Raw genomic sequence first — 107,334 nt, 5'->3', positions numbered from 1 at the left:
TCCTCATTAAGCGATTATGAGGTGGATGAAGGTGTTTTAGTACAAGAGTAACTTTGTGCTGTAAAACTTAACAAAGCATTTAAGAGTGATTCGCAACGCGTGGCATTTTTACCATGCGTTGTCTTTAGTGTTTAAGGTAGTATGCGGCGGCTTCGGTATTGAGTTGCTCACACCTTAACAGGGCGTTATATAGCTAGGTAAGAAATGGAGTATAAATGCTTGGTTTAGTTCGATTTGTATCGGTTGCGAATGTAATAGCAGCCGTAATAGTTGTTGGTCTAGAGATGTCTACAGGCTTCTTTGGACTTAAGTTTGTATCGGACTATGCATTTTTCATCGTAATGCTTATATGGGGAACGACAGCCTTATTTTTCATGTATCCGCCTCTGGGGGGGATGGTGCAGTCTGACGACAAGGTTGATAGGATTACAGACTCAATGGTTGACCGTAGTGTTGTGGACGAAATCGATGATGAGCGGTTCTCAGAAAATACAGCCTTTTGTATCAAACTACTCATAGCTGGCGTGCCTGCATTCTTGGTTTGCGTCCTTGCGAGCATCGCTACATAACAAACTGTTTAAGAGTGATTCGTAACGCGTGGCATTTTCATCATGCGTTGGTTTTAGTGTTTAAGGCGGTATGCGGCGACTTCGGTATTGCGTTGCTCACCCCTTAACAGGGCGTTATGTACTTTGGAGGAAAAAGTGGAAATTTGCTCAAACGAGAAATGTGGGAAAGCATTTAAAGTTTTTGTCTCTGGCGCAGGCTTTGTTGGTGGTGAAGAGCTAGAAGATATCGACTGTCCTTACTGCAAACAAACAGTTCGTCGCGAAAGGACAAGCGGAACTTATCTTGAATCTAAGCTGGATGTGCATAAAGCTCTCAACGATTCGAGCTCAATCCAAGATTTTGCGGAGGTTTTGCGTGCAATGTATCAGGATGCTCCCCGCGGTGAGCTGGTGTTAATGATTCATCTGTTTGGTATTAAATTTGGTGAAATAATCCGAACAAAAAACATAAGTATCAGTAAATTAGTCAACGAAGCTAGAATGAGCACAAACTATGTAACTGAGCTAAATAAAGGCATTGGTTTGGCTAAATATGTGCAACTAAAAGAACGTACATAACAAGAGACTATGGTTTCAAGATACTTTTTCATACCTGATCTTGATGCAACTAAGTCATTTAAGCTAACAAGGTTTTGTCCAAAAGCTTCTCAGGCTGAATTTTTATCCGTGGCACTTTTTAGCTCGAAAGTGCCCCATTATGAGTTAGATGGCTCCTCTACAGAATCTGCATCTAACAACTGTTGCTCCAAGATGATTTTTATTTTTGAAAGCTCAGCGTATCCTAAATCACCACAAAGTCCATCCATCTCTGTTTTTACTAGATACAATAATGTGCGCAATTGCTCATCTGTCAGTTTCAGTTCCACTTTTCAATCCTCATTGTCGTGTTCCCCACTAATTTAGCAGTTTCAATCTTGGGTAACAAAAATGTTCAAAGGAGTGCTGATGGGGTGTGTAGCACGAAATTGCTCCATTCCAAGTTAACGTTAATACTTAGTACAGCTCACGATACTGAGTTTTGACATACACAAACTAATGGAGAACCCAAAGGCTCATTAGGTGGTTCATTGCCCAGCAAGTAAAAATTGAATCTGACTAATGTAATGCGAGATATCGTTCGTATATGTGAATGATAACTTATTAAAACTAAACAAGTTTACGAAGTTTCTGTAAGATAGAAGCTAGAATATACTTTATAGAGATACCACGTATCTCAAAGGTTAAGTTTGAAAGAAAGCGGAATGTATTGTGGATGATAAAGAAATTATAAAATTAATTAAAAATAAAAGATTTTCAAAATTATCATTTTTAGAGGATAAAGATCTACTTAAAAAGAATGAATACTATTATGGTTTTCTCTATTTTACGTTAGATGCTAGAGAGGAATCTAACGAAGAACTATTTAGTGAAATTGTGCAGATCAATGGTAGTCTATCGAGCGCTTACGAATATCTTGGGACTGTAGCATCAAAGCTTTTTGATGGATTTGATGAGAGTTATATAGCAGCTTCTTTCTTTAGATTGTCCATTACGCACGACAAAGATAACACAAATGCTTGGTGGAAATTGTTTTGGGCAGAAAGGAATCCTAAGTATTTACTCGGATCGTTAAAAATTGATTATAATAATGAGAGTTTTGAAGACATCAGTAATAAAATTGGTCGTGCTGGAAATATTAACTATAACAATGTTGAATTTACAGAAAACGAATGGGAATTATTTTTTGAAATCCTTACAGATGATAGACTGAAAAGGACTGGGTCAATTACTGCATTTTTGATTGTCGTATATTATCATTTAAATCGTTATGAAGATGGAACAAAACTGATAAAAGAACTCGACAAGGTTGATGTCGATATTATTAAAAAATATAGAGATTTAGGTAAGATTGAGAATGAACTTGCAATATCTAAAGTTTGCGAGTTTCAGCTTGATAAACTGATAAGTAAAGATTATGAAAGAATATATGAGGAATACATAAAGAGAAACACGAACGATAAACGACGTATAACGAAGTTAGGGCTTATTTCAAAAGCATTTGAAGCAAAAAGATATAATGATGTAATAGGGATATACCGAGAAGAATGGGAAGATGATAAGTTTTCACAACATGATGTCGGTCTAAGGTTATATTACTTAATTTCTCAATTATGTCTAAATGAACCTCTGGATGAAAAGGTTTATGATTTTGTGCTCAAAAAGACAAGTAGCGACATATTATTCAAATTGTTCGAATGTAAACGAATTATTTGTCATTTAAGAAATAGATTAAAAAACAATGATGAAATTGATATTCCTTTAGCGGTATGGAGTGACTACCAAAAGGTTGAAAAGATACTTGAAGAGCCAGATGTAATTAATCATCAAATGTATATTGAAATTTATGACGAGTTAACTGCCCTAGAAGAGGAATGGGATAAAAGTTATTTTAAAAGCAAGTTGATTTCTATACAATCAGAACTTGAAAGCAAAGAATTTTCTTACGAAAATTTTGAAAGTTTTTGTCATTATGGTATTGAAAATGGTCATTATGTCGAAGTTTTTGATAGAGTGAGCGATTTTCATAATGATAATATACCTACCATCACTACCCAAAATGTGTTGGGTGTTTGTTGTGAAAGAAGAGGAATGTATCAAGAAGCATTTGAACATTACCAGAAAGCAATAAAAATCATGGAAGATCATAATGACTTTAGTTATGTCATTATATCGAACTATTTAAGTGCATCCAAACTATCAGGCAATAAGTTGTCAAAAACTGTTTATGACCATTGGCGTGATATGCTTAATATATTGCTTGTTAATTCATTTCAGTGGGATAGATTTCAGTGTTCTGAAAAAGGAAGTCTCTATAAATATTCACCATTCAACTTGAATACGTTAGATTCACTTATTAACCAGTATTTTTATCTACCTCAGAAGACCCAATTAAATGACCCAATTGAAATGCCAGCTATTTCGAAAATCGGTTCAGAGCATTTAATAGATTCAGATTATAGGATATGTTCTTTTTCAAAGAACCCAAACTCCATGCTGATGTGGTCTCACTATACTGAAAATCATCAAGGTATCATGGTAGAGTATCAGTTCGGATCTGGTATTCCAAATGCTTGTGGCATTGGTAGAGTGAAGTATACGAATGGCGAAAAACGTAAGATAGAGCAAGATAAGTTCATATTTAACCAATACTTACTTACTAAGAATAAGGAATGGTCATACGAGGAAGAAGTAAGGTTAATGTCATATAAGCTTGATAAGGTCTATTATTCAAGCTATGAGTATCCAAACCCAGATAGAAGTAAGCTCAACGTTAGAATTGCCAGTATTACGTTAGGCTGTAATTTCCCGTCTTCAAAATTACAATTAATAACAAATCTAGTAACAAGTATGAATGAGAAGAGGAAAGAATATGAACCCAAAATCAAACTGAAACGAGTTCGGATATCAGAAAACAACATGTTTGGTCTTGAGTACGTTCCAATTGAAATTTAAGTGATACTTTACAAGCATGTAAAGGGTTCAGACCTTGCCTTTGGATAGCTAAGTTTTGACTATCTCATCTAATCCTATCTTGACGAGCTAGCATAAAGAGTCTAGCTCGTTTCTGTCCAAAAGCTTCTCAGGCTGAATTTTTATCCGTGGCACTTTTTAGCTCGAAAGTGCCCCTTTATGGCTTAGGGCAGATACTCACACACATTCTGTTAATGTGCGTTTGTCCTACAAAAAGTTATTTAAACTCAGCACACTAAGGAATTATGCATTCACTGTGCACTCTAACTTTTTAACTCACTCATTAGGTTATTGATTTTCAGTTGAAGAGTTAAACGATAGACCGCATTATATCTACGTAAAGAGCGCCTTATAGATAGCGTTAGCACCCGGAGGAGAAAATAATCATGGAAGAAATTAGGCTTGTTCCTATAGGAAAAGTTGAATCAACCAGAAGTGAGATGATTGACGATAACTGGGATAAAGAAAACGCCTCTATAGCTATTGATGCTGCGTTCGGGGCGGAAGCTCTTATCGGACTTTCTGATTTTTCTCATGTTGAAGTGACTTTTTATTTCAACAAAGTTGATAAGTCAAAGATTATAACGGGTGCAAGGCATCCAAGAAATAACACTGATTGGCCGAAAGTTGGTATTTTTGCCCAAAGAGGTAAAAACCGACCGAACCGTTTAGGTTCTACAATTTGTGAAGTGATTTCTGTTTGTGGGAATGTGCTACATGTTAGAGGATTGGATGCTATAGACGGTACGCCAGTGGTAGACATTAAGCCAGTAATGGGTGAATTCTTACCAAGAACAACCGTCGAGCAGCCCGAGTGGTCAAAAGAAATTATGTCAAATTACTGGTAGTCAGAGTGCTAGCAAATTGTTCAAGAGTGATTCGTAACGCGCGGCATTTTTACTATGCGTTGGTTATGGTGTTTAAGTTGGTATGCGGGATCTTCAGCATTGCGTTGCTCACCTCTTAAGCGGGGCGTTAGCAGCCAAAAGTAATCAGGAACTATAGATGGAATTAAAGTATCGTTCAGCTGATTTTGACGATTTGGAAAGTCTTGTTGCTTTGCTTTCAAATGATCCGCTTGGTAGTAAAAGAGAGGACGCGTCTGTTCCGCTGAATAGTGCGTACATTGAAGCGTTTGAAGCGATTACACGAGATCCAAACAACGAATTACTGGTTGTTGAACTGGAAAACTCTCTAGTCGGGATGCTTCAAATTACTTTTATTCCCTACCTGACACATATTGGTGGTTGGCGTTGTCTTATCGAAGGTGTTCGAATCCATAGTGACTACCGTGGACAAGGCTTCGGTGAGCAAATGTTCGCACATGCTATCAAACTGGCAAAAAGCAAAGGCTGTACAATCATTCAGTTAACAAGTGACAAGCAGCGTCCTGATGCAATCAGGTTCTATGAAAAACTTGGATTCAAAGCAACACATGAAGGGTTTAAACTCGCGTTATAGGCTGTCTACTAACAATCTGTTTAAGATTGATTCGCAACGTGTAGTATTTTCACTATGCGTACTGCTGATCTGATCAAGTGATGCTGGACAATCACATAACGAATTTATCGATACTTTTACTAATTCAAGCTTTGTTAAAGTAGCAATCTTGCTAAAACGGAATTGTCCATAAACACGTTTTAAAAGTCTTGCTCCAAAACAAAAAGGCGAACCAATTGGTTCGCCTTTGTCTATTTAGATTCTACAAAAATTAATCTTCGTAGTTATCGATGCTTGGGCACGAGCAGATTAGGTTACGGTCGCCGTATACGTTATCTACGCGGTTTACTGTTGGCCAGTACTTCCAAGATTTGGTTGCTTTTGAAGGGAAGCAGCCAAGTTCACGAGAGTAAGGGCGATCCCATTCTTCTTTCGCTAGGTCAACTTGAGTGTGTGGCGCATTAACAAGCGGGTTGTTATCTAGCGGCCATTCACCGTTCTTAACCTTTGTCATCTCTTCACGGATTGCGATCATCGCATCACAGAAACGGTCTAGTTCTTCTAGGTCTTCCGATTCTGTTGGCTCAACCATTAGCGTGCCTGCTACAGGGAACGACATGGTTGGAGCGTGGAAACCGTAGTCCATTAGACGCTTCGCGATGTCTTCTTCGCTGATGCCTGTTTCTTCTTTTAGTGGACGAATGTCGATAATACATTCGTGCGCTACACGGCCGTTTGAGCCACGGTAAAGAACAGGGTAGTGAGGGCGCAATTGCTCCATCACGTAGTTTGCGTTCAGAATCGCTACTTTCGTTGCGTCTGTTAGGCCAGCTTCGCCCATCATTGCGATGTAAGCCCAAGAGATAGGCAGGATAGATGCACTACCCATATCCGCTGCGGATACTGCGAAGTTTTCGCCGTCTGCACCGTTTTCAATGTGACCCGGTAGGAAAGGTGCTAGGTGCGATTTCACACCGATAGGACCCATACCCGGACCGCCGCCACCGTGTGGGATACAGAAGGTTTTGTGTAGGTTTAGGTGAGAAACGTCAGAGCCGATGAAGCCCGGCGTTGTTAGACCAACCTGTGCGTTCATGTTTGCGCCGTCTAGGTAAACCTGACCGCCCGCGGCATGAACCATTTCACACACTTCTTTCACTTGCTCTTCGTATACGCCGTGCGTAGAAGGGTAAGTGATCATGATGCTTGATAGGTTGTCTTTGTGTTTCTCGATTTTCGCTGCTAGGTCAGTGACGTCGATGTTGCCTTCTTCATCACACTTAACCACAACCACTTTCATTGACACCATAGACGCTGTCGCAGGGTTAGTACCGTGCGCAGAGCTTGGGATCAAACATACGTTGCGGTGACCTTCGCCACGGCTTTCGTGGTAACGTTGAATCGCGATAAGACCTGCGTACTCACCCGATGCACCAGAGTTTGGTTGTAGTGAGAATGCGTCGTAGCCTGTGATTTCACATAGCTTTTCTTTCAGATCTTTTGCTAGTGCTGCGTAACCGGCTGCCTGTTCTGCTGGTGCGAACGGGTGGATCGAACCAAACTCAGGCCAAGTTACTGGGATCATCTCTGCCGCTGCGTTCAGCTTCATCGTACAGCTGCCCAGTGGGATCATGCCGTGCGTTAGCGAGAAGTCTTTGTTCTCTAGCTGTTTTAGGTAACGCATCATCTGTGTTTCGCTGTGGTGCGTGTTAAACACAGGGTGCGTTAGGTATTCTGTTGTGCGGCGCAGTGCTTCTGGAATCGCTGCAAACTCGTTGCCTGCGATTTCCGTTGATAGTGCTGCGACTTCTTCTTTCACACCGAATACTGCGAATAGGGCTTCTACGTCTGCCACGGTTGTGGTTTCGTCGAAGCTCACACCTAGCTGAGTACCCAACTTACGTAGGTTGATGTCTGCTGCTAGTGCTTTCGCGTATAGGTCTTCAGTTTGTGCACCAGTATTGATGGTGATGGTATCGAAGAAGCTGTTGTGAGCAAGCTCGAAGCCGCCTTTGGTTAGGCCAGCAGCTAGGATAGCGGTCATGTGGTGCGTACGACGAGCGATCGTGCGTAGACCTTCTGCGCCGTGGTAAACCGCGTAGAAAGACGCCATGTTCGCCAGTAGGGCTTGAGCGGTACAGATGTTTGATGTCGCTTTTTCACGACGGATGTGCTGCTCACGTGTTTGCATTGCCATGCGCAGTGCTTGGTTGCCGTTGGTATCGATAGAAACACCGATAACACGACCTGGCATTGTACGCTTGTGCTTGTCACGTGTTGCCATGAAGGCTGCGTGTGGACCGCCGTAGCCCATAGGTACGCCGAAACGTTGTGCTGAACCGATTGCTACGTCTGCACCCATTTCACCCGCAGGTTTTAGTAGGGCAGAAGCCAATAGGTCAGTTGCTACGGTTACTAGCGTTTTGTTCGCCTGCGCTTTTGCGATGATGTCCGTTAGGTCACGAACTTCACCTGTTGTGCCTGGGTATTGAACTAGCGCGCCGAATACGTCTTGCTCTGGTAGTGATTCTAAAGAACCAACTAGGACTTCAAAGCCGATGAATTTCGCACGAGTTTTTACTACTTCGATGGTTTGTGGGTGAACGTCGTCAGCAACGAAGAATACGTTACTCTTGCTCTTACCCGCACGCTTACAAAGTGTCATCGCTTCTGCGGCTGCCGTTGCTTCATCAAGCAATGACGCGTTTGCGATTTCCATACCAGTAAGATCCATCACCATTTGTTGGTAGTTTAGAAGCGATTCCAAACGACCTTGTGAGATCTCTGGTTGGTAAGGGGTGTAAGCGGTGTACCAGCCCGGGTTTTCCATCACGTTACGTAGGATTACGTTCGGCGTGAAGGTGTTGTAGTAACCCTGACCGATGAATGTACGTTTGATTTGGTTTTGATCAGCGAATTTACGCATCGCTGCCAGCATGTCTGCTTCGCTTTTTGCTTCTGCCAAGCTCATTGGCTGCTCTAGGCGAATTTGTGCTGGTACGGTTTCGTCGATAAGCGAATCTAGGCTTACTGCATTGATCGCTTCCAACATTTTCTGTTGGTCAGATTTGTTTGGTCCGTTGTGGCGAGCAACGAACTCGTTTTGTGTGCTGAGGCTTTGAAGTAATTCAGTCATTGTCCTTTACCTACTCCTTGGTTCGGGTAACGGATTTACGCTACTGATAATCTAAATTATACGTCCGAACCTAGAAAAAAAGCTGTCCACTAATCGTTATGCTAGGGGACAGCTTTCGTCTCATCCTAATTACTCTTCTTCGATAGAGCTTAGGTATTCTTCCGCATCTTTTAAGTCATCCAACTCAGATGGGTCTGAAAGCTTCACTTTCACAATCCAACCACCTTCGTATGGTTCTTCGTTGATTAGCTCTGGGCTGTCTTCTAGTTCTTCGTTGATTTCAACTACTTCGCCAGTGATTGGTGAGTAGATGTCTGAAGCCGCTTTTACAGACTCCACCAAAGAAAAGCTTTCGCCTGCTTCGACTTCATCTTCCACGTCTGGTAGGTCAACGAATACCACGTCACCTAGCATCTCTTGAGCGTGCTCAGAAATACCGATAGTTGCTGTGCCGTCACCGTTGTCACGTACCCACTCGTGGCTATCTGTAAACTTCAGTGTTTTGTCCATTGCTTAATCTCCAAATAACTTGTCAGGATTTATTCTGATATAAAAAATCGTTTACTGGTAAAGAGGGAAGCGACTGCAAAGCTCTTTCACTTGCTTGCGTACGCGTTTTTCTACTTCTGCGTCACCTTCTGGGTTGCTAACCAAACCATCCAGTACGTCACCAATCCAATTACCAATGAGTTTGAATTCTTCAGCGCCAAAGCCGCGGCTTGTACCCGCAGGCGTACCTAAACGGATGCCCGATGTAATCATAGGCTTCTCTGTGTCGAATGGGATGCCATTTTTGTTACATGTGATGCCTGCACGCTCTAGTGCTTCTTCTGCTTTGTTACCTTTCAAACCTTTAGGGCGAAGGTCAACCAGCATTAGGTGCGTGTCAGTACCACCAGTTACGATGTCGCAACCGCGAGTTTGCAATACTTCTGCCATGACTTTTGCGTTGTTGATCACTGAATCAATATAAGTTTTGAATTCAGGACCTAGGGCTTCACCGAATGCCACTGCTTTAGAAGCAATCACGTGCATCAGTGGGCCGCCTTGTAAACCTGGGAATACCGCAGAGTTGATTTTCTTAATGATGTCTTCGTGGTTAGTCAGGATCATACCGCCACGTGGGCCACGCAATGTTTTGTGTGTTGTCGTAGTAACAACGTGAGCGTGAGGAAGCGGGCTAGGGTGCGCGCCTGTTGCGATAAGACCAGCGATGTGCGCCATGTCGACCATAAGAATCGCGTTTACTTCGTCTGCGATTTCACGGAATTTTGCGAAGTCGATAGTACGTGGAATTGCACTACCACCTGCGATGATCATTTTAGGTTGGTGCTCAAGTGCTAGCTCACGAACGTCGTCGTAGTTGATTTCTAGTGTTTCGCGGTCAACGCCGTATTGCACTGCGTTAAACCATTTACCAGAAAGCGCTGGGCGAGCACCGTGCGTTAAGTGGCCACCTGCGTCTAGAGACATACCAAGAATGGTGTCGCCAGGTTGAAGCAGTGCCAGTTTTACTGCGCCATTTGCTTGTGCGCCTGAGTGTGGTTGAACGTTTGCGTATTCACAATTGAAAAGTTTTTTCGCGCGTTCGATAGCAATGGCTTCCACTGTATCTACGTGCTCACAACCACCATAGTAACGGCGACCTGGGTAACCTTCAGCGTATTTGTTTGTTAGGCATGTGCCTTGAGCTTGCATTACCGCTTTAGAAACGATGTTCTCAGAAGCGATAAGTTCGATTTGTTCGTTTTGGCGAGCGAATTCTGCCTGAATTCCAGCAAAGACAGCGTCATCTGTCGCAGAGAGGTTGGTAGAGAAAAAGTTTTCCAAGCTGTGGTTAGGGTAACTCTTGTTCATGGTAGTTGACCTTCCAAATCTGAAAATGAACCCGCAGTAGAAATAGTTGTTTGATTGCGATGGTGGCTCATTTGTCCTCAAAACAGCTGAACTGCATAGCAGAACAGAGTGACTTTCGGCCCGAATAAGTGGGCAAAACTCCGTCGGATTGTGGTTTTCCTTCTCCAATCTCTTACGGAAATGTGCATCTCTACATCTAACAAGTTGGTAACATAGCGCCTGCGGCACGAACAATCAACCAAAAATTTCCTATAGGAAACGAGATTTCTGGTTTTGTTAACAAGAGCACGCTTTAATTAACTCGGTGGACTTTTATCCACTATAGGCTTCATGCACAATGCTAATAGAAAGGAATAAGGGAGTTTTAAAGAGGGATTTATGGCAGAAAGTATTTACGATGAATACCCGTCAATGACGTTGGCGAAAGAGCAGCAAGACCAAAATATTGAACCGCTTAAGCTCGGTCAACGCATCAAAGATATCCGCTCCAAACTCGGCATTACGTTAGAAGAGGCAAGCCAACGTACTGGCCTGGCGCGTTCTACGCTAAGTAAGATAGAGAACGAACAGATTTCTCCGACGTTCCAAGCCATGCAAAAATTAGCGCACGGCTTGCAAATCGATATGCCGCAACTGTTTGAACCACCAAGAAAAAAGGTGGCGACAGGGCGTAGAGATGTGACCAAGAAGAAAGAGGGTAAACCACACCCAACCCAAACCTACGAGCATGAGCTCCTGGCGACTCAACTTTCCAATAAGAAAATGATGCCTTTTAAAAGCCAAATCCGTGCCCGCAGTTTTGATGAATACAAAGACTGGGTTCGTCATGATGGCGAAGAGTTTTTGCTTATCTTGTCCGGTGAAGTGATGTTTTATTCTGAGTTCTATGAGCCTGTTGTATTAAGCGAAGGCGACAGTGTGTATTACGATGCGAACATGGGTCATATGTTGACCAGTGTGAGTGAGGAAGACGCGCACATTTTGTGGGTCACAGCCAAATAGTGATAAATAGTTGTAAATTTCCTATAGTGAAGGCAAACGATTGCTATTGGTTTTGAATGCGTTATGATGGCGCTCTGTTGATGATATCTCACTCAACAGAGCGCCTTTTTTGTGCGTTTTGTTGTGATTAAAATGTTAAAAGTCACACTTTTGAAAGTCGAGGGATGTCTTGTTCGTGCAAAATTGAATCAAGCGTGTTTATTATTGGAAACATTATTCGATGCGAATGCCGACAGCATTCTCGGGTCTATCTAAATGGAGACGAAAATGACTCAAGAACTTCTGAAAACACCACTGCATGCACTTCATGTTGAAGTAGGCGCAAAGATGGTCCCGTTCGCGGGTTACGACATGCCAGTTCAATACCCACTAGGCGTAAAGAAAGAACACTTACACACTCGTGATGCAGCAGGTCTGTTCGATGTTTCTCACATGGGTCAACTTCGTTTGATTGGTGACGGTGCAGCAGCATTCCTAGAAACTTTGGTTCCAGTGGACATTGTTGACCTAGGTGCAGGTAAACAGCGTTACGCGTTCTTCACTAACGAGCAGGGCGGCATCATGGACGACTTGATGGTGGCTAACCTTGGCGATCATCTGTTTGTTGTAGTAAACGCAGCATGTAAAGAACAAGACATTGCGCATCTTCAAGCGCATCTTCCTTCTGGCATTGAGCTAGAAATCATCGATGATCGCGCACTGCTTGCGATTCAAGGCCCTAAAGCGGCAGAGGTACTAGCACGCTTTGCTCCTGAAGTAGCAGAGATGCTGTTTATGGACGTTCGTAAAGTTGAACTACTCGGCGTTGAGTGCATTGTTTCTCGTAGTGGTTACACGGGCGAAGATGGTTACGAAATCTCGGTACCGGCTGACAAAGCAGAAGAGCTTGCTCGTAAGCTAACTGGCGAAGAAGAAGTTGAGTGGATCGGCCTTGGCGCACGTGACTCACTGCGTCTAGAGTGTGGTCTGTGTCTATACGGTCATGACCTAGACACAACAACAACGCCTGTTGAAGCAAGCCTACTATGGGGTATTCAAAAAGTACGTCGCGCTGATGGCGAGCGTGCTGGTGGTTTCCCAGGTGCAGACATCATTCTTAAGCAAATCGAAACAAAAGATGTTGCTCGTAAGCGTATTGGCTTAGTCGGTCAAACCAAAGCACCAGTGCGTGAAGGCGCGGAGCTATACGATGCAGAAGGCAACAAGATCGGTGTGGTAACCAGTGGTACAGCAGGCCCTAACGCAGGTAAGCCAGTATCAATGGGTTATGTACGCGCAGACCTTGCGGCGATCGGTACAGAGTTGTTCGCAGAAGTACGTGGCAAAATGCTACCAATGACGGTAGAAAAAATGCCTTTCGTACCACAACGCTACTACCGCGGATAATTAGCTTATTGATTGAGTGAGCTAATTAAAGATCGTCATTCAGCGAGACTAGGAATCTACCTCCCACGCGCTGCATAACTACAGTGCTGCGTTTAGGAATAAGTAACGATGGAGTAGGTTCCTTTCGTTTCCTCGCTCAAGCGACAAGTACAAACAAAAATGCCGAGCTCAGTGCTCGGCATTTTTTATGTTTGTTGAACAGGCGCCTGTTAAGCGGTCAGCTCTTCAATCGGACAGCACATCTTAATCACGATTTCACTCAAATGCTCTGGGTGAATCATGTCTTCTTTGCTGATGCCAAATTGGTTCGCCATGATGGTGTTGAACAGCTCCCAATGGTTGATCAGTAGCTTATCTCGGTTTTCTGCCATCGCTGGCCATGTTTTTTGCATCATCGGCGTTAGGCTCACTGCGCCATGAGCGAACAGCAGCATTTGCCATTTTGATTCCCATTGATCGGTCGGTGTCTCAGGGAACTCACGATTATATTCTGAGAATAGCTGAGTGAAGATCGCCGCGAATTCATCTTCCGAACGTAAGAAGTATTGCAGTAGGGCGTCGTCGTCTTGGCGAATCGCATCCGCAATCATTTGGATTGGGTGCGGGCTCATGAGTGCAAATGCCAGCATTCTTACCATGAACAAGTAGATTTTTTGATTAGACGGGGTGTTTTCTGGCATTTCGTTGACCAGTTGCGCCATGTAGCTTTGCATGAAGTCATCCATGCCGTCGCTCACTGCTTGCCAGATCTTCTCTTTACTGCCGAAGTGGTGGCGAATCAAACTATGGGAGACACCAGCCTTTTCACTGATGTTGCGAAGCGAAACTCGTTCGTACCCTAACTCACAGAACATATCTGCCGCGACTCTAAGAATCAGGCACTTAGTTTGCTCAGCGGCTTCGGCACTTCTACGGCCTTGCTTTCTTTCTGTCATAGTTCGAATTTTCCCGAATATTAATCAACGCGCCTATTTTTACCAGAAACCGGACACTTTGACTAATTATTTTATTATCCACATGGAAAATATGTTGATCATTTTTTTGCGATCAATATACTGCACGACTGTGTAATAAATATAAAGTCGATGGAGAAAGCCAGTGCGAAAACAATACTTAAAGCGCACATTTGTCGGAGCAGCGGTGGCATTGAGCCTCGCCACGATGCTGACAGGGTGTAACAAAGCTGTATCAGAGCCGTCCGAACCATTAATCAAACCAGTAAAATTGCTTGCTGTTAATGCTCTAACGGTTGCCGATTCCGATGCATTCCTTGCACGAATAGATGCAACCTACAGAGCGCAACTTTCGTTTCAGGTTGGTGGCGAAATTGAGAAGTTGATCGTGCGAATGGGTGAAGAGGTGAAGCAGGGCGATGTACTTGCAACGCTAGACCCAAAAGATTTGCAGCTGGCGCTTGATGCATCACAAGCGCAGTACGCATTAGCAAAAACCCAATGGGAACGCTCAAAAAGTTTGTACAACAAGAAGCTGATTAGTACAGACAGTTACGACCAACAAGAAACGCGATACAAAGCGGCACTGGCAAACTTAGAGCAAGCGAAAACCGATTTGAGCTACACAGAGATCCATGCGCCGTTTGATGGTGTGGTGTCTTATACCTACGTGAAGCCATACCAAGTGGTTGCTGCTAAGCAAGAAATCCTAAACCTAATCGACAACACTACTTTGGATGTGTCGTTTACTTTGCCTGTGACTTACGCCGAAGCAGTGTCATTGAACTCACTTAAAGACGCAGAGATGTGGGTGACGATGGACAGCGAACCAAACAACCGCATCCAAGGCAAATTCAAGGAAATCTCAACCCAACCTAATGCTGATACCAACAGCTATGAAGCGATCGTGACGATTACGCGTCCTTCTGATCGTAACTTGCTAACGGGCATGACAGGGCAAGTACACATTCCGAAGCAAAACGTATCAGACGCGATGATGCTACCAAATGCGGCTTGGGTGTCGAAAGACGCCGCTCATGGTGAGGTTTGGGTAATGGACAGCGATACGCAGCAAGTGAATAAAGTGACCTTGTCACTAAATGCTAATGGCGCTGTGGAGTCTGGTTTAGATAACAACGACTACGTGGTTATCGCAGGTGTTGAACGCCTAGTGGAAGGCCAAGTGGTGAAAGCTTGGGTTCGTGAGGAAGGTATCTAATGAAACGTTCATTATTCACAGTATCGGCTATCGCACTGGCGGTACTCACTGGTTGTAACAGTACAGACGAAGTGATCGCAGAGCAGCCTTTGTATGTCTCGACAGTATCAGTCGATGTTCCCGTAAAAAGCCAATACCGCACATTTAAAGGTCAGGTTGTGCCTGCCGAGCAAACGCCAATTGCATTCCGTCGCGCAGGCGAAGTTCAGCATGTGTTAGTCAAAGCGGGTGACACGGTGAAACAAGGCCAGATGATCGCCAAGCTAGACGACAGCAAAGAGAAGCAAGCGGTCAACGACGCAGAAGCACAATACACGCTTGCGATTCGTCAGCTTAAACGTGGTGAAGAGCTGCATAACCGCCAAATGATTTCAAAAGCGGAGCTGGATGAACTAACAGCAAACAAAGAACTGGCGGAAGCAAACTTCTACAACGCGACAAACCAATTGAACTACACACGTTTGTTCGCACCGTTTGCGGGCAAGGTTTCGGATGTATTCAAAGAGCGATTTGAGCGTGTTGCGATTGGTGAGCCGGTTTTAAACCTTTATCAGAGCGACAAAGTGTACGTTCGTATCGAGTTGTCAGACAACGTACTTGCGATGGTGAATCCAAATACGCAAAGCATGAGCTACCAGCCTCAAGCCACGTTCTCGGGTGACGCGAAATCTTATGCGTTGGATTATTTGGAGCACACCAGTGAGCCAAATGCTCAAACGCAAACTTACCAAATGTATCTAACTATGCCACAACCTGAGGAAGAGATTCTGCCGGGTACCAGCGTAAGCGTTGCAGTAGACATGGTAGCAGCAGGTATTACTTCCATTGATGGCTACAACATCCCAATGACTGCATTACAAGCGGGCAATCAAGATGGTGAGTTTTTTGTTTGGAAATTAAATGGTGACGCCGTCACTAAAGTGGAAGTAACCATCGACCAAGTTAATGGCGAAGGTGCAATTGTGTCATCAGGTGTTGCTCAAGGCGATGTATTAGTGAATTCCAGCTTACGTAAACTGCGCGAAGGTAAGCATGTGGATGTGGTGGAGAAACAACAATAATGAGCATTGCTGAATACTCAATTAAGAACAAAGTCATCAGCTGGCTGTTCATCGTTATTCTAGCGATCGGCGGTGTGACGTCGTTCCTAGAACTTGGTCGCTTGGAAGACCCGGCATTTACCATCAAAGATGCGATGGTGATTGCGACTTATCCTGGTGCGACTTCTAAAGAAGTAGAAGAAGAGCTGACGTATCCGCTTGAGAAAGAGATTCGTAAGCTGCCTTATATCGATAAGATTACGTCGACGTCCTCAAGTGGTATGTCACAGATTATGGTGAGCATGAAGATGGATTACGGTCCGGACGAATTGCCGCAAATCTGGGATGAAATGCGCCGTAAAATCAACGATCTGCAACCAACTTTGCCGCAAGGCGTTCAATCTCTGCAAATCATTGATGACTTTGGTGACGTGTACGGCGTAATGCTGATGCTAACGGGTGATGACTACGATTACGTAGAATTGAAACGTTACGCAGACCAACTCACGCGTGAACTCGAATTGATCGATGGCGTGGGTAAAGTTGATATCGCTGGCGACCAACAAGAGATGCTGTTTGTTGAGATTTCATTGGATCGCTTGGCGGCTTTAAACCTCGACATGAATGTAATTTCTGGCTTGCTGAACCAACAGAACAATGTGGTTTCTGCAGGTGAGGTAATGGTAAACGGCGAGAGCCTTATTATTCGCCCAAGCGGTACATTAAACACGGTTGAAGCACTAGAGAACCTGATTATTCATGGTCGCGATACGGGTAACCTGATTCGCTTGAAAGACGTGGCGACCATCAGCCGTGGCATTCAAGAAAAACCAGGCAATGTGCTGCTGTACAACGGCAAGAAAGCGATTAACATCGGTATTTCGTTTGCTTCTGGCGTAAACGTGGTAGAAGTCGGTCAACGTATTGAAGCTGAACTAGCAAGCCTTGAGACCATCAAGCCCGCTGGTATCGATATGAACTACTTCTACAACCAATCACAAGAAGTAGACGATTCTGTAAAAGCGTTTGTTATTAGCTTGGCAGAAGCGGTTGCTATCGTAATCATCGTACTGCTGTTCACCATGGGTCTACGCAGTGGTGTGATCATCGGTTTGGTTTTGTTGTTGACGGTATTCGGTACCTTCATCTTGATGAACTACAACAGCATTGAGCTGCACCGTATCTCACTTGGCGCGCTGATCATTGCACTTGGTATGCTGGTGGACAACGCCATCGTGGTGGTAGAGGGAATATTGGTGGGTCTTAAGAAAGGACGAACCAAAGTTCAAGCCGCTACAGACATTGTTAGACAAACACAGTGGCCGCTGCTTGGTGCAACAGTCATTGCTATTACCGCGTTTGCACCTATCGGTCTGTCACAAGATGCGACTGGTGAGTTCATGGGCTCGCTGTTCTGGGTTCTATGTTTCTCACTATTCTTGAGCTGGATTACGGCGATTACGCTAACGCCATTCCTAGCCGATCTTCTATTAAAAGAAGAAGACAAGAACGCAGATGCAGAAGATGAAGACCCATACAAAGGTTGGTTGTTCGTCGCGTTTGGTGCGTCTCTTAAACTGGCGCTTCGTTTCCGTTGGTTAACGGTAGCAGGCATGGTGGCGTTGTTAGTTGGTGCTGTGGTTGCGTTTGGGAGTGTGAAGCAACAGTTCTTCCCACCATCCAACACGCCAATGTTCTACGTTGATATGTGGATGCCAGAAGGCACAGACATTCGCGAGACCATCAAGAAAGCGGAAGAAGTAGAAAGTTACATTCGTACACAAGATGATGTCGATTTTGTTTCAGCGTCGATTGGTCAAGGTTTGCAGCGTTTCGCTCTGACTTACCAACCAGAGAAAAGCTACGAAGCGTACGCACAGTTCCAAGTTCGCACGACAGACCGCGAGAACATGTTTAAGCTGCTGCACAAGTTGGATGACAGCCTAGCGAAGTCGTTCGACAAGCCAACGTTCCAGTTCAAGTTGATGGAGTTTGGTCCGTCTCCAGCGTCTAAGATTGAAGCGCGTATTACTGGCCCGGATCCACAAGTGCTGCGTGACTTAGCTGTGCAAGTCGAAGACATTCTGCATACTGATCCGGGAGCTCGTAATATCCGTCATGACTGGCGTGAGCGCACTAAAGAGTTAGTGCCTGTATTTAATGAGTCTAAAGCGCGCCGCTTAGGTATCTCGAAAGAAGATCTTTCAAGCACACTACAAATGGCGTTTGGTGGCAGCACACTGGGCTTCCTTCGCGATGGTACGCACATTCTGCCTATCATGACGCGTTTGCCAGAAGCGGAACGTGTGGATTTTGAATCACTGCAGAACGTGAATATCTGGAGTCCATCGCTTCAAAGCTACATTCCAGTAGACCAAGTGATTGATGGAGTGAAACTGGATTGGGAAGAGCCGTTAATTCAGCGTCGTGACCGAAAGCGTACTCTAACGGTACTGGCTGACCACGATGTACTGAGTGACGATACAGCGGCAAGCTTGTTTGCTCGTGTTCAACCAAAAGTGATGGCACTGCATATTCCAGAAGGGTACGAAATCACTTGGGGTGGTGAGTACGAGTCATCGAAAGATGCACAAGAAGGTCTGTTTGGCTCACTGCCAATGGGTTACTTATTGATGTTCATCATTACGATGCTGCTGTTTAACTCACTGAAGAAGCCACTGGTTATTTGGTTCACCGTTCCGCTGTCTATCATCGGTGTGTCGTTTGGTTTGTTAACCACGAATATGCCATTCAGCTTTACCGCGTTCCTTGGTCTATTGAGCTTAAGCGGTATGATTCTGAAAAACGGTATCGTACTTCTAGACCAAATCAACCTTGAATTGGAGTCGGGCAAAGATCCTTACTTAGCGATTGTCGATAGTGCGATTAGCCGCGTTCGACCAGTAAGTATGGCGGCACTGACCACCATCCTCGGTATGATTCCATTGGTGTTTGATGCATTCTTCGGATCAATGGCGATTACGATTATGGCAGGCCTTGGTTTTGCTACAGTTTTGACTCTGATTGTTGTACCAGTCATGTTTGCAATTCTGTTTAAGATCAAACCAACCACTGCATAAGGGACTTCCTGACTTTTATTATTGTCAGATTCCTGCCTAGCCCTGGGGATTTTCCTCAGGGCTTTTTTGATCGGAGAGAATTAAGATGCGAGATATGAGATTCGAGAGGAAAGAGAGAGAAAGATAATGGAGGCGAGAGTGTAGAGTCGAGAAGAGAATGAAGGCGAAAAGCAGGGGTGGTGCTTTAGTGTACACCTCACTGATTTTTATGATTTTCTTACAAGCGATTGATAAATCTTGCGTATACTAAGAGCACATCAACAATAAAAGAGCGAACGCAAATGAACAATCGCGGATTACACGGACTCTTCCTTTTAGGCTCACTAACGCTAATTGGCTGTTCTTCAACAGACGGCATCTCTACCGATAACGCAGACTCTCAAGCGCCAGTAGAATTAAAAAGCGCGGATGCAGCCACAATTGCAACTTGGATCGACCAAAGCGTTCTGATGCCACAGGGCCTTTCTTTAGAAACAGATAAAATTCGTTATGTTACTGGATCAGCGGATTTGAATAGTGACGGCACAGCAGAGCATTTGGTGTTATTCCAAGACCGTTTCTTCTGCGGAAGTGGTGGTTGCACGGCGTATATGTTCGATAACAACGGCAAAGTACTGAACCGCATGTCGGTAACAAGAACACCAATTGCACTCATTGACAGCTACAGTAACGGTTGGCAAGACTTTGTAGTGTGGAGTAATGGTGCTTACCGTCAGATGAGTTACAACGGAGAGTCTTACCCAACGAACCCTTCACTAGAACCTAAAGTTGATCGTAATACCCAGGTACAAACCGCGACGGCGTATGTTATGGCGACCGAGTTATACCAACAAGATGGTTACGATATTATGCCAGCCGATGATAAGCAGATTTGGACCCCGGTGAACGTGTATCACTTCACCTTTAAACACCATGGTGACCCACATAATGTCTACAATGCGACAGTGAACTTGAGCAGCGGTGATGTGGATGTTGAATCAGTACCAATGCAATAAATTGTCGGTTTAAACACTGCCAACTTAAACAAGAAAAGGGCGAACACTTATTATAAGCGTTCGCCCTTTGTTTTAGGGGCGCTTGCACCCGATATGGTATTTGTGATCCCATGGCTATCGAGGTTACTTGGGCATAATAAAAAACACCTCCCAAAGCCGAGGCTAGAGGGAGGTGTCGAATGCCAAATCGAGGGAGGCATTGTTAACTGTTATTTAATCGCTGTTTGCGATTAAGCGGCAGCTTGTTGTTTCGCTTCTGATTTGTTCTTTAGGAACGCGTAAGTGAAGCCCGTTACCGCTGTACCTGCTGCAATCGCTACCAAGTACATCAGTACTGGCGAGATTGCGTTAGGGATAAGCAGCACGAACAAACCACCGTGTGGTGCCATCAGTTTTGCACCGAACAGCATAGAAAGTGCACCTGTTAGTGCGCCACCTGCCATACATGATGGGATAACACGCATTGGATCTTTCGCTGCAAATGGGATTGCACCTTCAGAGATAAAGCACAGACCAAGAACGAATGATGCTTTACCCGCCTCACGCTCGCTTTGCTCAAACTTGTTTTTAGCAAGGAATGTCGCAAGGCCCATACCAAGCGCAGGAACCATACCTGCCGCCATGATTGCCGCCATTGGTGCGTAAGTTTGTGAAGCCAATAGACCCACACCGAATGCGTAAGCAGCTTTGTTTACTGGACCACCTAGGTCGAAACACATCATTGCGCCAAGGATAATACCCAGTAGAACTGCGCTGTCAGAACCCATGTTGTTTAGGAAGTCAGTTAGGCCGTTCATGATGCCTGAAACCGGGCCACCTACGATGTAAATCATCACCAGACCCGTGAACAGTGTCGCCACGAAAGGAATGATAAGGATCGGTTTAAGCGCTTCCATTGATTGTGGAAGTTTTACTTTGTCGGCAAGGAACTTAGCAGCGTAACCGGCGATGAAACCTGCTGCGATACCACCAAGGAAACCTGCGCCAGTTGAGCTAGCAAGCATACCGCCCACAAGACCCGGAGCCAGACCTGGACGGTCAGCAATAGAGAAGGCGATGTAGCCAGCAAGAACTGGAATCATCAATGCGAATGCTGAGCCACCACCAATGTTCATCAGTGCTGCTGCTAGCGTGCCTTCTTCTTTAAATGCTTCGATACCAAATACAAAGGATAGGGCGATGATCAAACCACCGGCTACCACAACTGGAAGCATGTGAGATACACCTGTCATTAGGTGTTTGTATGCGCCTTTCTTCTCTTCTGTCGCTGATGATGCGCTAGCAGAACCAGAGTGTTGGTATACGGTTGCTTGTTCAAACGCTTTGTCCATTTCTTCCGCTGTTTTCTTCAGCGCTGGACCCGTTTTAGTGCGGTACATCTTTTTGCCGTTGAAGCGGTCAAGAGGTACTTCAATATCCGCTGCGATGATCACCAAATCTGCGTCTGCGATTTCTTGGTCAGTCAGTTGGTTTTTTGCACCTACTGAGCCACGCGTTTCCACTTTAATTTGGTGACCACGACGTTTGCCTTCTTCCTCTAGCGCTTCCGCAGCCATGAAGGTGTGTGCTACGCCAGTTGGACATGCTGTGATCGCAACGATCTTCTTCGTTGCAGATGCGCTTTCTGCTGGTGATGCTACTTGTGCCGTAACTGTGGTTGCTTGCTCTAGTGTTGCTGAGTTTTCAACCGCAGTCTGTAGGAAAGCCATTGCGTCTTTTGCAACGGTGCTGATATCTGCTTGGTAGACTTTTTTACCTACGAAACGAGAAGTATCAACTGGAGTGTTAGCCGCAATTACGATCGCTTCTGCTTGTTCAATGTCAGCGTCTGTTAGCAGTGTTGGTTCAACCACGCTTGATTGGCATTCAATCTTTGCGTTCCAACCCAGCTTCGCCGCTGCTTGTTCTAGTAGACCTGCCGCAATGATGCTGTTCGCAACACCACTTGGACAAGCTGTAATAATGGCAATATTCATACTGATAACCTTCTGTTCCTTAGTTTTTGTCTAAGTTCGTATTAGGGTAAAGCTCGGTTACTTGCGTTTGGAGCTTGATGTTCTCCAGTTCTTCCTGACTGGTTAGGCCAACGCCAACTTGGCTTACTGCTAGGGCAGAAAGCGCAGTAGCGAAGCGCAGTAAATCGTTTTTCGGCATCACTTGCATGTGACCCCAGCACAAGCCAGCCACAAGCGTATCGCCTGCGCCAACGGTGCTTACAACATTCATTCGTGGTGGTTGGGCACGCAGCCATTCGCCTTGGTTCAGCCACATCACGCCGTCTGCACCCATAGAAACCACGATGTTCTCAATGCCTTTGTCGCTTAGCGTCTGTGCTGCTGCTTGGCATTGCGCTGGTGTGGTTAGGTGCTCGCCAACAAAGTCGCTTAGCTCTTCATCGTTTGGCTTGATCAACCAAGGGTGAGCGTCGATGCCCGAACGCAGCGCTGCTTTACTGCTATCGAATAAGACTTTCTTACCTTGCTGATGCAGCTTTTCAATCCATGCAGCACATTGCTCTGCAGTAACGCCGCCCGGTAGGCTGCCTGCCAATACGAAGTAATCGTGTGTTTCTGCAAGGCGGAATAAGGTTTCTTCAAAGCGAGCAATTTCTTGTGCTGTTACTTGAACACCAGGGAAGTTGATGTCGCTGACTTGGCCATCGGCTTCAACCAATTTCACGTTGATACGGGTTGCACCTTCTACTTCAACGAATTCGTTCTTTACGTTGATATCGCTAAATAGCTGGTGAAACAGTTCTGGGTTGTCTTTGCCAAGAAAGCCCGTCACGGTAACGTCCGCACCAAGGTCGCTCAGTACTTTCGCTACGTTTACGCCTTTACCGGCTGCGTGTAGGTTGCTCTTTTCAACTAGGCTGACAGAACCCACTTTAATTGAGTCCAGCGAACCTGTTAGGTCAAGGGCAGGGTTAAGCGTGATGGTAACGACTTTGTTTGTTTTCAATGCTGTCATTCTCTCGCCCCTTAACCTTCGCCAAGACCAGATGCAATTGCTTTGCCGATTGATTCAAGTGCTTGTGCAGCATCTGGACCTTCAGCAGAGAATTGAAGCTGGTGACCGTGTTTCACACCTAGCGCGATAACTTTCATTAGGCTCTTCGCGTTCACCGCTTTGCCGTCGCCATCTAGGTTTGCCACACGAATGGTAGATTCGAACTTCTTCGCTTCAGCAACCAACATTGCGCCTGGACGAGCGTGTAGGCCGTGAGCGTTTTTGATCTTGAAAATTGCTGTGTTGCCATCTTCAGTTGATTCCGCTTCCATTTCTTCGCCTTTAAATAGCGCAAGAATTTGTTCAGCAGAACCATCAAGCAGTTTGCTGTGTTCGTTATTGAATACAAGCTTTGAAATCGTGCTTAGGATAGATTGGTGAGCATTGTTGCAAGCAGCAAAAGCGACTAGAGCGCGTACTTTCTCGCCTTCGAACTCACAATCATTGGCTGTTGATACAAAAGAAACACCAGTACGGGTTACTTGCTTATCACTACCAACTAGCCATAGACCTTGGCCGAGATGTGTAGGCGTTTTTGTTACTAGGTCTGCAACGAACTCTGTACCTGCACAACCTGTGTTTTTAAGTAGGCCGCCAGCAACCGCGCTCATCTGAATCATGTCGCTCGCTGGGAATTGCAGTTGAATTAGAGATGCATCGAAATCCGCTTCTAACTGAACGTCGCCATGAAGTAGGGCGATGATGTCATCTTCACTTTTCGCATTGCGTAGACGCTCTTCAACACCGTCGGCACCCAATACTTTTGTTAGCTGCTTAAGAATGCCTAAGTGCTCGTCCGATTTCGCCGCGATACCGATAGCAACGAATACTTTGTTGCCATCGCCCCATTCAACGCCTTCTGGGAAGTGGTGTACAGCAACGCCAGTGGTTTTCACCATTGAGCGCGTGTCGGTCGTACCGTGAGGAATTGCGATGCCGTTACCTAGAAACGTTGAGTTCTGGTTTTCACGGTTTAGCATGCCTTCTACATAACCTTGTTCTACCAGACCTTTGTCTGTAAGGCTTTGAGCGATGTTTTTGATCGCTTCAAATTTATCTGTAGCGGATTGAGATAGGGTAATGTCGTTCTTACTTAGCTTAAGCATGGTGCTTCTCCAGCCTTAAGGTCTTTATTTCTAATTCATCTTGGTTACGCAGCGTTTTGGCTGCGTGACGCGTGGTTCTGTTGTTGCTGAACTCAATTTATTCGCTAAGCAGTATTGCTTAATAGGCGACTGAATCGATTCAGCAATTGGTCAAATTTTTTAAAGCATTCAGCGAAACCGTTCTTAAAATCAGGGGCTAACCGTTCACGGCTTTATTATTTTTATAGCCTAGTAAAGCGTGTATGTGTTGCTTGATTTTGGTGACTCTTGTCAATTTTTAAGTTTTGCTGAATCCTTTCAGCTTTTATACTGAATCGGTTCAGCATATAATTCAACTTATCGAAGGATCGTTGATGTATTAATATGATCCCGCGCACAGAACAGGGCTTAGAATATGACACTGGATGAAATAGCAAAATTAGCTGGGGTTTCCAAGACCACGGCAAGCTATGTGATTAACGGTAAAGCGCAGAAATACCGCATCAGCGAAAAGACTCAAAAGAAAGTCATGGCGGTGGTTGAGCATTACAATTACAAACCGGATCACGCCGCTTCTTCTTTGAGAGCGGGCAACTCTCGCTCGTTTGGTTTGATCATTCCAGACTTAGAAAACACCAGTTACGCACGTTTAGCAAAACTGATTGAACAGAACTCTCGTAAAGCAGGCTACCAAATTTTGATTGGTTGCTCAGACGACAATCCGCAAACCGAAGAGAAGGTGGCAGAGGCGCTGGTTAGCCGCCGTATTGATGCGTTGTTTGTCGCCAGTAGTATGCCTGCCGCCAGTGAGTATTACTTAAAGCTGCAAAACTCGGGCACGCCCGTAATCGCACTCGACCGTCCTATGGATGATGAACACTTTTGTTGTGTGATCAGTGAAGATTTCGATGCAGCATTTGAGCTGACAGAATCGGTACTGTCTTCGGAGATTGAGTCCATCGGCCTGATTGGCGCATTAGAAGAGCTTCAAGTTTCTAAAGAGCGTGAACTGGGCTTCCGCTCTGCTTGCCAGCAAGAAGGTAACGAGGCTTTGGTCGGCTATGGCCAGCACTTCTCCCGTGAAGAAGGGAAGAAGGTTCTGGAAGGTTGGATTGCAAAAGGCCAGCTACCTGATGCGGTAGTGACCATGTCATACACCTTATTAGAAGGCGTGTTGGACGTAATGTTAGAAAAGCCTGAACTGATGGGCAAAGTGCGTTTGGCTACCTTTGGTGATAACCGCTTGCTCGATTTTCTGCCAATCAAAATCAACTCGCTACCACAGCAATTTGAGCTGATTGCCGACAGCGCTATGGAGCTGGCTCTCAATGCTTCAGCAAAACGCTATAAGGCTGGGGTGGAGTTGATTCCGCGTAAGATCGTGAAACGTCACAACGACGCTAAAGCTTAATTTCTACTGTCAGCGCCACAAAGGCGTGGTCGCTGGCGTTTTTATCTCTCTCAAAAGACGGGTTAATTAGGTGTGTATCCAGCACTTGATAATTCGTCACTTCTGCTATGGATACATCGGCGTGCGCATCAAACTCCTGCGACAGTAGTATGTAATCCAACACGTTTCCTTTCGCGAAGTGGTAGTGTGTTGCTGGTCTTGATTCTAACGATGGTGCCACTTGCAATTCCCAGCCATCACAAAGCTGCAAGTCAGTGACGCTGTCACCGTATTGTTCAACCAAAACGTTATTAACGCTTGTTTTAGTGATGGCTTGGTTCATGTCACCCATCAACAATGTCGGCATCGGGTTATTCGCATAGTGCTTTTGCATTGCATCGCGCAGCATTGCAGCTTCCCAACCCCGTTGTTGTGTTGATAGCCAGCGGGCAATGGGTCTGCTGGCCTGTTCTGGTGTCTCTGAGTCTGCAGGGCGTTGTGACTTCAAGTGCGTGACGTACACGCAGATATGCCCAATGATTGGGTGAATAATGGTTGCCCGAACGGGTTTGCGGCTGAACGGTGGCGCGTCGATATCGCCAAACGCATTGAGCGTATCTTTATCGAACGTGACCGCTTCAAAGCTTTCAATGGGAAAACGAGAGGCCACTGCAACCACTGGGCGAGAATAAATGTAATCGCCTTCAATGTTCGGCGTATCGACACAGGCAAAGTGTTCATAACCTATTTCAGCAAAGAAGGTTTTGGTTTCTACAATACTGAACACTTCTTGCAAGCCGATGATGTCGGGATTGAGTTGATCAAACTGCGATTTGGTCCAAGTGAGTTTGTCCTGCCAATCGTCGAGGGAGTAAATGTTCTCGAAATCATAATACGCGCCAGGAGGGGCGACAAAGTTCAATAGGTTGGCAGTGGCAAAGGTAATGTGGTTCTTATTAGACAAAATATCGCTCGTTCAAGGAGTTATTGGGTGAGTATATACCCAATTGGACAAGTTGAGTGAAGATCACGTTTCTATTTGTACGCATTCCGTTTAAACTCCGTTCATCAAGAAAAATGAGTAATGAACATGACCCAAGATTACGAACACGAAGAGTATTTAGAAGGCGAAGAGATTGAGATCGAAGCGATCGGTATCGACGTTGACGCGCACCCAATTGAGCTGTACAAGCTTTTCAAAATCGCAAACTTGGTGAGTGGCGGTGGTGAGGCAAAACACATCATCGAAGAAGGTTACGTTGCGGTAAACGGCGAGCTTGAAACACGTAAGCGTCGCAAAATGTATGACGGCGATTTCTTTGAGTTCAACCAAGAATACTATGTTGTTGTGTGTGATGCGCCAGTGACTGAACCAGAAACTGCAGAGCAAAAAGCAGAGAAGAAGGCGAAGAAAGAAGCGCAAACGGCTCGTAAAGAAAAGTCTCGCTCGAAAAAGAACGAGAAAGCGAACGTTAAAGGCCCTAAGTCGACTGGTCGTAAAGCTGCACACAAAGAGCGTAAAGCCCAGAAAGAAGCATTGTCTCAATCTGCTAAGAAAGGCAAGAAAGACGACAAGCCTCAAGCGGTTCGCGATCCTAAGAGTGGCCGCAACTCTATCGACTTCTTCTAAACGTCTCATTTCGATATTAGAGTCGACATAAACAGAAAAGCGCCGCCTTGGTGAGTAACCTAGGCGGCGCTTTTGTATCTAAAACGACTTAATTCGTCTCTGTATTAACGCTTTTAATGCAGTACCTTAGCTGGGGCTTTTTGCTCAGTCCAATGGTGAATCGAGTTTGGTTTCGCTAGATAAAAACCTTGGTAGTAATCCAAGTCCAGTGCTTGCATCGCGGATAGCTGGCTGTTTTCTTCTACACCTTCAATCACGACTTTAGCGTTCATCTGATCGGCGAGTTCGACTGCATTGGCTATCGCGAGCGTGTCACCAGAGCAATAGTCGAGTAGGTAAGAGCGGTCGATCTTGATGATATCAGGGCAAAGCTGCTTCACTCGTGGCATATCAGAATGGTGAGAGCCAAAGTCATCAATCGCAAACAAGAAGCCATTGGCACGCATAAGTTTTACGGCTTGGCTCAAAAGCTCTGTATCGCCACAGGCTTCTTCTACCACTTCAAAGACGACATCAGAAGGTGCCATACCCAATTCAGATAATCGCTTGTAGAGTAATCCGTTATCTTTAAAGCCCATGTCATTGGTAAGCGTTAATAACGTTTGGGGCATTACGTTGAGAAACAGTTTGATCGGCGAGCCCGCAAAGTGACGAGCGAAGTTGCGGATGTGAATTGCTCGAGATAGGAACTCGATGCAAAGTCGAAAGTGGGTATCAATACTGCTATCAGTAAAGAACAGATCGGGACGTATGTAGGCACCATCAGCACCACGAATGCGCAGTAGGGCTTCCATACCGATCATTTTCTGGTGTTTATCAAAGATAGGCTGATAAACACTGTGAAAAGTGTATTGATTGAGTACAACGTAGTATTCACCAAGGCTGTCCTGCCTTATGTACTGCTCGTAATCGGACTGCTTCTTTAACTCCATGAAAAACGCCAAAATAATAGCATGCGAAGGACTGTAACAGGATGGAATTCCGATTTGAAGCGCTACGCTGGCTTATTTTGAAGCCTATTGAGTTAATTTGAATTAGATTCCGATTTTTTCTCGATGTATCTGAAAAACATTGATAGACCGAAACAAATCAGGAAGTAAACGAAGCCGACAATCAGCCAAATTTCGAAAATGTAGCCAGATGAGTTTGCCATCTCTGTGCCGACAAAGGTCATTTCTTGAATCGAGATAAGAGATACGATGGAGGTGTCTTTCACCAGTGAGATGGTCTGACCTGCCAGTGCTGGTGTAATGGCTTTCAATACTTGCGGTGCAATGACAAAGCGGTATTTAACCCAAGATGATAATCCGAGTGAATCTGCGGCTTCCCATTGGCCTTTATCGACGCTTTGCAATCCAGCACGCACGACTTCTGCGATGTAAGCCGAGGAAAGTAGACCAACACAAAGGACACCAGAGGCTAAGTTTTCCCAAAGGTTAGCAGGACCAAAGAAGAAGCTTTGAACTGCGTTAGGTTCGCCACGGTAGTTGCGTAAAATGTCTTCTAGCCCAAGTAGTGGGATTAATTGGTTAGAGATGAAGAAGTAGAAGATGAAGACGAACACCAAAGGCGGAATGTTTCGTACCAATTGAATAAACGCATTGGCTGGTGTGCGCAGCCATGCCGAATCAGAAAAGCGAGCCAACCCGAGCAAGGTACCTAGTACCAACGCGAATACGATGCCCCAGACGCTAAGGCGCAGCGTTGAAATTAAGCCTTGAAAGAAATACGGTAAGCCGCCGTCTGCTCTTGGTGTGAACAACAGGTCAATGGCTTCTTTCCAATGCCAGATGTAATTTACGCCAACGGTAGAACGATGATAAAGCCAAACACCAGCCAATGCACAGATGGCCAGCAGCACCCAATCAAGTAGGTTAAAACGACTTAAGAAAAAGCCTGAATTGGTTTTGGTTGGTGCAACGCGAGTGGTGGTTTGTCCGCTCAAGGTTTGACTCCGGTAGTAAAGATAAATACCGACCCGTTAAACGAGTCGGTCATTGTATTTATTGTAAAAATTGTATTTATTGTAAAAGTTGCAATGGCTGTGAAAGTGCTCATTATTCTGACGCTATGAGCAACCGCGACAGCTTATGACTTTATGAGTAACTGCGAGGGCTATTGGCCTTGTGCAACTTGGTCTTGCCAATCTAACGTTGAGAACCAGTACTCGTAACGTTCATCTAGCCAACCGTCTTGCGTACGAGCTTCAATCCATTGGTTGAAGAAGGCCTTTTTGTCTTCCTCACCTAGGCGAACGGCGAAGGCTTCATTGCCTTTTGACAGACGCTCTGAAAATGGAATGAACAATTTGTCTGCGTGCTTGATCGCTTCGTGCTCTGGTTTCGGGCTTGATGCAATCACTGCGTGTGCATTGCCGTTTAGTACTTCTTGGAATGCTTGAGCGTCGTCATCGAACTGAAGGATCTTCGCTTTAGGGAAAGTCTCACGCGCTACTTGCACAGTGAACGCCCCACGACGAGCGGCAATCTTCACACGGCGAGAGTCAAAATCTGAAAACTCGCTAAAACCTTCTGCTAGTTCTTTGTTTGCGGCAACTTGTACGCCAGAGTGTGAATAAGGTTCAGTGAAAAGTACGCTTTTTGAACGCTCTGGAGTAATCGACATACCACCGATGATTACGTCAAACTTTTTTGCTAATAGAGCAGGGATGATGCCGTCCCACGCGGTTGGGACAAACTCGACTTTGAGGCCTGAATCTGCGGCTAATCGTTTCGCCACGTCGATTTCAAAACCAATCAGTTCACCTTGTTTGTTGCGCATTGCCCAAGGCACGAATGTCGACATACCAACGCGCAACGTGCCACGCTCTTTGATTTGATCTACGTTCGGCGTTGCGGCTTCTTCATTGGCTAATGAAGGTAAAGCAATCGCAAGCCCTAATAATGCAGTAATGGTCGCTTTGAATAACTTCATGTTATCTCCTTATAATTTGCGCCAACTGGCTCCTAGTTTGTGTTCCAGCCAAGCGGATAAGCCAGAAAGTGATAATGTGAGAGCAAGGTAGATTGCTGCCACAGTAAACCAGATTTCAAAAGGCATCGCCGTTTCAGAGACGATGTTTCTCGCTTCGGTGGTGAGGTCGAAGATCGCCATAACACTCACAATCGAAGAGTTTTTAATCAGTGACACGACTTCATTGGTCAATGGTGGCAAGGTACGTTGGAGTACCTGAGGGAGAATCACATCTTTGTACGCAAAGAGAGGGGACAATCCCAAGCTTTTCGCTGCCTCAAATTGACCTTTGGGAATGCTGTTTAAGCCTGCACGGAAGATCTCCGCGGTGTACGCCCCTTGGAAAAGGGACAGCGCTAAAACGGCGGTACTGAATCTATCTAGCCCAATAACAGGGCCAAACACGAAATAGAGTAGGTAGATTTGCACCAACAATGGCGTATTACGAATTAACTCTACGTAAGTAGTGCCGATCGCATTACCAACTTTGGAGTTGCTTAGACGCAGCAGTGCGGTAACCAAACCAATTACTAATGTGAAAAACAGGCTAATGGCAGAAATTTTTAGTGTGACGATGAGGCCTTCTATTAACTCGGCTGGCCACCATTCGCCATCTTCGTAAAACGCGATGTAGTCAGGCACACGCTCCCACTGCCATTGATAACCCATCGCTTGTGCGCCGGAATCAAGCACCCAAACGATCGCAATCAGTAGAATCGCGATTTGGAGTAGGGCTTGTAAAACGGGTTTTAGGATTCGAAATACCATTGGCTAGTAGCTCAGAATCTGATTCAAAAACGCTTGTGTACGAGGGTGTTGAGGGGTTTCAAACAGTGCAACGGGTGAGTTCATTTCGATGATTTCACCTTCGTCCATAAATACCACTCGATTCGCTACTTTTTTCGCAAAACCCATTTCGTGAGTCACACAAATCATGGTCATGCCACTTTGTGCTAACTCCACCATCACGTCCAACACTTCGTTGATCATTTCAGGATCGAGCGCCGAGGTTGGCTCGTCAAACAGCAATAAATCTGGCTCCATACAGAGCGAGCGTGCGATAGCCACACGTTGCTGCTGACCACCAGACAGTTGAATTGGGTATTTGTTGGCTTGCTCTTCGATGTTAACGCGCTTGAGATAATGCATTGCACGCTCTTCTGCTTCCTGCTTCGACAGCTTCAGAGTGCGGATTGGGGCAAGAGTCAGGTTTTCTAAAACCGTGAGGTGCGGAAAAAGATGAAAGTGCTGAAACACCATTCCGACTTTACCCGGTTTTTGTGCTTTGGAATTTGCAGGATGCTCAAAGACGCTGAGCTCGCCCTCTTGGATGGATTCTAAGTGGTTGATGCAACGAATTAGTGTCGATTTACCTGAGCCGGAAGGGCCACAAACGACCACGATTTCACCGGTGTGTACTGAAAAATTAATGTCTTTAAGGGCGTGGTATTCGCCATACCACTTGTTAACGCCGCTGAACTCTACGACGATATTTTTCTCTTTCAAGGCTGCCAACTTTTAGAATAAATTTCTTTCTACAATAACAAGTTATTAACCGTATTGCACCTGTTTATCAGAGGTAAACTGTCCAACTGGTGAGCAAATAACTCATGACAAAACTAACCGATAATATAGTCAGTTTTAGAGAAAACGGATCACAATTGCGAAGACAGACATGGTGATAAGAAACTGTGCAGAGTAATAAGTTGTCATCACCACTTGGCGAGAAAATACCGATGTACTGCCAAATCGTTCGAAGGCGAGGACAACACCAGACATGGTGAAGATAAAGCTGCCTAGTACGGCGAACGCCGACGATTGGGTTTTACCACTGGCGTAGTATTCCAATGCCATCCAAAGCATGGTCATCAAAACAAAGATGTAGCTTGCCACCGACCACTTTTCTTTCCCTAAATCGGGCTTAAAAAAGAAATAGGCACACAGTCCTGCACCAAATACGGCAAAGGGAATCCATGGAGTAAAATGCCAAGCCGCCATATTGATGAAACCCAAGGCATAGCTAATTTGAGCAAGGCAAAACAGTTTAATGCCTGCAAGAAACTTGTCTTTTGGGTGCATCAAGATTAAGTCGCCCATGAGCGACAATGAGAGCCCGCCAATGATCCACTGGGTGTAGGGAAGGTGACTTGCCGGAGACAGCATTAACATCCCAATCATTGCTGTGATTGGAAGCGGTTTGGTCAAAAAGAATAACCACTTAGGGCCAGTCTTAATGCTGATGATATGTATGAGCGCGCAAGCTACGACAATCAGCCACATACGAATAACTCTTGAATAGACGACTAAACGCTCATTTTTTATGAGCAAGCAAAAAAGTGACACTTCGATTGGTAAGCACTTGGTTTGTTTTTGGTCATCGGCTTACACAACAACATCGAACTATCGCCTGTTTGTTATTTTTTTAGCAGAAAAGTTCAATTTATATCGTTTTGTCAGTGTGCGGCTAAATTACCATAAAAAAACGGCATTGTGTCTGCGAGGACACAATACCGTTAAAAAAGGCAGTAATTTGATAGATCGAGTCGTTATGCGACCGCTAGGTCAAGAATTTTTCGACTGTTTTCTAGGTCAATCGCTTGGTTCTCGCCAAGAACGGTCATGCCATGCTTTGATAGCTGTGCAATGACTGAATCAATAGCGGCTTCACGATCATCACCGTAACCTTCAAGTTGAGTTGCGACGTCTAGCTGATGGTAGAAAGCTTCGATCGCTTGAATCGTGCGCTCTGCCAAATCTTCACCTTCTGATAAGCCAAATACGTTGCGACCCATTTGCTCAAGTTTAGGGCGTTTGAACTGCATTTGGTTACGAAGTAGTGATGGTTGGATGATCGCTAGTGAACGTGCGTGGTCTACGTGCCAAAGCGCCGTTAGTTCGTGACCAATCATGTGTGTTGCCCAGTCTTGAGGAACACCGCTACCGATAAGACCGTTCAATGCTTGGTTTGCGGTCCACATTAGGTTGGCACGCCATTGGTCGTTATCGCGCTCTGCGAACTGATCGCCCAGTACTTTAAGGTTTTTCAGTAGTGCTTCTGCGTAACCGTCTTGAACCATTGCGCCTGTTGGTAGTGTTAGGTATTGCTCACAAACGTGAACCCATGCATCCACAAGGCCGTTGATGAGCTGACGCTCTGGTAGGGTCTTCATTACGTCTGGGTCAAGAACTGCAAACTTCGGTTGAACTGCAGGTGCTAAGAACGCCAATTTATCTTGTGTTTCTTTTTTAGTGATTACCGCGCCCATGTTTGACTCAGAACCTGTCGCAGGCAACGTAAGAATGGCAGCAAGTGGTGTTGCTTCGGTTACTTGATGCTTGCCTACCATGATGTCCCAGCCGTCCCCGTCGTATTTTGCTGATGCTGCGACGTACTTAGAACCATCGATAACTGAACCACCACCTACAGCTAGGATAAAGTCAACGTTTTGTTCTTTCACGATAGCAACCGCTTTATCTAGTGTTTCTTTAGTTGGGTTTGGCTCAACACCCGAAAACTCAAGCCACTCTCGGCCTTCCAATGCTTGCGCTACTTGATCGTAAACACCGTTCTTCTTGATCGAGCCGCCGCCGTAGATCACAAGTACTTTTTGGTCGGCAGGAATTGCGTCTTTGATTGCCGCGATTTGGCCTTGGCCGAAGAAGATTTGAGTTGGGTTGACGTATGAAAAGTTCATTATTATACCTCTTGCTTCCAATGTGAGGAGAGTGAATATGTGCATATTAGTACGTGCTGAAGTGGCTGAGTAGGCCGATTTCTGCAAATTTGTTGCCTATTCCTACATAATTGCGTGCATTGCTCTGGAACTGAGTGACGAACTCCAAGTATAGTGCGTGGCAAATGAATGGAGTAACAAAATGAAGACACTTGCTGAGAGCATGCAGCAATACGCGACGAAATTCGGCTTAGACGATCTCGAAGGGATTAAAGAAACTGCCATTGATGGAGTGTGGTTTTACCGCAGTAGTAAAGGGAACAATCGCCAACCTTTTGTGTACCAGTCTGGCATTATCGTGTTAGGACAAGGGTACAAGAACATCCATATTGGCCAAAGTCCGGTGCGTTATGGACCCGATGATTATTTGGTGGTTGGTGTCCCAATGCCGCTCGAGTGTGAAGCGATTGCCGTCGACAATGAACCCTTGCTAGGTATCTCTATCGATATTTCTCCAGCACTGCTACAAAAGCTCGTGAAGAAGCTGGAATCACAACGTTTTACTAATGTGTGTGAAGACGCCACTCGCTGCGGGTTGAAGTCGGTACAAATGAACGAGCAAATGCTTGATGCATGTAAACGCCTGATGACGACGTTATGTGACGAGCTAGAGGTTGCCATGCTCGGTGAGATGCTTTTAGAAGAGATAGTTTACCGAGCATTGGTAAGCGAATCTGGCCATGTTCTCTTTGAATTGGCGCACCAAGAAGGTTCTTATGCTCGCGTAGCTAAAGCTCTCAATCGTGTTCATCAGGAATATCATGAACAACTGAATGTACAATCCTTGGCGGAAGAGGCGAACATGAGCGTATCTGCGTTTCATCAAGCCTTCAGAAGTGTCACTCTAGAGTCGCCTTTGCAATACATAAAAAAGGTGCGTCTCAATAAAGCGCGTGAACTTATCCAAGTAGAAGGGCGCAGAGTAAATGATGCTGCGAGGCTAGTAGGCTACAGCAGCCCGTCACAGTTCAGTCGCGAATATAAAAGACATTTTAATGAAACACCTAGAGCAACAAAGGCTTAGTGATCTTTATTTCAATATTAGGACTTTTTTTCTCTTTTTTATTAATTTGCGATCGATATATTTATTTGAGTAGTGAAATTAGTTGTTGGTGCAAAATAAGATGTCAATTCTTGCAATCTATGAGTGGATTCTTGAGAGGTGTTGCTGAAAATTTATAAATAAGTAGTGTGAAATTCTGCACTTGTACTTAAGTTATTTTACGTCGAAACAAAAGTAAAAGGTACGCAACAATAAAGCGTATTTTGTATTGTATTAACAATAACTTAAGGAAGAGCAATATGTACCTTAGAAACGGGAAAGCAGGAAAGAGTGTATTCACACTCAGTACTTTGACTGCATCTTGTCTAATGGCATTCAACAGCTACGCAGCCGTTGACTGTACACCTCTAGAAGCTTGGGATTCATCGAAAGTTTATAATGGTGGTGACCAAGTTCAGCACGAAAATAGCGCATATAAAGCGCGCTACTGGACGCAAAACAACAATCCTGCTCAGTCAGGTGAATGGGGTGAGTGGGAAAACCTTGGCGCTTGTGATGGCGGCCCTGTTGATCCACCACTTAACGAAGTACCGACTGTTTCACTAACTTCTCCTTCTGCGTCGGCTTCTATTACAGCTGGTGACGTCGTTAACCTTGCAGCAGACGCTGCAGACACTGACGGCACAGTCAGCAAAGTTGAATTCTTTGTTGATGGCGCACTGGTTGGCACATCAACCGCAGCACCTTTTACTGCTTCATGGACGGCGACAGAGGGTGTTCACGAGTTCTCAACTAAAGCTTACGACGACAAAAACGCAGCGAGCACTGTGAGTGCAGTTACGCTTACAGTTGCTGCTGGTCAACCTGGTAACGAAGCACCAACGGTAGACGTAGCGCTATCAACCACTTCTGTTGAGCTTGGCGGCACGGTAACGGTTTCTGCTACTGCGGCAGACGCGGATGGTACGGTTGCTAAAGTTGAGTTCTTTGCTGCAGGGGCTTTGATTGGTACAGCGACCGCTGCGCCTTACGCTGTTGATTTCACTCCAGCAGCGGCTGGCTCGGTATCGATTTATGCTAAAGCGACTGACGATGCTGGCGCAACAACAGATTCTTCCCTTGTATCACTATCAGTAAATGGTGGTGCAGTAACTTCAAACTGTCGTCCTGATGGCCTGTACCAAACGGCTGGTGTGGATGTACCTTACTGTACGATTTACGACAAAGACGGCCGTGAATTGATGGGTGCAGATCACCCACGTCGTGTGATTGGTTACTTCACAAGTTGGCGCAGTGGTGATGACCCACAAGCGGCTTACCTTGTGAAAGACATTCCTTGGGATCAGCTAACTCACATTAACTACGCGTTTGTGAGCATCGGTTCAGACGGTAAAGTGAACGTTGGTGACGTGACTGATCCAACTAACCCTGCAACTGGTAAAACTTGGCCGGGTGTAGAAGTAGACCCAGCACTAGGCTTTAAAGGTCACTTCGGTGCACTTGCTACTTACAAGCAAAAGCATGACGTTAAAACGCTGATCTCGATCGGTGGTTGGGCTGAAACCGGTGGTCACTTCGGCGCAGACGGTAATCGTGTTGCGGATGGTGGCTTCTACACGATGACAACCAACGCAGACGGTTCAATCAACCACGCAGGTATCGAGAAGTTCGCGACTTCTGCCGTTGAAATGATGCGTACCTACAAATTCGATGGTCTAGACATCGACTACGAATACCCAACGTCTATGGCAGGTGCAGGTAACCCTTACGATAAAGACTTCATGGAACCACGTCGTCCATACCTATGGGCTTCATACCAAGAACTAATGAAGGTCCTACGTGAGAAACTGGACGCAGCATCTGCACAAGATGGCATCCACTACATGCTGACTATCGCAGCGCCTTCGTCGGGCTACCTACTGCGTGGTATGGAAACCTTTGATGTTACCAAGTACCTCGATTACGTGAACATCATGTCTTACGACTTGCACGGTGCTTGGAACGATCACGTTGGTCACAACGCGGCACTATTTGATACAGGTAAAGACTCTGAGCTTGCTCAATGGAACGTATACGATACAGCGGCTTACGGTGGTATTGGTTACTTGAACACTGACTGGGCTTACCATTACTTCCGCGGTTCAATGCCTGCTGGTCGTATCAATATTGGTGTGCCTTACTACACCCGCGGTTGGCAAGGTGTAACAGGTGGTGAAAATGGTCTTTGGGGCCGCGCTGCACTACCTAACCAATCAGAGTGTGCACCAGGTACTGGTGAAGGTGAGAAGAACAACTGTGGTCACGGTGCTCTAGGTATCGATAACATGTGGCACGATACTGACCCTAAAGGTAACGAAATGGGTGCAGGTTCTAACCCTATGTGGCACGCGAAGAACCTAGAGAAAGGCATTTGGGGTTCTTACGCTCAAGCTTACGGTCTAGATCCTGTGAACGATCCATCAGACCAATTGGTGGGCACGTACACGCGTAACTACGATGATGTTGCAGTCGCACCATGGCTATGGAACGCAGAGAAGAGTGTATTCCTGTCAACAGAAGACAAAGCGTCTGTTGAAGTGAAAGCAGACTACGTTATCGATAAAGAGATCGGCGGTATCATGTTCTGGGAACTAGCAGGTGACTACAACTGTTACGTACTAGACGCGAACGGTAACCGTACTACGATTGATGCAACTGAACAGGCTTGTGCTGCGGGTAATGGTGAGTACCACATGGGTAACACTATGACTAAAGCGATTTACGACAAGTTTAAGTCTGCAACACCTTACGGTAACAAGATTGCGACAGGTGCCATCCCAACAGAAGCTGTTGATATCGCAGTGAGCGTTGGTGGCTTTAAAGTGGGTGACCAAAACTACCCAATCAACCCTAAGATCACGTTCACAAACAACACAGGTCAAGCGATTCCTGGTGGTACTGAATTCCAGTTCGATATTCCTGTATCGGCACCGGATAACGCGAAAGATCAGTCTGGTGGTGGCCTAAGCGTGATTGCTTCTGGACATACTCGTGCGAACAACATTGGTGGTTTGGATGGTGTAATGCACCGTGTATCTTTCTCGCTACCAGCATGGAAAGACCTACCAGCGGGCGGCACTTACGAGCTTGACATGGTTTACTACCTACCAATCTCCGGCCCTGCTAACTACACGGTGATTTCTGGTGGTAAAGAGTTCGCGTTCAAGTTTGAGCAACCAGACCTACCAATCGGTGACTTAAACTCTGGCACTGGTGGCGGCGGTGGTACTGAGCCTGGTACTTGTGACACAACAGGCCTTGTGACTTACCCTGACTTCCCACAAACGGACTGGCAAGGTAACCCAAGCCACGCTAACCAAGGTGATAAAGTGATTCACAATGGTGTGGTATACCAAGCAAACTGGTGGACAGCATCAGAGCCGGGTAGTGACGGTAGCTGGTCGACAGTATGTAACGTTTAATCCAGATTGAATGGATAACAAAAGCGCGCGATTTAAATCGCGCGCTTTTTTATTGTGGGGGGATATGATTTTGTTGCTTTGGATTATTGCAAATAGACGCTGGAGTAAACGATCAGAACTCATAACCTTCAGGAATAACCACGATCCCTTTTTCTGATACATGAAATCGTTTGGCGTCTTCGATTTTGTTGATACCAATTTGTGTGTGCGGTGGAATACGAACGTGCTTGTCAATAATGCAACTGACGAGCTGACAGCCTTCGCCGACCTCTACATCATCGAAAATAATGCTATCGACGACGGTTGCGCTGTCTTGAATACGCACGTTGGACGCGATAACAGAGTGCTGAACGGAACCTCCGGAGTTAATGACACCATTGGCAATGATGGAGTTAATAAAAATCCCTTCATTACCTGTCGCCGATGATACGGTTCTTGCTGGTGGAAATTGGGCTTCATAAGTACGCACTGCCCAATTTGGCTGATACAAGTTCATTGGTGGGACGGGTTCTAACAAATCCATGTTGGCCTCGTAGAAAGAATCGATCGTCCCTACATCGCGCCAGTAACAATCTTTGTCTACACGACCTTTACTACCGCAGAACTTATAAGCGTAAACGGATTGAGTGTCGATCAGCTTAGGAATGATGTCTTTTCCAAAGTCATGGCTTGAGTCTTCAAGCTTTGCATCTTCTTCTAGTGCTTCCTGCAGAACGTCCATATCAAAGATGTAAATGCCCATAGAGGCAAGGCTCTGAGTTGGGTCATCAGGCAGGGTAGGCGGGTTCTCCGGTTTCTCGATGAAGGATTCAACTAAGCCGTTTTCTTTGATGCCCATTACACCAAAAGCCGTGGCATCCTCTACCGGGACATCCATACAAGCAACGGTGAGTTTTGCGCTGTTTTCTTTGTGCTCTTCCAGCATCGCAGCGTAATCCATGCGGTAGATATGGTCACCAGAAAGAACAACCACATACTTGGCATCATTGCGAGAGAGTAACCACATGTTGTGGTAGATGGCATCTGCTGTGCCTTCATACCATGCACCACCTTTGCGCATTTGGGGTGGAACGGCTGTGATGTATTCACCAAGTTCGGGATTAAAGATCGACCAACCATCTCGCAAGTGTTTTTGTAGCGAGTGTGATTTGTATTGAGTTAAAACCAATATCTTCCTCAAACCTGAATGAAGACAGTTAGTTAGAGTGAAATCGATAATACGATATTTACCACCAAATGGGACGGCTGGTTTGGCTCTATCATCGGTAAGTGGGCTCAATCTTGATCCCATACCGCCAGCTAAAATTACAGCGAGTGCGTCTTGCATAATGTTCCCTTTCCCTTGTATTACGTACTTCGAAAGCGACTTAAAGCCCGAGGAGTTAGCCAACTGCAGGAGGCTTTCGAGTGACGTTGTTGAGTGTCCTTTGAACTTATAAATGGTAATGCTATATAACGTAGTACAAGATTCGAGCCATAGAATTTTGTTAACAAAATCAATGCACTCAGCAGAAGAGGGTGTTATCGCTGCACTATATTAGGGAGTGGGAAAATATACTGTGCACTATAGTGGTGAGAGTGGTGTAATTACTCCAATTTTCAAAAGCCGGTTTACAATGTAAAGAGGTTCAAAAACAGTATGTTAGAGCATGTTCATAACAAAGCGGGAGCCAAATGGCTCCCGTTTCCCGTCAATCTTCTTGTTTTTATGAAAGGCCGATAATATTGCCTTGATCGTCAAGATCTAAGTTCATAAATGCAGGTTTGTCTGGCAGACCTGGCATAGTCATTACGTTCCCAGACAGTGCGTAAACAAAGCCCGCGCCGGCACATAAACGCAGCTCACGAATTGGTACGGTAAAACCACTTGGCGCGCCTTTTATGGCTGAATCCGTTGTGATTGAAAGCGGTGTTTTCGCAATGCACACCGCTAAGTCATCAAAGCCTAATTTCTCAAAGTGTGCCAGTTGTTGTTTCGCTAGCTCGCTCATTTCGATGTTTGATGCACCATAGCCCACTTCACATACTGCCATCAGCTTTTCTTTCAAGGATTGCTTCTTGGTGTAAAGAGGGCGGAATTGAGCGCCTTGCTCACAAGTTTCAACAACGTGCTGTGCGAGTTCAATAGCGCCTTCGCCACCTTGTGCAAATGCGGTGCTTACTGCCACTTTTACCTCAGGGTTAAAGCGCTCAATCAATGCTTTAAGCTCTGCCAATTCTTGTTCTGAATCTTGTGGGAACTGGTTGATGGCAACAACTGCAGGGATTCCGTATTTATGCACGTTATTGATGTGCCATTTCAGGTTTTCGAATCCGGCTTCAAGTGCGGCTTGGTCTGGATTGAAAATAGAGTCCGGAATCGCCATACCTGGTCGTAAGTCGTAGTGACCTGAGTTTGCTTTCAAACCACGAAGGGTCGCGACAATGACCACACAATCTGGCGCACGGTCAGCGGCTAATGCTTTAATGTTACAGGCTTTCTCAAAGCCCATGTCTGAGCCAAACCCAGCTTCCGTGACAACGTAACTAGAAAGTTTTAATGCAATCTGGTCTGCAATGATGGAAGAGTTACCGTGAGCGATGTTGGCAAATGGACCTGCGTGGATCAGAGTGGGTACGCCTTCAAGCGTTTGCATTAGAGTAGGGGCAATGGTCTCTTTCAATGTGACCGCCATGGCGCCGGCAACTTGCAAATCTTCAGTCGTTACTGGATTACCATTCAAATCATAAGCAACGACGATGCGACCAATACGTTGACGAAGATCTTTAAGGTCATTTGCTAGCGCAAGGATAGCCATGAGTTCGGACGCGGCAGAAATATCAAAACCTTCTTCACGTTCGAAGCCGTTGATGTTCTTACCTTCTTCATTCAAGCCTATTTTTACCATGCGCAGTGCTCGGTCGTTGTGGTCCATCACACGTTTCCATGTGATTCGCTCAACATCGATTTTCAGCGCTTTTAAACCCGTTCGAGCTTCAAATGCATCGTAACCTTCACGTTGTTCATGATAGAGACGAGCATCAAGTGCTGCTGACGCTAGGTTATGCGCGGCCGTGACAGCATGGATATCGCCAGTTAAATGAAGGTTGAGCTCGTCCATTGGCGCCACTTGAGAGTAACCGCCACCAGCAGCGCCACCTTTGACCCCAAAGACAGGCCCCATAGAAGGCTGACGAATACACGCCATCACAGATTGGTTCATCTTGGATAGACCTTGAGATAGACCGATTGTGGTAACCGTTTTGCCTTCACCCAGTGGGGTAGGCGTAATTGCAGTGACCAACACCAATTTACCATCTTGATTGTCAGTTAGACGCTCAAGACATTGGGGATGAACTTTAGCTTTGTGTTTTCCGTGCGTATCGAGTTCGTGTGGCAAAAGACCAGCGTTTGCGGCGACAGTAGCGATAGAAGACAAAGGTGTGTTTCGGCAAATTTCAATATCAGACTGCATGGATACTCCCAAAAAATGGCTAACACGTGGCGATCAACACTAGGCAAGTAAAAGCTTGCTTAGTGTTGCGCAAACGTTTGCGCGAGAATAATACTGGTAAAATAAGAGGTGTAAAGCAGTTCGTGCGCCTTAGCGTGCTACATCATAACAAAAAACACTAAATACTGCGCTAGATCAAAACAAAAAGGCCACCTAATGGTGACCTTTGCGTGTTTTTTGCTCTAAGTGCTTGGTTCTTAGCGATCCCAGTATGTCTCTTCTAAGCTGTCTTCACGCTCTGGTAGTGCGCGAGATAGGCGAGGAGAGTGCTGAGTTAGTACTTCGTAGCTTACGCGGTTTGCGTACTTACAAATCTGAGATAGAGAAGAGTAAGTTAGGCAACGTACTTCGTGTTTCTCTGAACCTGGTACTTCTTTCTGGTGGAAAGAGTTGGCCGCCATATCGTGCAGAAGTGCAGACAGTGCCGCATCACCTGCGCCATTGGTGTTCTTGATTTCAAGAGGGCCACCAAGGTAAGGACCAATATGAGAGTACACTTTCATTGGTGCTTTACAGTCGTCTTTGCGCATTGCACGGCTAAATTCAAACTTGTTGAACTCTTCGATAGAGCCTTCAAGAATGTCATGTGTGGTTTCACGTTTTACTTTCTCTTCCGTGTAACCCGCCATGTATAGACCATCTGGGCCAGCAGTACAAAGTACAAGGTCTACCCACTCAAGTGCTTTATCTGCAGCCGCAAGAGGGTCGGTTTCACCTGTTAGTGCGGCGCCTTCTTCTTCGTTCATTGCAACGACAGAGACGTTGTCGCGAATGTACTCTTGCCACCATTCTACATTGCCTTCAATCACGTATTTTGTACCTAGAGTCAGTACTACAGGGACTTCGTGCTTCTTAGCAAATTCGATTGCGCGCTGAACCGCTTGAGGCATTTGGTCTTCTTTCTTACCACGCATAAGGTAAGAAGAAACCACAAGAGCTGATGCTTTAGTAAAGACTTCTTCAGGGATGCTTTCCGGAGACAGCTTGTTCATGTGGCCTTCGTTAATTGCGAAGGTACGCTCGCCGTCTTGAGAAATTAGCGTGTAGCAACGACCAATAGGACCATCTACCGTTTGCAGGTGGTTAAGGTTCATGCGAGAAGAGGTGCGGCATAGGTAGCGGTATGCGAAAGAACCCACTTGGATGTTCTTCGACATTACGCCTAAGAGTACTGATTTACTATCAGCCAAAACAGAGTAGTTATGTAGTGTGTTGCCGATAGTATCACCAGGGTATTGGTGAGTAATCAGACCTTGTTCTACTAACTCTTCATACAATGCGTCTGCTTTGCTCTCTTCAAGAACGAGAGAATGACCTTTACTAAGGTTATATTTTTCTAAAAACGCATCGTCTACGCGCGCTTCGATATCAACGATGGTTTGACCAACACCGACAATCGTTGGGCGGTACAGCTTAGGCGCCTGTCGGATTTGGTTGACTAATGGATCTCGAGCGTGAGTTGGAAAGTAGTGTTTAGATTTTCGCTGACCAGGAAACTTCATGCTTGTTCTTGAGTGAGAAAAAAAGAGGCGGGATTGTATCACAAAATTTTGAAATTCGTTGCGTTTTATTACAAAGAAATTTGCCCGCTGAAAAATGCAGCGGGCTGATGTTTTTACAAGCGATTTGGGGTTAATTCGTAGGAGTTACAGTCGGTTCGACGTAAGCTTTGGTTCCGTACAATGGGACCGTTGATAGGCTGTGCTTAAAGCTGCCTTCTGTCTCTTTCGTTGTGTAAGACAAGTAAAGCAATGTTTGGTTTTCAGGATCGTAGATACGACGCACTTTCATGGTTTTGAAGAAGATACTCTTCGACTTCTTAAAGACCACTTCACCAGACTTGCTCTTATCGATTTTTGCAATCATTTCTGGGGTAATGTCACCAGTTTGGCGACAAGAGATAGAGCTGTCACTTGGATCGGACAAGCTCAGGTTTGCTTCAATAGAAGCGATGTGACAAGTAACACCTGTCACCACTTCATCTTGTAGGTGACCGATTTTAATGTCTTTCATTGTGAACATACCAAGCGACACGTCACCGACTTCATTGTCGCTACAGCCAGCTAATACAGTGATCAATCCAAGCGCAAGCAAGCTCTTTTTCATTTTTCTTCCCTTAAATAGGCTAATTTATTAACTCAATTTATCAGACGTGCACGGTTAAAACAAAATTTGGCGTTACCTCAGGACTTTAGCTAGGTTTGTAAGAGGCTTCATGCTAATGTACCGCTCCAGAACAGGTGAGCACTACATTTCTAATCAAAGTCCTGTCTTTTACTCGCTGTAAGTTTCATCATTAGCAGCGCTTAAGGTAAGAAAATGAACGAACAACAGTTAGAAAGCATTAAAAGAAAAAACGCGTGGTTGCATGATTTGGTGGAAGTTGAGTTTCCAACAAAAGAAAGTTTGGAAGGCCGCGCAATCTACACACGAATGCTTGAAGAGCAATCGTACCAAGTTGTCGAAAAGTCTTTACTATTAGATAAAGAGCAGCGTTTGACCGCTGAAGATATCTTTCTTGTCGATTTTCATCGACTTACGGTCATGTTTTCTATTTTGCAGTCGCAACGCTGGTCTGATAAGCATGAGCAAGAAATGATTGTCGAGTACCTTACTCAAATCATACTCTCACCGGAATTTGAACTTTATGTTGGTTTCGCTGAAGGCGAAGCCGTTGGCGCCGCGATTGTAAGTCAATATGAAGGCAATACCGTTATTTCTGACACTGTGGTTTCTCAAAATTTAGATAAGACTCAGTTTGTCTCAGATTTAGCGAAAAAATTGAACGCCGATCAAAAATTGTATGAAACAATAGTCTTAGAAAATTGATTCAAGTCGAGGCTCGTTTGGGCTTCGACATTTAATATAAGCACAACTCCTTTCTCGGCTGGGTAAAACATGACTAAGCGTTTGACGCGTTTATTGGCTCTATTAATGTGCTTAGGGACGGCCGCAGTCAATGCTGATGAATCTGATTGGGAAATCAAAAGAATACTGGTACTTCACTCGTATGAACCGTCCTACCAATGGACAAATGACATTCAAAACGGGATCGAAGAAGGGTTTGAGCAAACCAACAATGAAGTAAAATTATCCATCGAATATCTGGATGCCAAGCGTGTGCATTCTGATGGTTACTTTGAGCGTATGGCGAACTACTTACAGCTCAAATATGCTGACTATACTTTTGATGGTGTCATCATTTCAGATGATGCGGCCTTGCAGTTTGCCAAGCGATACCTCTCCAATGAAAATCGTTCCACACCGCTTGTTGCTGTGGGCATAAACAATACACAAGCCACGTTAGATAGCCTCAGTACAGATGGCAGTATTCTCTACGAGCAAGACCGCGTAGAAGAAAACATCAAACTCATTAATCAATTGCGCCCAGGTATTAAAAACCTGTATTACCTAGCTGATCGTAGTATGACATCAGAGCTTATTCATAAGCGTGTCATAGCGGAGATGGCAAAGTATCCGCGCATAAACGTAATTGAGCTTCGCGATGAGACTTTGGCGGATGCGTCCAACCGGTTAAAAAATATTGACCCTAACGATGCAGTATTACTGACTCACTTTAATACTGAGCTGGAAAAAGGGGCTTATCATTCATACCAAGAAGTGGCTCATGTGGTCGGTAAGAAAAGTGCCGCACCGGTATTTGTGTTGTGGGAAATGTATTTGGATGAGCCCGGCATTCTTGGGGGATTCGTTAATCGCTCTGAACAATATGGATACTCTGCGTCAGAGCTAATGGCGAGCAAGCTTGGTCTCTCAATGACTAAGGTCGGGGACGAACTGATTTCTGAGGCGGTATTAGACTACAACGCGTTGGAGCATTACGGCATTAGTCGATTCGACGTGCCAAGAAGCGCGCACATCATCAATTCACCACCACCTGCGATTCAAGTGAACATTAAGTTACTCTTGTTTGCGTGTGCATTGATTGTTTTGCTGTCTTTGGTGATTGTTAGCCAGTTCATGACGATTAGACAACGTAAAGTCATCGATCAGAAAAACCGTAAAATCGTCACCTTGCAAAAGCGTACTTTGAATGTGCAGAAGGAGATGATTCACGTTCTTGGTGAAGCCATAGAGTCGCGCTCCGGTGAAACCGGTCAACACGTTAAGCGCGTCGCGAGACTCTCGGCAACTTTGGCTGAGTTTTGCGGATTGAGTCACCGAGAAGTCGAAATGATAGAAGTGATCAGCCCAATGCATGATGTGGGCAAAATCTCGGTTCCGGAGTCCATTCTCGATAAGAACGGTCAGTTGAACGCAGAAGAATGGGAGATCATGAAGCGTCATACCGTCAAAGGTTATGAACTGCTGAGCAATCGCGAGGGCGAAATTGCCAAATTGGCTGCGGTTGTCGCGCATGAACACCATGAGCGCTGGGACGGTACTGGCTACCCAAATGGATTGAAGGGGGAAGAGATTCATCTCTTTGCACGTATTGTTGCGATTGCGGATGTGTTTGATGCTCTGCTAAGTGAGCGTTGCTATAAACGTGCTTGGACAATTGAGGAAGTGGTTGAACTTTTCAAGCGTGAGCAAGGCAAACACTTTGACCCAGCCCTGAGTCAATTACTACTGGATAATTTAGATGACTTTATAGAAGTGCGCTTTATGTATCCAGATAACGATATTTAATTCAATCTATCATTGCTGAGTGAAGTTTCATATTTCTAACTTATGGGGCTTCATTCGGTGATCTTGCTTAGAAAAACGTTAATTCCCTTTTCTCATTTCTACGAAATGCCAAGTCTGTCGTTTAAACATTTCAAAACTTACCTATTATGTTGATACATATTTAGTACAAATAAATAAGTTAATAAGAACAACGTTAATTGTTCAACGAATGGTTTGAGATATTTGTTGGCGGGGGAAAGGCGTATGGCTATCAACAATATTAAGTGCGTCATATTCGATTGTGACGGTACGCTGGTCGACAGCGAAAGTTTGTGCTGTCAGGCATTGGTTAATGTGTTTGAGCAATACGGCGTAGAGATGAGTTTTGAAGAGTGTGTTGCACATTTCAAAGGTGGCAAGTTGGCCGATATCCTGCGTGATGCCAAAGCGCTCATGAACGTTAATGTGTCTATTGATGTTCTTGAACCACAATACCGTGTGGAGCTACAGAAGCTGTTTGTCCGCCACCTAAAACCAATGGATGGCGCAAAGCGTCTTATTCAATTCTTGGATTCACACAACATCGAGTATTGTGTGGCTTCTAATGGACCGAAAGACAAAATTGAATACTCGCTTGAGCTAACAGGGCTGCTAGATGCGTTTAAAGGAAAAGTCTTTTCTGCTTTCGATGCGAATAGTTGGAAGCCAGAGCCTGATTTGATCATGTATAGCGCGATGAATATGGGTTTTCTGCCAAGCGATTGTTTGTATATTGATGACACCCCAAAGGGCGTTGAGGCAGGATTAAACGCAGGTGTGAAAACAGTGCAGCTTTACAACGGCGCGCCAATCAACCGAGTGGAAGATGAGCGCGTTATCCGAATTCATCATCTTGACGAACTAAAAGAGCAGCTCTTAGGCTGCTCAGTTTAATGACAAACGTTACTCAAGCTATGGATATGTTTGAATTTGGCTTGTAGAAACGGAGTTTGGTGCAAACATTGGATGGAAGAGAAGTTTTTCGTGTGGAACCCGCAAGAGGCGCATGTGAATTTTTCACCGTCGGATGAAATCATATATTCATCGCATTGGCAGAGTGGACACTGAAGATCTTCAGTGTCTTTTGTTTTGTAATTATTCATATTGTTCACCAGCAGCAAAATTAAATTGGCAAGATCTAGAATAGCTGAACACCTATCCTTTGAACATTCTTTCATCAAATTCCGAAGATTATTTCGATTCACTTCAAAGTAAATTAATTTGCTACTCAGCTAATACTTGATTAAATAAATACACGTTTGTTTACAAGTCGGGAAAACTCTATGGTGCTTTCCTAGGCAACGTTAAAACACCTACTGAAAAAGGGCTCCAAAAACGGAGCCCTTTGCATTTGATATCCCTTAGATTGTATCGATTTGAACCTACTCACCTGATGGCGAAACGGTATTTAAGCCGTTCGGTAGCGTTTTAATACTTCGCCAAGTGAAACAGAAGCGTGGGTCAAATTGGTTACGCCTACTGTCGATTGCTGTGCCACTTCACGAATGGTGTTGGATTGTGAGCGAATATCTGACAGCTCAGATGCAATGTCATTTGCAACCGCACTTTGTTCTTCTGCCGACGTCGAGATCTGAATACTCATGTCCATCAAAGATCGTGCAGAATCAGCAATAGCAGTCACGTCCCCTCCAATTTCATCGATCAATTGACTACTCGTTTGAGCTTGCTGAACGGTACGCTCAGTAATTGATGCAATGTTTCGGCTCTCAGATTGAAGCTTTTCAATCATGGCTTGGATCTCAACCGTCGCTTGCTGGGTACGGCTTGCAAGGGTGCGGACTTCGTCTGCAACTACGGCAAACCCACGGCCTTGCTCACCGGCACGAGCGGCTTCAATAGCAGCATTTAATGCGAGTAGATTAGTTTGCTCTGAGATGGCGTTGATCGTCGTGATGACATCATTAATCTGCGTCGTGTTTTCATTCAAACTGTTTACTGACGTTGACGCCTGTTCGATGTAACTTGAAAGGGTTTCAATCTCTGAAATGACGCTTTGAACGCGAGCGCGGCTATTTTCAATCTGCTGGGCATCTTGGTCTGATTGAAGTGTCGCTTGTTGAGAAATACTCGACACCTCTTTTGCTGACGCCGTCATCTCTTCCATTGCCGTGGCGACAGAATCCAGCGTTTGATACTGATGCGCAATTTGAGTTTCACTTAACTTCATGTCTTGTTCGAACGCGGCAGAAGTTTCGCTCATTGTATTGGCATTGTCTTTTACGCTGTTTACTAATTCAGTTAGCGTATCCATTGATTTATCGAGCGCACAGCCAATTGTACCAAACTCATCTCGCCCTGGATGGAAACCAAGACGAGAGGTTAAGTCTCCTTCACCAATCTTTTGTGTGGTGGTGTAAAGCACCCAAAGTGCGCCGCCAAGGAAAGTGGCAACCCAGTAATTGAATAGGGCAAACGGCACCACCCAAAGAAAGCTAAGAAGAAAAGAGGTCAGGGCGTCAGATTTAGCTTGCTCAAATTGGCGTGAAAGGTTTTCTGTCAGTTGGATTGCCTGACCGGAATTCAGCTTTGCGTAAGCCGTTACCGTTCCATTATTGAACGTCGCATCACCGGCGTTACTTGTACTCACCACACCATTTAGGTTCGCCAAGCTTTGAGGCTGCGCTTGAACAATACCCGCAAGTTTGGCTTCTACAGTAAGGATAGACTGTTCTTCAAACTGCTGAATATCATTGAAATATCGGCTTCCTGCCACTGAAGTCAGAGTCACTAGGAATAGAAGAAAAATGACCCAGATTTTGTCGTTGATAGACATTTTAATAAATAGCTTGTCTATCGTTCTAAACTCAACTTCTCTCATTAATCGCTCCATTTGAGATGAAAAGGGGTGAACTAAGTTAGAGAACTATCGAAACAAAATATGAGATGGTAATCAGCAAAATATGTAACGAGTAGTTGATTGATTTCAAATTATGAGAACTGTGATCACATCTAACGGTATGTTATATCTATTAATGACAATTACATTGATTAATTTTAACAATGAATTGCATATGAATTAGCGGCAAATTTGACGAAAAGTCAGTGGGTTAGGAGAGATGTTGCGCAAACGTTTACTTATGATTTCTGTCATAGCTTTCTAAATCTTTACTTCTCGCTGTCATGAATGTGTCATATAAAGGCTATAAAAAGGAGTTGCTGTCATCGATGAAGAAAAGAAATGGCAGTAAAGATTGAAGCAAGATTGCTTCAGGAGATGTAACACAAAGGAGGTCACAATGAGCGACCAATACCACAACGACGAATGCCTAGAGATGCTTGATGCACTTGAAATCGGTATTATCTTGTCGGACTACATTGGCTCAGAAGACGAAGCCGAATAAGTACAATTAGTACTCTCACCGCGTCACAACAGACGTTATACTTAAGTTCATGTAAGACGAGCCAAAAGGCCACTCACAGCGTCTAATGAACTTTCTAGCCCACCTGCATATTGCAGATCACTGTAATAGCCATTTAATGGGAAACTTGCTTGGAGATTTCGTAAAGGGAGATCCAAGCAAGCAGTATCACTCTGATATTTCCAATGGCATAAAACTCCACCGTTTTGTCGATCGCATCACCGATCACCATTCCATTGTTGAAGAGTGCAAGCCGCATTTTACGGGCGTGTCACGTCGCTTTGCGCCAATTGCACTGGATATGTTTTGGGACCATTGCTTAGCGAAGCACTGGCATGCATTTAGTCACCAGTCTTTAGATTCGTTTGTCCGATACGCGTATCAGCAAGTGAATAACCAAGTCTCTGATGAGTTACCACCAAGATTTTTATTGCTTCACAGTCGAATGTGGAGTGGAGGGTGGCTGCAGTCTTATCGAGATTTAGAGAACATTGAGTTTGCGCTTCATCGAATGTCACAAAGAAGCCCTCGTATGGCCGACCTCACTACGACATTTGAAGTTCTCGATCGCGAATATGAACAATTGGAAGGGAAGTTTTCGACTCTTTATCAAGATGTTCTGGAGCAGTCCAGCCAATTCCATCAACAGTTAGTGAATTCGTAAGTGAGTTCATTCATAACTCAATAATTTCATAGCGCCTTGTCTGCTAAAGGTAGTATGACCAAAGGCGCTCTGGTAAACTCTGCGCTCCAAAAATTATGAGGTTTATCATGTCCGTTAATTTCGCTGATCTTGGCATTGAACAACAGTTGGTTGATACCCTAAGCGGTATGAATATTGTTACTCCGACACCTGTTCAAGAAAAGTCGATTCCACACGTATTGGAAGGCAAAGATCTCCTGGCTGCTGCGCAAACAGGTACTGGCAAAACTGCCGCATTTGGCTTACCTATCATCCAATCGGTTCAGCAGAAGAAACGTAACGGCGCACCACAAGCACTCATTCTTGTACCTACGCGAGAGCTTGCTCAACAAGTTATGGATAACCTGACTCAGTACGCAGCAAATACGGACCTTAAGATTGTTTGTGTTTATGGTGGTACGAGCATCGGCGTTCAAAAGAAAAAGTTGGAAGAGGGCGCAGATATTCTTATCGCGACGCCAGGTCGCTTACTGGATCACTTGTTTAACGGCAATGTAATCATCGCTAAAACGGGCATTCTTGTACTTGATGAAGCAGACCGCATGTTAGACATGGGTTTCTGGCCAGATCTGCAACGCATTCTTCGTCGTTTACCTCAAGACAAACAAACCATGCTGTTCTCAGCAACGTTTGAGAAGCGCATTAAAACCATTGCTTATAAGCTGATGGACTCCCCAGTCGAAGTGGAAGTGTCGCCAGCCAACACTACGGCAGAAACTGTTAAGCAGATGGTTTATCCAGTTGATAAAAAGCGTAAACGTGAGCTATTGGCTTACTTAATTGGTTCTCGTAACTGGCAACAAGTGCTTGTCTTTACAAAAACCAAGCAAGGGAGTGATGAGCTAGCAAAAGAGCTTAAACTGGATGGGATCAAAGCGGTCTCTATCAACGGCGACAAATCTCAAGGTGCTCGTCAACGTGCTCTTGATGAATTTAAAGCAGGTAAAGTACGTGCGTTAATCGCAACCGATGTGGCTGCTCGTGGTCTGGACATTCAAGAGCTAGAGCAAGTGGTGAACTTCGATATGCCGTTTAAAGCCGAAGATTATGTTCATCGTATCGGGCGTACAGGTCGCGCTGGTAAATCAGGCTTGGCGGTTTCTTTAATGAGCCGCGACGAAGAGTACTTATTGACGGCGATTGAAAACCTACTTGACCAACGTTTACCGCAAGAATGGTTAGAAGGTTTCGAACCGAGTTTAATCGAAGAGGTTGAGCCAGAGCGTAATGGTGGTGGTCGCCGTAAGAGTCGCTCTTCGGAAAAACGTAAGATGAAAGCGAAACTCGCTATTCATAAAAACCGCGGTAAAAACCGAAAATAAAAGGTGATGGCGGTTATCAATGACTTTGATTACGCCGTCTTAACTTCTTGGTAGGCTTCAAGTGTTTGAGGCATCGCCAGTAAATAGCCTTGATACATATCGAAACCGAGCTTTTTCATTAAATTAAGTTGATGTTCGGTTTCAATTCCTTCTATAACGGTTTTTGAGCGAATATCTTTTGCCAAAGACAATGCTTTCATCAAACACGCAAAGTCGCCACTCTCATATCGCAACAGTAATGATCGGTCTATTTTGATGATGTTTGGTCTTACGCATTTCACGCGTTCAACCGTTGAGGCGTCAACTCCGTAGTCATCGATGGCAAGCATATAGCCGTTATCACTGAGTTCTTTCGTTGCTTTATAGAGAAAGTTCTCGTCACTCGCATCCAACTCCACTAATTCCATCACGATTTGTTCACGGCGAAGATCTGCTTCGATGATGGCTTGCTTCAATAGGTTGCTGTACGACATGTCTTTCGCTAGCATTTCTGCTGCTTTAGGTAAGACATTAAGAAAAAGCTTTTTGTTGCTAAACTTGGATTGGCCAAAATTACTGATGTGGATCAGACGGCTTAATCGCTCGACATTAATTTGGTCTTTTACTGGGATGGTATTGGATTGGAAAAATTGGTCTGGTCTTATCATTTGTCCGTCTTGGTTACTAATACGAACCAGAGCTTCAAGGCCGATGATAGAAAGATCTCTCTGATAAATAGGTTGAAACACACTCCTCAGCGTCAGTTGCTTGTAGTGTGCAATATACTGCCCATCTAATTGTTTTGAAATGCAGCCAAGCAGCTGCGTGATGCTCATCATTATTGTTGTAACCTAGACCAAGATACTTCCACTGATGCTTAACTGATTGTTGTGCATCTAGTTTTACTACAGTAGTTTGAATCTAATTGTGGCAGTGGGGTTAAGGCAAGAGAGTTAGCGTTGATTGAACAGAAATATCGACCAGCATCAAACAAATCGATGAACGGGCTGATAATCTACCCGTTGCAATTTGATGCTACCACTGTAAGACCGCATAAAGTTGAAGGTATTTTCGAACCAGTTGTTGCTTGTTCGATCGGCGCAAAGGATGGCCAAATTTAATGTAGCAAGGACTAATACCAAAGCGCGTATCAAGTGAGCGGGTCAGCTGTGACTCGCTTGTGTAAAGCGTAATGCCTTGTTCTGTGTATTCAGTGATTGGCTCAGGAAGTTCACCCATCCACCAGTGCAAAAGTTCGCGGCTAGTTTTGCTGCGACTGATCCAGTGGTCACTGACTAAAAACAACAAGTCGTTGGGCTGTAGGGCATAGCCATATTCGCTTTGCCATTCCATGATGGAAGAGAGCAAGTTCTCTCGACAAGAATTACCAGCACTCACCATATGATGACTTAATACCCAAACTGTGCCTATCTCAGAGGTGATTCGATAATGGTGAGGCAAGTCGGGAGAATCAAGTACTTCAATGGGTTTGATGACACTGCTGTGGCCAAAGTGACGAAACGTATGTTCCATTCGTCTTGCGAAGGCCATTCCTAGATGGTGTTCGCTCATTCCTTGGTTATGCACCGCAGGATAATGCTTCTCACAAAGTTTGAGGCAATCGTCCTGAAAATCATTGACACTTTGGATGACTAAGTCGAGTAGCAAAGAATATCCCTTAACGGTTAACAAATTGAACGGCGAAAGGTTAGCATAGTCCTTTTAGGATAGACTAATTTCGATAGGCAACTTCTTGATCTAAACATCAAAATTGATAATAGAGTTCCGCAGGTAAAATATGATCAAACTAGAAAGAGCACAAAAAGAAGCGTTGGCAGCCGCCATCCAAGAATATATGCAAGACGAGTTAGAAGTGGAAATCGGTCAATTTGATAGTGAGTTTTTGATTGATTTCATCACGGAGAAACTGGCGCCTTTTTATTACAACAAAGGCATTGAGGACGCAAAAGCCGTTATTGAACGACGTATGCTTGAGATGAATGATGAACTGTATGAGATCGAGCAAGAAGTTCAACTCTAACTGTCCGTTTTTAAAGTAATTTAAAGTTCCTTCTAATTTTTCGAACAAGTTGTTTGAAAAGGTATTATTGGTTGGATGTAAAGGATGGTAAATAATCTGTTTCATACAAGGTAAATAAGTTAATGTTGTGTTTCTTGCTCAACATCAACTTAGGAATATATCTAGGAACGTGAGATGGAAACACTGGTAAAGAACTACAACCTACCTGCGCGATTTATGCATTGGCTATCGGCGCTTTGCATTATCGGCTTATTTGCTGTGGGTTTGTGGATGGTCGATCTTAGCTATTACAGTGAATGGTATCGCACTGCACCACATTATCACCGCTCTGTGGGCATTTTATTAGCAATCCTCACTTTGGCACGCATCGTATGGAAACATGTGACGGCGTCACCAAAAGTGGAAGGGAAACCTTATGAAGTCGTTGCCGCGAAAGCCGCGCATGGTGTGATGTATCTATTACTCATCACTATCTTTATTTCAGGTTACCTCATCTCAACATCTGATGGTCGTGGAATCGAAGTATTTAATTGGTTCACGGTGCCAGGCGCAGGGGAGTTATTCCCGAGCCAGTCGGATATTGCAGGTGAAATTCACTTCTACGCAGCTTGGGCTGTAATCCTAATGGCAGGTTTACACGCTGTTGCTGCACTAAAACATCACTTTATCGATAAAGACAACACATTAAGAAAAATGTTAGGAGCTTCAAAATGAAAAAGTCACTTTTCGCTACAGGATTAGCAATCGCTATGGCACTACCGTTTGGTGCTAACGCTGCAGATTATGTTATCGATACAAAAGGTGCTCACGCATCAATCAACTTCAAAGTTAGCCACCTAGGTTACAGCTTCATCAAAGGTCGTTTTAATACATTTTCTGGTGACTTTTCTTTTGATGAAAAAAACATCGCTGACTCTAAAGTAAACGTAGTGGTTGATACGACAAGCCTTGACTCAAACCATGCTGAGCGCGACAAGCACATCCGTAGCGGCGACTTCATCGACGCAGGCAAATACAGCGAAGCGACGTTCAAGAGTACAAAAGTTGTAGACAAAGGCAACGGTAAGCTTGACGTAACGGGTGATCTGACTCTTCACGGTGTAACGAAACCAATCACAATCGAAGCGGAATTTGTTGGTGCAGGTAACGACCCATGGGGTGGTGAGCGTGCTGGTTTCATCGGTCAAACTCGTCTTGAGCTTGCTGATTTTGAAATTCCAGTAATGGGTTCTTCAAGCTACGTTGATATGGAACTGCACATCGAAGGTGTTAAGAAGTAACTTCTCGTTCTTCACCATATACCTCGTTCTTAACGACATAAATGCAGAAAGCGCTCTTAAATAAGAGCGCTTTTTTATTGGTGCCAACTTGTCTTGCTAGTTGCTAGTTGCTAGTTGCTAGTTGTTAGTTGTAATAGTTTTATGCCGTTTCTAGAACGTTATCTTCAACTAGGTTTAGACGCTCGCCATAAACTGGACGTAGTGCTTTAAGTACTTCGTTACGTGTCACCACGCCAACCATCAAACCATTTTCTAGTACAGGAAGCACTTGAGGCTTACTTACTTTGATGCTCTTAGCGCGCTCTTCTAAAGAAAGAGAAGTAAAGCGTGTTGCCATGCCCATGCTTGTCGTTGGGTAAAGTTGGTCTTTATCGATGCATAGGAATTCAACCACATCCACCAATCGGTCATTTGCATCAATGGCTACTACGTCACGGCTCATCAAATCGACAACTTTTTGTTCTTGGGCTGGAATGTAATCTTGGCACCATAATTCAACCATAACGTCGTGTGCTGAGAAGAAACCAACCAAACGGTTTTCAATGTCAACAACAGGTGCACTGATTAGATTGTTGTCCAATAGGGTATCTAGTGCAGTTGATACTGGCATTTCTACGCTCAGAGTAACTGGGCTCGGGTTCATGATCTCTTTTACAATCGATGCGTTTTTCATAGTGCGTTCCTTAACTGACGTGAGTGTTGTAGTGTTTGTAATTGATGCAACTTTTGCTGCTTTAAGTTCTGGTCGACGGTAGATACACCAGTTAGCTAAGCCAACTAATACGGCGCCACCAACGATGTTGCCTAGGGTTACTGGAATTAGGTTTGCAGTAATAAAGTGACCGACATTTAAATCTGCATATTGAGAAGCCGGTACGCCAACTGCTGTCCAGAAAGATTCCGGTGCGAAGTTTGCGATAACGATACCTAGCGGCACCATAAACATGTTTGCTACACAGTGCTCAAAGCCACTGCTGACGAACATTGCTACTGGCATGATGGTCATTGCTGCTTTTGTCATTGCGTTTGCAGAGCTGAATGTCAGCCAAATAGCAAGACAAACCAATAAGTTACATAAAATGCCCAACGCAAAAGCTTGTACCAATGTGTGGTGTAGCTTGTGTTGTGCGATGTTTAGTGCGTTTAAGCCCCATTGACCCGCATCCATTTGGTACAAGCCTGCAGCGCTTACCAATGCAAGTAGGAACATTGCACCGATGAAGTTACCCACATAAACCTTGCCCCAAATCGACAGCATTTTACCGAATGAGATTTGTTTGTTTGCCCATGAGATGCTCGAAAGCACTGAGCTGGTAAACAACTCACCACCGCAAATAACGATGAGTATCAAACCCATACTGAATGCTAAACCACCCGCAAGACGGCTAAGACCCCAACCTGCATCCGCACTACCTGTTGTCACTGTGATGTAAAACAAGAATGCTAAACCGATGAATGCGCCTGCCATAATTGCCAAACCCAGTGTCATGCCGCTGGTTTTGTTTGCTTTACTAAGTGCAAACTTCTCAGCTTCAGCCATCATTTCTTTTGGAGAGAAATACTGGTTATTTTGAGAGCTGGTCACCGCCATAATGACTCCTTAGTCTGTGGTTCCATATGAACTCCTTGGTTAGTGAAATCGAGACGTTGTCTGTACTCGAAAGTGAAGGTGTTATTGTTTTTTGTTGCGGTGTTCCCGAACCGCATATCCAGATTAAGCAGGTCAGAGCTACAGGTAAAATTGATAATATTTAGAATCCTCATCAAATAATTTGATAAGTTTTTAAAGGCAGGTAAAATGAACCTCATTGCGTATCAGCGCATGTATTTTGGGGTTGCGAGAGTATGGGGAATACTCGCCAATTAGGGAGGAAACTTTGCGCTACTCACTTAAGCAATTAGCGGTATTTGACGCAGTTGCAGACACCGGCAGTGTAAGCCAGGCCGCGGATAAACTGGCTCTGACACAATCGGCGACGAGCATGTCGCTTGCTCAGTTAGAAAAAATGCTTGGCAGACCTTTATTTGAAAGGCAAGGCAAGCAAATGGCTTTAACGCATTGGGGGATGTGGTTAAGACCAAAAGCAAAGCGTTTACTGCAAGACGCGTTACAAATTGAAATGGGTTTTTACGAGCAACATTTGTTGAGTGGACACATTCGATTAGGCGCAAGTCAAACTCCAGCAGAGCACCTAGTACCTGACCTTATCAGTATCATTGATAATGATTTTCCAGAGATGCGTATCTCTCTCGGCGTACAGAGTACTCAGGCCGTCATCGATGGCGTTTTGGATTACCGCTATGATCTGGGCGTCATTGAAGGTCGCTGCGACGATAACCGTTTACACCAAGAAATTTGGTGCCGAGACCACCTTACTGTAGTCGCAGCGTCGCATCATCCATTTGCGCGTAACTCATCGGTGAGCTTAGCTCAACTTGAACAAGCAAAATGGGTATTGCGAGAACATGGTTCAGGTACCCGCAAGATTTTTGATAGCTCTATTCACCATCTTATTGAAGATTTAGACGTGTGGCGGGAATACGAACACGTTCCAGTATTAAGAAGTTTGGTATCAAACGGGCAGTATTTGACGTGTCTGCCTTATCTTGATGTAGAACGTTACATTGAAGCAGGGGATTTGGTGGCGTTAAATGTACCTGATCTCAAGATGGATCGAACCTTATCGTTTATCTGGCGAGCAGATATGGCGGAAAACCCGTTAGTGGACTGTATCAAGCGTGAAGGGTTACGCATGATGAAAGGCAAACCTTCTGTGCTTTAAGCGATATTCGTAATAACTTGCTGTTATTTTAGAAAAGGCTCTGCATCTCGCAGGGCCTTTTTGTCATTTATTGCTCATTTTGCCCAATTGATTGTGATTTTGTTATTTTCGAAATATGTTGATTTATCGGTTGCGTCAAATTTTATGTGTAAAACATGCAACGTAATAAGGGGTTAATGAGATCTTGATCACCGAAGTTAGTGGGGGATATGCCTAGTATTGACTGCCTGATTTCAATGTATGAAGGCAGTTTTCAAACCAAATGGTGCGAAACTAACGAAGCGGGTAAGAATACCATGACCACACTTTTAGCTATTTCAATTACAACTGGCATTCTCTCTGGCGTATGGGGTTGGATCGCTATCTCCCTTGGCCTGTTATCTTGGGCTGGCTTTCTTGGCTGTACGAGTTACTTTGCGTCCCCGACAAGTGGCTTGAAAGGGCTAGCAGAAAGCTTGATTACCAATATGACAGGTGTTTTCTGGGCGATGGTTATCATCTATGGCTCGACTTACGTAGGTATGGAGATCATCGGATACGTAATTACAGCTATCGTAGCGTTCTTCATGTGTATTCAAGCGAAACAAGCTTGGTTAGCGTACATCCCTGGTACTTTCATTGGCTCATGCGCGACTTTTGCTGCAGACGGCAATTGGCAACTTGTGGTGCCATCGCTGATTTTAGGTGGCGTGTTTGGTTACCTAATGAAAGCAACAGGTCTTTGGTTGCATGCGAAATCAGCCACTACTTCTTCGCTCGCAGAGCAAGTACAGTAGTGAACCCCCGATCTTATTTGTATCCGCTGTGTATTGAGACTTATCCCGGTCAATACTGTTAATCAAAATTACTGATTCTTGATACAAGCACACCTAATTGGTGTGCTTTTTTTTGTCTGTCTATTTTGGGGTATCGCTCTTTACGTATTCCCATTTGCCATAGTTACCACGCGTTTTAGCGTCCAGCGCAAAAGCACGGGGATGCAATCTACGCCACGTTCTTCGCAATGGGCAACAATTGCGAGTGCGAGATCCGGTTTTGCTTGTTTCTTCAAAACGCGGTTTACGACTTTCTTAGCTGGGATTGGATGATCATGAGGAACTTTGATGATGTCCTTAAAGAAAATTTCAAAGCCATTGTTATAGAGGAAGTGCTCGATATCTCTATCGGGTAGCTCGGTAAGGCGATGACGCTCTTGGTCGTTATTTAAATGGGCTCTCACTGTGTGCGCGTATTTTTTACCAGCCGGGTCGCCGTCAGTCACCACATGCCAGTCGATACCAAACTCTTGCGCCACTTTAACTAATGACTTCAGACCCGATTGGGCAAATTCAACGATTTGAACCCCTTCCGCTGCGAGATCATAACCGCACTGGCGTGCCAACTCGTTAAATAGCCAGACTTCCGTTTCTCCTTCGACCAATAACCAGCAACGGGCAAATAGGGCGCCGGCGCGATGAAAACGAATATGGAAACCAATACGTCGTAATTGGTCGACACTAAAGCGATTAGTATTGAGCGATTTTGCGATGGTTCGATCCGACAAGCGAACCAAACGACGAATTGATGCCAAAGGTACAGAGCCAAGTAAACGCGCACTGTTTGTGGTGAGGATCTTCTGCATTGGTAATAACTGCAACAAACTCCAAGCGCGAGATAAGTGAGTCGGGTGCAAACGACCCTCTGGATCTTCAATGATCAAGATGGGGCGAGCGCAACGTCTTAAATCGGTGGGACCTTTTGCTTGTAGGTACGCGTTCAACAACCCCATAAGTAGCAGTCGGGTTTGTTTGTTGTTTGTTTCCCTTAAAAACTGCGACAATCCTTTTTCTGCTGACGGACTGGCGTAGAACAAGCCATCTCGCGGTTTTCTCGGGTGACCTTTTTTCACACTTCGGAATGCAAAGTAGTGCTCGACCAGAGTGTGCATTGAATCAAGGCTGCTGCGCACTTCACCTTTGTTAACATGACCAGGCATGGCAAATAGGCGGCGGCAGGTGTTATTGATGCGCTTCTCGATGCGAGCGTTCTTGTTGTCACCATTGATGTGATTTGGCTCAGGGAAACGGCGAGAGTCACGCAATCGGATCACGGGATGCAGTGTCATCAACTCTATTGCGAGTTTTTCAGAATGGTGCAGCTGCTTGGCTTCACCATCGGAGTCCAAGAATGCGTATTTGGTGGTGATGTTATGCCCGTCTCTGCTTGCGCTTAAACGGTAATAAATCACATGCTCATTATTTTCGTTAACACACCATGTTGGTTTAATTCGTCTGTAGCGCCCAGCATTTACTTCTTGCTTATCCTGCGCTTTGAAGCAAAGTACGATTTGAAGGTGCTGGGTTTGTGGGTGTGATATTGCGTAGTCGACGTGAAAGTCCGTCATTTGGAACTGATAAAGAGAACCGTCAGCGGGCAGGGCGAGAGACAAAGCGTCAAGTAGGGAAGACTTACCCCATGTATTCTCACCGATCAAAGTTGTCAGTTCGTCAAAAGAGAGTGAAAGGCGTTTGATGCCTCTAAACCCAGAGATTTCGATGCGTTCTAGTCTCATCTCACTCCTCCTTGCAATTATTTGAATTATCGAGAGTTCTTTTGCTCCTCATAAGCATATATGAAATTGATCATGTCAAGTTAAGCTCAGTTCACAAAATTAAGAGCATTCATCCTATGAATAAAGACCGATTAGGCGTAAAGTCACTTTCAAACTTGTACGCAAGATGAATCTTGATCACGTTAAAATGAAATGACAATTTCTCTGTTTCATAAAATTCATGATTCTGTCATGATTCAGTTCTAATAATTAAAAGGAATGAAAAGAGAGAAGATGACGATGAATAAAAATCATAAGCCAGTCAGAATCAAATTGGCACACATCAATGACACTCATTCCTACTTTGAGCCAACGTCATTACAGCTAAAACTCAATATCGATAACGAAAGAACACTAGAACCTTACGTGAGTGCTGGTGGCTTTTCACGTATTGCGACTCGCGTAGAACAGTTACGCGACGACGCGCAACGTCAAGGTCAGGGCATGTTATTTCTTCATGCAGGTGACTGTTTCCAAGGCACTCTGTATTTTTCGTTATTCAAAGGCAAAGCAAACGCCGACCTATTAAACGCGCTTAACATTGATGCGATGGCATTAGGCAATCACGAACTCGACATGGGTAATGAGCCGGTTGCTCTGTTTTGTCAGCGTACGCACTTCCCATTGCTCGCGGGCAACTGGGTTCTGTCGAACGAATTGCCTAATAAAGAACATCGCATGGGCGATTGCGATAACGTGCTAAGTTTCGATACTGACACCCAAAGCGCGCAATACCTAGTGAAAGAGTTTCACGGAGAGAAAGTTGCTATCTTTGGTCTGTCTATCGACAAGATGAGCGATATTGCTAACCCTGATGTTGATACACCATTTATCAACGCAATCGAAACCGCAAAGCATACCGTTGAAGAAATCCACCAAGCCGGTATCAAAAATATCATTCTTTTAAGTCATTTAGGCTATGAAGGGGATTTAGAGCTCGCAGCACAAGTGGATGGCATTGGTATCATTGTTGGTGGCCATAGTCATAGGTTACAAGGTAACTTTACGTCTATTGGCTTAGGCGAAGATGATCCTTATGGCATCAAAGTCAACGATACTTATGTGGTTCAGGCTGGCTATCATGCATTAACCATGGGGCACTGTGTACTTGAGTTTGATGAACACGGCAAAGCAACCATGTTAAGTGGTCAAAATGAATTGCTGTTGGGACGTCGAATTTTCTGGGATTCAACGCTTAATGAACAACTAGACCAAGGCGTTTTTGAAGAAGCGTGTGACTTTATCCACGGTCAACCCAATGTGGTTGTTTGTAAAAAGCACCCAGAGACACAAGCCATTTTAAGAGACAAATATATCCCCCGAGTGCGTAAGCTTCAGTCTCAAGTGATTGCCAATGTCGCAGAGAAGAAGCGCCATATTCGCATTCCGGATGAATTCGGTGGCAGTGAACTTGCCCCTTCCGTTGCGCATTCTTTCTTATATGCGCTCAACAAGCGTGGCCATAAGGTTCAATTTGCCATTCATAATGCGGGAGGCGTGCGTACATCTCTCAACCCAGGGAATATTACTGTGGCAGATGTTGCCGGACGATTGTTGCCATTTGCCGTTCCGATTGGTTGCTATGAGGTGCAAGGAAAAGCCGTTCGCTTGGCATTGGAAGGTGCGATCAACAATGCACTCAACAATGGGGTTGAAGGTACAGGTTCTGGCAGCTACCCATACACACATAATTTGAATTTTGAATATCAAGCTGATGCACCGAAGGGACAACGCATTAAAAACCTTGAGGTATTCGATGGCAATCGTTGGTGCGAAATGGAAGACGAATCTTGGTATTGTGGCGCTTCTTCTGCATACACAATGAAAGGTAAAGAAGGCTATGAAGCACTGCTCAACATGAAGGGTGAAGGCTTTGTCAGCAACCTTTCCATGGCAGATTGCTTTATCGAGTTACTAACGGATGAACCAAACTGTCTGAACCGAGGTCACAAACTTTACTCTCAGAGAAACCAGTAACGACTATTGGTATCTTTTTTGCTTTCTTTCTAATGCACATGCGATTAAGAGGGAAGAGAGTATGTGGAAGAAAGATTGGGCTGATGCTGCGGTTGTCGTAGCATGGGTAGCAGTTTGGTCAACACTGGTTTATTTTGTACCGTTAACTGGTTTTTAAAGACCGACTATTCAACAAATGAGGGGCGCATAAGTGCTCCTTTTTTGTATCTGAACGGCTTCAAATTCATGACGTTGATAAACATTCTTCACAAAATACTTTGTTGTTATCGATAACGATTTTTTGTTGGAGATCCCGCAGTGCAGGCGTATGATGGCGGCGTTTGGGGAGTAGTTAGCGCAAGTTTATTTATCGTCATCTCGTTAAGCATCAGCTTATCCGGTAAATAAAGGTGTCACCTGATTCATCAAGTGATCACTTCAACGAGACCAACGCATTCATTGGCTGGCGGACACATAGGTAATGTGACTGCTGGTTTGTATTGTTTGCGGAAGGTCAGCCCGAATAATGTCCTTCCGCATGGGAGGAAGCATGTCTCTTATCGAAAATACCACCCAATTAACCCAGTCTGTTCCACTGCAAGAATCACTGACAATGTACGGTGTATTCGGCCTATTTACTTTGGTTTTAGTCGCTCTCGATATTTATCAGACTCGTGGCGGCGTCATTACCATGAAAAAGGCGATTGGTTGGAGCGTATTCTGGTTCTTATTAGCGTTTGTCTTTGCAGGCTCAATCTATTTCTTTTGGGATTATTACGCGCCTCATAGCGTTTATACCCATGAAAAAGCAACCATATCATTCTTAACTGGTTACTTGCTTGAGAAGTCTTTAAGTGTCGACAACCTATTTGTGTTTGCGATTATCTTTGCTCAATACAAGGTGCCAGAGCATTTGCGCCCACGTGCTCTATTGTGGGGTGTGATTGGTGCGCTTGTTCTACGTGCAATTATGATTGCAGTCGGTGCTCAACTTCTAGCGCAATACCACTGGGTACTTTACCTATTTGCTGCGTTCCTCATTTGGACGGGTATTAAGCTGGCACGCGATAAAGGTGAAGAAGAAGAGGTGAACCCATATCCAGAGCAGTTCATTCGTAAGTTCTTACCAGTGACGGACGAATATCAAGGTAACCACCTGATCTTGAAACAAGCAGGTAAATGGGTCGCTACGCCAATGCTGATCGTTGTTGGTGTGATTGCTGTAATGGACGTAATGTTCGCACTGGATTCGATCCCAGCAATCTTTGCGGTAACGCGTGAACCATTCCTAGTTTTGGCGGCTAACGTGTTTGCTCTACTGGGCTTACGTTCTCTGTACTTTGTATTGCAGGCAATGTTGGATAAGTTTGTGTACCTAAAACCAGCGCTTTCAGTGATCATGATGTTCATTGGTGTGAAGATGCTATTGGTAGGTACCCAGTACGAAATTCCAACCGTTTGGTCTTTGACCTTCCTGGTGACAGTGATGACAACCGCGGTTATTGCTTCTATCTATAAGAACAGAGAAAGCGATAGTTCTAGCGTTAATATTACTAATCAAAACTCTTAAGTATTTTGTAAATTTGAAATCCTTAAAAAGATTGTTTAGTTAATTAAATGTTGCAAATTAACTTGGGTTTACACACATAAATCCAAGTTATTCAACTAAAGATTGGCTTTATTGAATGGATATGCAGTTTGTTGGGTTTTGTATTCTTAGTGTTTGTAATGGATTTGTTTTATAAGAAAAACTAATCTGAAAAACCAAATTTTGTCATTTTTTGCTCAAAGAAAAAATGACTAATATACAACCAACAAAACAAATTACTGCTTTATAGAGAGGCAATCATGGCACAAGCAATGCAAATGACAAATGTAGCTTTACCAACCTCTATGGATAAGAAAACCTACTCGGTTAACTTCAAAGGATTGATTGCTCACTTACTGGATATTCTTTTCGTAGATAACTCTGCACCTCGCAGCTACTACGCTGAAGACTTATCTGCACACATTCAGAAAGACATCGGTATGTACCGTTAATCTGAGTGAAAAGCGAATTCGAAATGCCGGCTTAATCGCCGGCATTTTTGTATCTGCAATTTACACTTTCACTAAATCTACGCTTTCATCAAAGAGTGGAGCGGCTACCTTTATTCTTCAAGGGAGCGCTTCCAATCTGACAGGGCTTTGATGTGTTCTGGACCAATTCCGCAACATCCTCCCACAACGCTTGCTCCGCGCAGGTACCATTCTTGCGCGAAAGCTAGGTATTCCTCTGGCGTCAGTTCTCGCATCGATTGTAATGCGCTGTTGGCTTCATGGTTAGATTTGATAGCGGTGAAGTTGTTCGCGTACACCCCAATTTCAATATCAAGATTGTGCTGGTCTAAAACTGTTTTGGTATCGCTGACAGCTTTTGCCATCCCTTCAGGTACCGAGCAGTTAAAGTAAATGCTGATGGTATGGTCGGTTTGTTTGCTTTGTGTAAGTTGCTCAATGGCTTGTGTAACGGTTTCCCCTGAACGTAAAAGTGCGGTTTCCAATGAATCGTCGCTAAGGGAAAAAGCGTAAGCGGTAGGTTTGGCGCAATTTGCAAAGACGCTTTGCAAACATTTGAGCTCTTTTAGGCTACAGATGGTTTCGGCGATCCAAAGGTCAACATATTCATTTTGTGCTTCAAATAAAGTTTGGAAAATGGCTTTGCCTTGAATTGGCTCAAAAAGGTCAGGGCGGTAGCTACCGAACGCGGGAGGAATACAACCCGCAACTCGAACAGGGGTGTCTGACTTATCAGCGCATTCACGCGCAATTTTGGCCGCAAAGCGTGCTAGCTTACTGCCTTGTTGATCGTAAAGTTCTTGACCAAGGTGGAAAGGTACACAGGCGTAGCTGTTCGCAATGATGATCTCTGCTCCCGCTTGGATAAAGTTGTTATGTGCTTGGTAAACGAATTCTGGTGCTTCAATCAGAGCCTGTGCGCTCCAAAGCGGTTGAGAGAATGGGGCGCCCATGCGTTTAAGCTCTCGTCCCATGCCGCCATCAAGGATGGTTAACTTCTTCATACTACAATCCATCTTATTTTCTTCCTTTCCGAACCTTAATCGAAAATGCTTAAGAGCGAAAGCGTTGCGTCAGGTGGCTCAAAGGAAGGGAGAGGAAGACAAGAGGATGCAAAAACGAAAACGGGGTTCCAATTGGAACCCCGTTTAATCTCGAAAGTAATGTTGAAATTACTTCTTACGGCAGTACTCAGCGATCACGTACATTGACTGACCACCGTTTGCCTTACCTGAAACAAGTTTAGGATCATCACCAAGGCTGATACCGCGAATAACAGTACCTTGTTTGATTACTTGGTTTGTACCTTTAACTGGTAGGTCTTTGATTACTGTTACGTCGTCACCTTTCTTAAGTTCAGTGCCGTTGCAGTCAACAGTTTTGTCGTCAGCAGACATACCTTTCATAGCCCAGTTCATTTGCTCTTCTTCCATGTACATCATGTCAAGAGCGTCTTGAGCCCAGCTTTCAGTGTTTAGGCGAGTAAGTTGGCGCCATGCAGTTACTTGTACCGCAGGAACCTGACTCCACATGCTGTCGTTCAAGCAGCGCCAGTGGTTAATGTCTTTAGGATCTTCGATCTCACCATGACACTTATCACAAACCATGATAGCAGTATCAACCGTTACGTTACCGTGTGGTGGCACAGCGTAAGCAGTTAGTTGAGATTCAGAAGAACACAGTTCACATTTTGACTCGCAGCGAGCAAGCAGAGTAGCTTCGATAGACATAAGGACTCACCTTAGTAATGTTTTTTGGTGGCGGTATTATCCACTTTATCCTGAGAAATAAAAGGGTGTTAGAGAATTAAAGGCGAGATTTTACAATATTCCAACCTGAAAGGAGTGAAGATGTAAAATATTGGCTAAACAAATAATATCTAGAATATAAATAAAGGTGTTGATTACTTCGAATGATGAATCAGTTGCATTGATTACTATTATTGATTGAGGCGAGAGTTCTGCAAGGTGAATGAGAAATGCCCCCTGATTTTCAGAGGGCATGGTGTTTTATCGTTCAATAATCTGTACGACTTTGTCTTTAGAAATGCTCATTTCTTTGCCATCTACGTCTTCATATTCGTACATGCCAGTATCTTCATTTAAGTCTGGTTTACCGTAAGAAGTGATGATTTTCCCTTCGTCCGTAGACATAAGATATTGGCTGCTGCCGCAAGCGACAAGAAGTAGTGCAGTGGCAATCACGGTCAATACGCGCATAGAGTTTTCCTTTTCAAACAAGTGAGTTAGATAAAGACAACGATTTAACTATAGCAGAGGAAGTTACTCAGGGTTTGATAGCGTAGAAACGAAAAAGCCCAGTCGAAACTGGGCTTTGGTTAGTTTACTTGTACTTATTTGCTTGCGTCCAATAAGCTAGATGTAACGGATAAACTACCATCACTATTGCCGTTCGTTAAAGTAAACTGAACAATTTGAGAGCTCATTTCTGCATGAGCAGGGCCTTCTTCAGCCGATCCAGGAGTGATGACTGTAGAGTGCTGTGCATTTGAAGACTCGTCAAAATACGAAGCTACTCGCGTACCTGATGCGTCCAGAGCGGTGTTTTCTAGTCCTAACTTACTAAACAGCGGTTCTGTACCTGCAGTAGGTGTTGTAGATACACTATTTGGGATCGTGTTGTCCCCATTAGCTTGAATGCCTAAAACTGAGCCGGTAACTTGAGATGCCATGTTGAAAGGATCTACGTTATCAAGAACAGTTTGTGCAGCATATGTGAATGAGGTTAGCGTTGCATCAATGATAGCTTTTGTAGAGGCGTCGGCGATTTCATCGTAAAACTTGTTGTAGCAAGTTCCAGGATCGATACCCTCTGCAGCACACGTTGTAGCGTAGTAGCTCGTATATTCTTCTACTGAAGATGCGACGACGCTGTGTTTAATTACAGGAGCGAATGAGCCAGATTCAAGCAGAAATGGCGCAATGCCGCCACCTGGGTTTGCTAATGTTGCTGTTGTATAGCTAAACATTGGGTCAACCGGGCTGTTAAGTGAAGTATTTGCAACAGCGTATGAACTGATACCCGTAATAGCGCCAATTGAATGACCAATAAGTGACACATTATCCTCATTTACAGTCGAGAACGCCGCTTCTGATGGCCCAACATAATTCATTGCATATCTTAATCCCATTCCATCTATTGCACCTTGACGAATGTTATCGCGCGCTACAGGTAGATATTCTAGGTTCATGAATACAGTAGGGTTGGATGGCGTAGTAACGATTTCTTCAGATAGACCTCGCTGACCATGCAGAGGTTGGTCAATAGCTATTAAAGCATACGGAATCTTGCCAGTTTGCACTGCAGTGCTGATATGACTTAGAGCTAAAGCATATGCGCTTTCTTTAAGGTTTGTAATCCCATGCTGGTACTGAAGTAATGGTACGTTGTCAGTACCCATGCCTTTTGGTACGAACATGATGAAAGGTACTTCTTTTACTGCTCTAATTTGAGGAACCGCACTATATTGTGTAAGGATTCGCTCTGCGTCTAGTTGATTACCATTAGCTAGCGTCAATTCCGAGCCAACCAGTAAGGCTTGATATTGAGGAATCAAAAGTTGATCCGGCAATGACGTAAAGCCTAACGCAATCAGTTGTTCAGAAATTGCAGCTTTATCAGCATCGGAGCCTGAACTTAGAGTGTTAAGGATCTTGAAAATGCTAGGCATACCACTTCGCCATGGCTGCATTTTCCACGCATCGCCATCAACTTGATCGCTTAGGAAATAAGGAAGTTTTACGGTACCACGATAGACTTCAATAGAGTCGAGAGTTGGAGCCATAGTCAGCGCGTCATAATTCGCTTTCAAAAGAGCCGCGCTATCTGTTCCAAACGCACTTGCAAATAGAGGATCGTTTGTTACGGCATCGCCGAAATTAACGCCAGTATCATCGGCATCAATGGTGTATAGGCTATTCAAGTCATCTGTTGAAATGTTATTAGGGTTAGCAGTGCCTTTCCATACCCCGGCTGGTTTTATTTCCGGGTTAATCGAAGTGGCAATAGCTGCTTTAGTCCCTTGCATCACGTTACCAGCAGAAGCGGTTGTGAACCAAGATGAATAGATGATTTGGTCTTTACTTTCTACTTGTCCATTTTCTGCAAACGTGTTTTCAATGTTCCAAATTACTTGTTGAGGCGCAGCAAGCGTTCCCGTTTGAGCCGTGGCTGTTTTTAAACTCGCGTATGAAGTAGATGTACCAAGACTCGCATTGTTACTGTCTTTGATTGACTCAGTAAGCGCGTAAATGTAGTTAGAGGCAGGATCAAAACCTTTCAGAGGTATAACATTAATACTCTTTAAGTCTGTGCTAACAGCAAGGAAGTCAACGCCGGGAGTCAGAGGTTGGAAGTTGCTGATTGCCCCCGTTGACAGGTCTACATCAACTTTTGCAACACGTACCCCGCTGTTTAAGTTTTGACTAAAAGGTGAGCCGTTTACTAAGACGATGTCATTTAGTAGCGTAACACCTTCCTTTAAATTTAAATCAAACGAGAAGGGCATCATTGTGCTCCAACCGTCAGATTCACCCATTGCTACAACAGGGTTATCCAATCCAGTGGACTCGCCTCTTGGAACAGGAATATTAAGAGTATGATCTGTTGTGTCAAATAGTAGGAAAGAAGGTAAAGGTACTGCGGCATTCACACCTTGAAGTACAAAGTCTATCGAAGCGTCACGCCCGAGAAGCTCTTGAACACTATCTTCAAACACTGGGCTATCTGATGTTCCAGAGCTAGATGTATCGTCACCACAACCTGCTAGAAGAATAGCAGAACAAAGAAGTGATAGTTTGAATGTTTGTTTCATTGGTTTACTCCTTTAATTCTGATTATTTGAAGATGTAGTTCACTTGAACAGCACTGATGTAAGCAGTACCTTCTGAATCGAACGTTATCTCTTCTTTCAATGCGTTAGTTTCAGTAAATGAGCCAGACTTACTCTTAACAAAAGCAAAACCTGCATCGAAGGTTAGGTTTTCTTTCATTGCATAAGTCACGCCTGCGCTGTACCAGAAACGATCGCTATCAGGAATACTCAATGTTGCTTCGCCTGCTTGCTCGTCATAAGCAATGCCAGCTCGCAGTGTCCATTCGCTATTCAGCGTGTAAGTACCACCGAAGGAGTAACGGTTGTTGTCTTCGTATTTTTCTGGTTTGTAGAAACATTGACCAGCTGTCCCGTCATCACATTGAGGACTGGTCGCTTTTAGCTCTTTAAAGGTGCTCCAGTCTGTCTGTTGCCAACCATAGTGGATCGCCCACTTGTCGTTTAGTTGGTGGAATGCAGAAAGTTCGATGATAGACGGAAGCGAAATTTGTAGTCGACCATCGACTTTTGGAGCTGTTGCAATAGCAGACTTGTAACTACTGAACTCTCCATCATCAAAATCCAAATCGACTTTAGAGCGGTAGCCGAAACCAAAACGGTTGTTTTCGTTGAATTCGTAAAGAGCACCAATGTTCCAACCCCAGGCAAAAGTGTCACCCTCCATACCTATCAGGTTATCGGATTTATTGCCACCGTATACTTTTACAAGGTCGCCCTTGTGACGAGTCAATTCAGCATGGGCATAAACAAGGTTAATACCACCACCAACACTAAACTGTTCATTGATACGGTAAGCAATGTTTGGGTTGATATTTACAGACAGTAAAGCAGTATCGCCTGCCATATCTCCGGCAGTAATGTCGTCTGGGTAATCAGTAGCGACACCGTAGGTCGTGAACATGCCAATACCCCAAGACCATTGATCATTAATAGGGCTAATGTAGTAGCCAGCAGGGACGATTTGCAGCGGAGCTACGTCTTTTGCGTGTTCATTGTTAACGGTGTCGTAGACGTTAACTTCAGGGTCGACGATTGACAGCGCGCCTGAAAATTGAGCTTCTTTAAAAAGTGTCATCGCAGCTGGGTTTCGTGCTAAAACGCTGGCGTTATCCGCAACCGCGCCTTCACCTGAAAATGCTCTACCAAGACCAGATGCTGAATGTTCAGCTACCTGAAAGCCCGCAGCTTGGGCATTACACGCAAACAATATTGAAATTGTCAGCAGAGAGCAGTGCTTCTTGTTCATCCTTGACCCTCCTAGGGTGTCATTATAATAGACCGAAGTCTTTGTATTTGTTGTGTGCCTTTTACACCAGTTGCTGTCGGTTCGCGTTACAACTGCAATGTAAATATAATGTTAATTGTATGTTTATTAACTTGTCAAAGATCACGCCTATATTACGTTTTAAATTTGATGCATAGGTCAAACCGCAATCAATAAGGCCATGTATTATCGTGATATTTTTTTGAAGAATGGTATGACCAGAGTTGTTTTGTAAATCTTATGGTTAAAAGCTAATCAAATACGTGTTGTTAACATGGTTTGCGTTCTATTCCATTACAGGCATAATTCGCACTTTGTGTTTGTCGCATTGGAAATCGCGTTGGAATTACTACACATTGAATTTTTAGGAAAGCCATTGAGGCTCGAAGGCTCTATGGCAGGTTGGCAACAGCTGTTTTGGGATAACACTCTGGTTTCACAAATCGCAGCCAGTGATGATGAGACTGGGAAGTCGCTGCATGAATTTAAACTTTCATCTGGTGAGGAAGTTCTGCATTGCCAATTGAGCTGTGAATTAAACTGGCAACCGTTTGATTTTAAATACCAAGCGAGCGTCAATGAAACGCTTGTGACTGAAGGGCGTCGTGGCGAGAAGGACATCGAACGCCAAGTGCCAGTTGAAGCGCCACCAGCAGAAAAACGTTTTAGCTTAATAGGCCTCGTCTCGCTTGGAATGAAAGCGCTAAAAAGCGCCAAAGTGATCAAGGTTGCGTTAGCATCCGCAAGTTTGGCTGCTTATTCTTGGTTGTTTTCGATTGAGTTTGCGTTGGCTTTGGTTGCGTGTCTGGTATTCCACGAATATGGTCATATCCGTGCGATGAAGTACTTTGGCATGAAGACGAAAGGCATTTACTTAATTCCATTCTTGGGCGGCTTGGCGCTGAGCGATGAAAAGATAAACACGCGTTGGCAAGATGTGGTTATCTCCATCATGGGGCCGTTCTTTGGTTTGGTGCTCAGCATTATGTTCACCGTCTTGTATTGGATGACCGGTGAGATGATCTTTGCAGGATTGGCCGTATTTAACGCCTTGTTAAACCTATTCAACCTATTGCCAATTTTGCCGTTAGATGGCGGGCATGTACTTAAAAGCATAACCTTTTCAATGAACACATGGATAGGTTTGGCCGGTAGTATTGTCACGGCGTTGCTCGGTATCTACATCAGCTATACCTTCGGCTTAACACTGCTTGGTTTCTTGTTGATGATGGGAATGCTCGAAGTGGTAATGGAATGGCGAACTCGCCATCATAGCCACTTATTGCCATTAACACGTTATGGTCAGCTGTTTTCGTTTGCGTGGTACTTGGTATCGGTTGGCGGTTTTATCGCAATCATTTGGTACTTCGCAGGGTTAGGCGATAGCTTGTTAAGTTTGCCTCTGCAGATCCTCGGCACTTAAAGCATAAGTCTATCTATAAAAATAAAGCTCCATTACGGAGCTTTATTTTTTAGAACTGCATTCACTACTCATTTAAACTAACCACATCTTGGCGCTTTCGCATTCGACGCTGGTAACGTTTTTATGGTTGCCTGTAAGTCTTTGATGCGAGTGCTGTGTGATGGGTGAGTAGAGAAGAACTCCGGCGGTTGTCCACCACCCGCAGCAGCCATGTTTTTCCAAAGATCAACGCTTTCATTTGGATCGAAGCCCGCTTTCGCCATGTAGCCTAAACCCACAATATCAGCTTCTGATTCTTGAGTGCGGCCATAAGGAAGTATCACACCGTACTGAACACCGACACCAAGTGCTGCCATGGTCATCTGTTGATACTCTTTGTATTCAGAGGCACCAATCGCGACGTTAGCTAGCGACAACCCCGCGTTTGCTAGTTGGCTTTGAGACAAACGCTCATTACTGTGGTCTGCTAAAACGTGTGCTACTTCGTGGCCAATAACCGTTGCAAGTTGGTCTTGGTTTTTCGCTACTTTCAGCAATCCAGTGTAAACGCCGATTTTACCGCCGGGTAGGGCAAATGCGTTGACTTGGTCACTATCAAACACCACAACCTCCCAATTTTTAAACCCTGCTTGAGGCGGGATCGTATCGGTAATTTGCTTGGCAACACATTGAACATATGCGTTGACCTTTTTATCTTTGCTTATCGGAATTTCTTGCTTCATCTGATCAAAAGATTTAGCACCGAGCGAAGACATCTCTTGATCGGAAAACATAAGAATTTGATTTCGACCAGTCGGTGAGGAACTGCATGCCGTTAAGCCAGTTATTGTCAAAAGCACTGAGGCTTTAATCCATGTTCTCATAATGGGGTCCATATAAATATTTTCTGTTTTGTAGCAATAGTATAACGCTTCGTAAAGAAACGTTAAGTCATTATGTTGATCACGTTGAGACTTGCGTTTGACCTTGAAGTCACAATGCGATCAGGACTATGCTAGGCGCACTTTTCATAGATAAATCGCCCAGTGCAATACGGGGCGAGATAAGAGCGAAAAATGAGTATTTGGAAAAAGCCAATCGATCTAGACATTCTTAACGCGACGTCGAAAAACACCATGATGGAGCACCTGCAAATCGTCTATACCGATTTTACGGATGACTCACTCACTGCGACCATGCCAGTTTGCAGCTTTACACATCAGCCTCTTGGGATGCTTCATGGTGGCGCTTCTGTTGTACTTGCAGAGACGCTGGGGTCACTGGCTGCCAATTTCTGTGTTGGTGAGGGCAGTTACTGCGTTGGGCTGGACATCAATGCGAACCATATTCGAGCCATGCGCAGCGGGCACGTTATTGGCACGGCGAAGCCGGTTCACTTGGGGGTATCGACTCAAGTATGGCAAATCGAAATCACGGATGAACGCGGACGTTTGGTTTGCACGAGCCGTTTGACGATTGCCGTAAAACATCCAAAAGAAAAAACGGTTCAATAAGAGAATACACATATGGTTATTGAATTCTCTTTAGGAAAAATTATCGCAACGCAGCGTGAAGTCGTGATTAAGCTATCCGGCAATGGGATGGTTACATTGCAAGCTCAAACCGATGCTATTCAGCTGCTTGGTCGCGGTGCTAACGTGGTTTTGGCGCATGGTGCGGAAACCAAATGGTCGATCAAACTCGACGATGAAGATCAATTACGCCACCTAGCGCAAGAAATTGGTATCGACATTCAATAATTTGCACGTCGGAGTTTGCACTTTCCGTAAAAAATGAGGAAACTTAGTTTATCGTTATGAAAACTAAAATTTCCTCTTTATGAGTAGCCCTCGTTTACGCGTTCAGTTCGAAACGCTGTTTGAAAAGTTCTCTGGTAATGACACGGAAGTGCAACTCGAAGACATTACCGAAGCACTCTTTTGTACCCGCCGCAACGCTCGAATCGTTCTTAATAAGTTAGAAGAAGAAGGCTGGATCGAATGGCATCCTGCCGCAGGTCGTGGAAAACTCTCTAAACTGGTTTTTAAGCGCAATCGCAGTGATGTCAGTGAAAACCTTGCACGTCGTTACTTAGACGAAGGCAAAATCGGGCAGGCGTTAGAGGCGTTAGATAATGACGCAGCTAAACTCACTCAAGTGATTCAAGGCTACCTCGGCTTACAACACCGTCAAGGCGAGCAGGTCGTCCGTTTACCTTACTATCGCCCACTTGCGATGTTGAACCCGCAAAAACCGATGCGCCGCTCTGAGCAGCATATTGCGCGCCAAGTGTTTAGTGGCTTAACTAAGCTAGATGACAATGAGCAACTTCAACCAGACCTTGCCCATTATTGGGAAGCGCTCTCAGATACCCATTGGCGTTTTTACTTACGCCGTGGTGTTCGTTTCCATAATGGGGAACTGCTCACGACCGATTGCGTGATTGAAAGCATCAGCGTATTAAGCGAATTGAATCTATTCTCACACATTGAAAAAGTCGTTTCGCCTGAACCTTGGACAGTCGATATTCATCTTGTTCGTCCTGATAAGTACCTGCCGCTTGCTCTGAGTGAGTCTCAAGCCAAAGTCCTTTTGCCAAACAATATGCGTTCGGAAGAGTTTGATAGAAAGCCCGTAGGAACTGGGCCGTTTCAAGTGAAAGTCAACGATGACAAACGTTTAATTTTGACGGCATTCGATGGCTACTTCGGGCTACGTCCGCTCTTGGATCAAGTCGAGGTATGGGTGATCGACGAGGCATATTCCTCGATGGTGTATCCAAGCCTGACCAAACCACAAATGGACAAACAAGCATCGACGGACGAAGTCGAGCTCGATCCGGGCTGTACATTCTTATTACTGAATAAAAATACAGGTATTGCGAGAGACCCGCGTTGGGCGGAGTTTTTAAGCCAAACACTGAACAGTTACCAAGTGTATGCCCATGTTCCTCAAGACAAGGTAATCGAGCTCGGTGTCCTGCAAGCGTTTGGTCTAAAGCCGGGCTGGATAGACCTTAGGCCGACCATTGCCGGTGAAGCCCCTCAGAAAGACAAAGCCATTTGTGTCGCTTATCAAAAGAAGCATCCGATGTTTCCGGTCATCGCAAAGGCGATTAGAACCTTATTAAAACCTCATGGTATTGATGTTGAATTTTTTCGTTATGACACGCAACCTCCATCACCAGAAGAGGTTGATATCTGGATTAAAGCCATGGGGATTGCCACTAACCGTAACGATGCGTTAGCTGGATGGTTACTGGATTACAGCGACATCGACAAGTTTAGTGCAGGTTATGATTTCTCTGGTTGGGCTGGGCTGGTGGACCAATGGCGAGCAGGGCAACATGCTGATTTCCCCGCTCGAGAACTGGGAAGGCAACTTGTGAAAAGCTGCCAGGTGATCCCAATGTTCCACTGTTGGTTAGGCGTGAACAAAGACCACAGTGGTGCACTACAGAATGCCAAGTGCAATGCCCTTGGTTGGTTTGATTTCAGCAACGTGTGGGTAAAACCAAAAATAGAGCAAGATGGCAAAACCGAATAAGAAACAACCGACCAAAACGGTCGAGATATATTGTGCGAAATGTAAGACGCAGCTGTTTAAATATCGAAAAGGCGGCAAAGGCGCGCTGGTGAAGTGTTTCAAAGAGCGCATTGTAGAAGACTTCACTCAGACACCTTGCATTTGCCCGGGTTGTGAACAAGAGTTTGCAAGAGATACGTTAGTAAGAGGAACACCTGCCTACAAGATGATCGGCGGCAAGGTGACGATGAAATAAGAGTCAGTTATGAGCGAACAACACGAATACTGCATGGTATTGAGTACCGCTGGTACAGAAAAGAACCGCGATGAAATCATCAAAGGTTTGTTGGAAGGAGAACTAGCGGCTTGCATTCAAACCATGGCCATTGAAAGCCACTATGTTTGGAAAGGTGAAGTGTGCAGTGATAGTGAATGGCTATTGATCATTAAAACGCGCAAAGATCTTTACGCTTTGGTTGAAGACAAAATAAAAGACCTGCACGAGTATGAAGTTGCTCAAATCGTGCAAGTCCCAATTGTAGAGGGCTTTAACCCTTATCTAGAGTGGCTTCGCCAGTCGACGCTGAGTTGTCAGTAAAACCAAAGATAATATGGCACCCATCGTGTCACATAACATGTCTTTCTGGGCGTCCCAGATATCTCCTTGGGAGCCTAGGAAGGCAATACCCTCATCGCCGCCAGCGATTGCGGCATACCACCATTCAATGATTTCATAGCCTGCTGCCAATGACATAATGGCAAAGAGCGCGAACCAGCAGGCCAATTTAGCGCTAACTTTTTTCTTGTTAATTAGGTATTCAGCAATAGGGTACGCATAGAGACCGATAGAAAAGTGAGCAACGCGGTCAAAGTTATTGCGCTCCGAACCTATCAAGTTGTTGAACCAATCAAAAGGCACCTCGGCAAAGGTATATTTGGCGCCAATCGTATGAAGACACAGCCAGATAAACATCAGCACATAAGCGGTGTTACTGAATTGGTAGCGAATGGACAATGCCCAAATGGCCACAAGAATACCGATGGCAGGAACGATCTCTGCAAACCACACCGCGCGGGAATTTGGTTCTAACGCAGAAAACAAAAAAACGATCGCGTAGAAAATCGTTAAACCTAATAAAGTAGAAGTACTTTTCATAGAGAAATTGATCCTTCAATTGAAAACTGTGTTTATGATTACACTTAATTGTACGGTGTGCAATTGTTTCTTTTGCAGGGGTCATGCTTACTTTTTATGTTGATATATTGCGAAACTGCTCAACAATAAAACGTTTGCGCACAAACATTTCATTAAAATTTGATTTACAACATGGCCATCCATAGAATTCAACGCTCAGTCTAATATAAAAGAAGTAATATCATGAAACTGGAAACTGTCGATTATCTTGCTGACGACGCTGCTCAACAGTTCGTCACCTCACTGCGCGAAACAGGCTTTGGTGTCCTTAAAAACCACCCAATCCCTCAAGAGCTGGTGGAGTCTATTTACAAAAACTGGTACGAGTTTTTCTGCTCTGAGCAAAAGAACGACTTCCACTTCAATGTTGAAACACAAGACGGTTATTTTCCACCATCAGTTTCTGAAGTCGCGAAAGGCCACTCAGTAAAAGATATTAAAGAGTACTTTCATGTATACCCTTGGGGACAAATGCCTGAGCAGCTAAAAGCGGAAATCATGGAGTACTATGACCGCGCTAACGCGTTTGCTCAAGAACTGCTTGGCTGGGTAGAAGAATACGCACCAAAAGAGGTACAAGAGAAGTTCTCTATCGCGTTGTCTGAAATGATCAACAACAGCGATAAAACACTTCTACGCGTTCTGCATTACCCACCGATGACTGGCGAAGAAGAGCCAGGCGCAATTCGTGCGGCTGCCCATGAAGACATCAACCTTCTGACGGTACTGCCAGCAGCGAACGAGCCGGGTCTTCAGGTTAAGAGCAAAGAAGGTGATTGGCTAGATGTGCCATGTGACTTCGGTAACCTAATCATCAACATTGGTGACATGCTGCAAGAAGCATCGGGTGGTTACTTCCCATCGACGACTCATCGCGTTATCAACCCAACAGGCGGTCGCCAAGAAAAATCTCGTATTTCTTTGCCACTGTTCCTGCACCCAAAACCGGATACTGTGCTTTCTGAGCGTTACACCGCACACAGTTATTTGATGGAGCGTCTGAGAGAGCTGGGCGTAATTTAAGTTAACGAGATCCTCCTTCAAAAGGCTGACGGTTTATGACTGTCAGCCTTTTTGTGTTTATGGTACAAATTGACTAGCTTTAATAACAGGTACTTAAAACGGCTAGGGGATACATGGACGAACAATTTGATGTTTGCCACAACGGACAGCAATATATGGAAAACCCATTGTTGTGGCCGATTCTAGACATTCTCCGAAAACAACCTACAAACTGGAAGGTGCACACACTCGCGCAGGAGCTTGGTGAGCATGGTTACATTCCTCAATTAGATTCATCCCCAGATAAAGACTTGTTTAAACGTAACTTCTTACTGATGAACGCTCTTTATCAGCTACAAGAAACGTTATACCCAGACGGCTGGCTGCAAGTTGAAGCAATGAATATTGTCCTGATGTCGGCAATTGAAGCCTCTCGTCACAGTATCGATATCAATGATCCTCTAAGAGATTATTACCTTGATTGGAAGAACTACGAAGCGGATGAAGGTGAGGTACGTAGGCTGCTTAATGAATTCTGGAGCCGATACCAACGTTATATCGGTGGAAGCTCATCTTCTGATTTAGACCGCGCCAAGGCGCTGAGTTTATTTGAGTTAAGTGCTGATGCGACTAAAGCAGAAATCCGAAAGCAGTGGCGCAAACTCGCGCTACGTTGGCATCCAGACAGAGATAATGGGGATTCAGAACGCTTTCGGGTTTTATGCGATGCATGGAATGTTTTACGTAACGGATGATAGGTTTTTGCGTGACGACGTAACAAATTGAGCTTGTTGGCGATACTCCCCAATCTAATTCAAACAAAAAAGGCAGCGTTCTATCGCTGCCTTTTTGCTATTCGTGTTGCTCAGTATTAACGAGAAGGTTTGAACTGAGACTTACGCATGCGGTTCAGTGCCGCCATGACATCTAATGTACGTGGTTTCGCTAGGTCACCTTGTTTCGGCAGTGTTGCGTACCATTCGCCAGATAGCATGTCTTCAATTTCTTTCGCTGGGTGGTTACACCAACCAGGAAGTTGCGCGATTTGGAACCATAGCCAACCGATGGTGTTGACTTCATCTGCGGACTCCAGCTGCTCAAGTGCGCTTAGGTCTGTAAACTCTTTACCGAAGCGAAGAGAGTCTTTGCCTTTTGCATTCACGCGGAACTTACCGTCTGTCAGAATGTTCATCAGTGCTACACGGTTCAGCGCGCGAGGACGGAACGTTTGTAGGCTCTCTTCTGATTCGTTATGACGCTGAGTAGGGTGCTGAGCGATAACCTCTTTGGCTTTTTCTGTTACATCAACCGCTTGGTAGTCGTGCATTTGGATAACCGTATCCGCAACGTCTAGGTAGTCACCAGAGCCACCCATAACGATGATGGTAGAGACTTCTAACTCGTCACGCAGTTGACCGATACGATCAACCAATGGAGTGATGGGTTCGTCGCCTTTTGCTACTAACGCTTGCATACGTTCGTCGCGAATCATGAAGTTAGTTGCTGACGTATCTTCATCGATAAGCAGTGAACTTGCGCCTGCTTCAATAGACTCTTGTAGCCAAGCCGCTTGAGAAGTTGAACCCGACGCGTCTTGCGTAGAGAAATCCGCCGTGTCTTTACCCATTGGCAAGTGGTTGATGTAGTTCGATAGGTTCAAGTGATGAACACAGCGACCATCTTCCGCACGGATCTTCATCGCATTCGCATCTGTTACGATGTATTCACGACCATCGCCAGGGATGTGATCGTAGATAGAACGTTCTATTGCATTAAGTAGCGTTGATTTACCGTGGAAACCACCACCAACAATCAAGGTGATGCCTTTTGGAATGCCCAAACCGGTTACATAGCCTTTATTTGGTGCGTGCAGAGTAACCTGAAGTGATTCTGGCGCTTTAAATTCGACCGCATCTTTCATCGGAAGATCACAGTTACCGGCAATACGTGGAAGCACGCTGCCATTCGCAACGAAAGCGACAAGATTATTTGCTTCTAATTGTTCACGCAGTGACGCTTGATCTTCCACCACTTTACAGTGCTCAATCAACGCATCTTTGTTCAGCTCACGCTCCAGCGTTGCGCGACGAATAAACTTCGGCAAGTAGAACGTCAAAATGTTGTTCGCTTTCTTACCAAGAACAGAGCGACCTTCAGCTGGCAAATTCACGCGGAAGCGAAGCTCAATGCCTTCTTCAGTGAAAAGCACTGCAGTGTTATCTAGAACGGTTTGACCGCTTAGAGAGATAGAAACGGCGTTCTCTTGTTTTGCAAACTCATCAAAACTGCGAGCAATAAAGTCACGAGCTGCGCGTTGGAATGCAGGGGATTCGTCTTTAAGCCATTCAAGACCGGTCAAAGACCACGCGCGAGTAGCACGTAGGCGAGAAGCAGATGCGTACGGGTCACCTTGTACGTAATCAATGTACAAGTCGAAATCACCAAAGTCGTACTGACCTTTGATTTGTTGGTATGCGCGATAGTTCTGCTTTTCGATTTTCTTAAGCGTGGCAGTCAACTGATCCATGAAGATAATGGCCTTTTTATTGGAAGCGGGCGGCGATTATAGAAACCACCGCCAGCAGAGTAAAGGAAATGCTTAGGAAGAATAGGTGTATTGTCCACCTAATAGGTTTTGATTAAACAAACTTTGTTCAAATTCATTGCAAGGCATTGGCTTACCGTACAAAAAGCCTTGTCCAATATCGCAGCCTTCACCAATCAAAAATTGCTCTTGTTGAGTGGACTCAATCCCTTCAATGACCACTTGAAGTTCCAGTTTTTTGGCGATGTGGATGATAGAGCAGATTATGGCTTTGTCGTCGTCAGATTTTTCCATTTGTTGCACAAAGCTTTTATCAATTTTAATCGCATCAAACGGGTATTTTTTCAAATAACTGAAAGAGGCATAACCCGTCCCGAAGTCATCAAGTGACAATGTCACTCCAAGTTTGTGCAGTTTATTCAATGTATTACGAGCAACAACCTCATCGGCAATGAGCGCGCTCTCGGTGACTTCCAGTTCGAGGAAGTGTGCGGGTAGGTGAAAGGTATCTAATAGGTGTTCAATTTGCTCTGCGAAGTTAACGTTTTGCAATTGGATAGGTGAGACATTCACGGCAATCTTAAAGTTATCCACCAGCTCAGACCATTGCTTAGCTTTATCTATTGCCGTACGAAGCACAAACGAACCGACCTCAAAGATTAAGCCATTTTGCTCGGCCATGTGAATTAGGGCTTCATTAGAGACATCGCCCAGCACCGGATGGCGCCAACGAAGTAATGCCTCAGCACCAATCCATTTATGGTTATGTGGAAGAACCTTCGGTTGGTAGTACAGCATTAAGTCATCGTTACGAACCGCTTGCAGCAAGTAGCTCTCGAGTTTGTTATGGTCACTAATATCTTGAGACTGACTTTCACAGAGGTAGCGATAAGATTCGCCCGACTCTTTACACAGCAACATTGCATAACACGCATTTTGCAGTAGTTGCTTCCCATAACTGTTTTTGTGGGCTTGAACTACACCCACATAAGAATTGAGGTGGACTTCATTGTCCTCAATACAAAAATTACCCAAACTGACATGATTAATGTCGTCGAGGAGGTGCTGTACTTTCGTTTCTATGTTTTCGCCGGTAACGATGATAACGACGTCGTTAGAGCTTGGTCTTCCTGTGACAAAATAGCTGGATTCGGTGTGGCCGAGGCGAAAGCGAAACTCTTTCAACACCTCGTCAAAGGCTTCGAAGCCGTATTTCGTTTGTATGCTTCGAGCGTTGCTAAAGCCGACGTTAATCACCACCAAAGAGTGTTGCTCAGTATCAATGCCATCTAAGGTTTGGTCTAACACTTGTTCGAGTGCTGCTCGATTCAAAAAGCCTGTCCCTTGATCATGAGTCTGCTGATAACTGACTTGCTTTTCGGCGGCTTTACGGCGGTCTATCTCTATTGTCAACGAGTAACTAAGCTGTGCAAGGTCAGTAGTGCGGGTTTCAACTCGGTTTTTAAGTTCGTTATTCAAGCGGACAAGCTTATGTTGTTGAAAAACGACGGCGAGCTGAGCTTCGATAGACTCTTTGAAAGAGGCAAGAAGTTCTCTGTAGGTGTCGTTGTACTGGTTTTCTTTCGCATCCAACATGCAGATAGTGCCGAAGGTTTCTCCGTTCGGCCAATACAGCGGCAGCCCGCAATAAGAGATCATTCCGAGCTTGATGTCCGGGTTATCTTTCCAATTCTCGTCAATCAGTGCATTAGGGATCAACAGCCCACATTTGTTTTCGATAACGTGTTCACAGTAAAGACCGTGCCCGAGCGTTTCTTTGTCGCCAACTTGGTAAGGGTTATTTTCGGTTTCGCTAGTGGTGTTTACTTCTATGTAATCGGGATGTATGCGCATGATCAGTGTAGTGGGTACATCGGCAATGCGTGCTAAGAGGTTGACGATATTTTGCCAACTTCTCCGCATCGATTCGGGTATCTCGTAATCTAGTGTTTGTAATGTACCCATAAAAGCAGTCCTTTGCCGTCGGCCCACACCCTGTGAACAAGTATCATTTTTCTATTTGTAGCCAGATGTACACATCATTTAAATCCTCGACTAGATCAAGTATAGGGGGACGATTACTTCAGATAAAAAAAAGTCCTGAAAACCTTTCAGGACTCTTAAATACTTGGCACTGTCTTATAAGTGAGACGCCAGGGTTGGGAGGCAGTTTACGGTTTCAATGCCTTAAGCGTTTTCATTGAGATGTCCTGAGTGTAATCAACACCTTCAAAGTTAAAGCCATTTAGCTTCATAAATTCGTCTTTAAAGCCTTCATAATCGCCGATTTCGGCAAAGTTGTCCGCGTTCATTTGCTCTAACAAAGCCGACACTTCTTTTTGGACTTCAGGATCCAATTCAAGATCATCGATACGAATCAAACGTTCGCCATCGACAGGCACTTTTGGTTGGTCATAAAGCTTGGTCGTAAACAGACGTTGCATTTGCTCGATGCAACGTTCGTGTGTGCCTTTTTCTTTCATCACACGATACAGCGCCAGAAGGTAAGGGCTGAGAGCAGGGATGAAAACACTCGCTTTAGTTACCAAGGCCTTACAGACAGTGGCGTACGCTCCGCCACCAAAGTTTGCCATCTTGATATTTAATGAATGGCTGGTTTGGTGTAAATCTACTTTTGCGCGACCTAACGTGCCATCTAAGTAAATAGGGTGTGTTACTTCCGGTCCCATGTAGGAGAAGGCGATGGTTTTACAACCTTTGGCTACCGATTCTGAGTTGATCAGTGTGTCGATCCAACTTTCCCAGTCTTCACCGCCCATCACTTTAATCGTTGCTTCCGCTTCTTCTTCCGTCGCTGGAGCGAGCGTTGATTCAACCCATTGGTCGTTTTCAAGCAGGATAGAAGCACCCGTCACCGATTCACCAATAGGTTTGATGACGCTGCGCCAGAACTCGTCGGATTCTGGTTTTGGACGAACACCTGTCGCCAAGCTGTAAATCACCAAATCTACTTCACCTTCGAAGTAGGTTTCAATCGCTTCAATCACTTGGTTACGAACAGTATCAGAAAAGGCGTCGCCTACGATGTTAACCGCAGTACGGCCATGATGAGTGGCTTCATCTTTAAAATAGATGTTGTTGTACCAACCTGCGCTGCCAACGCCCTTGTCTGATGGGCCGCGTTCAAAAGATACGCCGATCGTGTCTGCTTCTGCACCGCCGAATGTAAGGGCGATGCGAGCGGCTAAGCCGAAACCTGAAGAAGCACCAATAATCAAAACGCGCTTGGGGCCATTTTTGATCTGTGGTGCCTGTTTTACGTATTCAATTTGCTCTTTGATGGAAGCGCGGCACCCATACGGGTGTGCCGAGCGAGCTACAACACCCTGAATTAACGGTTCTATTTGCATTGTTATTATCTAACCTTGGTGAATAAGATACCGGTTAGGGTAACGTAAAGTTAGGTAAAACTTATTGAGCTAGACCAGTAAAATTAGAGATGTTTAACCAATTCTTGAGCGACAAAGTCAGCAATGTAGGGTTGAGCTTCCGGTTTTGGGTGCAAGCCATCGTCCATCATCCATTCTGGTTTAATGATGACATGTTCTAAGAAAAACGGCATTAGCGCTACTTGCTGATGTTCTGCCAGTTTAGGGTAGATGTCGTAGAACATATCGCTGTAACGCTTACCATAATTTGGTGGAACGCGGATTTGCATCATGACGACATCCGCACCAGAATCTTTGATCATGGTAATCATTTTCGATAGGTTTGACGTAATAAGTTTAGGTGGGAAACCGCGTAGGCCATCGTTAGCGCCAAGCTCAATCAGTACCAAATCGGGCGTGTGTTGCTCAAGGAGAGAAGGTAACCGTGCAAGACCATTACCTGTGGTGTCACCAGAAATGCTACCGTTTACAACTTTTACATCTTGGCCATGTTCTAATAACGCGTCTGGGAGTAAGCTAGGCCAACTCTCCTCTATAGGCATTTGATAACCAGCGCTCAGGCTGTCGCCCAAAACAAGTAGCTTTTCGCTCGCATGTACTGTAGCGGAAAGGTAGAAAAAGAGAACTAAGGAAAGTATACGAATCATGCAAACACCTGTACTTAATGCACCTATTGTTCAAGCGAATTTGGTTTCTAAACAAGTCTCTACTAATCAAGAACAATTAACAATCCTTAAAAATGTAAATGTTGACATTAGAAAGGGTGAAAGAATTGCCATCGTCGGCACATCTGGCGCGGGCAAATCTACGCTAATGACACTTCTTGCCGGTTTGGACACACCAACGTCGGGTGAGATTACGTTGCTCGGTCATGAACTCTCCAAAATGGACGACGAAGCACGTGCTAAGATTCGCGCTGACTCGTTGGGCTTTGTGTTTCAGAGCTTCCTTCTTATCCCGAGCCTAACTGCTCTGCGCAACGTAACGCTGCCTTGTCTTTTACGTGGTGAGGCTGAAGATGATTCAAGGGCAAAGGATTTGCTGACTGCGGTAGGCCTAGAAAAACGCTTAGACCATTTACCAAGTCAGCTATCTGGGGGTGAACAACAAAGGGTTGCACTTGCTCGTGCTTTCATGACTCAGCCAGAGCTGTTGTTTGCAGACGAGCCAACAGGGAATCTGGACCACCAAACCGCCGAGAAAGTCATTGAGCTGCTTTTTGACTTGAACGAACAGCACGGTACGACCTTAATCTTAGTCACGCATGACAGCCTCTTAGCCAGCCGTTGTGATCGAGTGTATCGAATGGAAGCCGGAGAATTGAAAGAGGAGGTGACATGTCCGTGATCTCTTCTAGTGAACAAGACTCGGCGCCAAGCAACCAAAAGGCGAAGCATTCCCCGAACAAGAGCCTAGTGCGTTGGAGCTTAGGTGAAATACGTCAAGGGAACCTGTGGCCGATCAGCGTCGCATTGATTTTGGTGATTGCCAGCATCTTCGCGCTCTCTGCTTTGGCCGAGCGAATGGAGCAGGTCATTGTAAAACAGGGCAAAGATGCATTGACCGCCGATGCTGTATTTGTTTCCGCTAACCCCATTCCCGATGCACTTATTGCTGCGACAGATAAACTAGAACGCTCAACCATGACGCGCTTTGCGACGATGGCATTCAGCGAGACAGGGATGCAGCTTATTTCCGTTCGAGCCGTTGATGAGCAATACCCATTGATGGGCGATCTGGTTCTTGACAGCAATTCGTCAGGCCATGTGAAGGCAAACCAACTTTGGCTAGACGAGCGCATTATGGCGCAGTTGGATGTGAATAAAGGTGACATTGTCACTATCGGCGATGCTGATTTCACGGTCTCTGGTGCCGTATTGATGGAACCTGGACTGAGCTTCAACCCTTTCCAACAAATGCCTTCGGCGTATATTCACCAAAGTGACGTTGAGAAAACGGGCGCCATTCAGGTTGGCAGCCGTGTGCAATATCGCCTGTTCCTCAAAGGTGATGATACAACGCTGACTCAACTTCAGGACAGTACTGAACTCTCTCCGAGTGATCGCTGGCGCACGCAAGATACGGCAAGTCGCAGTAATGAAGTGTTCGAGCGCACAACTCAATATCTTTCGCTAACAGTTGCGATCGTCATCATTATGGCGGCAACGACGTTGGTTTTGACTTGCCAAAGTTACGTAAACAGCCGAACTCAAACCATCGCGATGCTGAAGAGCTTGGGTGCAAGTCGTCGTTGGATTGAAAAATGGTTACTGATTCAAGTCACAATCTTGCTGGTGAGTGCGAGCATCGTTGGTCTGTTATTGGGTAGCGGCTTGGAATATTTGTTGCGAATTCCACTCAAAGATCTTCTCCCAAATCCACTTCCTAGTTACGGCGTCACTCCGGTTTTAATCTCTGTTGTTTCAGCCGTTCTTATCACGGTACCAGCGCTTGGTATTCCTTTGCTTGGTCTAATAAAAACGCCTGCGTTAGAAGTGCTGCAGCAAGGTTCTGGTAAGCGTTCTTGGAAGCGCATGTGGTTAGTTCTGGTCCCAGTGGTGCCATTGCTGATTCTATACGCAAATAACACGTTAGTGTGGATTGTGCTTGCAGGCATTGCTGCCTTGTTTGTTGTGCTTGCCGTCGTGAGTGTCATGCTTACCAAGTTGTTTGCTCGAATATCGACAAAGCCCGCTATGAAGCTCGCCTTAAGTCGAATTAACCGAACCCCAGTGACGAGTGGCTTGCAGTTTGGCGCCTTATCTCTGTCATTAATGTTGCTCTCTATTATTTGGCTTGTACGCAGCGATATCCTTGCTGATTGGGCGAGGACGCTACCAGCGGATGCCCCCAACGTTTTCGCATTGAATATTGCAGACTATGAGCTCGATAGCTACCTTGAGACATTGGATAAAAATGGCGTGACAAGGTCACAGGCTTTCCCAATTATTCGTGGTCGACTTGCCGAAATTAACGGTGTAAGTGTCAAAGAGATAAAATCTCAAGGTCAAGGTTCTGATGCAGTAAGCCGAGAGTTAAACCTAACATGGGGGGATGCGTTGCCAGAATACAATGAAATCCTGTCAGGCTCTTGGACGAACAAAGCAAGCGTGTCTGTCGAAGCACAAGTCGCGGACGAGCTTGGTATTGATCTGGGTGACAAACTGCGTTTTGTGATTAACAGTCAGAACTTCGATGCTACCGTCGACAGCATTCGTCATGTCGAGTGGCGAGATATGAAGCCAAACTTTTACTTCATCTTTTCTTCAGATGTTATGGCAAGCTTGCCGGGTTCTTATTTGATCAGCTATCGAATCGACGATGGGAATGAAGCTCTGCTGACGTCAATGTCTCGAGCTCACCCTACGGTATCAGTGCTCGATATTCGAACCATGGGTGACAAAATCCAACAACTTATCCAACAGATAGTATCAGCGATTACCATTTTGGCGCTTCTCGGTGTCGTTGCGGGTTTGCTGTTGATATTTACACTATTACGTTTGAGCTTATCTCAGCGTCAGGAAGAGATTCGACTTTATCGAACCCTAGGTTCCAGTAAGAAACGTATCAACACGACGTTGTGGGCTGAATATGGGATTATGGCGCTTGTCGCGAGTGGTGTTGCCGTCTTTGCCGCAGAAGCGTGTGTGGCAGCAGTAATGAAGTATGGTTTCGAACTTAGTCCACAGATCCACCCTGAATTGTGGATAGCTTTACCAGTAGCCACGTTCTCTGTGTTAGCACTCGTAGTAATGAGTCTTATAAAAAGATTGTTAACACCGGTAAACACTTAGTCTGCCTTGTTTCGCAGCAAGTGGAAGCACTCCATGACACTTTTATTTTAGTTATCCACAAAAACGGTGGATAACTTTTGGGATAACTGAAGTGTTAGTAAAGTGGGGTGTTTCCGCAGGCTTTATGCCATGGGTGTTAGCGTTAAAATATTATTCACACAGGTAGAAAAAACGGCTTTCCCAACAACCTCGTCAAGCACTTTTTTAGGAAATTTTTTGCTCTCAAAAGTAACTTTTTTCGTGCACCGTTAACAAATGCAAACCCATGAACTTTTTGTGATTTTAATCATGCTCAAACCCGAGTAGAATCATACTAAGTAAAGATTTCTCCTTATAAAATTTTCAGTGAAGCAATGAAGTCTGAGTTTCCAAATCGTAAAGATAAACACATCGCTATTATCGGTGGTGGAGTTGCGGGTTCAACTGCAGCCATTCACTTTGCCGAGTTAGGTTTCAAAGTGTCGGTAATCGAAAAAGGCGTCTCTTTGGTCAATGGTCCTCCAATTTGTCACTTACATGCTGGTGGTAACCTTTATCGAGAGATTTCCGAGCAACAGTGCTTGGATCTTCTGGCTCAGTCTATCGATACGATTCGTTTGTATCCGCATTCACTGAATGTCCGTCCTACCTTAATCGCGGTTCCACATTCTGATGGAGGAGATCCGGAAGCGTTGTTACCGCGCTTAGAGGTCATCAAATCGGCGTATCAAAAACTCGTTCAACAAGCGCCTGATAACAAAGTGCTTGGTGAGCCCGATGAGTACTACAAGCTGTACTCGAAAGCAGAACTTCTTGCGCTGGCGCAGCAAACACAACCGCAAAGCCCAAAGAGCATTGATGAATGGTGCATTCCGTTTGCTCAACACGCAGATCTGGAAGCCCTTAAATATCCGGTCGTCGCAGTTCAGGAGTACGGATGGAGCGTGTTCAGATTAGCTGCGGTAGCGAATATGACGCTAGATCAACTGCCTAATGTTGAGGTATTGACTCAAGCGGAACTTACGCAAACCCATTGGGATGGTTCACATTGGGCGCTCACATATCTTAAAGACGATAAGTATCAGCTTTTAAGCTGTGACTACCTAATCAATGCTTGCGGTTTTGAAACTGGTGCAGTGGATGACGCTATTGGCGTGAAACGCGATCGATTGGTTGAGTTTAAGGCGGCTTACGTTACGCGTTGGAATGAATGCACGCAGCAGTGGCCAGAAGTGATCTTCCATGGCCCTCGGGGTACCGATAAAGGCATGGCTCAATTAACGCCTTATGGTGACGGTTACTTCCAATTGCACGGTATGACAAAAGGCATCACATTATTTGATGACGGCTTGGTGGAGAGCTCTAACACTTCTGCACAGCCAGAGCTGCCGACTCGGTTGTTGTCTAAGATCCGAAATGGCTGGCGACAAGAAATCCTAGATGAGCGTACAGGCAATGCGATTAAGCATATGGCTCAGTTTATTCCGGATTACAAAAATGCCGTTAAGGGTGGCAAAGCACTGTTTGGTGCGCAACAAATCCCCGGAACCGATCCTGTATTGCGTGCCGCTGACGTGACATTTGAAGAGAATAACTACGCTCGAATCGAAGTCGTCAAGGCTTCTTCTACCTTACTTGCCGCACAAAAGATGGCAAAACATTGGTTTGGGGTTGAGCCTGAATCTAATGTTGAAACGCAACATCCGGTCACTGTGCATTGGAGTGAAAAAGAAGTAGAACAGTTTGCGATTAAACTGACGCAAGAACGCGGCTACCCTCAAGCACTTGCAGAGCGTTACGGCATGTAACGCTCACATTTGTTTTTCAATCTGGGCTCTACTATATGACTAATAACCAAAGAATTGAGCCCATTGGCACCACACATCTTGCAGACCTTGTCTGTCTCCGCGAACAAAACGCACTTCTTGTCCCGGTTTGGCTTGCGCTAATCGTGGTAAGTCAATTCTCGCCACACAGCCAAATTTAGGGTAACCACCGATGGTCTGGTGATCGTTCAATAATATGATGGGATTCCCGTCGTTAGGAACCTGAATAGAACCAAGCGCAATACCTTCAGAAAGCACCCCTTCATAAGGCGGTTGTATCGCTTCGCCTTCAAGACGATAGCCCATGCGGTTTGAATTGGGGGAGATGGTAAAGCCAGTTGAATAAAAGTCATCAATCGATTGTTGAGCAAAATCTTCGTATTGATAGCCTTCGATAACCCTAAGCGTTAAGGGTAAGTTGTAATCAGGTTTGAATCGGAACGTCATCTGCCTCGATTTTGATGAGGGAAGTGTATGCGGTTCAAATCCAATCATATCTCCGGCTTTCAGCGGTTCGCCGTTTTGCGTCAGACCGCCCAACGACTCTCGTACGGCGGTGGATGTACTCCCTAAGTGTGCTTGTACATCAAAGCCACCTTTAGCTGCTAAGTAAGCACGAAGGCCATTCTTCGCGATACCAAACTTAAGTGTTTGGCCTTTACGTAGACAAAAGTCAGACCAGTTGGCAATGGGCTCCCCATTAACCGTTGCGTTAAGGTCACCACCACAAATCGCCATATGACAATCGGTCAGGGCTTTAAAGCTCGCATTGCCCAATGTAATTTCGATCACAGAGCAGTTAACGGAATTACCTAGAAGATGGTTAGACCAACTGTAAGCGTAATCATCGACTGGTCCACTTTGAGTGATACCGATGTGTGCTAACCCGAAGCGACCGAAATCTTGAATCAAAGAGAGCGGGCCTGGCTTTTCTACCAATAAACCTACGAAGCTCATAAAACGCCTCCTAAATTCACAAATTCCTGCTTGGATATCGAACCAAACGTGACCTTGTCACCCACCTCGAATGGAATGAAGGGAGGGGTATCAGTAAATAGAGAGATTGGCGTGCGGCCTATGATATTCCACCCTCCAGGGCTGTCTGCTGGATAGACTGCGGTTTTACTGTCAGCAATGGCAACACTGCCCGCAGGAACATGGGTTCGAGGTGTTTGATGCCTTGGCATTTGCAGCTCTTGAGTAACATCAGAGAGAAAAGCAAACCCAGGGGCAAACCCAATCGCCGAAACGGTATAAACCGGCTTAGTATGTAACTCAATGAGTTGATTCATCGATAATCCGTTTTGTTCGAAGCGCGCAAAATCCAGAGCGGTTTCTTGCGAATAATAAACGGGGATAGAAATATAGTTCGGTTGCTTGTTGGCCATTGACTGGACATCAAACCGGCTGACGATTTGATTGAGCTCTTGCAGAATCGTGGATTCTTGAATTCTAAAGGGCAAGTAATCGATCAATATGGTTCGATAAGAAGGAACCACGTTCATAACAATAAGTTTGAGCTTATCGACAATCTGATGCGCTAATTCACCAATATGTTCGACAGTAATGGTGTCGTCGAATCGAATTAAAATGCTGCATTCAGAAATGGGAGAGATAGAAAACTGCCCTTGATTCATTAATTTCCTCCGGTGTAGAGACTTTGACGAATCTTTTGAACGAGAGCGATGGATTCGTCGTTATCCCCATGGACACAAATTGTGTCGGCTTCTAGAAGAATGTACTGACCAGAAGCGGTTTTTACACGACCAGACTCTGCCAGCATTCTTACTTGTTCTAAAATGGCATGTTCACTGTTTAATACTGCATTAGGCTGCGTTCTTGGTGTGAGCATTCCATCATCTTGATAGAGACGATCGGCAAAGGCTTCAAACAGCAATGGCACATCGAAATCGTCAGCAATTTCGAGATACTTTTCGTTTTCTTGGGAGGCTAAAATCATCAACGGCACTTTAAACAGCGCCACAGCTTTGACGACAGCAAGAAAAACGCCATCACTTTGCATCATATCGTTGTACAGCGCACCATGGGGTTTGATATAGCCAATGTCTGTGTATTGCGCTTTGCACAAAGCTTGCAGAGCTCCGACTTGGTAAATCACCATATTAGTGATTTCGTCGTTGGTCATTTTTATGCTGCGACGCCCAAAACCTTGTAGGTCCGGGTAGCCTGGGTGAGCGCCGATTTCTACATCGTGTTGGTTGGCGAGGGTAATCGTATCGTGCATGACATTTGGGTCAGAAGCATGAAAACCACAAGCGATGTTTGCCATATCGACAAAAGGCATCACGCGCTCATCTGCGCCCATTTTCCATGCGCCAAAGCTTTCACCCATGTCGCAATTTAGTGTCAGTTGCTGATTATTCAATGTCATACGTTTATAAAGTCCAAAGTATGCTTAAAAATGCAGGAAAATGCGTTTAAGTTCAGTGACTAACTTCATTTTTCGAGCAGAAGGTTATTGATAGAACGATGAAAAGATCATCAGTTCTTTGAAATGATCCGAAGTTTCAAGAAATTCATGACTGATCAGTCTAATATCTGAGAATTTGAGGTTTATTTCATTGCATGTCGTGTTAATCTTATTTCTTCTTTTTGTGTGATAGTTTGCATAGCAATCCTTTTGGTCTTTTGATTGCTTTCTGCGACAGGAATATATATGTCATTACGAGCAAAGCTAATATGGCCGATTCTCGCTTTCATCACGGTCATCTTTGTTACATCTCAAAGTTACACGTCATACATTACTTATCAATCCGCGAAACATGAACTGGTTGATCAAACCAAGGTTCTCATCAACGATGTCTCTCATTCAATTAAAGATGCGCTCGCAACAAAGAACAAGCAACAAGCACAATTGATTTTGGCTGATTTCTTGGAGGAGCCAAACGTATCACGCGTCAAGCTTTACGACAAAGAGAATCAGTTATTTGCGATCTTTACTTTGGATGGTGCGACGCTCCCTTCGCCGACAGTGACAGAGCGTAGTCGTCTGCATGAGGTGGGTTACGCTCTTTCGGCGCACTTTCTTTATGTATTAGAACCTGTCATTCATGACGGCAAGGTTGTCGGTACAATACGGGTCACTATTTCCCAGTTACCTCTGATGGAAGTGAGAGATGCGCTTCTTCAAGATGGGCTGATGTTCTTGGCTATTCTTTTGGTCGGTAGTGTTGTGTTTTACATTGGTGTAGAGCGCCGTGTATTGCGACCAATCATTGAAGTGAATCGTGCGCTTCAGGACGTAGCAAATGGTCATCATCTTAGTGGCCGTATTGAGCATCGCGCAAAAGATGAAGTCGGTGAGTTAGTGTCTTCTTTTAACTTCATGCTCGATCGCCAACAAAGGTTGGAGAAACAACGTAAGCACAGCTTGGAAGTATTAGAGCGCCGTAAAGCCTTCGCTGAAGAAGTCGTGGACTCTATTCAAGATGCACTGATCGTGACTGACAATTTAGGGCGTGTAATACATTGCAATAGGGCGACCCATCGAATTTTTGAAAAGACCTACCATGGTATAGAAACCGCTAACATTTGTGATTTGATTCAGACTAAAACACCAAATGAGCTCAGACAAATTCTGAGTCGTGGCTTAGAGTGCGATGACATCCACCTTGAAAATAGGGAAGGCGAACAGCAGCTGAGCCTAACGAGCCGACTTCTTAGCAAGCACGGCTACCTTTTATTCGTGATTCAAGATATTACTGAAATTGAAGAAGCAATGAATCGTCAGCGTGTTGCGGGGCGTGTGTTTGAGAGCAGCCAAGATGGACTTGTTGTACTGAATCATCAAGGCATCATTACCATGGTGAACCCCGCAGTGACCAAACTTGTTGGTTTGGATTCGGACCAATTAGTTGGTAAGCCATTCATAAAATCTATTCGCTGGCGCAAACTGCAAGCCATGATGCCAAGTATCCTCGAGTCGATCGATAACTATGGCATGTGGCAAGGGGAAGTCATTGAAAAGAATCATCTAGGTCAGCTCATACCCATGTTCGCAAGAGTAAATCGTATCATTAAGAGCGAAGATCAAAATGCGTATGACATGGTGATTATTTTAACCGACCTCTCAAGTGCCAAAGAGATGGAGCGTCTAGAATACTTAGCTCATCACGATGCGTTGACAGGGCTGGCGAATCGTTCCAAGTTCCACCTAGAGCTTGAAGAATTAGTACAAAGATCAGGCTATTTACGTGACGAGTTTGCGGTACTTTATCTCGACTTGGACGGCTTTAAAGGTATCAACGATACTTATGGTCATGATGCGGGCGATGAAGTGCTCAAGATCGTTGCTAAACGTATGACTGGTGCAACGCGGCACAGCGATTTGATCGCACGCTTGTCTGGCGATGAGTTCGTAATGTTGGTTAATCCTGCCAATCAAAAAGTCGTAACACGAATCGCGGAACAGCTGCTTGAGACGATTTGTTCGCCAATTGAATACCGAGGCTCACTACTTAAAGTTGGCGTCAGTATTGGTGTGAAACTGGTTGGCGTAAATGAACGAGATGCGACCAGAATTCTTAAGAGCGCGGATACTGCCATGTATCAAGCGAAGAAAGCTGGTAAAGGCCAAGCAATTTTAATGGGTTGCGAATCCCCAGATACAGTTTAAAAACGGGTTAGAAACCTTTAGACTAGCCCGATTCGCGTCAGAAGGAATGATAAAATGAAAGTACTTGTTACGGGTGGTATGGGCTACATTGGCAGCCACACTTGTATTCAAATGATCGAAGCTGGTATGACACCAGTGATTCTCGATAACCTTTACAACAGCAAACCAACCGTGCTTGAGCGAATTGAAAAAGTTTGCGGCGTAAAACCAGTATTCATTGAAGCTGACATTCGTGATAAAGCCGCGCTTGTCGATGCAATGAAAGCGCACAACATTGAAGCCGTTATCCACTTTGCTGGCCTCAAAGCGGTGGGTGAGTCTGTAGAAAAGCCACTGGAATACTACGACAACAACGTTAACGGTACGCTTGTTCTGGTTGATGCAATGCGCGAAGCAGGCGTTAAATCTATCGTATTTAGCTCTTCTGCAACGGTTTATGGTGATCCAGCTTCTGTGCCAATTATGGAAGATTTTCCAACAAGCGCGACAAACCCATACGGCCGCAGCAAGCTGATGGTAGAAGAGTGTTTGACTGACTTCCAAAAAGCAAACCCTGATTGGAGTATTACACTGCTTCGTTACTTCAACCCAGTTGGCTCCCATCCAACGGGCGAGCTTGGTGAAGATCCACAAGGCATTCCAAATAACTTGATGCCATTCGTTTCTCAAGTTGCAGTGGGCCGTCGTGAATTCCTATCAGTATTTGGTAGTGATTACCCAACAAAAGACGGTACAGGCGTTCGTGACTACATTCATGTAATGGATCTTTCTGATGGTCACGTAGCGGCATTAGACAAAGTAGGTAACAAAGCAGGCCTTCATATTTACAACCTTGGTACAGGCAACGGTTACAGCGTACTAGAAATGGTAAAAGCGTTCGAAGCTGCATCTGGTAAAGAAGTTCCGTTTAAGCTGGTGGATCGTCGCCCTGGTGACATTGCTGAATGTTGGGCTGACCCTTCAAAAGCAGCTAACGAACTTGGTTGGAAAGCGGTTCGTACGCTTGAAGAGATGACAAGTGATACTTGGCGTTGGCAGTCAAATAACCCTCAAGGTTACCCAGACGCCTAAAATCTTAAGCTTTACACGTTATTAACAAAAAGGCGCAGTTCTGCGCCTTTTTTGATCTAAATCGGAAAAATTCGTAAATTACTGGTTAAAAGGTAGCTTCAATAAATAGAAGTGCTAAACTATGTCCGACTCTTAATTTAGGTCGTAAATTTTCTCAAGACTATCGGGGTAGTTCATGGAACTTGGTCTAATCATCACTTTCATCGTAGCAGCAGCAGTTATGGTGAAGAAAGAGATGGCAAAGCAGTAAGTTTTCATTTTTCATTCTTTTCTTAACATTTTTGAAATGAAAACGGAAAAAAAAGCCAGCATTATGCTGGCTTTTTTGTGTTTGTAGTGTGGAAGAAATGTTTTTCTGAGAAAAGCCTGTAAAGTATAAAAAGTACGCTAATACAGCTTTTAAGAGTTTACATAAAATAAAAAACGCCTGACACTCTCAGGCGCTTTTCATTATATCGCTAAAAATCAAATTAGAACTGGTAGTCTACCGATACACCCCAGTTACGGCCAGGCTGGCTGTAAAAATCGGTGTTGTCGGTGTTATCAAGGCTGCGAACGTCTTGGTATGTCCAATATTTCTTGTCAAACGCGTTGAACAACCCTGCTGATAAAGTCAGGTCTTTCATTGGCATATAGTAAGCGGTAATATCCATTACACCATAACCTGATGAGTCAATTTGGTCTTCGTCAGACCAATCATCTTTTTTCGCTGCTAACTTAAGAGAAGCTAAGCCACCGAAGTGATGCTCTACGTTATCGTAACCCAAACCGATTACAGATGATAATGGTGCGACACTATCTAGAGGTTTACCCGTTGATTTATCTTCACCATCTAGGTAGGTAATAGACAATTTAGTGTACATACCTTTAGGAGCATCAAAGCTTTCATCAAGTAGAAGAGTCGAACTGAATTCCACACCCGAAATATCCACTTCATCACGGTTCACAATAGTGAAGCGATCTTTGTTCGGATCGTTACTCGGCAAATCTTCTGCATCGATAAAGTCTTTATACTCAGTGATGAAGCCCGTAAGTTCGAATTGAGCAAAATCATTTTGTCCGCGGAAGCCAATTTCGTAAGACAAACTCTTTTCTGCTTCTAGATTTGGGTTCGGAACGAATTCAGCACCTGCGTCGTACTCGTAGTAAAGCTGCTCGACAGTTGGCGCTTTAAAACCTTGGCTGATTTGAGCGAATGTGCTTAGCTTCTCATTGATGTGATAGACTGCTCCAAGTTTACCCGTCAAAGAATCGTTGCTGTTTTTCTTGCGCTCAGTGTTGAAACCTTCATCTGAAGAAGGGTCAGCTTCAAATGAGTCATAACGAATACCAGCATTAAGAACAAGCTTATCTTCTAGTAAGAACGCGTTGTTTTGAAGGAAAACACCCCATTCAGTTACATCTGCATCTGGAATCGTCGTTGCACCAGGGCGGCTGGTACCGTTGTCATGGAAAATATCGACGTTTGTTAGGCTAAAATCTGTTTTAACGAAGTTTAAACCGTAAGTAAGCTCATGAATGGAATTGTCCATGGTAATTACTTTATCGAACTGTGCATCAAACTGGATCGACTTATCTTCAGCTTGACGAAGGCGAGTACGATCACCGTTATAGCCAATATAACCCATATGATCCGTAACGTTTGAGAAGTTAGAGTTTTCGCTTTCTGTAACCTGATAGTTCAGGTCTAGCTTCATTTCATCGAAGGCTGGGTTAGCTTCCGTCAACTCGTAGTTAATGCCATAACGCGTACGTGTCGTCTCATCACTGCTTTTTGCATCAGCATAAGTGACACCAGGCATAGGGCCAAAGTTCAGAGTGTAGTTTCCTCTGCGATTGTTCTCGTCGTACTGGTAATTGTAACGTTCAAAAACGACGCCAATTTTGTTTGTATCATTTAGTGTGTAGTAGGCTTTAGCAAGAATGTTGTTTAAATCTTTGTCTGCTGGGTTTTCTAAACCACGGTCACCGCCATCAATATCGCTTCCATCACCGTAAGTTTGCAATTCACTACCTGTTGCGTAAGTACCCATGAATAGTGTTTCAAGGTTCCCTTGGCGCATTGCCCAAGTTACTGTGTTCTTGAATTGCTCATCAGCAGAGAAGTAGCTTGATTTAATACCAAAGCGGTTTTCATCACCATCTGTTTTCAAAACATCTGAGGGATCTTTTGTTTTTAGAACCACGACGCCACCCATTGCATCTGAACCGTAAAGGGTTGACGATGGACCTTTGTTAATCTCGATACTTGTCAGTGTGTCAAGTTCAATCGCGTTTGGATAAATAGCTTGAACCGCACCGCCTCCTGGATTGAATGGCGTGGTTTGCTGAACGCCATCAATAACAATTTTGACTCGGTCGCCTTCCATTCCTCGAATGTTAAAGCCAGAGATACCAAAACGACCTGAAGTAGTAGCTTCAACGCCCGGAGTATACTGAACTGCATCATACAGATCTTTAGAAAGAGAGCGCTCGATATCTTTAGAAGATACCGATTCCACAGAAGCTGATACGTCATTAATGTTTTGCTCGGTACGAGTCGCGGATACAACCACTTCATTAAATGTTGAACTATCTTCAGCGTAAGCGCCTTGGGAGAGGGCGATAAGAATAGAGGCTGACAAAATTGATTTTTTATACATTGGCTTCAATACCTTAAATCCATAAGAGGCAATAACAACGTGCGGTATCTTATTAGATCTAAATGGTAATTACTATCATTCCAATTATTGTTTAATGTTAATTCTATAAGTCAAAATTTGTACTATAGGAAAGGTAGTCTTTAAATATCAATCTATTATATTGGTTGAAGCTACATTTTTAATTTTTTCTCAAACACCACTAATGTGATAGCTATCACATAAATAGGAGTTTCTGTGCAGAGCCCAATCACTTTAGAAGCACTTCATATTCTTGATGCTATTGATAGAAGAGGAAGTTTTGCTGCTGCCGCGAACGAGTTAGATCGCGCGCCTTCGTCACTCAGTTATCAAATACAAAAGCTTGAACAAGACCTTGATATCAACATTTTTGACCGTTCAGGCCACAAAGCACATTTCACTGAAGCGGGAAAATTGATACTTGAACGTGGCAGGGCGATTCTACAAGCAAGCGAAAAGCTCGTTAATGACGCCACCTTGCTCGCTAATGGGTGGGAGCTCGATATTACGGTCGCGTTTGATGGCATTATTCCGATTTCAAACTTTTTCCCAATGGTCGACGCGCTAGCCAACGTAAGTAGTACACGGGTAAGACTGCAAGAAGAGATTCTCGCGGGGGGATGGGAGTCACTCAATACAGGCCGTGCAGATCTGCTCGTTTGTCCTCCGCTAGACACTTTACCTCAAGACGTAAAGGCCGAAAACATAGGTAAAATGAGCATGGTATGGGTGGCTGCATCCGATCACTATGTACATAAACGGAGTGGTGACTTCGATGATGCTGCGAGGGCGAAATACCGAGTGATTGCGATCGCGGATACGGCAAGAGAGCAGCCAGCAATGTCGATTAATGTTATGCAGAAACAGCCAAGGCTCACCGTCACCAACTTTCCCGCGAAAGTGGAAGCACTGACTTCCGGATTGGGGATCGGCACTCTCCCAAGCCAAATTGCTCAGCCTTTGATTGAAAGTGGCGCCTTAAAGCGAATCGAAGGTACGGAAGATCAGCCGGTTGACATTATTCTTGCGTGGCGCAGAAACGCGATGGGTGAAGCGAAATCATGGTGCGTTCAATACTTAAAGAAGAATTGGAAATTAAAGTGATGCTGTAACTTCATTTTAGTTTTGCAAGGCAAACAGTAAGTTCGCTCAACAAAGGGACGCGATTGAACGTCCCTTTATTTATTTTTAACGAGTTATGCCGATCTTTCTCTTGATAGGACTCAATTAGTTGAGAGGAAGAATCATATCGGCAGTACCATCAGCGAACTGTACATCCAATTCAAAACCCAAACTTTGCGCGAGTGACAACATGCCTCGGTTGGTTGGCATTGTCATACCAGACATCTGCTTTGTGCCTTTCGCTTGGCAGTAAGTAATGATCTTTTGCATCAACACTTTGCCTAAACCTTTTCCTTTTAAATCTGAACGCACCAAAATGGCAAACTCTGCGTCGCTGTTGTCCGGAGTTATCAGAGCGCGCGCTACACCGATGATAGAAGGGCCGTTCTCATCAAATGCTACTGCAACAAACGCCATTTCTCGGTCGTAATCGATTTGAGTGAGATTCGCGAGCGCTTCATGGTTGAATTCGCCCACGTCAGAAAAGAATCGGTTGTACAGATCTTCTTTAGAGACACTATTAATGAACTCTGCGTGGATTGGCTCGTCTTCCGGCAAAATAGGACGAAGCAGAATAGGTTGGCCATCTCTCAATGTGACGGTTTCAACAAACTCGGCAGGGAAAGGACGAATCGCTAACCGTTCTTGCGCATCGCCTTTGTATTGCTTCAATGTTACGTCGGCATCAATAATGGTTAAGTCACTACCAGACACAAGTACTGGATGTATATCCAGTCTCTCTATTTCTGGCAACTCAACTGCCATTTGAGAGATACGAACTAAGAACTTAGACAGTTCGGTAATGTCTAGCGCATCTTTATGTTTCTGTAATCGAACCTTACCTGATTTCAGTGCAATGACGATTAAGTAGCGTGCCAGGTTCATATTGAGCGGAGGCAGGGCAGCAACCGCATCTTGCGTGATATTCCAATCTGAACCACCTTGCCCAAGTAAGATCACTGGCCCGAACACCTTGTCCACCGCGATACTGACGCGCAACTCTTCGGCGCTACCAAGCTTCGCCATCCCTTGCACCAAAAGGCCTTGAAGATTCGCGGCAGGGTAACTGAGCTTCGCAGTGTCTAAGATCGCTTGTGCGGCACTCGAGACTTCTTGGCTGTTACGTAGGTTAAGCGCGACACCGTGTACATCCGATTTATGAGGAATGTCAGGAGAGCGAAGTTTTACTGCTACCGGATAGCCGATGTTCTCTGCCATATGTACGGCTTCTGTGACTTCCGAAGCGATCCAAGTAGGGAGAATATGAAAACCAAACTGCTCAAATAGTGGACTGGATTGGTGGGTGTCTAGTGTTACTGTGTTTTTATCCAGTAATTGTTCGCGAGCCCACTCACGCGCAGAATTCACACTACCAGAGTGTAGCGGTTCCGCCGTCGTTGGTGTTTCCATCAGTTGTTTTTGGTTACGCCTGTACTCGACTAAGTGCATGTAAGCGACAACTGCACTTTCTGGCGTTCGATAAGTAGGTATGCCAGCTTGAGTGAACGCAAGACGAGCTTCCCGAGAGGTTTGTTCGCCAGACCAATTAGTCAGAATATTAAAGTGTTTGTGTCTCGGATGGGCTTGAATCGCTTCAATTACCGCGTGGGCGGTTTCCAAAGAGTCAGACACAGCTGAAGGGCTGTGCATGATCAAAATCGCATCGGTACAGTCATTATTCATGAGCGTGTTTAACGTATCGACATAACGCTTTTTCGTCGCATCGCCCGCAAGATCGATAGGGTTCACACCACGCCAATTGGTTGGTAATACCTTGCTTAACTGATCGGCAGATACCTCATCAAGTGAAGCAAGCTTACCGCCGCGTTCTAGCAACGTATCTACTGCCATAACAGCAGGTCCGCCACCGTTAGTAATGATCGCAAGACGTTCACCACGAAGTGGAACAGAGTGGGTCAGAGTTTCTACAGCGGCAAACAATTCGTGGGTGTTACCTACGCGTAGCATACCGGTTCTACGAATCGCCGAGTCATAAATCACATCCAACGAATCAACGTCTTGATCACCCAGAGTTCTAGCCTGAGTCGATTTACCGGCTTTCAAAACCAAAATGCGTCGGTTACGTGAGGCTGCACGAGCCGCAGACATGAAGCGGCGCGCATCTTTAATCGTATCCACGTAAAGAAGAATGGCCTCTGTTTTTGCATCCATACTTAAGTAATCGAGCAATTCAGCAAAATCGACATCTTGTCCTTGGCCAATAGAAATAAAAGAGGAGAAACCGATATTCTTGTCATTCGCCCAATCTAATACCGTTGTGCAAACGGCTGCGGATTGAGAGATAAAGGCAATCTTGCCCGGCAACGCAGCAACAGGAGAAAACGAGCAATTGAAGTTATGCCAAGGGAGAATAACGCCAAGACTGTTTGGCCCAATGACTCGGATGTTTAAGTCAGCAACATCGATGTTTTCGGCATCGTCAGAAATAACAATCGCGAATTCTGTCCCTCGCTCATCCAGTTCTTTCAGTAACTTTTTATTGCGTGCCACATTCGTACAGAGGATGGCGATATCAGGGGTGTAGGGCAGGGAAGCAATGTTTGGATAAGCAATAACACCGGACACCGATTTGTATTTTGGTGTCACAGGCATGATCGCGCCGCCAAAACCACTTTGAAGCAAATTACGCATTACAATTTGGCCTGCGCGCAGCGCTTTTTGAGATGCGCCAATCACAGCAACAGAATTCGGTTTGAAGAGTTTTTGTAGCTTATTCATTGTGACTCCTTTGCCATCGACGACGAGAACGGTCGGTCATTCCTCATACAATCATAAACGAATAAGCTTCTCTTTAAATATGAACAAGCCAGACATTGGTGCAAAACTAAACCAAGTGTACAGAGTTTGTGTCGCTCATCACACCAAAATCACAGTTTATTGTGTTTGGTGCTTGATAAAATAGCCTGCTATCGGCATGATTTATCGTAATATTTATCCAGAGCGTTTGTTACTTCATGAAAAAAATCGCAATCATCGGCTTGTCAGTACTGCTTTCTGCTTGTGCATCGGAATCTTACATCACTGACGTAACGTCAGAAAGCTACCGAGAAGACTACCAATCTCAGTCTATTTCAAAGCCAATTATGTCGTCTGAGAACGCAGTGGTAGAGAAAGACGTAGAACCAACAGTCGTAAAAATGACTGCGAAGCCTGAAGAGAAAAAGGTCGTTAAGTTAACACCTAAAGATCAGGCGAAACCAGTTAAGATCATTCCGCCTAGCAAGAAGCAAGCGGGCATCCAACGCTTTGGTTACACCATCCAAGTTGTTGCCGTAGGCAGCCAAGCAAAAGTCGATCAGTTTGCGCGTCAGCTACCACAAAACAGCCAGCCAATTTGGGAAAACTACAAAGTGGTAAATGGAACTAAGTGGTTCTCAGTACTTTACGGTGACTACGCAACAAGTGCAGAAGCCAAGCAAGCAATCTCGACATTGCCAACGCACTTCCAACAGCTTAAGCCATTTGTGAAAAGCATTGATGCCATTAAGAACTCGGCTTATCCAACGCTTAACAAGCTAAATTAATAGAACAAGAGAAGGGAGCGTTTTGCTCCCTTTTTTCTTTGGTCAAATCCTATTCGAACAGCATTCCTCACAGTAAAATTACTGTACGTTACTACTCAAAGGTTTATCATACTGAATAGTATCTTTTGGAGATCACGGAAAGATTGATTCATGATTAAAAATATTCTTTTACTATGCGGTGGCGGCTCTTCAGAGCACGAGATTTCACTACTTTCTGCAAACTTTGTAGAGCAACAGCTGAATCTGATTGAAAACGTGAGCGTTACACGCGTAGAAATCAAAAATGAAGGTTGGGTAACAAACCAAGGTGAATTGGTTTACTTAGACCTTAACCAGAAAAAGCTGTGTTCAGACAACCTAAGCCTAGACGTTGATTTCATTGTCCCTTGTATTCATGGTTTCCCTGGCGAAACCGGTGACATTCAATCTATGTTTGAAATCGCTGGCATTCCTTACCTAGGCTGTGGCCCTGAAGCAAGCAGCAACAGCTTCAACAAAATCACATCTAAGCTTTGGTACGATGCGATTGGCATTCCGAACACTCCATACTTATTCTTAACACGTAACGATGAGCAAGCTCATGAACAAGCGTTACAAGCGTTTGATAAATGGGGAAAAGTGTTTGTCAAAGCTGCACGTCAAGGTTCTTCTGTGGGGTGTTACAGTGTCACTGAAAAGCAATCTGTTTCCCAAGCTGTGAACGATGCATTTGGTTACTCAGAGCAAGTCTTGGTAGAAAAGTCAGTCAAACCTCGTGAACTGGAAGTTGCTGCTTATGAGATGAACGGCGAGTTACACATTACTAAGCCTGGTGAAGTGATTGCGCCTGATGGTGCCTTCTATTCTTACGATGAGAAGTACAGCACGTCTAGCCATTCACTGACTGAAGTAGAAGCGAAAAACCTGACAGAAGAGCAGGTGGAAGCGATTCGAGTTGCTTCGGAAACCGTCTTTAAGCAAATGAATTTACGTCACTTATCGCGCATCGACTTCTTCCTAACAGAAGATGGTGAGATTTACCTTAACGAAGTAAACACCTTCCCAGGAATGACGCCAATCTCGATGTTCCCGAAAATGCTACAAAACAACGGTCACAAGTTCCATGAGTTCTTAGCAGATTGTATTAATACTGCAATCTAACTAACGTTACCGTCGTTCATTTTGTGGTAAACCTAAGCATAACTGAGTAATGACACAGTGCTAAACTTTGACTATTACTCGGTTGCATTTATGATTGTATCAAAGCATTAAATAGATGGCTCAGTGGTATGGCAATTTCAAATTATAGAGGTTTTAACCTGCAATCAGGCGGACCTGACGGTGCCGTTTGGAAGGTCAAAATCAAGAACCACGTTCTACAAGGCAGTTTAACGGCGGTAAAAAAGAGCATAGATTGGTGGTGTGACACGGCATCTATCATCGACCCTAAAGAGTTTGCGACTCTTGGTCAGAGAGCACAAAGCACCAGCAGTCCACAATCTGAAGTATTTAACGGCTACACGATAAAGAACGATACAGGTGAGGCAAATGCTTGGTACTGTATGTTCAACGGCAAGTTGATAAAAGGTGCCAAACCTGCCATTCAACGCCATATCGAAGCGTATTTGGTTGCAAAACAAAAAGCGCTACAAGCACAACAACAAAAGAAATAAGAATATGACACTCGTATATTCAACAGAGACTGGTCGCATCAAACCAGAAGAAGAAAAAGTCGAACGTCCTAAAGGCGACGGCATTGTTCGTATTCAACGACAAACTAAAGGCCGTAAAGGCAAAGGTGTTTGCATCGTGACAGGTTTGGACTTGGATGACGCGCCACTGAAATTACTAGCAGCTGAACTTAAGAAAGTTTGCGGCTGTGGTGGTTCTGTAAAAGATGGCAACATCGAAATCCAAGGTGATGCTCGTGACAAGATCAAAGCACATCTTGAAAAGAAAGGCATGACAGTAAAATTAGCCGGTGGTTAATTCAAACTGAGCAAAAGATTTTAAAGAGCGTCGACTATGACGCTCTTTTTGTATCTGCAGTTTGGACAAGCTTGCAGAACTTAATCCAGATAAACACCTGCAAAGCACAACAGCTATTGAAAGAAACCCAGCTAATAGCAGAGCGAGCAATCGTAGATTGATAGATCCATATTAGCTATTTTATGGTAAATAACGGTTATGTTTAATGACACTATCAAAAAGCGCCGTATTTTAAAATCTGAGAGGGATAGGAGACCAATCCAGAAAAGATTTGGCGTACGTTGATATATCATTTAACATAATATACATAATGCGCACTGAATTGAGGATTCCACTGGGCTTGAAAACGCTACGGCAAATCCTGCACAAGCCATTGAAATACTTGGTAATCCAAGCCCGTTAAACTTTTTTGCAATGTTCGCCCAAGCTTGTTGAGCTTCGAACGTTTTCGCTTTATCAGCTGCTAGATAAACAAGGACAGATTCTGTATCTGCTCCAATCTCTTTTGCCAGAAAAAGTGCTTCATTTTCCGAGAGATACCTTTGCCCGTTTCTTATCGCACTAATCTTTTGACGACTTAAACCTAAATCATGGGCAACTTGCTTATCTTGGATATAGTTCTTCGCCTTTTTGTAGGCATCTAACAGTTCATTTGTGTACATAGGAATCCTCCAGTCCTGATTATTGTATACCCACAGTCCACAAAAAGCGGGCTTTACAGTCCTGATTTTTGTGTCTTATAGTCCACACAAATCAGGACTCATGTACTTCAGTCCTTAATTTTAGACCACCTTGGTTTGGGCGTTTGCCCTTGACGCTTTCGTCTGGCCTTGGTGGTCACTCTCAACTAGTCAAGGTGGTTTCTATGTCAAAATTCTCTAGCTTAATCGAGGTTAATCCTCATAACCCTTCAATACGTTCTATAGATTTCGGAAATCTTCGTCTTACTCATTTTGGTAATCAAAACGCCTATAGAATCCGAATTTCATTTTGTGATATCGGTGTTCACTACTCACAAGAAACGTATGTGTTACCGAGTCAACTTGAGCATGTTGTTGAAATTGACCAACACGGTGAAGCTTGGGTAGTCCTTCGAGATGTAGACAACCATCAAATTTTTCTATCTGTAGCCTGTCAGCATGCCTATGCATCAATCTGTGAACTTTTCTCAATGCCTGTCAGTGATGCGGTTATTCGCGCCTTTGAGATTGAGGAGCAACTTGCAGTAAAGCGTGACGCCGTAACTGAGTCTAACTCAGAGGCATAACCCATGAACGAAGCCCAAACCATCTATTACGACTTGCTTCCTGACTACACGGTTTCTGTGTTGGTCAAAGGCTGCGAAGAATGGGATTTGCTTAAGTCTATGTCTCATCTCGAATCGTGGGCTTCGTCTGAATTTGTCTCTTACAAGTTGGTATCTATCACCAACACCACTTACCAAGAACGCGTTGATTTAGGGGTCTTCGATGACTACTGCAACTAACATCCTTAAGAAATTCGATGAGCAGTCTGTTCATATTGACTACCTATGTTTTACATTCGCAGTCAAAGACTTACGCCATTGTCACAACGCGATTCAACGTCTGCACAAGCATGAGGAATACAAAGGTTTAGCACCTAAATCTCTGTTACAGCGTCACTGCAAGGCGCCCAAGTTCCCTGCTCCACCTCAGTTTAATGCGACCATCGCGGGCACTGCCGAAGAGATTGAAGCGTACAACAGCGCCTTTGATATCTGTTACCGCAATTATCTAGAAGATTGCTTGCGCATTTTCACTAATCAAGTGCTTGGATTGTCTCTTTCTGCACCTCGTGGCCTTGGCTTTCAGTTCTATTCTGAGTCTATGAAGTTGACCTCACCAGATGGCGAAGACTTCTGTGGTTTCGTGGGTATCGGTGGCAACAATGACACGGTGCATTTCCAAATTAATGGCACTGGTTGTAAGCATGTGTTTGCTCGTCGTGCGCCTTGGTCGCTGCATGATTGGCTAACAAACGTTCTTGGTGTTCAAACACTCGCGCGTGTCGATCTCGCTTACGATGATTACGACGGTATCTTTGATTGTGAATACGCGCGCAAAGCTTGGAATGATGATGCTTTCCGTACTGCTGAGCGTGGCCGTAATCCGGTTCTACATGAAGATATGACGATTGCCAGCATCAAAGACGGCAAGCCTGTCTACACCAAAGAGCAATACTCTGTCGGCTCTCGTACTTCTCGCATCTACTGGCGTATCTACAACAAGGCTCTTGAGCAGAAACTCGCGAACACGGGTTTGGTTTGGTACCGCTCAGAAGTTGAACTTAAAAAATGGAACATCGATGTGCTGTTGAATCCTGCTGGCGCGTTCGCGGCCATCAACGACTTCGCAGCGTCGATTTCTACTGCAAAACAATTCAATACAAAACCTGTCCCGACTAAACGTGCGGCGCTCGACCTGTTGGCTTCGGCTCACTGGATGCGTCGCCAGTACGGGAAAATCCTGAACTCTTTAATCGAATTCCATGAGGGCGACATTGAAACCGTTGTCGGCTCGCTCGTCCGTGATGGAACCAAATTCACCTTCCCCGATACCTACGGCAAGTTGGTGACTCACATATTGGAGACCTAACAAATGGCTAAATCTGTTTTTGTCCTAGGCATGGACATCACTTGGAACTCGGCACGTGGTGACAGTGCTCAACTGAACATCTCACGTCCACTACGTGAAATTAACTCGGAGAAATTTAAGCGTCGCACCATCGGCGAATCTGGTGACGTAAACCCACAATGGGATCAACCGTTGATGATTGATCATGAATA

The 107,334-nt window shown here is 44.7% G+C and carries 92 protein-coding genes; 50 read left to right on the top strand and 42 right to left on the bottom strand.

Annotation, left to right across the window (positions count from 1 at the left end; translation table 11 throughout):
- Positions 1 to 215: 215 nt before the first annotated feature.
- Both KIO97_RS20895 and KIO97_RS20885 read left to right on the top strand, forming a co-directional pair.
- Complete coding sequence (locus KIO97_RS20895; RefSeq protein ID WP_285383847.1) at positions 216 to 569, top strand: hypothetical protein; 354 nt, start codon at positions 216 to 218, stop codon at positions 567 to 569.
- A 135-nt stretch (positions 570 to 704) separates the two neighbouring features.
- Positions 705 to 1,127 carry a hypothetical protein gene (locus tag KIO97_RS20885; protein WP_285383846.1) on the top strand — a complete coding sequence of 141 codons (423 nt, stop codon included), beginning with the start codon at positions 705 to 707 and terminating at the stop codon, positions 1,125 to 1,127.
- A 137-nt stretch (positions 1,128 to 1,264) separates the two neighbouring features.
- On the opposite strand, the gene KIO97_RS20880 is transcribed toward KIO97_RS20885, so the two are convergent.
- The gene (locus KIO97_RS20880) at positions 1,265 to 1,435 is read right to left on the bottom strand and encodes a hypothetical protein (protein WP_285383845.1); all 171 of its coding nucleotides are present in this window, start codon (positions 1,433 to 1,435) and stop codon (positions 1,265 to 1,267) included.
- 382 nt (positions 1,436 to 1,817) lie between these two features.
- Here KIO97_RS20880 and KIO97_RS27060 point away from each other — a divergent pair, with 382 nt between their 5' ends.
- The 3 genes from KIO97_RS27060 (at position 1,818) to KIO97_RS20860 (ending at position 5,540) form a co-directional block, all read left to right on the top strand.
- A complete protein-coding gene (locus tag KIO97_RS27060) occupies positions 1,818 to 4,061 on the top strand; it encodes a DUF2971 domain-containing protein (protein ID WP_285383844.1) in 2,244 nt (747 codons plus the stop codon).
- Between the two features lie 404 nt (positions 4,062 to 4,465).
- Positions 4,466 to 4,927, top strand: a complete 462-nt coding sequence (locus KIO97_RS20870) for an SAM-dependent methyltransferase (protein WP_010649375.1) — start codon at positions 4,466 to 4,468, stop codon at positions 4,925 to 4,927.
- A 157-nt stretch (positions 4,928 to 5,084) separates the two neighbouring features.
- Positions 5,085 to 5,540: a GNAT family N-acetyltransferase gene (locus tag KIO97_RS20860; protein WP_285383842.1), complete on the top strand. Its 456-nt coding sequence runs from the start codon at positions 5,085 to 5,087 to the stop codon at positions 5,538 to 5,540.
- A 250-nt stretch (positions 5,541 to 5,790) separates the two neighbouring features.
- On the opposite strand, the gene gcvP is transcribed toward KIO97_RS20860, so the two are convergent.
- From gcvP to KIO97_RS20845, 3 genes are all read right to left on the bottom strand, one after another.
- The gene (gene gcvP, locus KIO97_RS20855; protein ID WP_285383841.1) at positions 5,791 to 8,655 is read right to left on the bottom strand and encodes an aminomethyl-transferring glycine dehydrogenase; all 2,865 of its coding nucleotides are present in this window, start codon (positions 8,653 to 8,655) and stop codon (positions 5,791 to 5,793) included.
- A gap of 129 nt (positions 8,656 to 8,784) precedes the next feature.
- Complete coding sequence (gene gcvH / locus KIO97_RS20850) at positions 8,785 to 9,165, bottom strand: glycine cleavage system protein GcvH (protein WP_005431364.1); 381 nt, start codon at positions 9,163 to 9,165, stop codon at positions 8,785 to 8,787.
- 51 nt (positions 9,166 to 9,216) lie between these two features.
- Positions 9,217 to 10,512 (bottom strand): serine hydroxymethyltransferase, encoded by a 1,296-nt coding sequence (locus KIO97_RS20845; RefSeq protein ID WP_005431251.1) that lies wholly within the window; start codon positions 10,510 to 10,512, stop codon positions 9,217 to 9,219.
- A gap of 378 nt (positions 10,513 to 10,890) precedes the next feature.
- Between KIO97_RS20845 and KIO97_RS20840 the strand changes: the two genes are divergently transcribed.
- On the top strand, positions 10,891 to 11,514 hold the full coding sequence (locus KIO97_RS20840) for a helix-turn-helix domain-containing protein (protein ID WP_005431308.1): 624 nt from the start codon (positions 10,891 to 10,893) through the stop codon (positions 11,512 to 11,514).
- Between the two features lie 267 nt (positions 11,515 to 11,781).
- Complete coding sequence (gcvT, locus tag KIO97_RS20835; RefSeq protein WP_038889273.1) at positions 11,782 to 12,900, top strand: glycine cleavage system aminomethyltransferase GcvT; 1,119 nt, start codon at positions 11,782 to 11,784, stop codon at positions 12,898 to 12,900.
- Positions 12,901 to 13,109: 209 nt separating this feature from the next.
- On the opposite strand, the gene KIO97_RS20830 is transcribed toward gcvT, so the two are convergent.
- The gene (locus KIO97_RS20830) at positions 13,110 to 13,835 is read right to left on the bottom strand and encodes a TetR/AcrR family transcriptional regulator (RefSeq protein ID WP_285383840.1); all 726 of its coding nucleotides are present in this window, start codon (positions 13,833 to 13,835) and stop codon (positions 13,110 to 13,112) included.
- A gap of 163 nt (positions 13,836 to 13,998) precedes the next feature.
- Here KIO97_RS20830 and KIO97_RS20825 point away from each other — a divergent pair, with 163 nt between their 5' ends.
- The 4 genes from KIO97_RS20825 (at position 13,999) to KIO97_RS20810 (ending at position 20,187) form a co-directional block, all read left to right on the top strand.
- Positions 13,999 to 15,072 (top strand): efflux RND transporter periplasmic adaptor subunit, encoded by a 1,074-nt coding sequence (locus KIO97_RS20825; RefSeq protein WP_285383839.1) that lies wholly within the window; start codon positions 13,999 to 14,001, stop codon positions 15,070 to 15,072.
- Positions 15,072 to 16,133 carry an efflux RND transporter periplasmic adaptor subunit gene (locus tag KIO97_RS20820; RefSeq protein ID WP_285350233.1) on the top strand — a complete coding sequence of 354 codons (1,062 nt, stop codon included), beginning with the start codon at positions 15,072 to 15,074 and terminating at the stop codon, positions 16,131 to 16,133. Before KIO97_RS20825 ends, KIO97_RS20820 begins: the two co-directional genes overlap by 1 nt.
- Positions 16,133 to 19,192 carry an efflux RND transporter permease subunit gene (locus tag KIO97_RS20815; protein WP_285383838.1) on the top strand — a complete coding sequence of 1,020 codons (3,060 nt, stop codon included), beginning with the start codon at positions 16,133 to 16,135 and terminating at the stop codon, positions 19,190 to 19,192. Before KIO97_RS20820 ends, KIO97_RS20815 begins: the two co-directional genes overlap by 1 nt.
- 281 nt (positions 19,193 to 19,473) lie before the next feature.
- Positions 19,474 to 20,187, top strand: coding sequence for a hypothetical protein (locus KIO97_RS20810; protein WP_285383837.1), 714 nt, complete (start codon positions 19,474 to 19,476; stop codon positions 20,185 to 20,187).
- Positions 20,188 to 20,417: 230 nt separating this feature from the next.
- On the opposite strand, the gene fruA is transcribed toward KIO97_RS20810, so the two are convergent.
- Genes fruA through fruB form a run of 3 tightly spaced genes read right to left on the bottom strand, consistent with a single transcriptional unit; the run spans position 20,418 to position 24,302 of the window.
- Positions 20,418 to 22,163 carry a PTS fructose transporter subunit IIBC gene (gene fruA, locus KIO97_RS20805; RefSeq protein WP_285383836.1) on the bottom strand — a complete coding sequence of 582 codons (1,746 nt, stop codon included), beginning with the start codon at positions 22,161 to 22,163 and terminating at the stop codon, positions 20,418 to 20,420.
- A 19-nt stretch (positions 22,164 to 22,182) separates the two neighbouring features.
- Positions 22,183 to 23,157: a 1-phosphofructokinase gene (gene pfkB / locus KIO97_RS20800; protein ID WP_285383835.1), complete on the bottom strand. Its 975-nt coding sequence runs from the start codon at positions 23,155 to 23,157 to the stop codon at positions 22,183 to 22,185.
- Positions 23,158 to 23,168: 11 nt separating this feature from the next.
- Entirely contained in the window at positions 23,169 to 24,302 is a 1,134-nt protein-coding gene (gene fruB / locus KIO97_RS20795) for a fused PTS fructose transporter subunit IIA/HPr protein (RefSeq protein ID WP_285383834.1), read from the bottom strand.
- Between the two features lie 394 nt (positions 24,303 to 24,696).
- Between fruB and cra the strand changes: the two genes are divergently transcribed.
- Positions 24,697 to 25,692, top strand: coding sequence for a catabolite repressor/activator (gene cra, locus KIO97_RS20790; RefSeq protein WP_038889264.1), 996 nt, complete (start codon positions 24,697 to 24,699; stop codon positions 25,690 to 25,692).
- On the opposite strand, the gene KIO97_RS20785 is transcribed toward cra, so the two are convergent.
- Positions 25,682 to 26,635: an endonuclease/exonuclease/phosphatase family protein gene (locus tag KIO97_RS20785; protein ID WP_285383833.1), complete on the bottom strand. Its 954-nt coding sequence runs from the start codon at positions 26,633 to 26,635 to the stop codon at positions 25,682 to 25,684. The genes cra and KIO97_RS20785 overlap by 11 nt on opposite strands.
- A gap of 126 nt (positions 26,636 to 26,761) precedes the next feature.
- Here KIO97_RS20785 and KIO97_RS20780 point away from each other — a divergent pair, with 126 nt between their 5' ends.
- Complete coding sequence (locus KIO97_RS20780; RefSeq protein ID WP_010649343.1) at positions 26,762 to 27,301, top strand: RNA-binding S4 domain-containing protein; 540 nt, start codon at positions 26,762 to 26,764, stop codon at positions 27,299 to 27,301.
- Between the two features lie 113 nt (positions 27,302 to 27,414).
- On the opposite strand, the gene KIO97_RS20775 is transcribed toward KIO97_RS20780, so the two are convergent.
- The 7 genes from KIO97_RS20775 to KIO97_RS20745 all read right to left on the bottom strand — a co-directional run bounded on the left by KIO97_RS20775 (position 27,415) and on the right by KIO97_RS20745 (position 33,969).
- Entirely contained in the window at positions 27,415 to 28,233 is an 819-nt protein-coding gene (locus tag KIO97_RS20775; protein WP_045373456.1) for an EAL domain-containing protein, read from the bottom strand.
- A 92-nt stretch (positions 28,234 to 28,325) separates the two neighbouring features.
- The gene (locus KIO97_RS20770; protein ID WP_077263117.1) at positions 28,326 to 29,246 is read right to left on the bottom strand and encodes an amino acid ABC transporter permease; all 921 of its coding nucleotides are present in this window, start codon (positions 29,244 to 29,246) and stop codon (positions 28,326 to 28,328) included.
- Between the two features lie 170 nt (positions 29,247 to 29,416).
- Entirely contained in the window at positions 29,417 to 30,235 is an 819-nt protein-coding gene (locus KIO97_RS20765) for a transporter substrate-binding domain-containing protein (RefSeq protein ID WP_045376531.1), read from the bottom strand.
- A 9-nt stretch (positions 30,236 to 30,244) separates the two neighbouring features.
- A complete protein-coding gene (locus tag KIO97_RS20760; RefSeq protein WP_005431322.1) occupies positions 30,245 to 31,042 on the bottom strand; it encodes an amino acid ABC transporter permease in 798 nt (265 codons plus the stop codon).
- Between the two features lie 3 nt (positions 31,043 to 31,045).
- Positions 31,046 to 31,780, bottom strand: a complete 735-nt coding sequence (locus tag KIO97_RS20755) for an amino acid ABC transporter ATP-binding protein (RefSeq protein ID WP_038863588.1) — start codon at positions 31,778 to 31,780, stop codon at positions 31,046 to 31,048.
- Positions 31,781 to 31,915: 135 nt separating this feature from the next.
- The gene (locus KIO97_RS20750) at positions 31,916 to 32,554 is read right to left on the bottom strand and encodes a lysoplasmalogenase (protein ID WP_285383832.1); all 639 of its coding nucleotides are present in this window, start codon (positions 32,552 to 32,554) and stop codon (positions 31,916 to 31,918) included.
- 266 nt (positions 32,555 to 32,820) lie between these two features.
- Entirely contained in the window at positions 32,821 to 33,969 is a 1,149-nt protein-coding gene (locus tag KIO97_RS20745) for an iron-containing alcohol dehydrogenase (protein ID WP_043883406.1), read from the bottom strand.
- Positions 33,970 to 34,150: 181 nt separating this feature from the next.
- On the opposite strand from KIO97_RS20745, the gene KIO97_RS20740 reads away from it, so the two are divergent.
- Positions 34,151 to 35,032, top strand: a complete 882-nt coding sequence (locus tag KIO97_RS20740) for an AraC family transcriptional regulator (protein ID WP_005431409.1) — start codon at positions 34,151 to 34,153, stop codon at positions 35,030 to 35,032.
- Between the two features lie 278 nt (positions 35,033 to 35,310).
- Positions 35,311 to 38,472 carry a chitinase C-terminal domain-containing protein gene (locus KIO97_RS20735; RefSeq protein WP_285383831.1) on the top strand — a complete coding sequence of 1,054 codons (3,162 nt, stop codon included), beginning with the start codon at positions 35,311 to 35,313 and terminating at the stop codon, positions 38,470 to 38,472.
- A gap of 112 nt (positions 38,473 to 38,584) precedes the next feature.
- Here KIO97_RS20735 and glgC read toward each other — a convergent pair whose 3' ends face one another.
- The 4 genes from glgC to KIO97_RS20715 form a co-directional block, all read right to left on the bottom strand.
- Positions 38,585 to 39,799 carry a glucose-1-phosphate adenylyltransferase gene (gene glgC, locus KIO97_RS20730; RefSeq protein ID WP_285383830.1) on the bottom strand — a complete coding sequence of 405 codons (1,215 nt, stop codon included), beginning with the start codon at positions 39,797 to 39,799 and terminating at the stop codon, positions 38,585 to 38,587.
- A 379-nt stretch (positions 39,800 to 40,178) separates the two neighbouring features.
- Positions 40,179 to 41,927 carry a formate--tetrahydrofolate ligase gene (locus tag KIO97_RS20725; RefSeq protein WP_285383829.1) on the bottom strand — a complete coding sequence of 583 codons (1,749 nt, stop codon included), beginning with the start codon at positions 41,925 to 41,927 and terminating at the stop codon, positions 40,179 to 40,181.
- A 236-nt stretch (positions 41,928 to 42,163) separates the two neighbouring features.
- A complete protein-coding gene (locus KIO97_RS20720) occupies positions 42,164 to 43,468 on the bottom strand; it encodes an inosine/guanosine kinase (protein WP_285383828.1) in 1,305 nt (434 codons plus the stop codon).
- Positions 43,469 to 43,598: 130 nt separating this feature from the next.
- Complete coding sequence (locus KIO97_RS20715) at positions 43,599 to 44,072, bottom strand: CreA family protein (protein ID WP_005431604.1); 474 nt, start codon at positions 44,070 to 44,072, stop codon at positions 43,599 to 43,601.
- A gap of 213 nt (positions 44,073 to 44,285) precedes the next feature.
- Here KIO97_RS20715 and KIO97_RS20710 point away from each other — a divergent pair, with 213 nt between their 5' ends.
- The 3 genes from KIO97_RS20710 to KIO97_RS20700 all read left to right on the top strand — a co-directional run bounded on the left by KIO97_RS20710 (position 44,286) and on the right by KIO97_RS20700 (position 47,531).
- Positions 44,286 to 44,795 carry a hypothetical protein gene (locus tag KIO97_RS20710; protein ID WP_005431602.1) on the top strand — a complete coding sequence of 170 codons (510 nt, stop codon included), beginning with the start codon at positions 44,286 to 44,288 and terminating at the stop codon, positions 44,793 to 44,795.
- Between the two features lie 69 nt (positions 44,796 to 44,864).
- Complete coding sequence (locus KIO97_RS20705; RefSeq protein WP_050909063.1) at positions 44,865 to 46,619, top strand: HD domain-containing phosphohydrolase; 1,755 nt, start codon at positions 44,865 to 44,867, stop codon at positions 46,617 to 46,619.
- 243 nt (positions 46,620 to 46,862) lie between these two features.
- Positions 46,863 to 47,531, top strand: a complete 669-nt coding sequence (locus KIO97_RS20700; RefSeq protein WP_005431606.1) for an HAD-IA family hydrolase — start codon at positions 46,863 to 46,865, stop codon at positions 47,529 to 47,531.
- 514 nt (positions 47,532 to 48,045) lie between these two features.
- Here the strand turns inward: KIO97_RS20700 and KIO97_RS20695 are convergent.
- Positions 48,046 to 49,476 (bottom strand): methyl-accepting chemotaxis protein, encoded by a 1,431-nt coding sequence (locus tag KIO97_RS20695; RefSeq protein ID WP_045457832.1) that lies wholly within the window; start codon positions 49,474 to 49,476, stop codon positions 48,046 to 48,048.
- A 608-nt stretch (positions 49,477 to 50,084) separates the two neighbouring features.
- On the opposite strand from KIO97_RS20695, the gene KIO97_RS20690 reads away from it, so the two are divergent.
- The gene (locus KIO97_RS20690; protein WP_285383827.1) at positions 50,085 to 50,681 is read left to right on the top strand and encodes an ACP phosphodiesterase; all 597 of its coding nucleotides are present in this window, start codon (positions 50,085 to 50,087) and stop codon (positions 50,679 to 50,681) included.
- Positions 50,682 to 50,788: 107 nt separating this feature from the next.
- Positions 50,789 to 52,042 (top strand): DEAD/DEAH box helicase, encoded by a 1,254-nt coding sequence (locus tag KIO97_RS20685; RefSeq protein WP_045376560.1) that lies wholly within the window; start codon positions 50,789 to 50,791, stop codon positions 52,040 to 52,042.
- A gap of 29 nt (positions 52,043 to 52,071) precedes the next feature.
- Here KIO97_RS20685 and KIO97_RS20680 read toward each other — a convergent pair whose 3' ends face one another.
- Together KIO97_RS20680 and KIO97_RS20675 are read right to left on the bottom strand one after the other, a co-directional pair.
- Positions 52,072 to 52,860, bottom strand: a complete 789-nt coding sequence (locus KIO97_RS20680) for an EAL domain-containing protein (protein ID WP_285383826.1) — start codon at positions 52,858 to 52,860, stop codon at positions 52,072 to 52,074.
- A 196-nt stretch (positions 52,861 to 53,056) separates the two neighbouring features.
- Entirely contained in the window at positions 53,057 to 53,689 is a 633-nt protein-coding gene (locus tag KIO97_RS20675) for a hypothetical protein (protein ID WP_050918831.1), read from the bottom strand.
- 130 nt (positions 53,690 to 53,819) lie between these two features.
- Between KIO97_RS20675 and KIO97_RS20670 the strand changes: the two genes are divergently transcribed.
- The 3 genes from KIO97_RS20670 (at position 53,820) to KIO97_RS20660 (ending at position 55,342) form a co-directional block, all read left to right on the top strand.
- Positions 53,820 to 54,062: a DUF2164 domain-containing protein gene (locus tag KIO97_RS20670; protein ID WP_005530834.1), complete on the top strand. Its 243-nt coding sequence runs from the start codon at positions 53,820 to 53,822 to the stop codon at positions 54,060 to 54,062.
- 174 nt (positions 54,063 to 54,236) lie between these two features.
- Positions 54,237 to 54,776: a cytochrome b gene (locus tag KIO97_RS20665; protein WP_038889248.1), complete on the top strand. Its 540-nt coding sequence runs from the start codon at positions 54,237 to 54,239 to the stop codon at positions 54,774 to 54,776.
- On the top strand, positions 54,773 to 55,342 hold the full coding sequence (locus KIO97_RS20660) for a YceI family protein (RefSeq protein WP_038889246.1): 570 nt from the start codon (positions 54,773 to 54,775) through the stop codon (positions 55,340 to 55,342). The genes KIO97_RS20665 and KIO97_RS20660 overlap by 4 nt, the downstream gene beginning before the upstream one ends.
- A 139-nt stretch (positions 55,343 to 55,481) precedes the next feature.
- Here the strand turns inward: KIO97_RS20660 and focA are convergent, their stop codons facing one another.
- Positions 55,482 to 56,933 (bottom strand): formate transporter FocA, encoded by a 1,452-nt coding sequence (gene focA / locus KIO97_RS20655; RefSeq protein WP_045395829.1) that lies wholly within the window; start codon positions 56,931 to 56,933, stop codon positions 55,482 to 55,484.
- A gap of 286 nt (positions 56,934 to 57,219) precedes the next feature.
- Between focA and KIO97_RS20650 the strand changes: the two genes are divergently transcribed.
- Together KIO97_RS20650 and KIO97_RS20645 are read left to right on the top strand one after the other, a co-directional pair.
- Positions 57,220 to 58,125: a LysR substrate-binding domain-containing protein gene (locus KIO97_RS20650; RefSeq protein ID WP_005425005.1), complete on the top strand. Its 906-nt coding sequence runs from the start codon at positions 57,220 to 57,222 to the stop codon at positions 58,123 to 58,125.
- A gap of 296 nt (positions 58,126 to 58,421) precedes the next feature.
- A complete protein-coding gene (locus tag KIO97_RS20645; RefSeq protein WP_045395979.1) occupies positions 58,422 to 58,901 on the top strand; it encodes a DUF1097 domain-containing protein in 480 nt (159 codons plus the stop codon).
- 140 nt (positions 58,902 to 59,041) lie between these two features.
- Here the strand turns inward: KIO97_RS20645 and KIO97_RS20640 are convergent, their stop codons facing one another.
- Positions 59,042 to 60,676 carry a DUF2813 domain-containing protein gene (locus KIO97_RS20640; RefSeq protein WP_005425003.1) on the bottom strand — a complete coding sequence of 545 codons (1,635 nt, stop codon included), beginning with the start codon at positions 60,674 to 60,676 and terminating at the stop codon, positions 59,042 to 59,044.
- A gap of 273 nt (positions 60,677 to 60,949) precedes the next feature.
- Here KIO97_RS20640 and KIO97_RS20635 point away from each other — a divergent pair, with 273 nt between their 5' ends.
- From KIO97_RS20635 to KIO97_RS20625, 3 genes are all read left to right on the top strand, one after another.
- Positions 60,950 to 62,692 carry a bifunctional UDP-sugar hydrolase/5'-nucleotidase gene (locus KIO97_RS20635; RefSeq protein WP_285383825.1) on the top strand — a complete coding sequence of 581 codons (1,743 nt, stop codon included), beginning with the start codon at positions 60,950 to 60,952 and terminating at the stop codon, positions 62,690 to 62,692.
- Positions 62,693 to 63,221: 529 nt separating this feature from the next.
- Positions 63,222 to 64,241: a TerC family protein gene (locus tag KIO97_RS20630; protein WP_005424998.1), complete on the top strand. Its 1,020-nt coding sequence runs from the start codon at positions 63,222 to 63,224 to the stop codon at positions 64,239 to 64,241.
- Positions 64,242 to 64,519: 278 nt separating this feature from the next.
- A complete protein-coding gene (locus tag KIO97_RS20625) occupies positions 64,520 to 64,711 on the top strand; it encodes a hypothetical protein (RefSeq protein ID WP_005424996.1) in 192 nt (63 codons plus the stop codon).
- Between the two features lie 110 nt (positions 64,712 to 64,821).
- Here the strand turns inward: KIO97_RS20625 and KIO97_RS20620 are convergent, their stop codons facing one another.
- The 5 genes from KIO97_RS20620 to KIO97_RS20600 all read right to left on the bottom strand — a co-directional run bounded on the left by KIO97_RS20620 (position 64,822) and on the right by KIO97_RS20600 (position 70,830).
- Positions 64,822 to 65,733 carry a homocysteine S-methyltransferase family protein gene (locus KIO97_RS20620; protein ID WP_285383824.1) on the bottom strand — a complete coding sequence of 304 codons (912 nt, stop codon included), beginning with the start codon at positions 65,731 to 65,733 and terminating at the stop codon, positions 64,822 to 64,824.
- A gap of 168 nt (positions 65,734 to 65,901) precedes the next feature.
- Positions 65,902 to 66,459 (bottom strand): PhnA domain-containing protein, encoded by a 558-nt coding sequence (locus KIO97_RS20615; RefSeq protein ID WP_010451854.1) that lies wholly within the window; start codon positions 66,457 to 66,459, stop codon positions 65,902 to 65,904.
- Positions 66,460 to 66,738: 279 nt separating this feature from the next.
- Complete coding sequence (locus KIO97_RS20610; protein ID WP_012129402.1) at positions 66,739 to 66,948, bottom strand: YgdI/YgdR family lipoprotein; 210 nt, start codon at positions 66,946 to 66,948, stop codon at positions 66,739 to 66,741.
- Positions 66,949 to 67,082: 134 nt separating this feature from the next.
- Complete coding sequence (locus KIO97_RS20605) at positions 67,083 to 69,563, bottom strand: VolA/Pla-1 family phospholipase (RefSeq protein ID WP_285383823.1); 2,481 nt, start codon at positions 69,561 to 69,563, stop codon at positions 67,083 to 67,085.
- A 22-nt stretch (positions 69,564 to 69,585) separates the two neighbouring features.
- Positions 69,586 to 70,830 carry an outer membrane protein transport protein gene (locus KIO97_RS20600; RefSeq protein ID WP_285383822.1) on the bottom strand — a complete coding sequence of 415 codons (1,245 nt, stop codon included), beginning with the start codon at positions 70,828 to 70,830 and terminating at the stop codon, positions 69,586 to 69,588.
- 412 nt (positions 70,831 to 71,242) lie between these two features.
- Here KIO97_RS20600 and KIO97_RS20595 point away from each other — a divergent pair, with 412 nt between their 5' ends.
- Positions 71,243 to 72,271 carry a site-2 protease family protein gene (locus tag KIO97_RS20595; RefSeq protein ID WP_285383848.1) on the top strand — a complete coding sequence of 343 codons (1,029 nt, stop codon included), beginning with the start codon at positions 71,243 to 71,245 and terminating at the stop codon, positions 72,269 to 72,271.
- A 77-nt stretch (positions 72,272 to 72,348) separates the two neighbouring features.
- Here KIO97_RS20595 and KIO97_RS20590 read toward each other — a convergent pair whose 3' ends face one another.
- A complete protein-coding gene (locus KIO97_RS20590; RefSeq protein ID WP_285383821.1) occupies positions 72,349 to 73,134 on the bottom strand; it encodes a M48 family metallopeptidase in 786 nt (261 codons plus the stop codon).
- Positions 73,135 to 73,326: 192 nt separating this feature from the next.
- Here KIO97_RS20590 and KIO97_RS20585 point away from each other — a divergent pair, with 192 nt between their 5' ends.
- The 5 genes from KIO97_RS20585 (at position 73,327) to cutA (ending at position 76,373) form a co-directional block, all read left to right on the top strand.
- On the top strand, positions 73,327 to 73,764 hold the full coding sequence (locus KIO97_RS20585) for a hotdog fold thioesterase (RefSeq protein ID WP_012129397.1): 438 nt from the start codon (positions 73,327 to 73,329) through the stop codon (positions 73,762 to 73,764).
- Positions 73,765 to 73,776: 12 nt separating this feature from the next.
- Complete coding sequence (locus KIO97_RS20580; RefSeq protein ID WP_005424989.1) at positions 73,777 to 74,010, top strand: DUF3389 domain-containing protein; 234 nt, start codon at positions 73,777 to 73,779, stop codon at positions 74,008 to 74,010.
- Between the two features lie 79 nt (positions 74,011 to 74,089).
- Positions 74,090 to 75,796 carry an SgrR family transcriptional regulator gene (locus tag KIO97_RS20575; RefSeq protein ID WP_285383820.1) on the top strand — a complete coding sequence of 569 codons (1,707 nt, stop codon included), beginning with the start codon at positions 74,090 to 74,092 and terminating at the stop codon, positions 75,794 to 75,796.
- Positions 75,780 to 76,031 carry a hypothetical protein gene (locus KIO97_RS20570; RefSeq protein WP_005531301.1) on the top strand — a complete coding sequence of 84 codons (252 nt, stop codon included), beginning with the start codon at positions 75,780 to 75,782 and terminating at the stop codon, positions 76,029 to 76,031. Before KIO97_RS20575 ends, KIO97_RS20570 begins: the two co-directional genes overlap by 17 nt.
- A gap of 9 nt (positions 76,032 to 76,040) precedes the next feature.
- Positions 76,041 to 76,373 (top strand): divalent-cation tolerance protein CutA, encoded by a 333-nt coding sequence (cutA, locus tag KIO97_RS20565; RefSeq protein ID WP_005424977.1) that lies wholly within the window; start codon positions 76,041 to 76,043, stop codon positions 76,371 to 76,373.
- On the opposite strand, the gene KIO97_RS20560 is transcribed toward cutA, so the two are convergent.
- A complete protein-coding gene (locus KIO97_RS20560) occupies positions 76,335 to 76,931 on the bottom strand; it encodes a DUF2238 domain-containing protein (protein ID WP_012129393.1) in 597 nt (198 codons plus the stop codon). The genes cutA and KIO97_RS20560 overlap by 39 nt on opposite strands.
- 222 nt (positions 76,932 to 77,153) lie before the next feature.
- Between KIO97_RS20560 and KIO97_RS20555 the strand changes: the two genes are divergently transcribed.
- Positions 77,154 to 77,993 (top strand): isopenicillin N synthase family oxygenase, encoded by an 840-nt coding sequence (locus KIO97_RS20555; protein ID WP_012129391.1) that lies wholly within the window; start codon positions 77,154 to 77,156, stop codon positions 77,991 to 77,993.
- Positions 77,994 to 78,106: 113 nt separating this feature from the next.
- Entirely contained in the window at positions 78,107 to 78,727 is a 621-nt protein-coding gene (locus tag KIO97_RS20550; protein WP_050906642.1) for a DNA-J related domain-containing protein, read from the top strand.
- A 116-nt stretch (positions 78,728 to 78,843) separates the two neighbouring features.
- Here KIO97_RS20550 and KIO97_RS20545 read toward each other — a convergent pair whose 3' ends face one another.
- From KIO97_RS20545 to tesA, 4 genes are all read right to left on the bottom strand, one after another.
- Positions 78,844 to 80,499, bottom strand: a complete 1,656-nt coding sequence (locus tag KIO97_RS20545; RefSeq protein ID WP_285383819.1) for an ABC-ATPase domain-containing protein — start codon at positions 80,497 to 80,499, stop codon at positions 78,844 to 78,846.
- Positions 80,500 to 80,571: 72 nt separating this feature from the next.
- Positions 80,572 to 82,482: a sensor domain-containing phosphodiesterase gene (locus tag KIO97_RS20540; RefSeq protein WP_050906644.1), complete on the bottom strand. Its 1,911-nt coding sequence runs from the start codon at positions 82,480 to 82,482 to the stop codon at positions 80,572 to 80,574.
- Positions 82,483 to 82,688: 206 nt separating this feature from the next.
- Complete coding sequence (gene fabV / locus KIO97_RS20535; RefSeq protein ID WP_285383818.1) at positions 82,689 to 83,888, bottom strand: enoyl-ACP reductase FabV; 1,200 nt, start codon at positions 83,886 to 83,888, stop codon at positions 82,689 to 82,691.
- A gap of 83 nt (positions 83,889 to 83,971) precedes the next feature.
- Positions 83,972 to 84,574 (bottom strand): multifunctional acyl-CoA thioesterase I/protease I/lysophospholipase L1, encoded by a 603-nt coding sequence (tesA, locus tag KIO97_RS20530; RefSeq protein ID WP_285383817.1) that lies wholly within the window; start codon positions 84,572 to 84,574, stop codon positions 83,972 to 83,974.
- Between tesA and KIO97_RS20525 the strand changes: the two genes are divergently transcribed.
- From KIO97_RS20525 to KIO97_RS20515, 3 genes are all read left to right on the top strand, one after another.
- Entirely contained in the window at positions 84,573 to 85,274 is a 702-nt protein-coding gene (locus KIO97_RS20525; RefSeq protein WP_005430709.1) for an ABC transporter ATP-binding protein, read from the top strand. The two genes, tesA and KIO97_RS20525, sit on opposite strands and share 2 nt — an antisense overlap.
- A complete protein-coding gene (locus tag KIO97_RS20520) occupies positions 85,265 to 87,721 on the top strand; it encodes an ABC transporter permease (protein WP_285383816.1) in 2,457 nt (818 codons plus the stop codon). Before KIO97_RS20525 ends, KIO97_RS20520 begins: the two co-directional genes overlap by 10 nt.
- Before the next feature lie 353 nt (positions 87,722 to 88,074).
- Positions 88,075 to 89,508 (top strand): FAD-dependent oxidoreductase, encoded by a 1,434-nt coding sequence (locus KIO97_RS20515; protein ID WP_285383815.1) that lies wholly within the window; start codon positions 88,075 to 88,077, stop codon positions 89,506 to 89,508.
- Between the two features lie 39 nt (positions 89,509 to 89,547).
- Here KIO97_RS20515 and KIO97_RS20510 read toward each other — a convergent pair whose 3' ends face one another.
- Genes KIO97_RS20510 through KIO97_RS20500 form a run of 3 tightly spaced genes read right to left on the bottom strand, consistent with a single transcriptional unit; the run spans position 89,548 to position 91,918 of the window.
- Positions 89,548 to 90,483 carry a biotin-dependent carboxyltransferase family protein gene (locus tag KIO97_RS20510; RefSeq protein WP_285383814.1) on the bottom strand — a complete coding sequence of 312 codons (936 nt, stop codon included), beginning with the start codon at positions 90,481 to 90,483 and terminating at the stop codon, positions 89,548 to 89,550.
- Positions 90,480 to 91,163: an allophanate hydrolase subunit 1 gene (locus KIO97_RS20505; protein ID WP_005427205.1), complete on the bottom strand. Its 684-nt coding sequence runs from the start codon at positions 91,161 to 91,163 to the stop codon at positions 90,480 to 90,482. Before KIO97_RS20505 ends, KIO97_RS20510 begins: the two co-directional genes overlap by 4 nt.
- Complete coding sequence (locus tag KIO97_RS20500; RefSeq protein ID WP_005427206.1) at positions 91,163 to 91,918, bottom strand: 5-oxoprolinase subunit PxpA; 756 nt, start codon at positions 91,916 to 91,918, stop codon at positions 91,163 to 91,165. Before KIO97_RS20500 ends, KIO97_RS20505 begins: the two co-directional genes overlap by 1 nt.
- A gap of 285 nt (positions 91,919 to 92,203) precedes the next feature.
- Here KIO97_RS20500 and KIO97_RS20495 point away from each other — a divergent pair, with 285 nt between their 5' ends.
- Together KIO97_RS20495 and galE are read left to right on the top strand one after the other, a co-directional pair.
- The gene (locus KIO97_RS20495; RefSeq protein ID WP_285383813.1) at positions 92,204 to 94,162 is read left to right on the top strand and encodes a diguanylate cyclase domain-containing protein; all 1,959 of its coding nucleotides are present in this window, start codon (positions 92,204 to 92,206) and stop codon (positions 94,160 to 94,162) included.
- 54 nt (positions 94,163 to 94,216) lie between these two features.
- Entirely contained in the window at positions 94,217 to 95,233 is a 1,017-nt protein-coding gene (gene galE, locus KIO97_RS20490) for a UDP-glucose 4-epimerase GalE (protein WP_005531327.1), read from the top strand.
- Between the two features lie 470 nt (positions 95,234 to 95,703).
- Here the strand turns inward: galE and KIO97_RS20485 are convergent, their stop codons facing one another.
- On the bottom strand, positions 95,704 to 97,875 hold the full coding sequence (locus tag KIO97_RS20485) for a TonB-dependent hemoglobin/transferrin/lactoferrin family receptor (protein WP_285383812.1): 2,172 nt from the start codon (positions 97,873 to 97,875) through the stop codon (positions 95,704 to 95,706).
- A 234-nt stretch (positions 97,876 to 98,109) separates the two neighbouring features.
- On the opposite strand from KIO97_RS20485, the gene KIO97_RS20480 reads away from it, so the two are divergent.
- The gene (locus tag KIO97_RS20480; protein ID WP_045395868.1) at positions 98,110 to 98,997 is read left to right on the top strand and encodes a LysR family transcriptional regulator; all 888 of its coding nucleotides are present in this window, start codon (positions 98,110 to 98,112) and stop codon (positions 98,995 to 98,997) included.
- 123 nt (positions 98,998 to 99,120) lie between these two features.
- On the opposite strand, the gene KIO97_RS20475 is transcribed toward KIO97_RS20480, so the two are convergent.
- Complete coding sequence (locus KIO97_RS20475; RefSeq protein WP_285383811.1) at positions 99,121 to 101,754, bottom strand: bifunctional acetate--CoA ligase family protein/GNAT family N-acetyltransferase; 2,634 nt, start codon at positions 101,752 to 101,754, stop codon at positions 99,121 to 99,123.
- A 236-nt stretch (positions 101,755 to 101,990) separates the two neighbouring features.
- On the opposite strand from KIO97_RS20475, the gene KIO97_RS20470 reads away from it, so the two are divergent.
- The 4 genes from KIO97_RS20470 to yciH all read left to right on the top strand — a co-directional run bounded on the left by KIO97_RS20470 (position 101,991) and on the right by yciH (position 104,528).
- A complete protein-coding gene (locus KIO97_RS20470; RefSeq protein ID WP_005427030.1) occupies positions 101,991 to 102,560 on the top strand; it encodes an SPOR domain-containing protein in 570 nt (189 codons plus the stop codon).
- A gap of 150 nt (positions 102,561 to 102,710) precedes the next feature.
- Positions 102,711 to 103,700, top strand: coding sequence for a D-alanine--D-alanine ligase (locus tag KIO97_RS20465; RefSeq protein WP_045395873.1), 990 nt, complete (start codon positions 102,711 to 102,713; stop codon positions 103,698 to 103,700).
- Between the two features lie 128 nt (positions 103,701 to 103,828).
- Positions 103,829 to 104,212 (top strand): DUF3319 domain-containing protein, encoded by a 384-nt coding sequence (locus KIO97_RS20460; protein ID WP_005427077.1) that lies wholly within the window; start codon positions 103,829 to 103,831, stop codon positions 104,210 to 104,212.
- 4 nt (positions 104,213 to 104,216) lie between these two features.
- Positions 104,217 to 104,528 carry a stress response translation initiation inhibitor YciH gene (gene yciH, locus KIO97_RS20455; RefSeq protein WP_005531338.1) on the top strand — a complete coding sequence of 104 codons (312 nt, stop codon included), beginning with the start codon at positions 104,217 to 104,219 and terminating at the stop codon, positions 104,526 to 104,528.
- 293 nt (positions 104,529 to 104,821) lie between these two features.
- Here yciH and KIO97_RS20450 read toward each other — a convergent pair whose 3' ends face one another.
- Positions 104,822 to 105,190 (bottom strand): DUF3693 domain-containing protein, encoded by a 369-nt coding sequence (locus tag KIO97_RS20450; protein ID WP_012129368.1) that lies wholly within the window; start codon positions 105,188 to 105,190, stop codon positions 104,822 to 104,824.
- Positions 105,191 to 105,393: 203 nt separating this feature from the next.
- Here KIO97_RS20450 and KIO97_RS20445 point away from each other — a divergent pair, with 203 nt between their 5' ends.
- The 4 genes from KIO97_RS20445 to KIO97_RS20430 form a co-directional block, all read left to right on the top strand.
- Positions 105,394 to 105,795 (top strand): hypothetical protein, encoded by a 402-nt coding sequence (locus tag KIO97_RS20445; RefSeq protein ID WP_051116825.1) that lies wholly within the window; start codon positions 105,394 to 105,396, stop codon positions 105,793 to 105,795.
- Positions 105,796 to 105,798: 3 nt separating this feature from the next.
- Entirely contained in the window at positions 105,799 to 106,014 is a 216-nt protein-coding gene (locus KIO97_RS20440; RefSeq protein ID WP_285383810.1) for a hypothetical protein, read from the top strand.
- Positions 105,998 to 107,143: a replication initiation factor domain-containing protein gene (locus KIO97_RS20435; protein ID WP_233969097.1), complete on the top strand. Its 1,146-nt coding sequence runs from the start codon at positions 105,998 to 106,000 to the stop codon at positions 107,141 to 107,143. Before KIO97_RS20440 ends, KIO97_RS20435 begins: the two co-directional genes overlap by 17 nt.
- 3 nt (positions 107,144 to 107,146) lie before the next feature.
- The coding region (locus KIO97_RS20430; RefSeq protein WP_285383809.1) for a DUF1293 family protein at positions 107,147 to 107,334 on the top strand (188 nt) is incomplete at its 3' end.

Origin of the sequence: Vibrio sp. B181a (assembly GCF_030248375.1) — a bacterium.
Taxonomy (GTDB): Bacteria; Pseudomonadota; Gammaproteobacteria; order Enterobacterales; family Vibrionaceae; genus Vibrio; species Vibrio campbellii.
Note: the sequence above shows the minus strand (reverse complement) of the source record. Positions and strands in the feature narration are given on the sequence as shown.

What these genes read in the sequence shown, in the direction of transcription:
- KIO97_RS20895 (WP_285383847.1), top strand. Translation starts at nt 216, where the DNA reads ATGCTTGGTTTAGTTCGATTTGTATCGGTTGCGAATGTAATAGCAGCC.
- KIO97_RS20870 (WP_010649375.1), top strand. Translation starts at nt 4,466, where the DNA reads ATGGAAGAAATTAGGCTTGTTCCTATAGGAAAAGTTGAATCAACCAGA.
- KIO97_RS20860 (WP_285383842.1), top strand. Translation starts at nt 5,085, where the DNA reads ATGGAATTAAAGTATCGTTCAGCTGATTTTGACGATTTGGAAAGTCTT.
- gcvP (WP_285383841.1), bottom strand. Translation starts at nt 8,655, where the DNA reads ATGACTGAATTACTTCAAAGCCTCAGCACACAAAACGAGTTCGTTGCT.
- gcvH (WP_005431364.1), bottom strand. Translation starts at nt 9,165, where the DNA reads ATGGACAAAACACTGAAGTTTACAGATAGCCACGAGTGGGTACGTGAC.
- KIO97_RS20845 (WP_005431251.1), bottom strand. Translation starts at nt 10,512, where the DNA reads ATGAACAAGAGTTACCCTAACCACAGCTTGGAAAACTTTTTCTCTACC.
- KIO97_RS20840 (WP_005431308.1), top strand. Translation starts at nt 10,891, where the DNA reads ATGGCAGAAAGTATTTACGATGAATACCCGTCAATGACGTTGGCGAAA.
- gcvT (WP_038889273.1), top strand. Translation starts at nt 11,782, where the DNA reads ATGACTCAAGAACTTCTGAAAACACCACTGCATGCACTTCATGTTGAA.
- KIO97_RS20830 (WP_285383840.1), bottom strand. Translation starts at nt 13,835, where the DNA reads ATGACAGAAAGAAAGCAAGGCCGTAGAAGTGCCGAAGCCGCTGAGCAA.
- KIO97_RS20820 (WP_285350233.1), top strand. Translation starts at nt 15,072, where the DNA reads ATGAAACGTTCATTATTCACAGTATCGGCTATCGCACTGGCGGTACTC.
- KIO97_RS20815 (WP_285383838.1), top strand. Translation starts at nt 16,133, where the DNA reads ATGAGCATTGCTGAATACTCAATTAAGAACAAAGTCATCAGCTGGCTG.
- KIO97_RS20810 (WP_285383837.1), top strand. Translation starts at nt 19,474, where the DNA reads ATGAACAATCGCGGATTACACGGACTCTTCCTTTTAGGCTCACTAACG.
- fruA (WP_285383836.1), bottom strand. Translation starts at nt 22,163, where the DNA reads ATGAATATTGCCATTATTACAGCTTGTCCAAGTGGTGTTGCGAACAGC.
- pfkB (WP_285383835.1), bottom strand. Translation starts at nt 23,157, where the DNA reads ATGACAGCATTGAAAACAAACAAAGTCGTTACCATCACGCTTAACCCT.
- fruB (WP_285383834.1), bottom strand. Translation starts at nt 24,302, where the DNA reads ATGCTTAAGCTAAGTAAGAACGACATTACCCTATCTCAATCCGCTACA.
- cra (WP_038889264.1), top strand. Translation starts at nt 24,697, where the DNA reads ATGACACTGGATGAAATAGCAAAATTAGCTGGGGTTTCCAAGACCACG.
- KIO97_RS20780 (WP_010649343.1), top strand. Translation starts at nt 26,762, where the DNA reads ATGACCCAAGATTACGAACACGAAGAGTATTTAGAAGGCGAAGAGATT.
- KIO97_RS20775 (WP_045373456.1), bottom strand. Translation starts at nt 28,233, where the DNA reads ATGGAGTTAAAGAAGCAGTCCGATTACGAGCAGTACATAAGGCAGGAC.
- KIO97_RS20765 (WP_045376531.1), bottom strand. Translation starts at nt 30,235, where the DNA reads ATGAAGTTATTCAAAGCGACCATTACTGCATTATTAGGGCTTGCGATT.
- KIO97_RS20760 (WP_005431322.1), bottom strand. Translation starts at nt 31,042, where the DNA reads ATGGTATTTCGAATCCTAAAACCCGTTTTACAAGCCCTACTCCAAATC.
- KIO97_RS20750 (WP_285383832.1), bottom strand. Translation starts at nt 32,554, where the DNA reads ATGTGGCTGATTGTCGTAGCTTGCGCGCTCATACATATCATCAGCATT.
- KIO97_RS20745 (WP_043883406.1), bottom strand. Translation starts at nt 33,969, where the DNA reads ATGAACTTTTCATACGTCAACCCAACTCAAATCTTCTTCGGCCAAGGC.
- KIO97_RS20740 (WP_005431409.1), top strand. Translation starts at nt 34,151, where the DNA reads ATGAAGACACTTGCTGAGAGCATGCAGCAATACGCGACGAAATTCGGC.
- KIO97_RS20735 (WP_285383831.1), top strand. Translation starts at nt 35,311, where the DNA reads ATGTACCTTAGAAACGGGAAAGCAGGAAAGAGTGTATTCACACTCAGT.
- glgC (WP_285383830.1), bottom strand. Translation starts at nt 39,799, where the DNA reads ATGCAAGACGCACTCGCTGTAATTTTAGCTGGCGGTATGGGATCAAGA.
- KIO97_RS20725 (WP_285383829.1), bottom strand. Translation starts at nt 41,927, where the DNA reads ATGCAGTCTGATATTGAAATTTGCCGAAACACACCTTTGTCTTCTATC.
- KIO97_RS20720 (WP_285383828.1), bottom strand. Translation starts at nt 43,468, where the DNA reads ATGAAGTTTCCTGGTCAGCGAAAATCTAAACACTACTTTCCAACTCAC.
- KIO97_RS20715 (WP_005431604.1), bottom strand. Translation starts at nt 44,072, where the DNA reads ATGAAAAAGAGCTTGCTTGCGCTTGGATTGATCACTGTATTAGCTGGC.
- KIO97_RS20710 (WP_005431602.1), top strand. Translation starts at nt 44,286, where the DNA reads ATGAACGAACAACAGTTAGAAAGCATTAAAAGAAAAAACGCGTGGTTG.
- KIO97_RS20705 (WP_050909063.1), top strand. Translation starts at nt 44,865, where the DNA reads ATGACTAAGCGTTTGACGCGTTTATTGGCTCTATTAATGTGCTTAGGG.
- KIO97_RS20700 (WP_005431606.1), top strand. Translation starts at nt 46,863, where the DNA reads ATGGCTATCAACAATATTAAGTGCGTCATATTCGATTGTGACGGTACG.
- KIO97_RS20695 (WP_045457832.1), bottom strand. Translation starts at nt 49,476, where the DNA reads ATGAGAGAAGTTGAGTTTAGAACGATAGACAAGCTATTTATTAAAATG.
- KIO97_RS20690 (WP_285383827.1), top strand. Translation starts at nt 50,085, where the DNA reads ATGAACTTTCTAGCCCACCTGCATATTGCAGATCACTGTAATAGCCAT.
- KIO97_RS20685 (WP_045376560.1), top strand. Translation starts at nt 50,789, where the DNA reads ATGTCCGTTAATTTCGCTGATCTTGGCATTGAACAACAGTTGGTTGAT.
- KIO97_RS20680 (WP_285383826.1), bottom strand. Translation starts at nt 52,860, where the DNA reads ATGATGAGCATCACGCAGCTGCTTGGCTGCATTTCAAAACAATTAGAT.
- KIO97_RS20670 (WP_005530834.1), top strand. Translation starts at nt 53,820, where the DNA reads ATGATCAAACTAGAAAGAGCACAAAAAGAAGCGTTGGCAGCCGCCATC.
- KIO97_RS20665 (WP_038889248.1), top strand. Translation starts at nt 54,237, where the DNA reads ATGGAAACACTGGTAAAGAACTACAACCTACCTGCGCGATTTATGCAT.
- KIO97_RS20660 (WP_038889246.1), top strand. Translation starts at nt 54,773, where the DNA reads ATGAAAAAGTCACTTTTCGCTACAGGATTAGCAATCGCTATGGCACTA.
- focA (WP_045395829.1), bottom strand. Translation starts at nt 56,933, where the DNA reads ATGGCGGTGACCAGCTCTCAAAATAACCAGTATTTCTCTCCAAAAGAA.
- KIO97_RS20645 (WP_045395979.1), top strand. Translation starts at nt 58,422, where the DNA reads ATGACCACACTTTTAGCTATTTCAATTACAACTGGCATTCTCTCTGGC.
- KIO97_RS20640 (WP_005425003.1), bottom strand. Translation starts at nt 60,676, where the DNA reads ATGAGACTAGAACGCATCGAAATCTCTGGGTTTAGAGGCATCAAACGC.
- KIO97_RS20635 (WP_285383825.1), top strand. Translation starts at nt 60,950, where the DNA reads ATGACGATGAATAAAAATCATAAGCCAGTCAGAATCAAATTGGCACAC.
- KIO97_RS20630 (WP_005424998.1), top strand. Translation starts at nt 63,222, where the DNA reads ATGTCTCTTATCGAAAATACCACCCAATTAACCCAGTCTGTTCCACTG.
- KIO97_RS20625 (WP_005424996.1), top strand. Translation starts at nt 64,520, where the DNA reads ATGGCACAAGCAATGCAAATGACAAATGTAGCTTTACCAACCTCTATG.
- KIO97_RS20620 (WP_285383824.1), bottom strand. Translation starts at nt 65,733, where the DNA reads ATGAAGAAGTTAACCATCCTTGATGGCGGCATGGGACGAGAGCTTAAA.
- KIO97_RS20615 (WP_010451854.1), bottom strand. Translation starts at nt 66,459, where the DNA reads ATGTCTATCGAAGCTACTCTGCTTGCTCGCTGCGAGTCAAAATGTGAA.
- KIO97_RS20610 (WP_012129402.1), bottom strand. Translation starts at nt 66,948, where the DNA reads ATGCGCGTATTGACCGTGATTGCCACTGCACTACTTCTTGTCGCTTGC.
- KIO97_RS20605 (WP_285383823.1), bottom strand. Translation starts at nt 69,563, where the DNA reads ATGAAACAAACATTCAAACTATCACTTCTTTGTTCTGCTATTCTTCTA.
- KIO97_RS20600 (WP_285383822.1), bottom strand. Translation starts at nt 70,830, where the DNA reads ATGAACAAGAAGCACTGCTCTCTGCTGACAATTTCAATATTGTTTGCG.
- KIO97_RS20595 (WP_285383848.1), top strand. Translation starts at nt 71,243, where the DNA reads ATGGCAGGTTGGCAACAGCTGTTTTGGGATAACACTCTGGTTTCACAA.
- KIO97_RS20590 (WP_285383821.1), bottom strand. Translation starts at nt 73,134, where the DNA reads ATGAGAACATGGATTAAAGCCTCAGTGCTTTTGACAATAACTGGCTTA.
- KIO97_RS20585 (WP_012129397.1), top strand. Translation starts at nt 73,327, where the DNA reads ATGAGTATTTGGAAAAAGCCAATCGATCTAGACATTCTTAACGCGACG.
- KIO97_RS20580 (WP_005424989.1), top strand. Translation starts at nt 73,777, where the DNA reads ATGGTTATTGAATTCTCTTTAGGAAAAATTATCGCAACGCAGCGTGAA.
- KIO97_RS20575 (WP_285383820.1), top strand. Translation starts at nt 74,090, where the DNA reads ATGAGTAGCCCTCGTTTACGCGTTCAGTTCGAAACGCTGTTTGAAAAG.
- KIO97_RS20570 (WP_005531301.1), top strand. Translation starts at nt 75,780, where the DNA reads ATGGCAAAACCGAATAAGAAACAACCGACCAAAACGGTCGAGATATAT.
- cutA (WP_005424977.1), top strand. Translation starts at nt 76,041, where the DNA reads ATGAGCGAACAACACGAATACTGCATGGTATTGAGTACCGCTGGTACA.
- KIO97_RS20560 (WP_012129393.1), bottom strand. Translation starts at nt 76,931, where the DNA reads ATGAAAAGTACTTCTACTTTATTAGGTTTAACGATTTTCTACGCGATC.
- KIO97_RS20555 (WP_012129391.1), top strand. Translation starts at nt 77,154, where the DNA reads ATGAAACTGGAAACTGTCGATTATCTTGCTGACGACGCTGCTCAACAG.
- KIO97_RS20550 (WP_050906642.1), top strand. Translation starts at nt 78,107, where the DNA reads ATGGACGAACAATTTGATGTTTGCCACAACGGACAGCAATATATGGAA.
- KIO97_RS20545 (WP_285383819.1), bottom strand. Translation starts at nt 80,499, where the DNA reads ATGGATCAGTTGACTGCCACGCTTAAGAAAATCGAAAAGCAGAACTAT.
- KIO97_RS20540 (WP_050906644.1), bottom strand. Translation starts at nt 82,482, where the DNA reads ATGGGTACATTACAAACACTAGATTACGAGATACCCGAATCGATGCGG.
- fabV (WP_285383818.1), bottom strand. Translation starts at nt 83,888, where the DNA reads ATGCAAATAGAACCGTTAATTCAGGGTGTTGTAGCTCGCTCGGCACAC.
- KIO97_RS20525 (WP_005430709.1), top strand. Translation starts at nt 84,573, where the DNA reads ATGCAAACACCTGTACTTAATGCACCTATTGTTCAAGCGAATTTGGTT.
- tesA (WP_285383817.1), bottom strand. Translation starts at nt 84,574, where the DNA reads ATGATTCGTATACTTTCCTTAGTTCTCTTTTTCTACCTTTCCGCTACA.
- KIO97_RS20520 (WP_285383816.1), top strand. Translation starts at nt 85,265, where the DNA reads ATGTCCGTGATCTCTTCTAGTGAACAAGACTCGGCGCCAAGCAACCAA.
- KIO97_RS20515 (WP_285383815.1), top strand. Translation starts at nt 88,075, where the DNA reads ATGAAGTCTGAGTTTCCAAATCGTAAAGATAAACACATCGCTATTATC.
- KIO97_RS20510 (WP_285383814.1), bottom strand. Translation starts at nt 90,483, where the DNA reads ATGAGCTTCGTAGGTTTATTGGTAGAAAAGCCAGGCCCGCTCTCTTTG.
- KIO97_RS20505 (WP_005427205.1), bottom strand. Translation starts at nt 91,163, where the DNA reads ATGAATCAAGGGCAGTTTTCTATCTCTCCCATTTCTGAATGCAGCATT.
- KIO97_RS20500 (WP_005427206.1), bottom strand. Translation starts at nt 91,918, where the DNA reads ATGACATTGAATAATCAGCAACTGACACTAAATTGCGACATGGGTGAA.
- KIO97_RS20495 (WP_285383813.1), top strand. Translation starts at nt 92,204, where the DNA reads ATGTCATTACGAGCAAAGCTAATATGGCCGATTCTCGCTTTCATCACG.
- galE (WP_005531327.1), top strand. Translation starts at nt 94,217, where the DNA reads ATGAAAGTACTTGTTACGGGTGGTATGGGCTACATTGGCAGCCACACT.
- KIO97_RS20485 (WP_285383812.1), bottom strand. Translation starts at nt 97,875, where the DNA reads ATGTATAAAAAATCAATTTTGTCAGCCTCTATTCTTATCGCCCTCTCC.
- KIO97_RS20475 (WP_285383811.1), bottom strand. Translation starts at nt 101,754, where the DNA reads ATGAATAAGCTACAAAAACTCTTCAAACCGAATTCTGTTGCTGTGATT.
- KIO97_RS20470 (WP_005427030.1), top strand. Translation starts at nt 101,991, where the DNA reads ATGAAAAAAATCGCAATCATCGGCTTGTCAGTACTGCTTTCTGCTTGT.
- KIO97_RS20465 (WP_045395873.1), top strand. Translation starts at nt 102,711, where the DNA reads ATGATTAAAAATATTCTTTTACTATGCGGTGGCGGCTCTTCAGAGCAC.
- KIO97_RS20460 (WP_005427077.1), top strand. Translation starts at nt 103,829, where the DNA reads ATGGCAATTTCAAATTATAGAGGTTTTAACCTGCAATCAGGCGGACCT.
- yciH (WP_005531338.1), top strand. Translation starts at nt 104,217, where the DNA reads ATGACACTCGTATATTCAACAGAGACTGGTCGCATCAAACCAGAAGAA.
- KIO97_RS20450 (WP_012129368.1), bottom strand. Translation starts at nt 105,190, where the DNA reads ATGTACACAAATGAACTGTTAGATGCCTACAAAAAGGCGAAGAACTAT.
- KIO97_RS20445 (WP_051116825.1), top strand. Translation starts at nt 105,394, where the DNA reads ATGTCAAAATTCTCTAGCTTAATCGAGGTTAATCCTCATAACCCTTCA.
- KIO97_RS20440 (WP_285383810.1), top strand. Translation starts at nt 105,799, where the DNA reads ATGAACGAAGCCCAAACCATCTATTACGACTTGCTTCCTGACTACACG.
- KIO97_RS20435 (WP_233969097.1), top strand. Translation starts at nt 105,998, where the DNA reads ATGACTACTGCAACTAACATCCTTAAGAAATTCGATGAGCAGTCTGTT.